This is a genomic window from Pseudomonas sp. SWRI68, assembly GCF_014269165.1.
Taxonomy (GTDB): Bacteria; Pseudomonadota; Gammaproteobacteria; order Pseudomonadales; family Pseudomonadaceae; genus Aquipseudomonas; species Aquipseudomonas capeferrum.
Map to the genome: position 1 here is coordinate 1 of NZ_JABWRU010000021.1, position 87446 is coordinate 87446.

The 87446-nt window shown below is 63.1% G+C and carries 68 protein-coding genes and 1 pseudogene; 30 read left to right on the plus strand and 39 right to left on the minus strand.

What is annotated here, in order from left to right:
* The 3 genes from HU770_RS22515 to HU770_RS22525 all read right to left on the minus strand — a co-directional run.
* Positions 1–1024 (minus strand): lipocalin-like domain-containing protein (locus tag HU770_RS22515; protein ID WP_186665569.1); only part of this gene is annotated, 1024 nt, incomplete at its 3' end.
* Entirely contained in the window at positions 1014–3476 is a 2463-nt protein-coding gene (locus tag HU770_RS22520; RefSeq protein WP_186665571.1) for an ABC transporter permease, read from the minus strand. The genes HU770_RS22515 and HU770_RS22520, both read right to left, overlap by 11 nt.
* Positions 3473–4141 carry an ABC transporter ATP-binding protein gene (locus HU770_RS22525; RefSeq protein ID WP_186665573.1) on the minus strand — a complete coding sequence of 223 codons (669 nt, stop codon included), beginning with the start codon at positions 4139–4141 and terminating at the stop codon, positions 3473–3475. The genes HU770_RS22520 and HU770_RS22525 overlap by 4 nt, the downstream gene beginning before the upstream one ends.
* Before the next feature lie 245 nt (positions 4142–4386).
* Here HU770_RS22525 and HU770_RS22530 point away from each other — a divergent pair, with 245 nt between their 5' ends.
* Positions 4387–5454, plus strand: coding sequence for an aromatic ring-hydroxylating dioxygenase subunit alpha (locus HU770_RS22530; RefSeq protein ID WP_186665575.1), 1068 nt, complete (start codon positions 4387–4389; stop codon positions 5452–5454).
* Between the two features lie 12 nt (positions 5455–5466).
* Positions 5467–6417, plus strand: a complete 951-nt coding sequence (locus HU770_RS22535; RefSeq protein WP_186665577.1) for a PDR/VanB family oxidoreductase — start codon at positions 5467–5469, stop codon at positions 6415–6417.
* A 6-nt stretch (positions 6418–6423) separates the two neighbouring features.
* Here HU770_RS22535 and HU770_RS22540 read toward each other — a convergent pair whose 3' ends face one another.
* A complete protein-coding gene (locus tag HU770_RS22540) occupies positions 6424–7137 on the minus strand; it encodes a GntR family transcriptional regulator (RefSeq protein ID WP_186661318.1) in 714 nt (237 codons plus the stop codon).
* A 187-nt stretch (positions 7138–7324) separates the two neighbouring features.
* On the opposite strand from HU770_RS22540, the gene HU770_RS22545 reads away from it, so the two are divergent.
* A complete protein-coding gene (locus HU770_RS22545; protein ID WP_186661321.1) occupies positions 7325–7621 on the plus strand; it encodes a chorismate mutase in 297 nt (98 codons plus the stop codon).
* Between the two features lie 148 nt (positions 7622–7769).
* Here HU770_RS22545 and HU770_RS22550 read toward each other — a convergent pair whose 3' ends face one another.
* Complete coding sequence (locus HU770_RS22550) at positions 7770–19415, minus strand: peroxidase family protein (RefSeq protein ID WP_186665579.1); 11646 nt, start codon at positions 19413–19415, stop codon at positions 7770–7772.
* Between the two features lie 477 nt (positions 19416–19892).
* Here HU770_RS22550 and HU770_RS22555 point away from each other — a divergent pair, with 477 nt between their 5' ends.
* From HU770_RS22555 to HU770_RS22570, 4 genes are all read left to right on the plus strand, one after another.
* Complete coding sequence (locus HU770_RS22555) at positions 19893–21629, plus strand: type I secretion system permease/ATPase (RefSeq protein ID WP_186665581.1); 1737 nt, start codon at positions 19893–19895, stop codon at positions 21627–21629.
* A 6-nt stretch (positions 21630–21635) separates the two neighbouring features.
* On the plus strand, positions 21636–22976 hold the full coding sequence (locus HU770_RS22560) for an HlyD family type I secretion periplasmic adaptor subunit (protein WP_186665583.1): 1341 nt from the start codon (positions 21636–21638) through the stop codon (positions 22974–22976).
* Between the two features lies 1 nt (position 22977).
* Complete coding sequence (locus HU770_RS22565) at positions 22978–24306, plus strand: TolC family outer membrane protein (RefSeq protein ID WP_186665586.1); 1329 nt, start codon at positions 22978–22980, stop codon at positions 24304–24306.
* 321 nt (positions 24307–24627) lie between these two features.
* Positions 24628–25296, plus strand: coding sequence for a methyltransferase domain-containing protein (locus HU770_RS22570; RefSeq protein ID WP_033697127.1), 669 nt, complete (start codon positions 24628–24630; stop codon positions 25294–25296).
* A 75-nt stretch (positions 25297–25371) separates the two neighbouring features.
* Here HU770_RS22570 and quiC read toward each other — a convergent pair whose 3' ends face one another.
* A complete protein-coding gene (gene quiC, locus HU770_RS22575) occupies positions 25372–27279 on the minus strand; it encodes a 3-dehydroshikimate dehydratase QuiC (protein WP_186665588.1) in 1908 nt (635 codons plus the stop codon).
* A 467-nt stretch (positions 27280–27746) separates the two neighbouring features.
* Between quiC and HU770_RS22580 the strand changes: the two genes are divergently transcribed.
* Entirely contained in the window at positions 27747–29120 is a 1374-nt protein-coding gene (locus HU770_RS22580; protein ID WP_033697123.1) for an MFS transporter, read from the plus strand.
* A 38-nt stretch (positions 29121–29158) separates the two neighbouring features.
* On the opposite strand, the gene HU770_RS22585 is transcribed toward HU770_RS22580, so the two are convergent.
* From HU770_RS22585 to HU770_RS22605, 5 genes are all read right to left on the minus strand, one after another.
* Positions 29159–30571, minus strand: a complete 1413-nt coding sequence (locus HU770_RS22585) for a DOPA decarboxylase (protein WP_186665589.1) — start codon at positions 30569–30571, stop codon at positions 29159–29161.
* Positions 30572–30653: 82 nt separating this feature from the next.
* Entirely contained in the window at positions 30654–31598 is a 945-nt protein-coding gene (locus HU770_RS22590; protein ID WP_033697119.1) for a LysR family transcriptional regulator, read from the minus strand.
* A 138-nt stretch (positions 31599–31736) separates the two neighbouring features.
* Positions 31737–32447, minus strand: coding sequence for a YebC/PmpR family DNA-binding transcriptional regulator (locus HU770_RS22595; protein WP_033697117.1), 711 nt, complete (start codon positions 32445–32447; stop codon positions 31737–31739).
* Between the two features lie 95 nt (positions 32448–32542).
* A complete protein-coding gene (locus HU770_RS22600) occupies positions 32543–33934 on the minus strand; it encodes an FAD-dependent oxidoreductase (RefSeq protein WP_186665591.1) in 1392 nt (463 codons plus the stop codon).
* Positions 33935–33948: 14 nt separating this feature from the next.
* Positions 33949–35265, minus strand: a complete 1317-nt coding sequence (locus HU770_RS22605) for an MFS transporter (protein WP_156310120.1) — start codon at positions 35263–35265, stop codon at positions 33949–33951.
* Between the two features lie 245 nt (positions 35266–35510).
* Between HU770_RS22605 and HU770_RS22610 the strand changes: the two genes are divergently transcribed.
* Together HU770_RS22610 and HU770_RS22615 are read left to right on the plus strand one after the other, a co-directional pair.
* The gene (locus HU770_RS22610; RefSeq protein ID WP_033697112.1) at positions 35511–36380 is read left to right on the plus strand and encodes a LysR substrate-binding domain-containing protein; all 870 of its coding nucleotides are present in this window, start codon (positions 35511–35513) and stop codon (positions 36378–36380) included.
* 63 nt (positions 36381–36443) lie between these two features.
* The gene (locus HU770_RS22615; protein ID WP_186665593.1) at positions 36444–36815 is read left to right on the plus strand and encodes a DUF2784 domain-containing protein; all 372 of its coding nucleotides are present in this window, start codon (positions 36444–36446) and stop codon (positions 36813–36815) included.
* Here HU770_RS22615 and tam read toward each other — a convergent pair.
* Positions 36805–37581, minus strand: a complete 777-nt coding sequence (gene tam / locus HU770_RS22620; RefSeq protein WP_033697108.1) for a trans-aconitate 2-methyltransferase — start codon at positions 37579–37581, stop codon at positions 36805–36807. The two genes, HU770_RS22615 and tam, sit on opposite strands and share 11 nt — an antisense overlap.
* Positions 37582–37688: 107 nt before the next feature.
* Between tam and HU770_RS22625 the strand changes: the two genes are divergently transcribed.
* Positions 37689–37880: a hypothetical protein gene (locus HU770_RS22625; protein WP_186665676.1), complete on the plus strand. Its 192-nt coding sequence runs from the start codon at positions 37689–37691 to the stop codon at positions 37878–37880.
* Between the two features lie 3 nt (positions 37881–37883).
* Here the strand turns inward: HU770_RS22625 and HU770_RS22630 are convergent, their stop codons facing one another.
* Entirely contained in the window at positions 37884–39293 is a 1410-nt protein-coding gene (locus HU770_RS22630; protein ID WP_186665595.1) for an amino acid permease, read from the minus strand.
* A 326-nt stretch (positions 39294–39619) separates the two neighbouring features.
* Between HU770_RS22630 and HU770_RS22635 the strand changes: the two genes are divergently transcribed.
* Positions 39620–41044 (plus strand): PLP-dependent aminotransferase family protein, encoded by a 1425-nt coding sequence (locus HU770_RS22635; RefSeq protein ID WP_186665598.1) that lies wholly within the window; start codon positions 39620–39622, stop codon positions 41042–41044.
* Between the two features lie 319 nt (positions 41045–41363).
* Here the strand turns inward: HU770_RS22635 and HU770_RS22640 are convergent, their stop codons facing one another.
* The 3 genes from HU770_RS22640 to HU770_RS22650 are packed head-to-tail and all read right to left on the minus strand — an operon-like array spanning position 41364 to position 44962.
* Positions 41364–42386: a histone deacetylase family protein gene (locus tag HU770_RS22640; protein WP_186665600.1), complete on the minus strand. Its 1023-nt coding sequence runs from the start codon at positions 42384–42386 to the stop codon at positions 41364–41366.
* A complete protein-coding gene (locus HU770_RS22645; RefSeq protein ID WP_186665602.1) occupies positions 42386–43627 on the minus strand; it encodes a Zn-dependent hydrolase in 1242 nt (413 codons plus the stop codon). Before HU770_RS22645 ends, HU770_RS22640 begins: the two co-directional genes overlap by 1 nt.
* A 30-nt stretch (positions 43628–43657) precedes the next feature.
* Positions 43658–44962 carry an MFS transporter gene (locus tag HU770_RS22650; protein WP_186665604.1) on the minus strand — a complete coding sequence of 435 codons (1305 nt, stop codon included), beginning with the start codon at positions 44960–44962 and terminating at the stop codon, positions 43658–43660.
* A 167-nt stretch (positions 44963–45129) separates the two neighbouring features.
* On the opposite strand from HU770_RS22650, the gene HU770_RS22655 reads away from it, so the two are divergent.
* The gene (locus HU770_RS22655; RefSeq protein WP_186665612.1) at positions 45130–46026 is read left to right on the plus strand and encodes a LysR family transcriptional regulator; all 897 of its coding nucleotides are present in this window, start codon (positions 45130–45132) and stop codon (positions 46024–46026) included.
* A 100-nt stretch (positions 46027–46126) separates the two neighbouring features.
* Here the strand turns inward: HU770_RS22655 and HU770_RS22660 are convergent, their stop codons facing one another.
* Entirely contained in the window at positions 46127–46372 is a 246-nt protein-coding gene (locus HU770_RS22660) for a type II toxin-antitoxin system Phd/YefM family antitoxin (protein ID WP_186665620.1), read from the minus strand.
* Between the two features lie 169 nt (positions 46373–46541).
* Here HU770_RS22660 and HU770_RS22665 point away from each other — a divergent pair, with 169 nt between their 5' ends.
* Complete coding sequence (locus HU770_RS22665) at positions 46542–47084, plus strand: WYL domain-containing protein (RefSeq protein WP_186659891.1); 543 nt, start codon at positions 46542–46544, stop codon at positions 47082–47084.
* Between the two features lie 13 nt (positions 47085–47097).
* Here the strand turns inward: HU770_RS22665 and HU770_RS22670 are convergent, their stop codons facing one another.
* Positions 47098–47832 (minus strand): hypothetical protein, encoded by a 735-nt coding sequence (locus tag HU770_RS22670; RefSeq protein WP_186659736.1) that lies wholly within the window; start codon positions 47830–47832, stop codon positions 47098–47100.
* A gap of 201 nt (positions 47833–48033) precedes the next feature.
* Here HU770_RS22670 and HU770_RS22675 point away from each other — a divergent pair, with 201 nt between their 5' ends.
* Positions 48034–48657 (plus strand): glutathione S-transferase, encoded by a 624-nt coding sequence (locus HU770_RS22675; RefSeq protein WP_186659737.1) that lies wholly within the window; start codon positions 48034–48036, stop codon positions 48655–48657.
* A gap of 54 nt (positions 48658–48711) precedes the next feature.
* Here the strand turns inward: HU770_RS22675 and HU770_RS22680 are convergent, their stop codons facing one another.
* Together HU770_RS22680 and HU770_RS22685 are read right to left on the minus strand one after the other, a co-directional pair.
* On the minus strand, positions 48712–49476 hold the full coding sequence (locus HU770_RS22680; protein ID WP_047582014.1) for a hypothetical protein: 765 nt from the start codon (positions 49474–49476) through the stop codon (positions 48712–48714).
* Between the two features lie 187 nt (positions 49477–49663).
* Complete coding sequence (locus tag HU770_RS22685) at positions 49664–50839, minus strand: MFS transporter (protein WP_186665622.1); 1176 nt, start codon at positions 50837–50839, stop codon at positions 49664–49666.
* A 94-nt stretch (positions 50840–50933) separates the two neighbouring features.
* On the opposite strand from HU770_RS22685, the gene HU770_RS22690 reads away from it, so the two are divergent.
* The 5 genes from HU770_RS22690 (at position 50934) to HU770_RS22710 (ending at position 56966) form a co-directional block, all read left to right on the plus strand.
* The gene (locus HU770_RS22690) at positions 50934–51863 is read left to right on the plus strand and encodes a LysR family transcriptional regulator (RefSeq protein ID WP_186665624.1); all 930 of its coding nucleotides are present in this window, start codon (positions 50934–50936) and stop codon (positions 51861–51863) included.
* A gap of 114 nt (positions 51864–51977) precedes the next feature.
* Positions 51978–52709, plus strand: a complete 732-nt coding sequence (locus HU770_RS22695) for a helix-turn-helix transcriptional regulator (RefSeq protein WP_033697094.1) — start codon at positions 51978–51980, stop codon at positions 52707–52709.
* A gap of 246 nt (positions 52710–52955) precedes the next feature.
* Positions 52956–54311 (plus strand): TolC family protein, encoded by a 1356-nt coding sequence (locus HU770_RS22700; RefSeq protein ID WP_238347541.1) that lies wholly within the window; start codon positions 52956–52958, stop codon positions 54309–54311.
* The gene (locus HU770_RS22705; protein ID WP_186665629.1) at positions 54308–55462 is read left to right on the plus strand and encodes an HlyD family secretion protein; all 1155 of its coding nucleotides are present in this window, start codon (positions 54308–54310) and stop codon (positions 55460–55462) included. Before HU770_RS22700 ends, HU770_RS22705 begins: the two co-directional genes overlap by 4 nt.
* Positions 55452–56966 (plus strand): DHA2 family efflux MFS transporter permease subunit, encoded by a 1515-nt coding sequence (locus HU770_RS22710; protein ID WP_186659745.1) that lies wholly within the window; start codon positions 55452–55454, stop codon positions 56964–56966. Before HU770_RS22705 ends, HU770_RS22710 begins: the two co-directional genes overlap by 11 nt.
* A gap of 61 nt (positions 56967–57027) precedes the next feature.
* On the opposite strand, the gene adhP is transcribed toward HU770_RS22710, so the two are convergent.
* The 9 genes and pseudogenes from adhP to HU770_RS22755 all read right to left on the minus strand — a co-directional run bounded on the left by adhP (position 57028) and on the right by HU770_RS22755 (position 66878).
* Complete coding sequence (adhP, locus tag HU770_RS22715) at positions 57028–58038, minus strand: alcohol dehydrogenase AdhP (RefSeq protein WP_033697090.1); 1011 nt, start codon at positions 58036–58038, stop codon at positions 57028–57030.
* A 123-nt stretch (positions 58039–58161) separates the two neighbouring features.
* A pseudogene (locus tag HU770_RS22720) lies at positions 58162–59174 on the minus strand (type II toxin-antitoxin system HipA family toxin).
* On the minus strand, positions 59174–59425 hold the full coding sequence (locus tag HU770_RS22725; RefSeq protein ID WP_047582004.1) for a helix-turn-helix domain-containing protein: 252 nt from the start codon (positions 59423–59425) through the stop codon (positions 59174–59176). Before HU770_RS22725 ends, HU770_RS22720 begins: the two are co-directional and overlap by 1 nt.
* A gap of 62 nt (positions 59426–59487) precedes the next feature.
* On the minus strand, positions 59488–59991 hold the full coding sequence (locus HU770_RS27375) for a hypothetical protein (RefSeq protein WP_309475612.1): 504 nt from the start codon (positions 59989–59991) through the stop codon (positions 59488–59490).
* A 495-nt stretch (positions 59992–60486) separates the two neighbouring features.
* A complete protein-coding gene (locus tag HU770_RS22735) occupies positions 60487–61968 on the minus strand; it encodes a GIY-YIG nuclease family protein (protein WP_186665631.1) in 1482 nt (493 codons plus the stop codon).
* A gap of 132 nt (positions 61969–62100) precedes the next feature.
* Positions 62101–62430, minus strand: coding sequence for a hypothetical protein (locus tag HU770_RS22740; RefSeq protein ID WP_033697085.1), 330 nt, complete (start codon positions 62428–62430; stop codon positions 62101–62103).
* An 85-nt stretch (positions 62431–62515) separates the two neighbouring features.
* Positions 62516–64186, minus strand: coding sequence for a hypothetical protein (locus HU770_RS22745; RefSeq protein WP_033697082.1), 1671 nt, complete (start codon positions 64184–64186; stop codon positions 62516–62518).
* A gap of 273 nt (positions 64187–64459) precedes the next feature.
* Positions 64460–65947: a hypothetical protein gene (locus tag HU770_RS22750; RefSeq protein ID WP_186659751.1), complete on the minus strand. Its 1488-nt coding sequence runs from the start codon at positions 65945–65947 to the stop codon at positions 64460–64462.
* A 52-nt stretch (positions 65948–65999) separates the two neighbouring features.
* Positions 66000–66878, minus strand: coding sequence for a WYL domain-containing protein (locus HU770_RS22755; protein WP_033697079.1), 879 nt, complete (start codon positions 66876–66878; stop codon positions 66000–66002).
* A 359-nt stretch (positions 66879–67237) separates the two neighbouring features.
* Between HU770_RS22755 and HU770_RS22760 the strand changes: the two genes are divergently transcribed.
* Positions 67238–67483 carry a hypothetical protein gene (locus tag HU770_RS22760; RefSeq protein WP_033697075.1) on the plus strand — a complete coding sequence of 82 codons (246 nt, stop codon included), beginning with the start codon at positions 67238–67240 and terminating at the stop codon, positions 67481–67483.
* Between the two features lie 59 nt (positions 67484–67542).
* Positions 67543–68550, plus strand: a complete 1008-nt coding sequence (locus HU770_RS22765) for a 5'-nucleotidase (protein ID WP_186665634.1) — start codon at positions 67543–67545, stop codon at positions 68548–68550.
* Here the strand turns inward: HU770_RS22765 and HU770_RS22770 are convergent.
* From HU770_RS22770 to HU770_RS22780, 3 genes are read right to left on the minus strand one after another with little or no spacing between them, the layout of a single operon-like run.
* Positions 68537–69583 (minus strand): hypothetical protein, encoded by a 1047-nt coding sequence (locus tag HU770_RS22770; protein ID WP_186665636.1) that lies wholly within the window; start codon positions 69581–69583, stop codon positions 68537–68539. The genes HU770_RS22765 and HU770_RS22770 overlap by 14 nt on opposite strands.
* Before the next feature lie 22 nt (positions 69584–69605).
* Positions 69606–70769 (minus strand): hypothetical protein, encoded by a 1164-nt coding sequence (locus HU770_RS22775; RefSeq protein WP_186665638.1) that lies wholly within the window; start codon positions 70767–70769, stop codon positions 69606–69608.
* Between the two features lie 18 nt (positions 70770–70787).
* Positions 70788–74303, minus strand: coding sequence for a hypothetical protein (locus HU770_RS22780; RefSeq protein ID WP_186665640.1), 3516 nt, complete (start codon positions 74301–74303; stop codon positions 70788–70790).
* A 241-nt stretch (positions 74304–74544) separates the two neighbouring features.
* Between HU770_RS22780 and HU770_RS22785 the strand changes: the two genes are divergently transcribed.
* Positions 74545–75003, plus strand: a complete 459-nt coding sequence (locus tag HU770_RS22785; protein ID WP_186665642.1) for a GNAT family N-acetyltransferase — start codon at positions 74545–74547, stop codon at positions 75001–75003.
* 114 nt (positions 75004–75117) lie between these two features.
* Here HU770_RS22785 and HU770_RS22790 read toward each other — a convergent pair whose 3' ends face one another.
* Positions 75118–75429, minus strand: coding sequence for a hypothetical protein (locus HU770_RS22790; protein WP_186665644.1), 312 nt, complete (start codon positions 75427–75429; stop codon positions 75118–75120).
* A gap of 115 nt (positions 75430–75544) precedes the next feature.
* A complete protein-coding gene (locus tag HU770_RS22795) occupies positions 75545–76018 on the minus strand; it encodes an anti-virulence regulator CigR family protein (RefSeq protein ID WP_186665654.1) in 474 nt (157 codons plus the stop codon).
* Between the two features lie 109 nt (positions 76019–76127).
* On the opposite strand from HU770_RS22795, the gene HU770_RS22800 reads away from it, so the two are divergent.
* Positions 76128–76691 carry a DUF1003 domain-containing protein gene (locus HU770_RS22800; protein ID WP_186665656.1) on the plus strand — a complete coding sequence of 188 codons (564 nt, stop codon included), beginning with the start codon at positions 76128–76130 and terminating at the stop codon, positions 76689–76691.
* 79 nt (positions 76692–76770) lie between these two features.
* Here HU770_RS22800 and HU770_RS22805 read toward each other — a convergent pair whose 3' ends face one another.
* From HU770_RS22805 to HU770_RS22820, 4 genes are all read right to left on the minus strand, one after another.
* Positions 76771–77844 (minus strand): aldo/keto reductase, encoded by a 1074-nt coding sequence (locus tag HU770_RS22805; protein WP_186659775.1) that lies wholly within the window; start codon positions 77842–77844, stop codon positions 76771–76773.
* A gap of 60 nt (positions 77845–77904) precedes the next feature.
* Positions 77905–78132 (minus strand): hypothetical protein, encoded by a 228-nt coding sequence (locus HU770_RS22810; protein WP_186659777.1) that lies wholly within the window; start codon positions 78130–78132, stop codon positions 77905–77907.
* 41 nt (positions 78133–78173) lie between these two features.
* Entirely contained in the window at positions 78174–78503 is a 330-nt protein-coding gene (locus HU770_RS22815) for a hypothetical protein (RefSeq protein WP_186659779.1), read from the minus strand.
* 366 nt (positions 78504–78869) lie between these two features.
* Entirely contained in the window at positions 78870–79586 is a 717-nt protein-coding gene (locus tag HU770_RS22820; RefSeq protein ID WP_186665658.1) for a hypothetical protein, read from the minus strand.
* Between the two features lie 363 nt (positions 79587–79949).
* Here HU770_RS22820 and HU770_RS22825 point away from each other — a divergent pair, with 363 nt between their 5' ends.
* Positions 79950–80192: a hypothetical protein gene (locus HU770_RS22825; RefSeq protein WP_186665660.1), complete on the plus strand. Its 243-nt coding sequence runs from the start codon at positions 79950–79952 to the stop codon at positions 80190–80192.
* Between the two features lie 410 nt (positions 80193–80602).
* Entirely contained in the window at positions 80603–82648 is a 2046-nt protein-coding gene (locus tag HU770_RS22830; RefSeq protein WP_186665668.1) for a TonB-dependent receptor, read from the plus strand.
* A gap of 72 nt (positions 82649–82720) precedes the next feature.
* On the opposite strand, the gene HU770_RS22835 is transcribed toward HU770_RS22830, so the two are convergent.
* Entirely contained in the window at positions 82721–84886 is a 2166-nt protein-coding gene (locus HU770_RS22835; RefSeq protein WP_186665670.1) for a methyl-accepting chemotaxis protein, read from the minus strand.
* Positions 84887–85346: 460 nt separating this feature from the next.
* On the opposite strand from HU770_RS22835, the gene HU770_RS22840 reads away from it, so the two are divergent.
* The 4 genes from HU770_RS22840 to HU770_RS22850 all read left to right on the plus strand — a co-directional run bounded on the left by HU770_RS22840 (position 85347) and on the right by HU770_RS22850 (position 87435).
* Complete coding sequence (locus HU770_RS22840; protein ID WP_186665672.1) at positions 85347–86171, plus strand: AraC family transcriptional regulator; 825 nt, start codon at positions 85347–85349, stop codon at positions 86169–86171.
* 72 nt (positions 86172–86243) lie between these two features.
* Positions 86244–86630 (plus strand): cupin domain-containing protein, encoded by a 387-nt coding sequence (locus HU770_RS22845; protein WP_047581975.1) that lies wholly within the window; start codon positions 86244–86246, stop codon positions 86628–86630.
* 138 nt (positions 86631–86768) lie between these two features.
* Complete coding sequence (locus HU770_RS27165) at positions 86769–87005, plus strand: hypothetical protein (RefSeq protein WP_238338635.1); 237 nt, start codon at positions 86769–86771, stop codon at positions 87003–87005.
* A gap of 178 nt (positions 87006–87183) precedes the next feature.
* Positions 87184–87435 (plus strand): hypothetical protein, encoded by a 252-nt coding sequence (locus HU770_RS22850; RefSeq protein ID WP_186665674.1) that lies wholly within the window; start codon positions 87184–87186, stop codon positions 87433–87435.
* Positions 87436–87446: the final 11 nt, after the last annotated feature.

Consider the following 87446-nt stretch of genomic DNA (forward strand, 5'->3'; position numbering starts at 1 on the left):
CCCCCACACGCCCCTGCAAGCGCACCGGCCCTTCCCAATATGCAAACCGTGTCCGCATCCAGGCACGCGGTTCCACGGCATCAGCCCGCACATCAACCCCATACTCCACCACCCGCACCCGCCAACGCGTCGGTACCGCCCTACCGTCTTCCTGCCGATTCCAGGCCAACGCCTCCAACTGAATCTGATCCCCCCGCAGCGCCACCACCTCCCCCTGCGGGCTGACCCACGTCCCCGCCCGGTACGGCAAACCCCCGGTGTCGCGCACCTGGAACAGCATCAGCTTCGCACCACTGTCCAGGTGCAGTGAAAACCAGTCCCACCCCGTCTGCCCGGCAGCCAGCGGCTGGCTGCTCCATTCCCGGTCAAGCCAGGCCTGGCCGGTCACCGCAATGCACTGGCCATCACGCTCTACCTCACCACTGACCCGATAAAACGGCTGACTGTAGTAATACGAAGCTTGCCCCTTGCCCGACTTTTCGCTGTAGCCCTGGCTGCCATGCAACACCAGCGGCCTGTCACTGCGCAGGCTCAGGTCGTAGCGAAAGCCTTCACCAGCTGCCTTCATCTGCAACCCCGCGATACCCTCGTGCCCCTGCAATGACCAGTCATTGATCCAAGCCCGGAACGGCTCTGCCACCACGCCCGCCTGGCCGACACCGCCGCGCGCCAAGGTCTCGCCAGAACGATGCCCACCTGGCCCGGTCAGGGCCGCGTGCCCCATCCACAGGTTTGGGCTGTTCCAGTCGCGGGTCTCGGCCCCTGGGCGCAGCGCCGAACGGAACAGCGTCCACTGCGCCCCCCAGTCACGGCCCTGGCTATCCTTGAGGTTCGCGGTGACGTACCACCACTCGATGCGAAAACCATCGTGGGCCCCGTGATCACGCGGGAACACCAAGGCGTGATCACGCGTCACCTGGCTGAACCCGCTAACCTGCTGCCCCAGCCCGGCAAAGCTCTCGGGCGCAGGCTCATCACACCCGCACAGCAGCAGGCACAACAGCACAGCCGCGCTACGTTTCATCGGCAAACTGCCTCAACAAATCGCTTGGCTGGCGCCGCGCCAGTTGCCACAACGGCCAGGCGCTGGCCAGCAGGCTGGTCAGGATGCCCAGCACGGCCAGTTGCATCAATTGCGCAGGGAAGACATACAACGGCAATCGCCAGCCGAACGCCTGCACGTTCACCACCGCCACCAGGCACCACGCCAGCAAAACCCCTACCGGGATCGCCAGCAGCACGGTGAGGCAGCTCAGCATCAGCGTCTGGCCCAAGCTCAGCCAGACCAATTGCCTGCGGCCCACCCCCAGTGCCCAAAGCGGCGCCAGCTGGCCCAAGCGGCTCTGGCCCAGGGTCAGCAGGTTGATGAACATGGCCACGCCAGCAACACCCAGCGTGAGGCTGTTGAGAGCAGCAGTGGCGGCGAAGGTGCGGTTGAACACGTCAGTCGACCAACCCTTCAAGCGCGACTGCTCGACCACGCGGCTGTCGTCCAGGGCAAAACGCTGCTGCAGCGCGGCCTTGAGGGCCGGCACGTTCGCGGGGGCGCTATCCAGACTCAGGCCGGTCAGCGTTGCCTGCGGCCAATGCTTGCGCAGCCAGTCGGCATTGACCAGCACATGCCCCTTGGGGTTGCCGTAATCGGCATACACCCCCACCACCGTCATGGGCGGCGCGCCATCGGTTGCCAGTGCCAGGGTATCGCCCACGCCCAGGCCGAGGCGGCGGGCCAACTGCTCACTGAGCATTACTCCCTTGCCCTGCGCCAATTGCTGCCAGGCCTGCGCGTGCTGCTCCAGCAAGGGCCAGCGGCTGCGGTAGGCGGGGTGGTCGACAACCCCCTGCACCTGCACCGGCCAACCCTGCAGGCGGGTTTCCACACGCCAGCCTGGCAGTACCACCTTGGCCGCAGGTTGCTGCTGGAGCCATTGGTACACCTGCTCACCTTGCGCAGTATCCCGGGGCGTCACGTAGAGGTCGGCGGCCAAGCGCAGGTCAAGCCAGCCAACAAAGGTCTTGCGAAAGCCCTCGGTCATGCTGCCCACGCCAACACTGGCGGCCAGCGCAAGCAGCAAGGCCATCAACGCCAGGCTCAACGCAGGCAACTGTTGGCGGCTATCGGCGATGAACCACTGCGACAGGGGCCGACAGCGTCCGCGCGCGGCCCAGGCCAATACACCGTCGAGCAAGGCTGGCAACACCAGTGCCGAAGCCAGCAGCAGTGCCGCCACCGTGACAAATGCACTGACCAGGCCCTGGCCCAGTTGCCAACCGCCCAGCATCACCAGCAGCAAAAATACCGCCAGCCAGCGCTGGCGCCTCAACCAACGGCCTTGTGCCAGCCGCCAGGCCTGGGGTTGCGCAATCGCCAGCAAAGGCAGGCGGGCGGCCTGCAGCACACTGCCGACCCCGGCCAGCAGCGCCCCCAGCACACTCACCAGCACCCCCGCCAACCACCACCACGCCGGCAGGTGCAACGCTGCGCCAACTTGAGCGCCATACAGGCCACGCAAGCTGGCTGCGAAGTCCGGCAGCAGCAGCGCCGCCAGCCCATAGCCGCTGGCCACCCCGGCCAGACCGCCCAACACGGCGAACAGCCCCAGCTCCAAGGCCAACCCAAACAACAGGCTGTGCAAGCTGACGCCACAGGCACGCAGGCTTCTGATCAGCTTGCGGCGTTGCTCCAGTGCCAGGCCAATGGCGGCATGCGCGATAAACAGCCCGACCACGAACGCCAACAGGCCGAGGGCCGTCAGGTTCAGGTGAAAGCTTTCGGTCAGCCGCTGCAAGCCACCGTCGTCACTGGGGGGTTGCATTTCGAGCTGCGCGGCAATATCTGCAGGCAGTGGCTCGACAGGCCCCGTCAGCAACAGCCGCGACAGCCGCCCAGGCGCCTGCAGCAAGGCTTGGGCATGGCCGATGTCGACCACGATCACGCCTGGCGCCAGCTCCGGTTTGAGCACAAAAGGCGGCAGCACCTGCCCCTCACTGTTCACGGCCTGGTCGGTAACGACCTTGCCCAACTGGCGCAACGTATCCTGCCCTACCCAGGCTTGCCCGGGCGTACCAATAAAGGCCTGCAGATCGAAGTCTGCCGCCCGCACACCGGCAACGGCGGTGGTCGATGGCAGGCTCAGCGGCTCGATGCCCAGCAGCCGAACACTCACCGGCTGCTCCCCGGCAAACCGCAACCGCCCTTCCAGCACCGGGGCAACCGGCCAGCCCAACTGGCGCAATTGCAGGTACAGCGCCTGATCGAACCGCTCCCCCTCACGCGGCACCAACTGCGCTTGCAGCGGCCCCGCCAACACCGCACTGGCGCGCGCATAGTCGCTGCGCGCCTGGGTGTTGAGCGCCTGGACACCGGTCCATAGCGCAGTGGCCAGCCACAAGCCGGTAAAAATGCTGAAGCACTGCACGCGATGACGCTGCCAATGGCTCAACAGCGCCCGCAAGGTGAGCATCAGCGGGTTCATGGGCCGTGCTCGTCGCGCACACGGCCAGCTTGCAAGTAGCAGCAATGCGCCAACCGCGCTGCCAGGCGCTGGCTGTGGGTCACCATCAAGACACTGCTGCCGGCCTCGGCCACCAGTTGCAGGAACAGGCCCAGCACCTCGTCGCTGCTGGCTTCGTCCAGGCTGCCGGTGGGCTCGTCGGCCAACACCCATGCGGGGCGAGCCGCCAGGGCGCGGCCGATGGCAACCCGCTGCTGCTGGCCGCCGGACAACTGCTCGGGGTAACGCGTCAACAGCTCGGCCAGGCCCAGACGCGCAGCCAGGTACGCCAGCCAAGGCCGATCATGCCGGCCGGCAAGCCGTGCTTGAAAAGCAAGGTTCGCCCCCACATCCAGGCTGCTGATCAGGTTGTACTGCTGAAACACCAGGCCGATACCTTCGCGTCGCCAGCGCGCCAGGGACGATTCCGAGCGACTATCGAGCGGTTCACCGTCAATCAGGATGCGCCCACTGTCGGCACGGTCCAGCCCGGCAATCAGGTGCAACAACGTACTCTTGCCACTGCCGGACTCGCCCATCAGCGCCAGGCTGCTGCCGCGCGCCAGGCACAGGTCGATGCCCTGCAGCACCGGCAGCGGGCCTTGGGGCGTGATGAACGACTTGTGCAGTTGCTCGACCACCAGCATCGGGAGTGTTCCTCATGGCGCCACCTCGCAAGCGGTGGCTGAGTGCCCCCTTAGGAATAGCACAGCCAGGCACTACAACCGCCAGGCAACGATTTAATGGATCCATAAAAAACAAGCCAAGACCATCAGGGTTCGATAATCGCCCATAAATCGGCGAATTACAGGCTTATTAATTTGACCAAACCACCAAGCGCCCTATTTAATGGATCCATTAAATAAAAATAATCGCTACTCCGGAGAGCCTCATGTACCCGAGAAACACTTGGTATGTCGCCTGCACCCCTGACGAAATCGCCGACAAGCCGTTGGGCCGGCAAATCTGCGGGGAAAAGATCGTGTTCTACAGAGGCCACGAGAACCGGGTGGCGGCGGTGGAAGATTTTTGCCCGCACCGCGGCGCGCCACTGTCGTTGGGCTATGTCGAAAACGGTAACCTGGTGTGTGGCTACCACGGCCTGGTAATGGGCTGCGACGGCAAGACTGTCGAGATGCCAGGCCAACGGGTCAGGGGCTTCCCCTGCAACAAGACTTTCGCCGTGGTCGAGCGCTATGGCTTCATCTGGGTCTGGCCGGGCGACCAGGCACAGGCGGACCCAAGCCTGATCCCCCATCTGGAATGGGCGGTAAACGATGACTGGGCCTATGGCGGCGGGCTGTTCCACATCGGCTGCGACTACCGCCTGATGATCGACAACCTCATGGACCTGACCCATGAAACCTACGTGCACGCCTCCAGCATCGGCCAGAAGGAAATCGATGAAGCACCGCCCGTGACCACCGTCACCGGCGATGAAGTGGTGACTGCACGGCACATGGAAAACATCATGGCACCGCCGTTCTGGCGCATGGCCCTGCGCGGCAACGGCCTGGCCGACGATGTACCGGTGGACCGCTGGCAGATCTGCCGCTTTACCCCGCCCAGCCATGTGCTGATCGAAGTCGGCGTGGCCCACGCGGGCAAAGGTGGCTATCACGCCGACGCGCAGCACAAGGCATCCAGCATCGTGGTCGACTTCATCACCCCCGAAACCGACACCTCGATCTGGTACTTCTGGGGCATGGCCCGCAACTTCGCTGCGCAGGACCAAGCGCTGACCGCAAACATCCGCGAGGGCCAGGGCAAGATCTTCAGTGAAGACCTGGAAATGCTCGAACGCCAGCAGCAGAACCTGCTCGCCTACCCCCAGCGCAACCTGCTCAAGCTCAACATCGATGCCGGTGGCGTGCAGTCGCGCAAGATCCTCGAGCGCCTGATCGCCAACGAGCGCAGGCCCCAAGCCGAACTGATCGCGACCAGCGCAAGCCCAGCCTGACGAGGAACGGACATGATCGATGCCGTAGTGGTTTCCCGAAACGACGAAGCACAAGACATCTGCAGCTTCGAACTGGCCGCCGTCGATGGCAGCCTGCTGCCGCCCTTCAGCGCCGGGGCACACATTGATGTGCACCTGCCCGAAGGGCAAGTTCGCCAGTACTCGCTGTGCAACCACCCCGAAGAACGCCACCGCTACCTGATCGGCGTGCTCAAAGACCCCGCCTCACGCGGCGGTTCGCGCAGCTTGCACGAGCAGATCCACAACGGCGCCCGCCTGCGTATCAGCGCACCGCGCAACCTGTTCCCACTGGCCCAGGGCGCCCGCCGCAGCCTGTTGTTCGCAGGCGGTATCGGCATCACCCCGATCCTGTGCATGGCTGAGCAGCTGGCCGCCAGCGGCGCGGATTTCGAACTGCATTACTGCGCCCGCTCCAGCGATCGCGCAGCCTTCGTCGAGCGTATGCGCGGCGCCGCCTTTGCCGATCGCCTGTTCGTGCATTTCGACGAACAACCCGAGACCGCGCTGGACATCGCCCAGGTGTTGGCCAACCCGCAAGCCGATGTGCACCTGTATGTGTGCGGCCCGGGCGGGTTCATGCAGCACGTGCTGGAAAGCGCCAAGGCGCAGGGCTGGCAGGAGGCGTGCCTGCACCGCGAGTACTTTGCCGCCGCGCCGGTCGATACCCAGGGCGATGGCAGCTTCTCGGTCCAGCTGCACAGCACCGGCCAGGTGTTCGAGGTGCCCGCCGACCAGAGCGTGGTGCACGTGCTTGAACAGCACGGCATCGCGATCGCCATGTCGTGCGAGCAAGGCATCTGTGGCACCTGCCTGACACGCGTCCTGTCCGGCACGCCCGAGCATCGCGACCTGTTCCTCACGGAGCAGGAGCAGGCCCTGAACGATCAGTTCACGCCCTGCTGCTCGCGGTCGAAAACCCCGCTGCTGGTGCTTGACCTCTGAGGGGCCTCACGTCGAGGGCAGGATGACCTTCATGCGCGCGTCTGCCGTTGCCGCGCCGAAGGTCTCGGCATAACGCAAAGTGGCATTGGCGTGCTCGCGCATGATGGCTTCGGCGCGGGCACCCTGCCTGCTGACCAGGGCATCGAACACCGAATGGTGCTGCATGTGCGCGTAGTTGAAGCGCCGGTATTCACGCGCCAGGTCATGGCGGTCCACTGCCAGGGCGGTGACCGAGGCGAACGGCAGGTGGTCATTGCGCGCCAGGGCATCGGCGATCGCCGGGTTGTGGCTGGCTTCGACAATCACCTGGTGGAAGCGCATGTTGAGGTCATGATAGGCCTGCAGGTCCTCTTCGGTGACGAAGCCTTTGCCGAACAGCTGGTCGCCTTCGACCAGGCAGCGCTGCAGCGCCTCTTGTGCTTCGGGCGACAGGCCACGCTCTGCCGCCTGGCGGGCGGCCAGGCCTTCGAGCACACCGCGAACCTCGACTGCGCCGGCGATGTCGTCTGCGCTGACCGAACGCACCTGAAACCCACGCCCGCCAAAGCGCACCAGCAAGCCTTCCTGCTCAAGGGTGCGGAATGCCATGCGCACCGGCATGCGCGAAACACCGAAGCGTTCGGCGGTGGGGATTTCCATCAGACGCTCGCCGGCGGCCAGCTCGCCGGAGGCGATCATCTTGCGTAGCGTAACCAGCACCAATTGACCGGGCTTGCTCATCCAGGCAGTTTCCAGAGACGTGGGCGGCCATCTTAGCGCACTGGGAAAGCTAGTGGATCGCCTGGCGTGTGGCTGAGGGCGCAGAGGTGCTCGCCTTGATGCAGTTGGGGAGTTGAAATCGAGCGCTGCCCGCGCGACGCAGAGTGCCTGTGGTACTGTGCTGCGACACCCTCAAGGAGCCCCCCACATGGACGTACGCTGCACCTCGATCGAGGACGTTCGCTCGCGCATCGATCACATCGACCAGAACCTGGTCGCACTGCTTGCACAACGTGGCCAACTGGTCGCCCAGGCGGCGACTTTCAAGAAGACCCGCGACGATGTGCGCGCACCGGCGCGGGTCGAGCAGGTAATCGCCAAAGTGCGTGCCATTGCCGGCGATACCGGGGCATCGCCCGAGGTGGTGGAACGGGTGTACCGGGCGATGATTGCGGCGTTCATCGATGAAGAGCTGAGACTGCATGCCGCGTTAGATCGGGAGTGAGCTGGGGCCGCTTTGCGGCCCATCGCGACGCAAGGCCGCTCCTACAGGAATATACGATCTCTTGTAGGAGCGGCCTTGCGTCGCGATGGGCTGCGAAGCAGCCCCAATGTCAAGCCTGGAGGGCATCCCTTGCCCTCACCTTTGCGACTCACCCCGCCAGCACGAAGTCCGCTGCCGTCACAGTCGTGGCATCGGCAACCCCTACCAGGCGAATCGAGTCGGCAGCGCCAATGCTGACCAGCGTATCGGCACCGACATCGGCGATGGTGACGTTGCCCGCAAAGGTCGCCGCAGTGATGTTGAACGCGGAGATATCCAGCAAGTCCTGACCTCCCACCAGGTTGGCATCGAAGTTAATGATCAGGTCGGCTCCAGACCCCGCACCGAACTGGAAGGTATCGTTGCCATCGCTGGCGATCATCGTGTCATCACCCGCGCCGCCGTTGACCGTATCATCGCCAATCGCGCCGTTGATGAAGTCACTGCCGCTACCACCTGACAAGATGTCGTTGCCATCATCACCGAACAGCGTGTCGTTGCCCGCCCCACCACTCAGGATGTCATTGCCCAGGCCACCATCGAGGCTGTCGTTGTCGTCCCCGCCGTTCAGGGTATCGTTGCCAACGCCACCGAGCAGTTGGTCGTTACCTGCGCCACCGTTGAGGGTGTCATTACCTGAACCGCCGGTGATGACGTTGTCCAGGCCGTTACCGGTACCCGTGAAGTTGGCGACGCCGAAGTAGGTCAGGTTTTCCAGGTTGCTGCCCAGCGTGTAGCTGGTGATCGTCGTGCGTACGAGGTCCGTGCCGCCGCCTGCCAGTTCTACCAGCACATCCGCGGCGGTATCGACCACATAGCTGTCGTTACCGGCGCCACCCACCAGTTGGTCGATACCTGCACCACCGTTGAGGAAGTCGTTGCCGGCCCCGCCGAGGATGGTGTTGGCAGCGGTATTACCCACGCCCACGAAGTTGCCGGTGCCGGTAAAGCTGAGGTTCTCGAGGTTGGCGCCGAGTGTGTAGCTTGCCAGGCTGGTCTGCACCAGGTCGGTACCCCCTCCAGCTGCCTCGGTAACGATATCACCGGTATTGTCGACCAAGAAGGTGTCGTTACCGAGACCGCCAATCAGGGTGTCTGCACCGAGCCCACCGTTGAGCACATCATTGCCCGAGCCGCTGGTGATGACGTTGTTCAGCGCGTTACCGACCCCCGTGAAGCTGGCTGCACCGAAGTAGGTCAGGTTCTCCAGGTTGCCGCCCAGCGTGTAGCTGGTGATCGTCGTGCGTATGACGTCCGTGCCGCCGCCTGCCAGTTCCACGACCACGTCCCCGGCATTGTCGATCACATAGCTGTCGTTACCGGTGCCGCCCACCAGTTGGTCGATACCCGCCCCCCCATTGAGGAAGTCATTGCCGACGCCGCCGACGATGGTATTGGCCACGCCATTACCCACCCCCACGAAGTTGCCTGTGCCGGTAAAGCCCAGGTTCTCGAGGGTGGCCGCAAGCGTGTAGCTCGCCAGGCTGGTTCGCACCAGGTCGGTACCCCCGCCCAACGCCTCAGTGACGATGTCTGCGGCATTGTCGACGACAAAGGTGTCGTCACCGGCACCGCCAAGCAGGGTATCTGCACCGAGCCCACCGTTAAGTGTGTCGTTGCCAGCGTTGCCGGTAAGGGTGTCATTACCTGAACCACCGGTGATGACGTTGTCCAGGCTATTGCCGGTGCCGACGAAGTTGGCGGCGCCGAAGTAGGTCAGATTCTCCAGGTTGCTGCCCAGCGTGTAGCTGGTGATCGTCGTGCGTACAAGGTCGGTGCCACCGTCTGCCAGTTCCACCAGCACGTCTGCAGCCGTATCGACCACGTAGCTGTCGTTACCGGCACCGCCCACCAACTGGTCGATACCCGCGCCACCGTTGAGGAAGTCGTTACCCGCCCCGCCAATGATGGTGTTGGCCAGGGTATTACCCACACCCACGAATTTGCCGATGCCGGTAAAGCTCAGGTTCTCCAGGTTGGCGCCGAGCGTGTAGCTTGCCAGGCTGGTCTGCACTAAGTCGGTGCCCCCGCCAACTGCCTCGGTGACGATGTCACCGGTGTTGTCGACGACAAAGGTGTCATTACCGGCGCCGCCATTCATGGCATCCGCACCGAGCCCACCGTCGAGAATGTCGTTGCCATCACCGCCGAACAACTGATCGTTGCCGGCCAGGCCGTTGAGCGTGTCGTTGCCCCCCAGCCCAGAGAGCACGTCATTGGCCGAGGTACCGGTCAAGGTGTCGGCACCCAGTGTGCCCAGTAGCTCCACCCCTATCAGTCGCGGCACCACCGCCGTCGCCGCAGAGCTCACCGATTCAAGGGTGCCGAAGCCATCGGTGTAGCGTACGACCACGCGCAGTTGAAGATCGGCCTGCGCCGCGCCCGGGGTGAAGGTAGCAGCCGTCGCACCGACGATGTCGGTAAACGTCGTACCCGTGCCTTGCTGCCACTGGAAGCTGAACGTTCCCAGCCCGTCCACGTCGGCAATACCTGCGGTAAGCGCGCTCAGTACCTGCCCCTGATCCGGCGTAGTGTCACTGATCAGGACCGCACCGGTCGGTGCATCATTGGCGTTGGCCACCGGGTCGAGGATGTCGGAGGCAATGCTTTCTTGCACGCCGAAGTCATCCACGTAGCTGACCACCACCCGCATGTTCTGCCCCACCTGCGCCTGGGTCAGGACGAAGGTGCTGCCGATGGCGCCCGCGATGTTGACCCAACCGACACCGCGGTTCGACTGCCACTGGAAGCTGAACTGCGGATTGCTCAGGCCGTCGGCGTCGACGATGGTCGCCGGGTCGGCCGTCAGTGTCTGGTTCTGCACCAGCAGCCCGGTCACGGCCGGCCCGGCGCTCGGCGCGCTGTTCGGCGCGGAGTCGACGATCTCCAGGGTGCCCTTGGCATCCTGATACACCGCCCGCACCCGAATGCTCAACCCCGCCACATCATCCGTCACCCGATAGGTACTGCCGATCGCCCGCGATGCTTCGCCTGCGGCGACGAAGGTGATGTCCTCATAGACACCCGAGCCCGGCAGTTGCTCGACCTGCCAGTAGTAGGCCACAGGCCCGTTGACCGCACCCGTCGGGTTGGCCGCACTGACGTTGTCGGCATCGTGCACCGCCAGGTCAGAGACACGCAGCAACTGGCCGGCAACCGGTGTGTCCTCACGCCCGCCCGTGGCATCGTCAAGGATCGCCAGGTGGCCCGATGGGTCGGCGTTGACGGCCGTGCCGACGCCAGAGGCAATGGCACGGTCAGAGAACTGCAGCCGCTCGATGCCGGTCAGCCGATCGACACCATCACGCCCCGCCACCAGGTCGGTGACGATGACCGCATTGCCATCGACCACGACGCTGTAGTCGGTCGCAACCCCCGAGAACAAGGCGGTGTCATAGTTGTCGGTACCGCTGACAATCTCCCGGGTGATCACCAGCTGGCCCGGGTTGTAAGTACCGTTGAGCATCAGCGGTACCATCGGCTCCATGCTGTCGAACGTGGCAATTTCCGGGCCGGTGCCATCGCTGTTGGCGCGCACGCTGATGCGCACGTTGAGCCACTTGTCACCGTCGAGGATGTCATCGCCGCCGCGGCCTTCGAGCAGGTCGCTGCCGCTGCCGCCAAGGATGATGTTGCCGCCGTCGTAGAACGTCGCACCGGCAGCCAACAGGTCGGCCAGGCCATTGATCAGGCTGATATTGGTCAGCACGCTGCCGTTGGCACCTGAGGTGGGCAGCGAGGCGGCATCCTCATTGTCACCACGCAGGAAGTCACCGTGCGCCGAACCCGACAGGCCTTCCATGATGTCGAAGCGTACCTGCGCCGAAGCGCCCGAGCCCGGCACCGGCGGCACATCGAAGAAGCGGTCGGTGAAATCGATGCTCACGCCTTGGGCGAGGCCCTTGAAGGTCGCCCAGTCGTAGCCCGAGCCGCCGATATAGCGGTCACCGAAGCCGAGGCTGCCGACCATGATGTCGTCGCCCCCTTCGCCGTTGAACTTGTCGTTCTCGTTGCCGCCGACGAACACATCATTGCCGATCACCGGGTCGTTGCCGAGCGGGTCGAAGTTGTCGCCAGGCGCACCGTCCGAGGTGCCCTTCTCGATCCAGTCGTCGCCTTCGTTGCCCATGTCCTGTTCGTTGGCCTTGCTGCCCAGGATGAAGTCGTTGCCCTGGCCGCCAATGGCTTCGGAGGCGTCTTCACCAGTGACGATGAAGTCGTTGCCAAAACCACCGATGATCAGGTTGACGCCATTACCGCCGTGCAGCACGTCGTTGCCGTCGCCGCCCTGGATATTGTCGTCGCCGCCCACGTCGCTGATGATGTCGTCGCCGGCACCGCCGCGCAGCTGGTCGTTGCCGTTGCCGCCTTCGATGCGATCATTGCCGGCATCGCCCCAGACCGTGTCGTCGCCACCGCCAGAGACGAGTATGTCATCGCCGTTGCTGCCGCCCAGCACGATGTGCTCTTCACCGGCGTAGCGGATGTAGTTGGTGTCGGGCCCGGCAGTCAGCGGGTTGTCGCGGAACACCACCTGCTGGCCGTTATCGCCCAGCGGGTCGGCATTGCCCAGGCCATCGTTGTACTGCTTGCTGCGGTCCACTTCGAGGTAGAACGCCGGGTCCGAGAACACCAGGCCTGGCAAGTGGGTGGCCGACGTGTTGGCCATGATCAGCTTGGCGAACGAGTTGCTTTCCAGCTCGGCATTCATCGACAGGCCAGAGGTGCGCTCCAGGTAGTAGAAGCGGTCGCCGTCCTGGAGTTTTTCCATCTGGTTCTCGAACACGAAGTTGAAGGTCGAGCCGAGCATGCCACCGAAGGGTGCTTTCGCTTCGGCCAGGCCACCGATCCACAGGTCGATGGCATCGACCCCGGTCACTGTCACTGCCCTCAGGTCATCGGCGGTGCCCAGCACACCATCCTTGCCGGGCTGTGTCACGTTGGCCCAGGCTCCGGTGCCATTGAGGAAGTCCAGGCGGTCCGCCGGCGAACCGTCGCCACCGAACACCAGCGCCATGGCCGCCGCGCGCTTGTCCACCAGAGTGGTAGCACCGGTGATGGTGCTGTGTGTGCCGTAGGCGGCAATGAAGTTGATCAACGACTCCGCATGCTTGAGGTGTTGCACCAAATCGACCCAACTGGTGTACGGCTTGAGTTGGGTATCGCCGGTTTGCTCGTAGATATCGCGGCGCACGGCGTTGAGCGAAGGAATACCCACATCGCGGCCACGGGCGATGTTGATCGCCGGCAGGTCGAGCGGCAGGCCCAGCAGGTTATTGCGCAGCGCCTCGGTGACGAACTCGTCGATTTCGTTACCCGCCTGGCGCGTCACCCCGCGCACGATGGCGCTGGTCGCGTCCTCTGGTGTGACCCCACTGGCGGCGTACGCCAGCGGGTTGAGGAACGCGGCGATCAGGCCGAGTTGCTGCTCGGGGTTGGCGCTGGCCGGGTCCTTGACCACGTTGAAGTCGATGTCGAAGCGGTCGACGGTCTCGGTCAGCATCGAGTGGCCGAAGCGGTACACGGTGTGCGCGAACTCGGCGACGATCGAGGCGTCGAGGTCGACGTCATACACCTGGGTCGGGGCGAAGAACAGGTCGACGCGCGGCTGGATGGTGCGTGCGAACTCCTCGAACACCAGGTGCTGATACTGCATCTCGGTGCCGAACTTGGCCGCCTGGAACAACCGCTCGCCATTCCACACCAGCGCATCGATCTCGGCCTGGCTGGCAGGCAGTGCGGTGACCGGGTTGAGCAGCCACTCGTTGAGGAAGGCCACGTCGCCGGCATCGAGCACGGTGTCCATGGTTTGCGCCACCAGCCGGTTGTGCTCGGCGTGGAAGATCGCGTGCACGGCGGTCAGGCCGATGTTTTCGTTGACCCGGCCATCGCCCGCGATGTAATGCGCATCCAGCAGCTCGTTGTCGTACGCCAGGTTGGCGCCTGTCTGCGGGTTGACCGGCACGGCGTTGCCCACCAGGGCATCGCCATCGGGCGCCAGCACGCCGGCATTGAACACCGGTACGGCATTGTGGGCGATGTCGGCGAGGAACTCGTGGCCCGTGCGCACGGCATTGGTCAAGTCGATCGGCGCCAGCGGGTTGCCTTCGACCAGCACGTCATCCGCCGTGCCGCCCAGCCCATCGGCGCCCTTCATCACCACCATCGGGTAGCCATTGGGCCCTTTGACGAAGTTGCCATAGGCATCAGTGGCCAACAGCGGAACATTCCCGACGTCGGCATCGGTGAGGTGAATGCCGAGCAGGTCGTTAGCCTGCGCCTTGACCACCTTCCAGGTCGCCATGCCGCCAATTTCGCTGTCGTCCGCACTGCCGAACTTGCCATCGGTACCGAGGTCACGGTTGGTGATCAGCCGGCCAGTGGCGACGGGGCCCTCGTCGGTCATCTGGTAGCCGCGCAGGAATACCTGATGCGAGGGATGCGAGCTGTAGGTCTGGTTCTGGTCAACGAACGGCGTGGTGGTGTTGGTGTGCTCGCGGATATCGTCGGCGGTGCCGAGAAGACCATCTGGCCCTGGCTGGTTGGTGGCGCGGGTCAGCACCATGAAATTGGTGTTGCCACCAGGCACGTAGAGCGGGTCATCCGGTTGCAATGGAATAAACACCGTGCCTGATCCCCCCTTGGTTAGCAGGTCCAGACCGTGGTCGAAGAACTGCCCGAAGAACGTCATCCAGGCATTGAACGGTGCAGACAGCCCAGCATCCGCCGTGGTGTTTTCGAACAGGTAGACATCGCGATCGTCAGTGGTACCGAACTGGCCATCCATGCCAGGGCTGGCGACCACCCGTACGCCATCCTTGAGCACGTCGTCGTTACCCGGCGTGCCGAAGTTGAGCACACCGTCCGCGCCTGGGTCGTAGGCCGTGGCATAAGCTGCCGGGTTGTTCGAGGTCTGGTCGACGATCAGGTTGCTGATGGTACGCGGCTGCGAGTCGAATACCGCTCCGCTGGTCTGCTGATAGGAAGACCCGGGAATGGCCGGCGAGCCGGGGCCGAAGAAGCCGGCCGGCGCACCTTCGGCCGGGTTGAACACCGGGTCTGTCAGCCGTGGGAAGACGTTGTCGGCAGCACCGAACTGGGTGTTGTTGATACCGTTGAGGTTCATCAGGTTGTTGTTCGAGCCGTCGACCGTCCGCAGACCCATGGCCGCCCGGATGTTAGGTATCAGCGAAAGGATATCCTGCCCGGCAGCATCGGCCTCGGCAATCTTGATCTGGGCCAGGATGAAGTTCAGGTCGGAGCGGACCATGTGCAGGCCCTCTCCCCCTTCGCTGGCATCGACCACCGGCGTTGGTGCAGTTGGTACCACGGGCGCGCCCGCTTCGACCACGGCAGTGGGCTGCGAGAACAGCACTTCGGTGGTGCCGTGGGCATCCTGGTAGATCGCCTTGACCCGCAGCGACAACCCGGCCAGGTCCGGCGAGACCTTGAACGCGGTGCCATCGGCGCTCTGGAACGCCAGGTCGCCGGCCGGCAACAGGATGATGTCTTCGAACACACCGCTGCCCGGCTCGGCCTCGAACTGCCAGTAGTAGGACACCGACGTATTGTCGAGCAGCCCTTGTGGGTTGGTCGGCGAAATGTTGTCGCCATCCAGCACCCCGGCCATACTCACGGTCAGCATGTCGCCGACGGTAATCGCGCCAGCGTTGCTGTCAGTGATGCTCGGGCTGCCGGTCGGCTGGGCGTTCACGCCCGCCACCAGCACGCGCTGGCCGTCGGAGAATTGCAGGCGCTCAATATGCAGCAGAGTGTCGGTGCCGTCATTGCCGACGGTATCGGTTACCGTCCACACATCGTCCGCCACATCGGCCGTGCCGCGGGTGTTCTGGGTGACCACGTAGTCGGCCTGAAGCCCGGAAAACACCGCGGTATCGAAGGCTGCACCACCGGTCGAACTGCCTGGCAGGATTTCCCGCACGGCCTTGAGCTGGCCGGGGTTGTAGGTGCGGTCGAGCATGAACGGGATCATGTCGACCATGCTGTCGAAGCTGGCGATTTCCGGCCCGGTATGGTTGACGTCGTCGGCGGCGTACACCGCAATCCGCACGTTGATCCACTTGTCACCGTCGATCAGGTCATCGCCTCCACGGCCCTCGATCAGGTCGCTGCCGTTGCCGCCCAGGATGATGTTGCCGGTGGCAAAGCCGGTGGTGGGTAAACCTGCATCGGCAAGGAACTGCTCCAGCCCGTGGATCAACGCCACGTTGGTCAGCGCACTGCCTGTGGTGCCGCCGTGATTGAGGATGGTGACCGCATCGACGTCGTCACCCCTGAGTACATCGCCGAACCTGGAACCGGACAACCCTTCGACTTCGGCAAAGCGGTCGAGAATCGAGGCCGGTGAAGCACCGACCGGGCTGAACACGCCATTGTTCTGGTTTGGCGCATTACCATGCGGCTGCGCCAATGCGGCCAGGCTCAGATCGACAGTCACACCGACCTTGTCATTCTTGTGGGTCACCCAGTCGAAGCCAGACATGCCTTCCATCTTGTCCTGGGCATCGCTGCCGACAAAGATGTCATCGCCACCTTCACCGATCATTTCGTCGAAGCCAGGGCCACCGACGAAGATGTCGTTGCCGATCACTTCGTCACCCAGCAGGGGCGCCAAGTTGTCGCCGGGCGCACCGTCCTGGGTACCCATCTCGATCCAATCATCACCCTCGTTGCCGGTCGGTGGCAGGTTGGTCTTGGCGCCTAGGATGAAGTCGTCGCCCTGGCCGCCGAAGGTGGTGCTGATGTCTTCAGTGGTGATGATGAAGTCCTGGCCATCGCCACCCAGTATCAGGTTGCCGGCTGCCCCCATGCTGCCGGCGACGATCACGTCGTTACCGGCGTTGCCTTCCAGGCGATTGTCGCCAAACGCATCGGTGATGATGTCATCGCCCGCGCCGCCCAGCACCGCATCGTTGCCCGCGCCGCCTTCGAGGCGGTCATTGCCGCCGTCGCCGTAGAGCGTGTCATCACCTTCGCTGGAAATGATGATGTCATTGCCAGCAGTCCCCCCCAGCACCACATGATCCAGGCCGGTGTAGTGCAGGTAGTTGCTGTCGGCACCCACGGTATCGGGGTTGTCGCGGATCACCAGGGGCACGATTTCCTCGCCGTAGATCATGATGCCGCCAGTCGGGTCGGCCTTGCCGTCGGCACCCAGCCCGGTGAACTGGTTGGCCTGGTTCACTTCGAGGGTGAAGGTGGGCGTCAGGAACACGGTGTTGGACAGGTGGGTGACATCGGAGTTGAGCATGATCAGCTTGGCGAAGGAGTTGTTTTCAAGCTCCGTGCCGAAGTTGGTGCCCGCCATGCGCGACAGGTAGTAGAACCGGTCGCCGTTCTGCAGCGCCTCCATCTGGGTTTCGAAGATGAAGTTGAAGCTCGACCCGAGCATGCCACCGAACGGCATCTTCTGCTCGGCCAGGCCACCGACCCAGAAGTCGATGGCGTCAACGCCGGTAACAGTCACCCCAGTCACGTCGTCTGCAGTGCCCAGCACCCCGTCCTTGCCGGCCAGGGTCACGTTGGCCCAGGCACCGGTGCCGTTGAGGAAGTCGAGGCGGTCGGCCGGCGCACCCTCGCCCCCGAACACCAGGGCCATGGCGGCGGCGCGTTTGTCTTCCATTGTGGTCGCCCCGGTGATCGAGGCATGGGTACCGTAGGCGGCGATGAAGTTGACCAGCGATGCGGGGTGCTTGAGGTGGTCGGCAAAGTCGACCCAGCTGATGTAGGCCTTGAGCTGGCTGTCGCCGGTCGCGGCCCAGAACTCACGGCGGGCCTCGTTCAGGGTGGGGATGCCGGTATCGCGCCCGCGTGCCAGGTTCAGCGCCGGCAGGTCGAGCGGCAGGCCCAGCAGGTTGTTGCGCAGCGCTTCGGTGACGAACTCGTCGATCTCGTTGCCGACTTGGCGCGTCACGCCACGAATGATCGCCCCTGCCGCTTCATCCGCAGTCGCCCCGCTGCCGGCGAACGCCAATGGGTTGAGGAAGGCGGCGATCAGGCCAAGCTGCTGATCGGGGTTGTTGGGGTCGGTGAGGATCGGGTTGAACTCAGGGTCCAGGCGGTCGACGGTTTCGGTCAGCATCGAGTGGCCGAAGCGGTACACCACGTGGGCGAACTCGGCGAGGATGGCCGGGTTGATCGAGGTGTCATAGCCGTTGGGCGCCAGAAATTCGTCGATCTGCGGCTGAATGGTGCGTGCGAACTCCTCGAACACCAGGTGTTGGTACTGCATCTCGGTACCGACCTTGGCAGCCTGGAACAGGCGTTCGCCATCCCACACCAAGGCCGCGATAGCGCCGGGTGTGGTCGGTATCGCGGCAACGTCATCCACCAGCCACTCGTTGAGGAAGGCCAGGTCGCCTGCGGCAAGGATGGTGTCCTTGGACTGCTGGACCAGGCGGTTGTGCTCGGCGTGGAACACGTGGTGCACGGCGGTCAGGCCAATGTTCTCGTTCACCCGGCCGTCGCCGGCGATGTAGTGGGCGTCGAGCAGTTCGTTGTCATAGGTCAGGTTGTTGCCACCTGCGCCCACCGGCTGCGCATTGCCCACGTCGCTGTCGGCGTCGGCCTGCAGCACGCCGCCGACCACCACCGGCGCAGCGTTGTGGGCGATGTCGTCGAGGAAGGCATGCCCGGTGCTCACGGCGTTGGCCAGGCTGATGGGCGCGGCGCGATTGCCTTCGACCAGCTGGGTCACGTCATCGGCAGTCCCGGCAATACCGTCGGCGCCGTTGCTGATGCGCATCACCACCTGCGGCATGCCGTTGGGCCCCCGCAGGAAGTTGCCATAGGCATCGGTCGCCAGCAGCGGCACGTTATGCACGTCGGCGTCGGTCAGGTTGATACCGAGCACGTCGCGGGCCTGGGCCTTGACTACGGCCCAGGTGGCCATGCCGCCACTCTCGCCATTGCCATCATCGGCCGTGCCGAATGTGCCGTCGGCACCCAGGTCACGGTTGGTGATCAGGCGCCCGGTGGCAATCGGGTCGCCGGCGGCGTTGAGCATGTACTCGCGCAGGAACACCTGGTGCGAGGGGTGCGAGCTGTAGGTCTGGCTCTGGTCGACGAAGGGCGAGGTGGTATTGGGCTGGCTGTCGTCGGCCGTGCCGACCACGCCATCGGCGCCGGCCGTGCGCACGGCACGTGACAGCACCATGAAGTTGGTCGGGCTGTTGGGCACGAACAACGGGTCATCGGGCTGCAGCGGGATGAACACGATGTCGGTGGCGCTTTTGGTCACCAGGTCCAGGCCATGATCGAAGAACTGGCCAAAGAAGGTCATCCAGGCGTTGAAGCCCGCGGTCAGGCCCGCATCTGCCGACTGGTTGGGGATGAAGAACACAGGCTTGTCGTCGGCGGTGCCGAACACGCCATCCAGGCCGGGGCTGATCACCGGCGCGGCGCCACCGTTGGCCTCGACCGCTGCGGGGTTGTTCGCGGTCTGGTCGACGATCAGGTTGCTGATGGTGCGGGGCTGGCTGTCGACCACCGTGCCGGTGCCGGCGTAGGCCGCACGGTAGGCGGGGTCGAGCAGGCGCAGGAAGGCATTGTCGGCGGCACCGAACTCGCTTTGCCCGGTCACCAGGTTGTTGAAGCTGCCGTCCACGGTGCGCAAGCCGAACGGCACCTGGCTGTTGGGCAGCAGATCGATGAGGTTGGCGCCCTTGGCGTGGGCTTCGGCGATGAAGATCTGCTTGAGGATGAACTCCAGGTCCGACTTGCTGAAATTGGCCATTTCAATTGCCCTCGATGTATCGAAGAAACAAGCGGGGCAACAGGGTCCTTCCCGCGCCCAGTCGTTTGACGTGCGCAGTGCGTGGTTCGGTTTTCCGGGGATGTACAGGCGATGACTTCTGGTCAAACGCGATCCCTGTAGGTACGGCCTTGCCGGTAACCATTCAGGGCCCGAATAACCAAGACTAAAGTCGTAGAGTCAAACCTTGTCAATAAGCCGCCGTAAAAATGACTCTCGATGATAATGCGTTGCAACTCGCTGTTTTTACGTGACTTATGAAAAGTTCAATGCATTTATAGAGCAAAATGATATTACAAGACATTTCTCTGCAACCTACGCTGCTGCTTGTGGGAGCAACGCAGCGTTTTCGGACAACACGCCTATAGAGCGACCCGCCTGCGAGCCGATCAGAAGCCACAGCTAGAGCTGTCCGGGACGCCGCAACGGCCTCCGGTTTTGTGAAGAGGGAGGCCCCAGATGCACAAGCAGCCGCGCACCCGTTCCGAATTGGCCGAGGCGCTTTTTCGCCTGCGCCGCAGCTTCTACGCCCTGGCAGGCTTCAGCGGCGTAATAAACGTCATGATGTTGACGCCAGCGGTGTACATGCTCCAGGTCTATGACCGCGCCCTGGTCAGCCGCAATATCACCACGTTAACGATGCTGACCCTGCTGGTGGTGGGGCTGTTCCTGCTGATGTCCGCCCTGGAAATGATCCGCACCCGGGTGTTGATCCGGGTCGGCAATTGCCTGGACATGGACCTCAACCAACGCATCTTCAGCGCCGCCTTCGAGCGCAACCTGAACCGCGCCGGGGGCAATCCGGCCCAGGCCCTGCAAGACCTCGCGCAGGTCCGCCAGTTTCTGACCGGCAATGGCCTGTTCGCCTTCTTCGATGCACCGTGGACACCGATCTACCTGCTGGTCTGCTACCTGATCCACCCGCTGCTCGGGCTGATCACAATGATCGGCTCGATGATCCTCGCGGGCCTGGCGTACCTCACCGAAAAGGCCACGCACAAACCGCTGGCCGAGGCTAACCACGCGGCACTGTCCTCCGCCAACTACGCTAACAACAACCTGCGCAACGCCGAAGTCATCGAGGCCATGGGCATGCTGCCGTCGATCAGCAAGCGCTGGTACCAGAGCCACCTGCGCATCCTGCAGATGCAGACCCTGGCCTCCGACCGTGCAGCCCTGATCAGCAGTACCGGGCGCTTTGTGCGCATTACCCTGCAATCGCTGATTCTTGGCACCGGCGCGCTGTTGGCAATCGAAGGCAAGATCACCCCGGGCATGATGATCGCCTGTTCGATCCTCACCGGCCGCGCGCTGGGGCCGGTTGAACAGGTGATCGCCTCCTGGAAGCAATTGCTCGGCTGCCGCACGGCCTGGAGCCGGCTCAACGAGTTGCTACAGGACTACCCACGCCGGCCACCGAGCATGTCGCTGCAACGGCCGGTGGGCATGCTCGCCGTAGAGAATGTGTTCGCCGGCGCCCCCGGCACCAACACCACCATTCTGCGTGGGGTCAGTTTCAGCCTGGCGCCGGGCGAAAGCCTGGGCGTCATCGGCCCCTCCGCTTCGGGCAAGTCCACCCTCGCCCGCCTGCTGGTTGGCGTCTGGCCGACCCAGGCCGGCAAGGTGCGCCTGGACGGCGCCGACATTTTCAACTGGAACAAAAGCGAACTCGGCCCCTGGCTCGGCTACCTGCCGCAGGACGTGGAGCTGTTCGAAGGCACCATCGCCGACAACATCGCGCGGTTTGCCGAGGTGGACAGCGAGGCGGCCATCCGCGCTGCCAAGAGCACCGGTGTGCACGAAATGATCCTGCGTTTCCCGCAGGGTTACGACACCCGCCTGAGTACCGATGGCAGCCCACTGTCCGGTGGCCAGAAGCAGCGTATTGCCCTGGCCCGTGCGTTGTACGGCGAACCCAACCTGGTGGTGCTGGATGAACCCAACGCCAACCTCGACGACGTCGGTGAAAAGGCCCTGGTCGATGCCCTGGCTGAACTCAAGGCGCGTGGCGCCACGGTGATACTGGTTTCCCATCGGCCCAACGTGCTGTGCGCCGTCGACAAAGTGCTGATGCTGCGTGACGGCGGCGTGCAGATGCTGGGCACGCGCGACGAAGTCTTCGCAGCGCTGCGTAAAGCCAGCGTGATACCGGCGGGCACAGCGGCGCCACTGGCGTCGGTAAAAGTACGGGAGTGACCGATCATGCACATGAGCCAACCTACCGAGTTGATCCCCGCCGAGGCGAAAAACCTGATCGACCTGGATGCCGGCAAACCGGCGCGCTGGGGCGTATGGCTGGTCGTTGCCGGCTTCGGCGGCTTCCTGCTGTGGTCGTGCCTGGCGCCGCTGGATGCCGGCGTGGTCGCCACCGGCACGGTCAAGGTCACCAGCAACCGCAAGGCGGTGCAGCACTTGAGTGGCGGCACCGTGGAGGCGATCCTGGTGCGCGAAGGCGACGTGGTGAAAAAGGGCCAGGAACTGGTGCGCCTCAATGCCCTGCGCGCCGTGGCCGAACAAGGCGCGGTCAGCGCCCAGTACATTGTCAGCAAGACCGTGGAAAACCGCCTGGAAGCCGAGCGCGACAGCCGCGACACGGTCAACTTCGACCCGGCCTTGCTCACGCGTTTCGGCACTGACCCGCGCCTGCTGGCCGCCATGGACTTGCAGCAACGCTTGCTCGATACCCGCCGCGCCGGCCTGGCTGGCGAGATCAGCATCCTCGAAGAGAACCTGGCGGCATCGGCCGTGCAGCTCAAGGGCCTGCAGCAGGTGTATGGCGCCCGCGCCTCGCAGATCAACTTCCTCGGCCAGGAACTGCAAGGCACCCGCGTGCTGGCGGCCGAAGGGTATGTGCCACGCAACCGCCTGCTGGAACTTGAACGCAGCAACGCCGACCTGTCCGCCGGCCAGGCCGAGAACCTCAACAATATCGCCCGGGTGCGCAGCCAGACCACCGAGATCAAGCTGCGCATTCTGCAGCGCCAGCACGATTACCTGAAAGAGGTCGAATCGCAACTGACCGACACCGCCAAGGAAAACACTACCCTGGCCGACCGCCTGCGGGCGCTGGACTACGAAGTGACCCACACGGTGATCCGCTCGCCCATCGACGGCATGGTCCAGGCGCTGGGCATCGCCACGGTCGGCGGGGTGATCCAGCCCGGCGCCAAGCTGATGGAAGTGGTCCCGCTGGACGAGCCGTTGCAGGTCGACGCGATGATCCCGGTACAGGCCATCGACAAGATGGTCCCAGGCCTTGCCGTGGACATCGCCTTCCCGGCCTTCAACCACGCCCAGACACCGAACATTCCTGGCCGGGTGAAGACCATCTCTGCCGACCGCCTGCTTGATGAAGAAAGCAAGCAACCCTTCTACCTGGCCCAGGTGGACGTCTCGCCCGCCGGCATGAGCCTGTTGGGCAGCAACCACATACGGCCCGGCATGCCCGCCACCGTCACCATCAAGACCGGTGAGCGCAATCTGCTCAGTTACCTGCTCAAGCCAATGCTCGAACGCGTGGACAGTGCTTTCAAGGAGCAATGAAATGAACCGACACTGCCTGTTGTTGTGCCTGTTGGGGTTGTCCTTGCCGGCCAGTGCCATGGACCTGAAACAAGCCTGGGACCTGTTGCAATACCAAGGCCCTGTCTACCGCGCCGCCGAGCATGAAAAACAAGCCGGCATGGAGAACCGGGCCATTGGCCAGGCCGGCCTGCTGCCGCAGATCAATGCCACGGCCTACTACAACAAGGTCAATGGCACCCAGCACCAGAACAGCCTCGAGAACGATCTGGACTACGACTCCAAGGGCGCCAGCGTGCGCCTGCGCCAGCCGCTGTTCAACAAGCAGAAAATGGCTGAGTACCGCCAGGGCGAGCAGCGTGCCGACTACAGCGTCGCGGTGTTCGACGCCAAGAGCCAGGATGCTGCGGTGCGCCTGGCCGACAGCTACTTCGATGTACTCCTGGCCAGCGAAACCATCACCCTGGCCAAGGCCAAGCTGAACGCCTTCGAAGAGCAACTTGCCTCGGCCAAGCGGCGGATGGAGCTGGGCGCCGGCACGGTGACCGACATCGACGAATCGGTCGCCCGTCGCGACCTGGCCGAGGCCGACCTGATCGAGGCGCAAGACAACCTGGTCAACGCCCGCCGCACGCTTGAGGAATACATTGGTGAAACCCCGGCATCGTTGACCACACTGCAGCCGGGCTTCAACACCCCGCCACTGCTACCGGGCAACCTGCAGGACTGGCTGGTCAAGGCCCAGGCCGACAGCCCGCTGATTCACGCACGCCGGCACAGCTATGAGCTTGCCGAAGAAGAGGTCAACCGGGCCAGGGCCGGGCATTGGCCGACGCTGGACTTTGTGGCGGGCTACACCGCAGGTAGCAGCCAGTCGATTTCAGAGCTGAATCAGCGCAACCAGTACAACTCGATCGGGCTGGAACTGAACATCCCGCTGTACAGCGGCGGCAGCACCAGCGCGCTGACCCGTCAGGCCAGCGCCAACAGTTCGAAAGCACTGGACGAACTCGACGCCACCCGTCAGGAAGTCATCTCGGGCACCACCCGTGAGTACCGCGGCGTGCAGAGTGGGGCCATGCGTATCCAGGCGCTGGAAAAGGCCGTGGCGTCCAACGAACGCTCGCTGATCTCGACGCGCAAAGGGTTCAAGGAGGGTGGTACCAGCACCAATTCGGATGTGCTCAACGCTGAAGAACTGCTGTTCGACGCGCGCCATGACCTGTTCGAGGCCAAGCTGAACTACCTGATGTCGCGCCTGCGCCTGGCGTCATCGGTGGGCAGCCTGGGGGATGATGATATCGAGCTGGTCAACGACTACCTGGGGCCGGAGCTGATGGTCAGTAAGTGATGGCGGCTAGGTGCCTGTCTTGGGTTTGGAGTTGGGGCGGCGCTCGATCTGATAGGCGCTGAAAATGCCAAGCCAGGCACCTGGTGGCCCCGCATACAGTCTCAAGGCATCCACAACCCCCCCCTTAAAAAAGCCACAGACATTCTGGCCTCAGTCGCCCGTGCGGCACGGGTCCTGGGTAAATAATTTTGATTGGTATTTCTGAAACACCACATTAGCGTCAGCGCGCAAATCAAGTTCAATGTCTCGGCCAGCGTGTAGCCCCCAAGGGGCCGCGATGGCGGCCTATGCTTGAACCAACCCACTGCCGCGGACACCCTCATGCCCAACCCCGAAGACACCGTGCTGCACAGCTGGCAGCACAACGCCCAAGCCTGGATCGACGCGGTGCGCAGCGGCGCCATCGAGAGCCGCCGCCAGGTTACCGACCAGGCCATCCTGCTGGCCATTCTGGGCCGCCAACCCGAGCGCGTGCTGGACCTTGGCTGTGGTGAAGGCTGGTTGCTGCGGGCACTTGCCGACCGCGGCATCGAGGCGGCCGGGGTGGATGGCGATCAGACCCTGGTGGCCGCGGCACGTGCGGCTGGGTCCGCGCAGGTTCACCTTGCCAGCTACGCCCAGCTAGCCGAGGGCGACGTCAACGTTGGCCGTGACTATGACCTGATCTGTGCCAATTTCGCGCTGCTGCACCAGGACATCATTGCGCTGCTGGCAGCACTGAAGGGCTTGCTGGCACCCGGTGGTGCACTGGTGATCCAGACATTGCACCCCTGGAGCGTGGCAGCGGGCGATTATCAGGATGGCTGGCGGGAAGAGTCGTTCGCAGGGTTTGCCGGGGCCTGGCGGCCGATGCCGTGGTATTTCCGCACGCTGGCCAGTTGGCTCAATGCATTGGACATGGCCGGGCTGCGCCTGGTCAGCCTGCAGGAGCCGCAGCACCCGCAAAGTGCGGTGCCGCAGGCGCTGCTGATGGTGGCCGAGGGGCGATGAGCCTACGCCGAAGGATCTTCGACGAGTGCAACCACACGCCCCTGCTGACTCAATGAAACATGAGTTCTGCGGCAGTTACAGGACCGGCTTGCGCGCCACCCCGCTGCGGGCCTTGGCCATCGCCGCCAGGCGCACCGCGACGTTGGCCGCGCCATACCCGGCATAGCCACCCTTGCGCTGGATGATCTCGAAGAAGAAACGCTCCTCGAACGGTTCGGTGTAGACGTGGAACAGCTCGCCACCCTGGGCATCACGGTCGTACAGCACGTTGTAGTACGCCAATTCGCTGAGGAACTCGTCGTCGAAGTCGAAACGCGCTGCCAGGTCGTCGTAGTAATTGAGCGGAATCTCCAACAGCGGTACACCGGCCAGCTTGGCGCGCGCTACTTCACGGAAGATGTCGTCACAATCGAAGGCGATGTGATGCACACCCGAGCCGCGATAGCTGGACAGTGCATGGGCAATGGCCGTGTTGCGGTTCTCGGAGATGTTCAGTGGCAGGCGCAGGGTGCCGCACTGGCTGCGCAGGGCACGGCTCTTGACCAGGCCGTAAGGGTCCGGCAGCACCACTTCGTCGTCGGCAGCGAAATCGAACAGGCTCTTGTAGAACAGCACCCAGCTGTCCAGCGACTCGGCCGGCAGCGCCAGCGCCATGTGGTCGATACGGCGCAGGCCACCGCTGGCATTGGCGGTTTTGTCCAGGCTGAAGTCGGTGTCGTACAACGTCTGGCCAGCGCTGCCCGGCTCTACCAGGTACAACAGGCTGCCATCGGGTGCCCGCACGGCAGGCACTTCACATTCATTGGGGCCGACCAGGCCGCGGAACGGCTGGCCGCGGAAGGCGGTGGCACGCTTCAGCGCAGCCTGCTGGTCCTTGACCCGCAACGCCGTGGCGCACAACGAAGGCCCGTGCGCCTCGAAGAAGTTGTGGCCGAACGAGTAGGGTTCGGCATTGAGGACGATGTTGATGTCGCCCTGGCGCAGCAGCTGCACGGCCTTGCTGCGGTGTTTGCCGGCATCGGCAAAGCCCAGGCGTTTCAGCCAGCTGCTCAGGCGTGCGCCCACCGCCTCGTCGACGGCGAACTCGAGGAATTCCACGCCGTCGTAGGCGCTGGCCGCAGGCGGGGTGAACAGCACGCCCGGCTCCACCGCCACGGCCTCCTGCTCCAGGCGCAGGCGGGTCTGCTCTTCGAGGTACAGCAGCGAGCGCAAGCCGTCGGCGGCGTTCTGCCGAGGCGGCGCGGCGCGGAAGCCGTCGTTGAAGATTTCCAGTGACAGCGGGCCGCGATAGCCGGTGGCAAGGATTGGGGCGAGGAAGCCCGCCAGGTCCATTTCGCCCTGCCCTGGGAAGCAGCGGAAATGCCGGCTCCACTCCAGCACATCCATGGCCAGGATCGGGGCGTCGGCCATCTGCACGAAGAAGATCTTGTCGCCAGGGATGTCGCGGATCGCGCTGGGGTCGCCCTTGAGCGACAAGGTATGGAAGCTGTCGAGAATCACCCCGAGGGCCGGGTGGTCGGCTTGGCGCACCAGGTTCCAGACCTGCTGGTAGGTCTTGACGTGGCGGCCCCAGGCCAAGGCTTCATAACCGATGCGCAGGCCTCGCTGGCCGGCATGCTCGGCCAACAGGCGCAGGTCGTCCACCAGCAACTGTTCGTCGCCCAGGGCGTCGGCCTGAACGTTGCTGCACACCAGCACCAGGTCGGTGCCCAGTTCCTGCATCAGGTCGAACTTGCGCTCGGCGCGGTCGACGTTCTTCTGCAGGCGGTCGCGGCGGCAGCCTTCAAAATCACGGAACGGCTGGAACAAGGTAATGGCGATGCCCAGGTCGGCGCACAGCTGGCGAACCTGACGCGGGCTGCCAGCGTAGTAAAGCAGGTCGTTCTCGAAGATCTCGACGCCGTCGAAGCCGGCGGCGGCGATGGCTTCGAGCTTTTCCGGCAGGGTGCCGCTCAAGGACACGGTGGCAATCGAACGCTGCATGGCGGGATTTCCTTGTTGTTAGGGGGCGACGGCGCAGGAAACCTACTGTGACAGTACCTGGCACGATCGATTATTCGCAGGTAAAGTCGCCTCATCAATCCCTTTGTACGGAATGGTTAGTTTTGTGTTCGATTACCGAACAGAACCCGATTTCGCGAATTGCTACACCGCCAACCCGTGGTCAACATGAAACCAGACGCAGGCACACCGACCGATGCCCTTTGCCAAGACGGTCGTTCGGCAGAACCTGCGCTGACAAGCCCAACGTCACAACATAATAAGTTCAATAAAACCGGGTACCGACCTATGAACACTGCTCTGGCCTTGCGTTCCGCACCTGTCTCCTGGCTGTCTGTCACGGCCTTGGCGCGGAATACCCCCGCACTTCACGTTTGACCCCACTCCCGAGATAACCCCCACGTTTGCCACGCGCCGTGCGGGAACCAACAAGAACAACGGAGACAACGATGGCTCACTCCAGCTCTCAAGCCAAGAAAGCGACCGCCAGTGGATGGATAGGCTCGGCACTCGAGTACTACGACTTCTTCATCTATGCCCAGGCTGCGGCCCTGATCTTCCCGCAGATCTTCTTCCCCAATACCGACCCCAAGATGGCGATCATCGCCTCGCTGGCTACCTACGGTGTCGGCTACCTGGCCCGCCCGGTCGGGGCCTTTGTGCTCGGCCACTGGGGTGATACCCGCGGGCGCAAGAACGTACTGCTGCTGTGCATGTTCCTGATGGGCCTGTCGACCATGGCCGTGGGCCTGCTGCCCACCTACCACGACATCGGCATCCTCGCCCCCGTCTTGCTGGTGGTGCTGCGCCTGATCCAGGGCTTTGCCGTGGCCGGCGAGATTTCCGGGGCCAGTTCGATGATCATGGAGCATGCGCCGTTCGGCCGACGTGGCTACTACGCCAGTTTCACCCTGCAAGGCGTGCAGGCCGGCCAGGTTCTGGCGGCGGCGGTATTCCTGCCACTGGCCTACTTCATGCCCAGCGAAGCCTTCAATGACTGGGGCTGGCGCATTCCGTTCCTGATGAGCGCCGTGGTGCTGATCGCCGGCTTCATCATCCGTAAGGAAGTGCACGAGACGCCTGCGTTCGTGAAGGAAGAGAAGCAGGACAAAGTCGCCAAGTCGCCGGTCAGCGAGGCCTTCCGCCATAGCTGGAAACACATGGTGCTGGTGATGTTCATGGCACTGATGAACGTGATTCCGGTGGTCGCCACCATCTTCGGCGCGGCCTACGCGGTGCAGCCGGCCTATGGCATCGGCTTCGACAAGAGCGTGTACCTGTGGATCCCGGTGGTCGGCAATATCGTTGCGGTGCTGGTGATTCCCTTTGTCGGCAACCTGTCCGACAAGATCGGCCGTCGCCCGACCATGATCGCCGGGTGCCTGGGCTCAGGCCTGCTGGCCTTCGTCTACCTGTATGCGATCAGCATCCAGAACGTGCCGCTGGCCTTCGCCGCCTCGATCGTGATGTGGGGCATGGTCTACCAGGGCTACAACGCGGTGTTCCCAAGCTTCTACCCAGAGCTGTTCCACACCCGTTACCGTGTTTCGGCCATGGCCATCGCGCAGAACATCGGCACCATGCTGACCGCCATGTTGCCCGCACTGTTCGCCATCGTGGCACCGCCAGGCTCGGACAACATTCCGCTGGTGGTCGGTAGCATGGCGTTCTTCATCACCTGCATCTGCGCCCTGGCGGCGTACATTGCACCGGAAACCCACCGCATGGCGATGGAAGACCTGGGCAATCCGCAGGCCAAGCCGATGGACAAAGAAGCGTATGAGGCCAGCCGTAAAGGTAGCCTCCAGACCGTAAGCCACTGATAGACCGTAGGGGGCCGCTTTTGCGGCCCCCTGCATTTTCAGCCCTTGACCACTGCCTGCAGCCCCCGCCACAGTTTCTCGACATGCTCACGCTCGGTAGGCAGCGCCCCCACCGACACCCGCACCATCCACCGGCCATTCAAGGTTGCCGGCGTCACATAGGCATCCCCAGACGTATTGAGCCGCTCGGCCCAGCCGCGGGTATGCGCATCCAACGCCTCCCCTTCCAGCCCCGCCGGCCGATGCTGGATGCACAACGTCTGCAATTGCACCGGCGCCAGCAGTTCCCAGCCCGGCGTCGCCTCGACCTGCTCGGCAAGCCACTGGGCATTCTCCAAATCACGCCGCAAGCGTGCCTGCAGCGCTTCGACACCCTCACTGCGCAACATGAACCACAGTTTCAGCGCACGGAAGCGGCGCCCCAGCGGGATGCCCCAGTCGCGCAGGTTCTTCACCTCGTCATCCACCGCCGACTGCAAATAGCTGGGGTTGGTGCTCATCACGCGGATCAGGTGCTGCGGGTCGCGCACGTAGTAGATCGAACAGTCGAAGGCCACGCCCAGCCACTTGTGCGCATTGACCACCACCGAGTCGGCCAGCTCGATGCCATCCCACATCCAGCGGCACTCCGGCAGGATCATCGCCGAGCCGGCCATGGCCGAGTCGACATGCAGCCACAGGCCATGGGCCTGGGTGATTTCACCGATCGGGCGAAGCGGGTCGAGTGCCGTGGTGGTAGTGGTGCCGGTGGTCGCAACCACCGCACACGGCTGGTTACCCGCCGCCAGGTCCTGCTCGATGGCTGCTTGCAGGGCAGCCGGCTGCAGGGCGAAGCGCTCGTCGGTGGGGATCAGGCGAATGTTGTCACGGCCAAAACCTGCCAGCAGTGCGGCCTTGTCCACCGAGCTGTGGGCGTGAGCGCTGACGTAGACGATCAGCGGCTTGGCCTGGGCCTGCAGGCCGCCACGCACCAACGCGTAACCGCTGGCACGTTCGCGGGCGCAGATCAGCGCCACCAGGGTACTGGTCGAGGCGGTGTCCTGGATCACCCCGCTCCATTGCCCTGACAGGCCCAGCAGCTGGCGCAGCCAGTCAAGGGTGGTTTCTTCCAGTTCGCTCAAGGCCGGGCTGGACTGCCAGGACAGGCCCAGTACGCCCAGGCCGGTGCTGAGAAAATCACCCAGCACCGACGACAACGTGCCGTTGGAGGGGAAGTAGCCGTAGAAATCCGGGTGCTGCCAATGGGACAGGCCTGGCATGACCAGTTTGTTGACGTCGTCGAGAATCGCCTCGAACGGTTCGCCCTGCTGCGGGGCACATGCTGGCAGGGCTGCCTTCAGGTAGCCGGGCTCGACCTGGGCCATCACCGGGTGGTCGCCCACGGTTTGGCGGTAGTCGGCGATCAGGTCGATCAGTTGGTGGCCGTACAGGCGGAATTGTTCGGGGGTCACGGGCGGTCTCCTTTGGGCAGTTTGCTGCCTTTCAGTCTAAGTGCCGCCTGCCCCCCAATGAACCCCGCTTCGCGCATACCTCCTATGGCGTTGGCGCATGCCCACCGTGCACGCCGAACTGCGACTGGCGCCACAATTCGAACACCCGGTTGCGCAACCAGCGGTGCTCGGCCGAGGCCTGCAGGCGTTGGTGCCAGACCACCCAGTAGCGCTGGCTGTGGTCGATAAAGCCCAAGGGCCGCCAGGCCAGGTCATGCAGGCGGCACAGTTGCCGGGCAATGTGCTCGGGCACCGTCGCCACCGCCTGGCTGTTGCCGATCACCTGCACCGTGGCGGAGAAAAACGGCACTTCCAGGCTGACCCGCCGCTGCAGGCCCTGGGCGCGCAAGTGGCGGTCGATGAAGCTGTCCTTGTCGCCACCACCGGAGATGCGCACATGCTTGTGTGCCAGGTAGTCCGCCTGGCTGAGCGTGTGATGGGCTGTCAGCGGGTGATCGCGGCGCATCAGGCAGACGGCGCGATCCTCACCGAGCAAGCGCCCATGCAGGTTGGCGGGCGACTCGTCGAACAAGGTGGTGGCCAGGTCGATTTCGCCGCTGGCCAGCAAGGCATACTGGCCGGCTTGCCAGGTGCGATATTCGAGGCTGACGCCGGGAGCTTCGTGCTCCAGCGCCGCCACCAGCAACGGCAGCATGTGCTCGGCGACGTAGTCGGAGGCCGCCAGGCAGAAGCGCCGTTCGCAACGGGCCGGGTCGAACACGGCCGGTTGGCGCAGGGCCTGAAGCTCTTCGAGTACCTGGCGCAGGGGTTCGACCAACGCTTCGGCATATTCGCTGAGCACGTAGCCACGGCCTTGGCGCACCAGCAGCGGGTCGTCGAAGGCTTCGCGCAGGTGGGCCAGTTGGCGGCTCAGGGCCGATTGGCTGACGCCCAGGCGCTCGGCGGCGTGGCTGAGGTTTTTCAGCTGCAGCAGGTGGTCGAGGGTACGCAGGTGGGCGAGGCTGAGGGAGGCGAAAGTTGGGTTCATGGGTGTTCGTCTCCGGGCCGCAGGCGAGGGCTGCGCCCTCGTTTCGCGACACAAGGCCGCTCCTACAGGTACAGCGCTGTACCTGTAGGAGCGGCCTTGCGTCGCGAAAGGGCCGCCAAGCGGCCCCAGAGGCACAAATCAGTCAGTCAGGCCGACATAGACGTTCTGCACGTCATCGTTCTCGTCGATCGCCTCGAGAAACGCCTCGACCTCGGCCAACGCCTCAGCGCTCAGGCTGGCAGCACTCACCGGGTTCTTCGGCGTGTAGCCGATCTTTGCCGAGACCACGGTAAAGCCATGCTCCGGCAGGGCCTTCTGCACAGCGTCCAGGTCGGTGGTGTCGGTGATGAACAGGGTCGAACCCTCTTCTTCGCCTTCCTCGAAGTCCTGGGCACCGGCTTCGATGGCGGCCATTTCCGGGTCGGCATCGCCGTTCGGGGTGGCTTCGATCAGGCCAACGTGGTTGAAGTCCCAGGCCACCGAGCCGCTTGCACCCAGCTGGCCCTTGCGGAACAGCACACGCACCTGCGCGACGGTACGGTTGATGTTGTCGGTCAGGCACTCGACGATCAGCGGCACCTGGTGCGGTGCGAAGCCTTCGTAGCTCACCGCATGGTACTGCACGGCATCACCGTCCAGGCCAGCACCTTTGCGGATTGCCCGATCCAGAGTCTCGCGGGTCATCGAGGCCTTCTTGGCCTGCACGATGGCCAGGCGCAGGCGCGGGTTCATGTCGGGATCGGCGCCCGATTTGGCAGCGATCTGAATCTCTTTTGACAGCTTGCCCATGACCTTGCCTTTGGCATTGGCCGCTGTTTCTCTATGTTTGGCTTTCCACTGTGCGCCCATGTCGACTCTCTTGTTTCAACGGCCAGTTCAGGAAGCGACCGGCCAAAAAGTGGGTGCAGTTTATACGCCCTCGGGCCTGTGATCGACAAGAAATCTCATGCTTTGTCGGCCTTGCCGGCCGCCGCCGCGAAACGCGCCAGGCGCACATCCAGGTGCCGTGGCCGTAGCCCGCGGTCCTCGGCGCGCTCTTTGCGACGGATGGCATTGCGCACCATCAGCGAGCCCAGGTAGCGAATCGGCTCGGGCGGGAACAACCCCAGCGGGCCGTTGACCAGCGGCGAGCGGGACCACGGGTTGTCCAGCCCCAACGCCAGCGACGAGAGGATCTGCCCGCCCATGTGGCACGGCCCGACGCCGCTGCCGGAATAACCAAAGCCGTAGAACACATTGCCCTGCCCGTCCAGCCGGCCGAAGAACGGCAGCCCGGTCACCGAGCGGTCCGACGGGCCGTTCCAGCTGGCCGCCAGCGGCACCTCGGCCAGGGCCGGGAAGAACGCGCCCAGGCTTTCGCGCAGCAGCGGCCGGTACGGCGAAGGCTGGTCGAACACCGGCAGCATGCGCCCGCCATAGGCGAAAGTATTGCCGCCCTTGCCGAGCATCAGCCGGCCATCCGAGGTGTTGTGGTAGTAATGCACGAAGATCCGCGAGTCGAGCACGCTGACGCCGTTGTTCAAGCCAATTTCGCGCAGCAGGTCGGGGCACGGCTCGGTGATCACCATGTCGCTGGAGACGATGGCCACGCTGCGCTCGAACTGCGGGAAGGCCCGCGCCATCCAGGCATTGAGGCCCAGCACCACGCGGTCGGCGCGCACCGTCCCGTGGGCGGTACGCACCTGCACTGGCGCGCCGTGTTCCAGGCTGGCCATGGCCGTGCCTTCATGGATGCGCACCCCGCGCTGCAAGGCCACACGGCGCAGGCCACGCACCAGCCGCCCAGGCTGCACGGTGGCGGCCGCCGGGGAGAACCAGCCTTCCAGGTGCCGCGCCGAGCCGGCCAGGCGCTGCACAGCCTCCAGCGGCAGGCGTTCGAATGAGTTGATGCCCTGCAGCGCCAGCGCCGCGATCACCGCATCGGTCGCGCCCACCTGGGCCTGGTTGGTGGCGGTGTACAAGGTGCCGTCGAGGCGGTAGTCGCAGTCGATGCCGTTGGCCGCGCAGAACGCACCAATGGCCGCAATGCTGCGCTCCGACTCGCGCACCAGGCGCACCGCCTCGGCCGTGCCGAACAAGCGTTCGAGGGTGAAGTACTTGGCCGACCAGGAAAGCGCGCAACCGCCATTGCGCCCACTGGCACCTGCGCCGCAGATGTCTGCTTCGATCAGCATCACGTCCAGCGCCGGCGCCGCCTCCTTGAGCATCAGTGCAGTCCAGAGGCCGGTGTAGCCCCCGCCAACGATGCATACGTCGCAACGCGCGTCGCCTTGCAGCGGCGGGCATAGCGCATCCTGCTCCGAATCCAGGGCCTGTTGCAGCCAGAAGGGTCTCATTCGCTCGCTTTCCTTTAGGTACGCAGTGGCTTGATCGCCATGCTGGTGTTGGGTGCCACGTCATTGGCTTCGGCCAGGGTGGCCGGGCGGCTGTTCCAGTGCGGCAACAGCACCAGGGCCGAGAACAGTGCGCAACCGGCGAACACGATGAACACCGTGACGCTGTCGAAGTAACCGGGCAGCAGGCCGCCAAGCACCGCCCCCACCGAGCCGCAGCCATTGACGAAGCCCGCGGCAGTGGCGCCGGCCTTGGCCGTGCCGAAGTCGATGGCAGCCGCACCGCTGATCATCGAGTCCGGCCCGTACAGGGTCAGGCCCATGACAAACAGCAGGCCCACCACCATGACGACGCTGCCGCTGTGCATGGCTGCCATGAACGCCGCCAGGGTCACCGTCAACAGCAGCAAGCTGATCACGCAGGCCGGCATGCGCCGCGCGCCGAACAGTTTGTCGGAGGCCAGGCCAATCATGATCGGCCCCAACAGCCCAGCCAGCTCGAAGGCGGTCGGGATGATCGCCGCGCCGACCTTGCCCACCGATGGCATCTGCTCGAAGACGATTACCGGCCCCCACAGCAAGATGGCGTAGCGCGCCGGTTTGAGCAGAAAGTAGGCCAGGCCCAGGGTCAGTACCGTGCGGTTGCGCATGATCTCGCGCAGGGGCGCCCAGACGCTGCACAGGTTGGCGCCCGGCGCCATGCTTTGCGGCTCGGGCTCGACGGCGGGCAAGCCGACGTCTTCAGGTTTGTTGCGCTGCAGGAAGAAGAACAGCACGGCCACCAGCGCGACCACGGCGGCACTGGAGTAAAACGCTGCGTGCCAGGTACCGACCAGGGTGTAGGCCCACCAGCCAGCAAACGGCGAGGCCACCAGGCCGCCGAAGGCATAGCACGAGCTCCACAGGCCCAGCACCCGGCCGCGCTGCGCGGCGGGGAAGAAACTGCCGATGTTCTTGCACAAGCCGGCCCAGCCGGTGGACTGCGCCAAGCCCTGGATCAGCATGCAGGTGGCGAAGATCGGGAAGGTCGCGTAGCTGCCCATCACCACGGCCGCCGCCGCCGAAATCAGTAAACCGCCGAGCACCACCACGCGAGGGCCGAAGCGGTCGGCAAGCATGCCCCAGGTGAACTGGCCCACCGCATAGGCAGCCAGGTAGATGGCATCGAGGTTGGCCATGGCGGCCTTGTCGAGCATGAAGCTTGGGTCTTCGGCGATACCCAGCTTGGCCACCGAGAAGGCCTTGCGGGTGAAGTAGAAGGCGGCATAAGCCAGCCAGGTAATTGCGAAAATCTGCATACGCCAGCGTTTGAACGTGGCTAGGGAATGGTTCATGTGAGTCTGACCTCTTGCTCAAGTGTGCCGGCAGAATGTGAAGAAACGCCTGTCTTGTTCTTGTGTTGCGCACAGCGATGACGGTGGCCCGTCATCGGGTCAGATGGCGCTGCAAGAGCACCATGGCCCGGCTGGCGCTTGTGGCACCAGCGTTGGGCTGAGAGCTATGGAAACAGCTGGTGACTGATAAATAAAATCGATTTATCGTATTTCACACATAAGCTCAGCTTGTTACTGGAATCGTCATGTCGGTCTCACACGCTCAACTCAAGGCCTTCCACGCCGTGGCGGTGCACGGCAGCTTCACCCGGGCGGCGCAAAAGCTGTTTCTTACCCAGCCGGCAGTCTCCGACCAGGTGCGCAAGCTCGAAGAGCGCTTCGGCGTGCTGCTGTTCCACCGCAACAAGCGCTCGGTGCAACTGACCGACCTGGGCGAGCGCCTGCTGGGCATCAGCCAACGCCTGTTCGCCTGCGAAGCCGAAGCCCTTGAGCTGCTGCAGGACTCGCGCGCCCTGCACACCGGCAGCCTGGTGCTGGCGGTGGATGCACCGGTGCATGTGCTGCCGCAGATCGCCCGGTTCTGCCAGCGCTACCCGGGTATCCAGGTGAAGATCGAGACCGGCAACACCGATGAGTCGCTGGCCCGGCTGTTCAGCTACCAGGCCGACCTGGCACTGCTGGGGCGGGATGTCGACGATGAGCGCCTGCATTGCCTGCCACTGCGCCGCGACCCGATGGTGGCGTTCGTTTCCCATCATCACCCGTGGGCCAGCCGCGGTTCGATCAGCCTGGCGGACCTGGATGACACACCGCTGGTGCTGCGCGAGCCTGGGTCGGTAACGCGACAGACGCTGGAGGAAGAGATGCAGCGGGCCGGCTTGCGGATTCGGCCGGCGATCCAGGTAGAGGGCCGCGAAGCGGCACGTGAAGCGGTGGTGGTGGGGATTGGCGTGGGGGTGGTGTCGGCGGCGGAGTTTGGCGCCGATGCGCGGGTGTGTGCGTTGCCGATCGTCGATTGCCAGCGGCACTTGACCGAGACGCTGGTGTGCCTGAGCGAGCAGCGTACACGGCGGGTGGTGGCGACGTTCTTGCAAATGGTGCAGGAAGGGTTGTAAATCCGCCCCATAGCTTCCCGCTAACGCAAAGCTCGCGTCACCCTACCGCCTGGATAACTGCCAATGCTCTTTCGCCTGACCGCCGACACGCTGGTGCTGCTGCACCTGGCCTTCATCCTGCTGGTGCTGTTCGGCGGCCTGCTGGTGCTGCGTTGGCGCCCTGCCCTGCTGGTGCACCTTCCAGCCCTGGCCTGGGGCCTGGCGGTGGAATACCTGCACCTGGGTTGCCCGCTGACCAGCTGGGAAAACCGCATGCGCAGCGCCGCTGGCGATGCGGGCTACCAGGGCGGCTTCGTCGAGCATTACATCTGGCCGCTCATCTACCCCGCCGGCCTGACACCACAGACCCAGTTGCTGCTGGGCAGCGTGGTGTTGCTGCTCAATGTCGGCATTTACGGTTACGTGCTTTGGCGCTGGCGCCGCCCTACCGGGTAGCGATCACGAACAACCGCGGGAACGGCAGCAAAACCTTGCCGTCGGTGGACGGCGGGTAGTCGCGCTGCATCGCCTGCAGGTACATCTGCAGAAAGCCTGCCTGCTCGTGCTCGTCCAGCCTGGCCAGGTAAGGCCGCAACGCCGAGCCCTTGAACCACTCCACCACGGCTTCGGCGCCACCCTCCAAGGGGTGATGGTAAGTGGTACGCCACACATCCACCCGCGTGCACAGTGGGCTGAGCAAGTCGTAATAGAACGCCGCATTGTGCCTGGGCGGCAGTTGGTAGTCGGCAAACTTGGCGGCCCACGGGCCTTGGCTGGCGATCTCGCGCAATTGCCGGTGCGCCGGCTCGTCGAGGTTGTCCGGGGTCTGCACCGCCAGGCTGCCGCCCTCGCTCAACTGGCTGACCAGGTGCGGGTACAGCGAAGCATGGTTGGGCACCCATTGCAGCGAGGCATTGGCCAGGATCAGGTCCTGTGCTTGCGGCGCGGTCCATTTGCCAATGTCGGCAATGGCGCAGCGTACCCGGGGCACACACAACCGTTTGCGCTCACGGGCCTTGTCGATCATGTCGGGGTCGCTGTCCAGCGCCATTACCTGGGCATCGGGGTAACGCTGCAGCAGCACTTCGGTGGAGTTGCCCGGGCCGCAGCCCAGGTCCGTGGCATGACGCACCGGGTGTGGCGGCACGGCGGTCAGCAGGTCGCGTACGGCGCGGGTGCGCTCATTCTCGAAGAGGGAATACTGGGTGGCGGACCAGGCCATGTGCGGCTCCTTTGGGCGGGCAATGCGCTGAGCATAAGCCATGTGCTGCCTGTTAGGGGTTCCTCGCAGGCCGGAACTGACTGCCTATGCTTGAAGTCACTCCTTACATGCGCATGCCTATGAAAACATACCTGGCCCTGGCCATCCTGACCCTGATCGCTGCCGCCGCCCTGCTCGGTTCACCCTGGATGAACCAGCGCTTCCACATGCCTGACCGGCATGCGAGTGAAGAAAGCCAGGCCCAGAATGCAAAAACGGCCGGGTCCCCAAGGGAGCCGGCCGTTTCGAACAGCGACTAAGGCTTATTGGCGCTTGGCGCTGCGGATCTGATGCACGACGCCCATGGCCACCACGACCGCCGCAGCGATGCCGGTGGAAATCACCAGGATCTGGTAGTCAGGCATGAACGCCATGGTCACCAGGGCGGCCACGATGAACGCGATCACCAGGTAGGTCAGCCACGGGAACAGCCACATCTTCAGGCGGACTTCCTTGCCTTCGGCGATCAGCTTGCGGCGCATGCGCAGTTGCGAGAAGGCGATCACCAGGTACACCAGCAACGCGATCATGCCGGTGGTGTTCATCAGGGTGTCCAGCACGTCTTTCGGGCGCAGGGTCTCGCTGAAGTTGATCAGCGCACAGACTACCGCCACGGCGCACGAACCCATGATCGCGTACACCGGTACGCCGGTGCCGGCGCGGGTGATCTTGAAGAACGACGGCGCATCGCCACGCTGGGACAGCGAGAACAGCATGCGCGACGCGGTGTAGTGACCGGAGATCAGGCAGCTGCTGACCGAGGTCAGGACCACGAAGTTCATCAGCAACTCGGCATACGGCACGCCCAGCAGCTCCAGGGTACGGCGGTAGGCGCCATAGCCCGAGACGCCAAGGTGCGGGTCGTTCCACGGTACCAGGCAGACGATCAGGAAGATCGAGCCGACGTAGAACAGGCACACACGCCATACCACCGAGTTGGTGGCCTTGACGATCTGGGCTGCCGGGTCCTTGGCTTCGGATGCCGCAATGGTCACGATCTCGGCGCCGAGGAAGGCGAACATCACCCCAAGCAAGGCACCAATCACCGTGGTGATGCCGTTGGGCATGAAGCCTTCTGCGGTCAGATGGCTGATGCCGCGCACTTCGCCGAACTGCCAGACGTTCATCACGGCGGCGGTGCACACCACCAGGAAGCAGACGATGGCAATCACCTTGATCAAGGCGAACCAGAACTCGAACTCACCGTAGTGCTTGACGTTGAAGAAGTTGACGGTGATCAGCAGCAGGGTCGTGGCCAGCACGAACACGTTGACACTGACGTCAGGGAAGAAGCCGTGCAGGATCTTGCCCGCCACGTAGGCTTCCCACGCCATGAGGATTACCCAGTACCACCAGTACAGCCAACCGATGGTGAAACCGGCCCAGCGGCCAATGGCGCGGTCGGCGTAGGTGGAGAACGAGCCGGTGTCAGGCGAGGACGTCGCCATTTCGCCGAGCATGCGCATGATCAGCACCACTAGGATGCCGCCTGCCAGGTAGGCCAGGACAGCGGCCGGGCCGGCGCTGTGGATCACGCTGCCGGAACCGACGAACAAGGCGCCGCCGATAACCCCGGCGATCGACATCATCGTCAGGTGGCGCGACTTGAGGGAGGCACTGAGCTTGCTCTCGTGCCCGCCTTTCGCGGTGGTGGTTGTGGATGTTGCGTCCATCAGTTGTGTACCCCGTGCTTCTTTTTATCCAAGGAAAACTGTGAGGCCCCGATGGCTAGCGGCCTCACCTGTACATCAGTGCTAATGCGGGCAGGATGGTGTGAACAAACACACGCAGGCCATCCATGGCGGCCTGCTGACGCGCCCGAAGGTTTGCCCTTCGAGCGAACTGAACATGCTTTATGTGGCGATATCCGACACCTAATGTAAAAATGTCCGACGCAGAGAGCCATGCACAGTGGCATGAATCTCGCACTGCACTGTACAGGCCGCCCATGCAATACACCTTGCAGGCGCCTGGCGCCAAGCACCCTGAAGGCCCCCGAATGTTCGAATTACACCCAGACTCCCCAACCCCGCTGGTCAATCAGATCATCGATGGACTGCGCGAGCTGATCGACAACCAGACGCTCAAGCCTGGGGCCAAGGTCCCGTCTATCCGCGCCTTTGCCGCGACTTACTCGGTGAGTACCTTTACCGTGGTCGAGGCTTATGATCGTCTGGTCGCCCAGGGCCTGCTGGTAAGCCGGGGTAACGCGGGGTTTTTCATCAATCGCGCGGCCGGCGAGTTGCTGGAAAAACACAATGCCGAGGCCGACACCAGTCGACCAACGTTCAACTCTGAATGGTACCTGCAGCAGATCTTCGAGATCCGCCAACTGCCGTTCAAGCCCGGCTGCGGCTGGTTGCCCAATGACTGGATGTACGAAGACGGCCTGCGCCGCGGTTTGCGCCAGGTCGCCGGGAGCCCGCTGGAGCTGTCTGGCTATGGCGACCCCATGGGCCTGGCGGAACTGCGTGCGCTGACCGCGCAGAACCTGCAGCAGGAGCTGTCGATTGTCGCCAACCCGGCGCAACTGATGCTCACCCACGGCGCCAGCCAAGCCCTGGACCTGGCCGCGCGCACCCTGGTACGCCCAGGTGACGTGGTGCTGGTGGACGACCCCGGCTACCCCAACCTGATGAGCATCCTGCGCACCCAGGGCGCGACGCTGGTCGGCGTACCGCGCACACCCAACGGCTACGACCTCAACCAGCTGGAGCAACTGCTGGCGCACCACCGCCCGACGGCCTTCTTCACCCAGCCGCACCTGCACAGCCCGACCTGCTCACGCACCCCGCTGCCGCAGCTGCACCGTTTGCTGCAACTGGCCAGCCAGCATGGCTTCCGCCTGGTGGAGAACAACCTGTACGCCGACATGGTCGCCGAGCCGCAGCCATGCCTGGCCAGCCTCGACCACCTGCAGCAGGTGGTGTACGTGGGCAGTTACTCGAAGAGCATTTCGCCCAACGTGCGGGTTGGCTACATGATGGCCAACCCGGAGCTGATGCAGAAACTGGTACACCTGAAAATGCGCTCGGGCCTCACCACCTCGCAGGTGATGGAGCGCGTGGTGTATGCCGCGATCATCGACGGGCGCTGGCGCAAGCACCTCAAACGCCTGCGCCAGCGTTTGGCCGAGGCGCACCAGGAAGTGGGCCGGCACTTGCATCGGCTGGGTTTCGAGTTGTTTACCGAGTCGGACGAAGGGATGTACATCTGGACCCGGCATCCGGCGATTCCGGATAGCGCGGCGTTGCTGGACGATGCGCTGGAGCAAGGGATCATGCTTGGGCCTGGGCAGTTGTTCATGGTGGATGCCAAGGCGACGGGGTGGATGCGGTTCAATGTGGCGTTCAGTACCGACCCTGCGATGTGGGAGCTGTTGGAGAAGGTGCTGGTGAAGCATGTGCGGCGGGGTGGGGTTTAGTGGGTTTAGGGCTTGCCATGGCATTTGCAGCGCCTGGAAGATCGAGCCCCCCCGCGCGGCGCATCGCGAGCTGCGCTCGCTCCTACGTTGGTTTCGTGCCAGTCATGCCTGTAACAGGCGCGCGCGACCGCCTTGTTTGTACAAGGCGATATCGAGCCATGCGTCAAGGCGTTCGCGCGCAAATCTCACAGGAAAAACTGGCCCGCAACAAACGTAGGAGCGAGCGCAGCTCGCGATGCGCCGCGCGGGCGGCGCTCGATCTCCCAGGCGCTGAATTTGCCGTGGCGAACACCTGGCAGCCCTGACACCCACCCAACCCCTAACGCCAATCCACCCTATCCCCAAAAAACGCCTGCGCATTCGCCTCCAAACTCTCCAGGTGATACCCCCCCTCCTGCACTATCACACACGGCAAACGCAGCGCCCGAACCCGCTCACCCAACGCCGCAAACCCGTCGGTGGTCACCGCCACCTTGCTCTGCGGGTCCAATTCGTAGATATCGAACCCCAGCGACAACACCAGCACCTCGGCACCAAAGTCCTTCACCGCACTCAGCGCAATCTCAAGCTGATTCATGAAATCCGTCTCACTGGCCCCGTGCGCCATCGGCAGGTTGAGGTTGTAGCCCTCCCCCACACCCTCGCCGCGCTCGTCCGTGAACCCGGCCACCCCCGGGTAGAAGTTGGTCGGGTCACCGTGCACCGACACATACAGCACATCACTACGGTCGTAGAAAATCTCTTGAATCCCCTGCCCATGGTGCATGTCGGTATCGAGGATCGCCACGCGGCGATAACGGCCGCGCAAGGCCTGGGCCGCGACGGCGGCGTTGTTCAGGTAGCAGAAGCCGCCAGCCGCATCGAAACGCGCATGGTGCCCCGGTGGGCGGCATAGCGCATAGGCCGCAGGCTCACCCCCGAGAATGGCCTTGGCGGCGGCCACTGCGCTTTGCGCCGACCAGTAGGCCGAGCGCCAGGTGTTCTCACCCACGGGGCAACTGCCGTCGGCCAGGTAGCGGCCAGCCTGGGCAAGAATGCCGCGCAGGGCATTGGGCTCGCGCACGAAAATGTTCGACATGACCTCGTCGCCCCACTCCTCGGGCACTTCCTTCCAGCGTGCATGGGCCTCTTCGAGGAACGTCAGATAGGCCTCACCGTGTACCGCCTTGAGCGGGCCCAGGCCGGCATCTTCGGGCTGACGAATGTCGAAGCCAAGGTCCTTGGCCGCCTGCAACAGGCGCTGGGCACGCTCAGGGACTTCCTGCGGGGTACGCATGGCGCCGCGCGAGTAGTAGCTGCGCGGGTGGTGCAGCAACTGTTCGGGGTGAAAGTAGCAACGCATCAGGCTTCTCCTTGTTCGACCCGGCCGGCACGGGCCAGCACGGCGTTGAGCAGTACATCGGCGCCCTGGCGGGCATCGTCGGGCAGCACGTCTTCAGCCTCGTTGTGGCTCAGGCCACCGACGCAGGGGATGAACACCATGGCTGTCGGGCAGTAACGGGCGAGCAGAATAGCGTCGTGGCCAGCGCCACTGACAATCGCCTGCTGGGCATAGCCCAGGCCGTCCACGGCCTGTTGCACGGCGGCCACACAAGCGGCGTCGAAGGGCGTCGCCGGGCTCATCCAATGGCGCTCGATGCGTACCTGCAGGCCACGCTGCGCGGCGATGGCCTGCAGTTTCAGACCAAGCTCTTGCTCCATCGCCTCAATGGCCTGGTCACGGTGGTGGCGCAAGTCGACGGTGAAGCGCAGTACACCTGGGATGGTGTTGCGCGAAGACTTGGCAATCGACAGCTCGCCCACCGTGGTCAGGCCTTCGGGGGCGAAATCGGCGGCCAGTTGCTCCACCGCCTGGATCATTCGTGCCGCGCCGTACAGGGCGTCCTTGCGCAGCGGCATCGGCGTGGTGCCGGCGTGGGCGGCCATGCCTTCGACCGTCACGTCGAGCCAGCGAATCGCCTGGCCACCACTGACCACACCAATGCATTTGGCGTTGTCTTCAAGGATCGGGCCTTGCTCGATATGCGCTTCAAAATAAGCATCGACCTTGCCGCCCAAGGGGCGCTGGCCGGCATACCCCGTGCGTTGCAGCTCATCGGCGACGCTGATGCCCGCAGCATCGCGAATCGCCAGCGCCTGCTGCAGGTCAAGGGTACCGGTGAACACTGCCGAGCCGAACATGGCCGGCGTGAAGCGTGCGCCTTCCTCGTTGGTCCACACGGCAATCTCCAGCGGCTTGCGAGTGCGGATGCCGAGGTCGTTGAGCCGGCGTACCACCTCAAGGCCCGCCAGCACACCGTACACACCATCGAAACGGCCGCCTTCGGGCTGGGTGTCGAGGTGGCTGCCCATCATCACCGGTGCAGCCTGCGCATCGGTGCCTGCGCGGCGGGCGAACAGGTTGCCGATGGCATCCACCGACAGGGTCAGGCCGGCCTCGCGGCACCAGTGGCTGAACAGTTCTCGGCCGGCCTTGTCTTCATCGCTCAGGGCCAGACGGCAGCTGCCGCCACGGGCCGTGGCACCGACTTCGGCCATGGCCATCAGGCTCGCCCACAGGCGTTCGCCATTGCTTTTCAACATGTACAGGTACTCCAGATCGAATCGGGTGGATCAGGCCATTTCCAGCTGCTGACTACGGGTGTATTGGCGCGCCAAGGCCAGCACGCAGAGCAGCGAAATGGAGGCGATCAAGGTGTAGAACACCGCCATCGGCCACCACTGGCCGCTGAAGGTGTGGGCCAGCCAGGTGCCGATCAGCGGCGTCAGGCCCCCGGCAATTGCACCGCAGATCTGGTAGGCCAGGGAGATCGCGGTGTAGCGCACGCGGGTTGCGAACATGCCGCTGACGTAACCGGCGATCACCGCATAGAACGACGCCATGCAGGCCGCCGCCAGGGCGATGCCAAGCACGATCAACGGGCCCTGGCCCGAGCTGACCAGCACGAACATCGGATACGGCGAGGCCATCGCCAGCAGTGCGACCAGGGCCAGGAAGCGGGTAGCGCCGACTTTCTCGGACAACCAGGCGGCCAGCGGTTGCAGGCAAAACTGGATGACCGCCACGAAGAACAGGCATTCAAGGATCAGCGAGCGATCCAGGTGCAACTGTTGGGTGGTGTAGCTGATCATGAAGGTGTTGGTGAAGTAGACCCCGGCAATGCCCAGGGTATTGGCACCGATGCACAGCAGCAGCGGGCGCCAGGCGGTGCGCAGCACTTCGAACACCGGCGCCTGCTCCTTGCGGTGGGCCTTTTCGGCCTGCTCGCGGCTGGCGATGAATTCCGGCGATTCGTTGACCCCGAGGCGGATGGCCAGGCCCACCAGCAGCAACAGTGCGCTGGCCAGGAACGGCACACGCCAGCCCCAGCTCATCAGCTGGTCTTCCGGCAGCCGGGTTACGGCGCCGAAGGCTAGCAGCGAGAGGATCAGGCCCGCCGGGCTACCCAACTGGGCAAACGAGGCAAAGAAGTTGCGTCGGCCCTTGGGCGCGTGCTCACCCGCCATCAGCACCGCCCCGCCCCACTCCCCGCCCACGGCGATGCCCTGGACGATACGCAGCACAATCAGCAGCACCGGCGCGGTGGCGCCGATCTGCGCGTAGGTCGGCAGCAGGCCGATGCACACGGTGACGATGCCCATCATCAGCAAGGTGATGACCAGCGACTTCTTGCGCCCGATGCGGTCGCCCACATGGCCGAAGATGACGCCGCCCAGCGGGCGGGCAAAGAAACCGACGGCAAAGGTGCCAAAGGCGGCCATGGTGCTGAACAGGCTGTCGTCGGAGGGGAAGAACAACGCACCGAACACCAGTGCAGCGGCGGTGGCGTAGATGTAGAAGTCGTACCACTCGATCATGGTGCCGATGAACGCGGCGGCGGCGGCACGGCGCGGCTGGGGCGAAGCGGTGGGCTTCATGCTGGGCTCCTTTGCTTGTTTTTCTGGCAGGAGTTATCGGAGATCACGGGGCGCTCTGGTGGCGCCTGGTCGATGCATGGCTGCGATTTATCGTCCCAGGGCTATGATTAGTCAATTTTCTATTTATTATTCGCACTATTAGCCACGCTTATCATTCGAGCCCGACCATGTCTGACCGCCTGCTCAACGACCGCCTCGACTGGAACCTGCTGCGCACCTTCCGGGTCATCGGCCAGGAGCTGTCCATCAGCCGCGCCGCCGCCCGCCTGCACCTTACCCAGCCGGCGGTGAGTCAGGCGCTCAAACGCCTGGAGGAGCAGCTTGGCCGGCAACTCATCGCCCGCCGCGGGCCGCGCTTCGTGCTGACCGAAATGGGCGAGCAGTTGTTCTTGCTGGCTGGCGAGGTGTACGGGCAGATGTCGCAGATCGGCGGGCTGCTGGAGCAACCGGCTGACGAACTGGTGGGCAAAGTGCGCCTGCTGATCATCAGCCGCATCGTCAGCGAACGCTTTGACGACTTTCTCGCCGACTTCCACCGCCAGCACCCCCGGGTAGAGCTGGAAATCGACGTGATGCGCAGCTCCGACATCGTCGCCGCCCTGCAGGAAAAGACCGCCACGGCAGGCCTGAGCCTCAACCGAAGGCCTCAACCGCGGCTGGAGCAGCGGCTGTTTCTGCGCCAGCGCTATGCGTTTTTCTGCGGCAAGCACCATGCCTTGTTCGGCCAGCTTGAGGGCGACCTGCAGCGTGAGAACTTCGTCAGTTTTACCAGCGACCAGATTGGCGGGATGCTCTCGCCGCTGACCATCTTCCGTGACCAGCAAGGGTTTTCCGGACGCATCGTGGCGTCCTCGCCCAGCCTTGAAGAGGTGCGCCGCCTGGTGATTGCTGGGTTCGGCATCGGCTGCCTGCCAGAACATGTGGTGGCGCCGGATGTGGCCGCCGGGCTGTTATGGAAGCTGCCGCCGCAGGAGGGGATCGCGGATGTGGATATACACCTGTTGTGGAACAGGGAGCAGCGGCTGAGTCGGGCGGAAGAGGTGTTTATCCAGGCGTTGCAATAGTGTTTGGAGATAGGGCATCTGTAGATTTGGGTTGGTTGATCATCCGCGCACTATGAAGCTGTGCTTGCGACGAACCTTCCTCTACCGCTTTTTGGATGACTTATAGCTCATCCAAAGACACCGATACGCCTTTTTCACCTCGTCGAGACTTTGCCAGTTCGCTTAGCTCGATATCTTCGAGCCGCTCCATCATGGCTTCATAAAGCTCAGCCGGCACCATGTACCCCATCACCCGATTGTGATTGAGCACGGCGATGGGCATCCCTGCGGCACCGGACATGGCCGCAGTTGGATTCTTTTTCAGTTCCGACACGCTTACCGCTACATCGGCGAAGATATTCTGCATATTTATCGACCTCAATTAAGACCTATATTTTGGTCAATGCCTCGGGCAATGACATGCCATGGCCTGCTAAAAGTTTGGATCCCATCCTCTGGCGAGGTATGCTCTGCGAGATAGCCAAATGCCACCACCCAGGAGCGCCAAGCGCCTGGCATTCATGGACGAGCCTCCTTTGCCCAGCCACCCTACCCGCCACACCATCGCCCGCCAGTGGCAGTTGCTCAAGCTACTGCCAGGCCGCCACCCCGGCATGAGCTCCACGCAGTTGCAGGCTGCTCTGTCATCCGTGGGCCACAGCACCAGCAAGCGCACCGTCGAGCGCGACCTGGTCGAGCTGTCGGCGCTGTTCCCACTGCATTGCAACAGCAAAGGCATGCCCTACGGCTGGTACTGGCAACCTGGCTTGAGCCTGGGCGAGGCGCGGCACCTGCAACCGGATGCCCTCAGCCCGGTACGCCAGGTCGTGCTACGTGCCTGGGTCGACGATGCACTTGCCCGTCGTCTTGAACACCAGCCGCTGTCCACAGACATGCAACTCACCCCGCAGCAGGACGGCGGCGCCTCGCTGCAAGCGACCGTCGACGACGGCCGGGCGTTGATGGGCTGGTTGCTTTCACAGGCGGGGTCGATACGCGTGCAGGCCCCGCAAGCGCTGCGCGAGGCCTTGCTGGAACAAATGCGCCAGAGCCTGGCGCTGCACGATGACTGTCAGTGATTGGGCACGTACGTCAGGACGGCAACACCGGCATGCGGCGGCGTGACAGGCAAGCGTAGGCCAAGGCCAGCACGCCGAACCCCAGCACCCCCAACAGCACCATCAGCTCACGGCTGTAGCGCGCCACCAGCGCGGGAAAACCGCTGAACTCGCGGTACACCTGCACATCGGCCACGCCGTCGGCGTGACGGATGCTGACGCCGCCCTGGCGGATCTGCGAGTAGTCCGCATCGAAGTACACCCACACCTTGCAGGCGCCACCCGGCTCAATGGCCGGTATTTCGACCACGGGCGTGGCGGCCTCGATGATGGTGTCGTTACCTGCGGCATCGCGCACTTGCACCAGGCCCTTGGCCGGCAGGCGGATGGTTACCTGGCGCACCGGCGCATCACCCGTGTTGCGCAGGTCGATGAGCAGACCGGTGCGGTGGTCCACCAACCCCGCCTCGAACGGCTTGGCGAACAGTTGGGCATAAGGCGCCTGGGCCAGTTCGATCAACCGGTCGACCTGCTCATGGCTCAACTCGCCCTGGCCGATACGGTTGATGCGCCCTTGCAACTGCTCGTACTTCAGCAGCTCGCTGGCCTTGCTGATCCGCTCGCTGAACTGGCTCGGGTAGGTGAGATAGGCATAGGTCAGGGAGGCTTCCAGGCGAGGGCGGCCTTTGATCACCACATAGGCCACCAGTATGACCATCAGGCCCATCAGCAGCGCTACGAGGCATTTCCCGACTTTGTCCCAGCTCAACACAAACTTCCTTCTGTCGTGGTACTGACGATTCAAACGGCCCAAGGGTGCCAATTTCGTGGCGCCCAGGCAAGTATTCAACGCCCCAGTAGTACGGGCAGTGACGCTACCAGCATAGGCCTGATCACAGTATTCGCTTTGTCCTTGACCGTGGTCATGCCGTGAACGAGGATCAGGCTTCCACAGACAAGGACGCAAACCATGTTACGGATACTGGGCAGAGCTTCTTCCATCAATGTGCGAAAAGTCCTTTGGGCCTGTGCCGAGTTCGATATCCCCTTCGAGCGGGAAGACTGGGGTTCGGGCTTCCAACCCACCAACACGCCCGCATTTCTGGCACTGAACCCCAACGCCATGATCCCGGTGATCCAGGACGGCGATTTCACCCTGTGGGAATCCAACACCATCATCCGCTACCTGGCAACGCGCCATGACCAGGGCGCCACCTACCCGGCCGAGGCACAAGCGCGGGCGCGCATCGATCAATGGATCGACTGGCAAGCATCGGACCTCAACCGGTCGTGGAGCTACGCGTTCATGTCGCTGGTCAGGCACTCCCCTGCACACCAGGACCCTCAAGCACTGGCCGCCGGTTGCGCAGAATGGGGCCGCCACATGCAGATTCTGGAGCGCCAGCTCGCCGCCACCGGCGCTTATGTGGCCGGTAGCCGGTTCACGCTGGCCGACATCCCTATTGGCCTGTCGGTCAACCGCTGGTTCGAGACCCCGTTCGAGCACCCTCACCTGCCGGCAGTCAGGGCCTACTACGAGCGGCTGAGCCAGCGCCGCGCGTTTTGCCTGCATGGCAGAAACGGCACGCCCTAAGCACAGGCCTTCAACGCTGGGGCGGCCGGAGGCACTGACTGAAGCCGCCCCTGCTCAGCGTGCCTCCAGCACCTTCGCCAACACGAAGGTCACCACCACTGCCAGCAACACGCCAATGGCGATCGACATGACCGCGCCCCACTGCAACAGCGTGTGTTGCAAGGTCAGGTAAAAGCCGACCACGCCCACGGCGCCAATGCCGTTGCCGCGTATGATCGCAGCCAGCTCCTGGCGCCCGCCCTGGACGTGGGCGAACACCGCCAGCGGCCAGGCGATGACTGGGACCGGCGCCAGCATCCCGCTGACCACAGGGCCGAGCAAGGTCGCGCTGGCCGTGATCACCAGCAGCAGCAAGGTGGCGGTCATCATGCGCATCGGGATGACCCAGCGAGGCGTCGGCACGTAGCGTGCGGCACTGGCGTCTGCCGGCTTGGCGGTGGCCACGACGATGGCGATGACCAGTAGCAGCGTGGCAATGACCGACAACGCCACCCCGCCCAGGTGGCTGGTTGCCAACGCCGCCAACACAAAGAACGCCAGCGCTGCGATGCAGCCGACCAAGGCGCCTACACGTCGGGTCACCCCGTAATAGAACAAGCAGGTTGCCTGCACGGCAGCCACCCCGGCCAATGCCCCTGGTACGGCCAATGAGGCGAACGCCTCGCCTTGTTCAAGGCTGAGAAACAGCATGACCAGCGCCGAGGTAACGGGTAGCCCTGAAAGCAGCCCGCCAATTTGCGTGCCCCAGCGTTTGCCAGCCAGCGAAATGGCCAGCATCAGGGTGGGGGTCATGAAGAGTTTGAGGTAGAAGACAGTCATGCAGAGGTTCAGGTCTGAGGCGGGGGATAGCGCATGCTAGCTGAAGCGCGCTCCGGGGCACAGTGACGATGGCCGTTGCGGGCAAGCGCCATCCGCCTATCCAGGTTCAGACCAGGGTTTGGAACGCCTGAGCTGCGCCCCAAATGATGGGCGGGTGTCCAACATTTGGGGCGCAATTCAGGCTGTGTTATACCAAGGCGGCCTTCGACGCTGCCACGCCCCGCGCGCGCCAGGCAAACGCCAGCACCATCAGCAACCCCAAACCCGCCATCAACGCACCTGCCAGGGAAATCGCCGGGTAACCCAGCCCCGCATTGATCACCGCCCCACCCAGCGCAGCGCCTATTGCGTTGCCAAGGTTGAACGCGCCGATATTCACCGCAGACGCCAGGTTAGGCGCGTCCTTGGCCGCTTCCATCACGCGCATCTGCAGCGGCGGCACCAAGGCAAAACTGGCCGCCCCCCACACCAGCACCGCCAGTGCCGTGGGCAGCGACCAGGGCATCAGCAGCGGAAACACCAGCAGCACAGCGATCAACACCGCCAGCGAGACGATCAGCGTACGATCGACCGAGCGGTCCGCCGCCTTGCCACCCCACACGTTGCCCAAGGTCAGGCCGATACCGAACAACACCAGCATGACGGTGATGAACGTGGTGGAGGCCTGGGCCTCGCTGTGCAGAATGGGCGCAATGTAGGTGAACACGGTAAACATCGCGCTGGAGCCGACCACGGTCAGCGCCAATGCCGCCAGAACCGGCCCACGGCCGAGCACGCGGATTTCGGCCATTACCCCATCACTTTTGGGCAGCGGCACATTGGGCAGCGCGTACCACAGCGCCGACATGGCCACCAAACCCAGGCCCGCGATGCCCCAGAACGACGTGCGCCACCCCAACAACTCACCGAACCAGGTCGCCAACGGCACACCGCCGATGGTCGCCAGCGTCAACCCCATGAACATCGCGGCCACGGCGCCTGCGCGTTTTTCCGGCGGCACCACACTGGCTGCCACGATCGAGCCGATACCAAAGAACGCGCCATGGTTGAGCGAGGTCACCACGCGGGCCACGAGCAGGCTGGCGTAATCGCTCGCCAGCGCCGACATCAGGTTACCGAGGGTGAAAATGGCCATCAGCCCAATCAACAGGTAACGCCGCGGCACCTTGCCGGTGGCCAGGGTCATCAACGGGGCACCGATCAGCACCCCCACCGCGTAGGCGCTGACCAGCAGCCCGGCAGCAGGTATCGAGACCCCGAGGTCTGTGGCAATACTGGGCAACATGCCCATGGGGGCGAACTCGGTGACGCCGATGCCAAAGGCACCGATGGCGAGTGCGACGAGGGGTGGATTGATGCGCATGACGGGCTCCTTATCTGTGCCGCAAATGCTACGATCCACTCCGTTAATGCACTAGACCGCATTTTTGCCAATCACCTTTGCGCGCGAGGCACAAATGGACTTCAACGGCAGGTCCGGCGAGATGGAGATTTTTGCCAACGTCGCGCACGCGGGCAGCTTGTCTGCGGCGGCGCGGGCGCTGGGGCTGACGCCATCGGCGGTCAGCCGGATCATCGCGCGCACCGAACAGCGCCTGGGCACCCGCCTGCTGTTGCGCACCACACGGGCCATTTCGCTTACCCCGGAGGGCGAAGCCTACTTGCGTGGCGCCCGGCGCATCCTCGCCGACATGGATGAAGTCGAGGATGCCATCACCGACCAGGGCGTACCGCGCGGGCGCCTGCGGGTGAGCGCCGCGCTGGGGCATGCCCGGCTCACGGTGGTGCCCTTGCTGGCGCAGTTCAGCGCCCTGTACCCGCAGATACTGGTCGACCTGACGCTAGGCGACGAACTGGTCGACATTGCCGGCGGCCAGGCCGATGTCGCGCTGCGTTTCGGCCACCTGCCGGACAGTTCCCTGAGTGCCCGTTACATTGGCGACACCGGCCAGGTGATCGTCGCCTCGCCCGATTATCTGCAACGCTGCGGCACCCCGAACGAACCTGAAGACCTGGCCCGCCATAACTGTTTGCGCTTCAACTTCCGACGTGCCGAGCCCGACTGGCCGTTTCGCCGTGACGGGCAGGCGTTTGCCCTTAAAGTCAGCGGCAACCTGGAGTGCAGCAGCGGCGAGGCGCTGGCGCAATTGGCCAGGCTGGGGGCCGGCATCGCGCGCATCGGTACGTTCACGGTGGGCGATGACCTTGCCAGCGGGCAACTGGTGCCGCTGCTGGAGGCCTACAACCCCGGCGACCGGGAGCCGATTCATGCGGTGTTCGTCGGCGGCCCGGCGATGCCGGCACGGGTTCGGGTGTTCGTGGACTTTCTGGTCGAGCATCATCAGGGTTGGCCGCTGCGCCACGCACCGCCAACATCGCAACCCTGAGCGCAATTAAAACGCATAACTCGCACTCGCCCCTGCGCACTTAGCAACCACAGCCGATTGCCTTGCGATATTATTGGATCCAATCGCGCGCCACACAGGGCTGGGGAGATCGGCATGCAAGCTTTGGGGATGGACTATCGGCACGGTGAGGTGGTTGCCAGCCACTGCCACGCTGAGGATCAGCTGATCTATGCGGCCAACGGTGTGATGCGGGTGTGCAGCGATGGCGGTAACTGGGTGATCCCCCGTGGGCAGGCACTGTGGATACCTGCTGGGGTCGGCCACGAAATCCGCATGCAAGGTGAAGTGTCGATGCGTACCTTGCTGCTGGGGTCGCACGTCACGCGCTGCCATGTCATCGCGGTGTCCGGTTTGCTGCGCGAGCTGATCCTGGCGGGGTCACGGATGTTGCAGCGCGACGAGCCGCTGGGCGAGCACGCCCGGGCGCTGATCCAGCGTGAGCTGGAAACGGCCGAGCGCATCGATGCCTACGTGCCGGTGCCGCAGCATGCACGGCTGCGCGCCTGGTGCGAGGGCTTTCTCGAAGACCCGGCCCAGGACCTGACGCTGGAGCAGTGCGGCGCGCAACTGAACATGAGCGCGCGCACCCTGGCGCGGCTGTTCCAGCGTGAGGTGGGCATGTCATATGGCGAGTGGCGAGCACGCACGCGCATGGTCCTCAGCCAGCAGTGCCTGGCGGATGGCAAGCCGATCCTGAACGTGGCACTGGACCACGGTTACCAGAGCGCCAGCGCCTTTGCCGCGATGTTCAAGCGCATCCTTGGCTACAACCCCAGCGACTGGCAGGTCAACGTGCTGGGCACGGGCGCCGCGCCAACGCCCTGAGCGCCGAGGCTGAGGTTGTCCCAGTTGCGCGCAGGGTTGTCCCGCTTGCGGCAGCGGGGCTACCCCAGCCCTCGTTAATCTGGCCTCACGACCCCTCATACGGCTTGCGTGATGCCAATTCGATCCCTTTCCAGCCCCGCCAGGCGGGCTGCCGCCATCGGCGTGTTCAGCGTGCTGTCGGCGTGCACTGGGCACCCCACAGGCGCCCTCCCCCCCAACCCCTTCCAGGCATTGCCCGGGCTGCGCCTGCCTGCCGACGTCAGCGACCAGGCGCTGCCCGCGCGCTGGTGGGCGTTGTATCACGACCCGCAGCTCAACGCCTGGGTGCAGCAGGCCCTGGAACACAACCAGGACCTGGCGCAGGCCGATGCCAATGTGCAGGCCATGCTGGCCGGCATTGGCGAGTTCGACGCCAAGCGCTGGCCCAGCACTTCCCTCGGGTTTGCCGCCAGCTATGGCAAGAGCGCCGATGACCAGACCCTGGCCGAGGCCACCGACAGCCATGCGCCATCGCAATGGGCGTTCAACCCGGCCATCGAGCTGGCCTACCAGGTAGACGTCTGGGGCCAGGTGCGCGCGGCCATCGAACGGGCACGGGTACAGGCCGAGGCCAGCCGCGAGGCCTTGGAGCTGGTGCACCTGCAGGTGGTCAGCCAGACCACTCGCGCCTACATCGACCAATGCGTCTACGGCGCCCGCATCGCGGCAGCCAGCCAGTCCCTGGACACGTTGCAGCGCAGTGTGCAGCTCAGCGAGCGCCAGCGTCAGGCTGGCGTCGCCACCGAACTCGATGCTGTGCGCCTGCTGGGTTTACGCGAACAGGTACAGGCGCAACTGCCGATGCTGGAGGCACGCCGGCGCATGGCCCTGTACGAACTGAGCATGCTCAGTGGCCAGGAGCCGGCGGCGCTGATCGACAACGGCGCCCCCTGCCAGACCATCCCGACCCTCGCCGCGCCGTTGCCTGCTGGCGACGCCTGGCGCCTGCTCGAACGCCGGCCAGACGTGCGCAAGGCCGAACGCGAGCTGCAGGCTGCCGCTTTGGAAGTCGACATCGTCAAGGCTGACCTGTATCCGAAGGTCAGCTTCGGCGCCTCGTTGACCTCGTCGGATCACCACCTGGCCAACCTGGGCGACAGCCGTGCGCTGATGTTTGCCATCGGCCCGTTGATCCGCTGGGAGTTCCCCAATATCAAGGCCAACCGCGCACGGGTGAGCAAGGCCCAGGCCTTGCAACAGGCGCAAATCGCTCATTACCGCGGGGTGGCGTTGGCGGCACTCAAGGATGTGCGCCAGGCCCTGGCCCGTTTTGACGGTGAACGGCAACGTACCCAGGCCCTGGCAGCAGCCCTGGTGCAGGGCCAACGCGGCTTTGCCCTGGCGCAAAGCAGCTACCGCGCCGGCACCCTCGACGCACTGGCGCTGCTGGACAGCGAGCGCGACCTGATCGCAGTCAGGGCCAGCCATGTCGAGGCCCAAGGCCGCCTGGCACGTGCCCAGATCAACCTGTTCCGCGCCCTGGGCGGGCGCTGGCAATCATCACCGGCACCGGCCCCAAGCCGGGTGCGTCGCTCCACTCCCGCTACTGGAAGCCAATCATGAATGTTGCCGTTACAAAGAACGCGCTGGCGGATGACCAGCCCCAGGCGGCTGTCACTGCCCGCAGGCCCCGTCGCCGCCTGGCACTGTACGCCGGTGGTGGCCTGACGCTGCTGGCAGCGCTGGCCTTCGGCGGGTACTGGTTCACTACCGGGCGCTACCTGGAGACCACCGATGATGCCTATGTACGCGCCGACTGGGTGGCCCTGAGCGCGCGCGTGGCCGGCTATGTGGCCAAGGTTGAAGTGGAGGACGACCAGCCCGTCAAGGCAGGCGATGTGCTGGTGCGCCTGCACAACCGCGACTACCGTGCACGCCTCGACCAGGCCACTGCCGGGGTGGCCGAAGCACAGGCCGCGCTGGCGGCGGCGCAGGCCAGCCAGCAAGTGGCTGGCGAGCGTATCAACCAGCAACAGCAGGCCATCTTCCAGGCCGAATCGGCCGTGCACAGTGCCAGCGCCGAGCGCCAGCGCAGCGAGCTGGACATGCAGCGCTACCGTGGCCTGGTGCGTGACAACGCAGCCACCGTGCAGCGCCTGGAAGCGGCCAATGCCAGTGCTGTACAAGCGGGTGCCGCGCTGCAGGGCGCGCAGGCACGCTTACGAGAACAGCGTTCGCAACTGACGATGGCCAAGGCCCTGGCGCTGGCGGCCGATGCCGACATCAAGCAACGCACGGCGGCCTTGAGCCGTGCCCAGGCCCGCCAGGCGCTGGCCGAACAGGATGAACAGGACACCGTCATCCGCGCGCCCATCGATGGCGTGGTCGGTCAGCGCCGCGTTCGCGCCGGGCAGTATGTGGTGCCAGGCCAGCCGTTGCTGGCGGTGGTGCCGTTGCAGCAGACCTACGTGGTCGCCAACTACAAGGAAACCCAGCTGGCCCACATGCGTCCGGGGCAACCGGTGCAGGTGCGTATCGACAGCTTCGCCAGCCAGCCTGTGCAAGGCCGCGTGGCGAGCTTCTCGCCGGCGTCCGGCAATGTTTTTGCGCTGCTGCCTTCGGACAACGCCACCGGCAACTTCACCAAGATCGTCCAGCGTTTTCCGGTGCGCATCGTGCTCGACCAACCCGTAGACGGCGTGCAGATACTGCCCGGCATGTCGGTGGTGACCACGGTCGACACGCGCCCCGTGGAGCCGGCCGATGAGCACTGAGCAAAGGGTACCGTTGCGGGCCTGGGTGGCGGTGTTCGGCGGCTTGCTTGGGTGCTTCATGGCCGGCATGAACGTGCACGTCACCAGCGCGGCGCTGCCTGAAATCCGCGGTTCGCTGGGTGCCAGCTTCGAAGAGGGCTCGTGGATCTCCACCGCGTACCTGGTGGCAGAGATTGTCATGATTCCGCTGACGGCCTGGCTGGTCGAGGTGTTTTCCATGCGCCGGGTGATGTGGACGGGGTCGTTCATCTTCCTGCTGGCATCGATCGCCTGCTCGTGGGCGCCCAATCTGGAGGCAATGATCACCCTCAGGGTGATCCAGGGCGCAGCCGGCGCAGTGCTCATCCCCCTCTCCTTTCAGTTGATCATCACCGAACTGCCCGCCAGCAAGATGGCCATGGGCATGGCGCTGTTCAGCCTGGCCAACAGCGTGGCCCAGGCGGCGGGGCCTTCCATTGGCGGCTGGTTGACCGATGTCTATTCGTGGCGCTGGATTTTCTACCTGCAGCTGTTTCCCGGCGTCGCACTGCTGCTCGCCATCGCCTGGTCGATCGAAGCCAAACCCATGCAACTGGCCCTGTTGCGTCGGGGCGACTGGGTGGGCATAGCGGCCATGGTCCTGGGCTTGGGCGGCTTGCAGATCGTGCTGGAGGAAGGCGGCCGGCTGGACTGGTTCGGCTCGACGTTCATCGTCGGCATGTCGATCATCGCAGGCTTGGCGTTGGCGGTATTCGTGTTCACCCAGTTGTACGGCCAGCGCGCATTCATCAACTTGCGCTTGCTGGGGCGCTACAACTTCGGGGTCGCCAGCATCGCCATGTTCATCTTTGGCGCCGCCACCTTTGGCCTGGTGTTCCTGGTGCCCAACTACCTCTCCCAGCTGCAGGGCTACAGCGCCCGGGATGTGGGGGTCGCGTTGATCGCCTATGGCGTGGTGCAACTGCTGCTGGCGCCGTTGATGCCAAAATTGATGGCCTGGACCAGCGCCAAGTTCATGGTGGCCAGTGGTTTTCTGATCATGGCTGCAGGCTGCTGGCTGGGCGCGAGCCTGAACATCGACAGCGCCGATAACGTCATCATCCCGTCCACGGTGGTGCGCGGCATTGGCCAGCCGTTCATCATGGTCGCGCTGTCGGTACTGGCGGTGGCAGGGTTGGAAAAACGTGAAGCGGGCTCGGCCTCGGCGGTGTTTTCGATGCTGCGCAACTTGGGTGGCGCCATCGGCACCGCCACGCTGACGCAGATCGTGGCAACGCGCGAGCGCTATCACAGTGAGCGCATTCACGAACATGTCACGGTGTTCGCACCCAGTGTGCAGGAGCGCATCAGCCAGACCGTGCAGAGCTGGCTGCCGGCCCAGCAACAGGCGCTGGAAGGGTTGGCCGCGACCATCAGGCGCGAGGCTTACCTGATGGCCTACAGTGATGCCTTTTACCTGGCGTGCCTGGCATTGATCGGCTGCGCAGTAGCGGCACTGTTACTGCGCACCCGGCAACCGGCATGAGCATGTGTGTAACCCGCTGCGCCGGTATAAAAACGGCCCGCGAACGCGGGCCGGCTTTGGGCTAATCGGCGAAGTGGATCACCATGCGGCCTTTGATCTTGCCTTCCTGCATCTCTTCGAAAATGTCATTGATGTCTTCGATCGGGCGCAGCGTTACCTTCGGCACCACCTTGCCTTGCGCGGCAAATTCGAAGGCTTCTTGCAGGTCCTGACGGGTACCGACCAGCGAACCCACCACCTCGATACCGTCGAGCACAAGGCGTGGAATGTCCAGGCTCATGGCTTCAGGTGGCAGCCCAACCGCGACCAGCCGACCGCCAGCACGCAGCGCATCGACCGCCGAGTTGAAGGCGCTTTTGGCCACGGCCGTGACCACCGCCGCATGGGCGCCGCCGGTCTTGGCCTGGATGACTTTGGCTGCGTCCTCATCGCGCGGGTTGACCACCAGGTCGGCGCCCATTTCGCGGGCGAAGGCCAGTTGTTCATCATTGACGTCGATGGCGATGACCCGGGCATTGAAGACGTTCTTGGCGTACTGCAGGGCGAGGTTGCCCAGGCCACCGAGGCCGTAGATGGCAAGCCATTGCCCAGGGCGGATATTCGACGACTTCACCGCCTTGTAGGTGGTCACACCGGCGCAGGTGATGCTGCTGGCGGCCGCCGAGTCCAGCCCGTCCGGCACTTTTACCGCATAGTCCGCCACCACGATGCACGCCTCGGCCATGCCGCCATCGACCGTGTAACCGGAGTTCTTCACCGCGCGGCACAGTGTCTCGTTGCCGCTGTTGCAGTATTCGCAATGCCCGCAGCCCTGGAAGAACCAAGCAACGCTGGCCCGGTCACCTGGCTTGAGCGAGGTCACGCCCGGCCCCACTTCCACGACCACGCCAATCCCTTCGTGGCCCAGGATCACACCGGTCTTGTCGCCGAAATCGCCATTCTTAACATGCAGGTCGGTATGGCAAACGCCACAACACTGCATCTTCAGCAACGCTTCCCCGTGCGCCAGCGGCCGCAGTGTTTTTTCCACCACGTCCACGCGACGCCCTTTGGCAACAACAGCAGCTTTCATAAATACCTCCGTGTCTGGCTGAGTGAGCTTGAGAGAGTGCCCGGGTCAGCATAGTGGCGGATTGATGAAGAGGCGTTGCTGCAGGTCAGGTTTTGAACAGTGGGCAGTAATAAGGGTTGGACGTTAGCCAAAGGTACTGATGAACGGCCCGGCAGACTGCCGAATTGCCCTCACCACATCGGGGGCTTGCTCGCACAGTTCAGCAGAGCGAGCCAGTACTTGCTCCAACGCCTGCAACTGTTCGCAAATGATTTCCTTTGGCCGAGCCACATCACAGGTGACAGCAAAGTCCATCAAGCCCTGCCTTGAAGCAAACAACGACTTGTTACCGCCCAGGTCCAGGGCCAACACATCCTCAGGGATGTAGGCTGTGGTATTGACGATGTCGTACGCCGGTGCCAGCCGCGCATCACGCTGGGAAGGATCGGAGTACAGCAAGCCGAAATTTTTCAGGTGGGCATCGCCATTTCCAACGATACAGGTCAGGCTCACCATGGCAAACAGTTGCGCTAATGAACCTTGCACGTGGTCCTGCGGGCAGAACAGACGAATGGCCTTGGCGATAGCCGCATAGCTCTTGCTGTACTTCTGCTGCGCCGAAAGCCCCATCAATGCGGCCATGTCCTCAAAGCCGATCGGATTGAGCTGCCCGTCCCGATCAAAGCGCCGCATGACGAAAAGCTTGGCGTTATCGGACAGGTAGAATTCCGGCACTGGGATCCCTACTTCCTTGGCCACGGACATGCAGAGAAACTCGTTGATTGCCAGCCCCGGGAACTCGTCCCGCCCGCTTTTTATGATCAGGTCAGACGTTTTCGAGGTGAAACGTTGCGGCGCACCACCCGCCCAATCGGCGAGCTGCTACCAGAGAGCGCCAATAGCAGCATCGGATCGACATTCACCACCTTGGCCAGACGGTTACGCAATTGCTCCAGCACATAGCCTTCAGGCAAATTCATCTGGAATATCGGGTGCAGTTCCCGGTGTCGGTATTCATCCAGGCGTAATGGCATCAGTAGACTGATCGCTGCATGAGCCGAAGCATCCTCACGGTAGCGAAACAGATAGTCGTCAGCGGAGCTGAAAACTGTCCCGCTTTCCCCTCCCGGTGTCGCTACCCGTAGCATGGCCGTCATCAGTCGAATACTCCCTGAATTTCATCCAACGTGGGCATGGCTGCGGGCACTAGCGCGAACTCGCAGTCCAAAGCGCCCACCACTCGAGCATAGGCGGCCATACCTACAGATAGATCGCCTCGCTCTATCGCGATAACTTTCTGACGGGTAACACCGGCCAATGCCGCCAGCTTGGCTTGAGTGAACCCACGACTCAACCGGCGCTGCCGAACTTGTTGACCCAGGCGTGCAATGATAAAAGAGGGATCCATGTTCTGTATACGTAACAAATTTAAGTTAATGTAACGTATACCTAACCTAGGTAAATATCAAATCACCCCCGCAGGTTCAGCCCCAAGGCAAACACCGCCGCAGCCAGTGCAACCAGCGACACGGCATTGCGGCCTAGGTAGGCAACCCAACCCGGTGCGGCCAGTTGCGCCAGCTGGGCCTGGCATTGGCGCTGGTTGTCCAGCAGCGTGGCCAGCTGCGCCTCCATGCGGTCCACGCGTTGAGCCTGGGTGCTGGTGGCCAGGGCGAGCTTCTTCAATGCCGTGGTCACGGTGGTCGACAGGCTTTCCCGGGCCAGGTTGCTGGCGGTCAGGTTTTTCTTCAGCTCCTCAAGTTGCCCTTCCTGGGCGGCGAGCTTGTGCTGATGGTGCTCCAGGTTCTTTCTGATCACGGCCTCTTTCTGCACCCGGGCCAGGGTGCTGGTCACCAGCTTCTGGTGTTGCGCATCGATCTTGGCATCCAGGGCCGTCAGGTCGGTCTCCTGCTTGCCTTGGGCCCAGGCCAGCCGCTCCACCTCCTGGGTGCAATAGGCGTAGCCATCGGCCATCGCCAGCAGGTCGTCGATCTGCTGCTTGAATTCGCACAGCACCACCAGGGCCCCTTCCTGGTTGCCCTCCAGCGTCACCGCGTCGGCCTGCAGGCGTTCGATCTCACGCACCAGGGCGTCATTGAAGCCGCGCAGTACCTTGTTGTTGGCCGTGTGCAACTGGGTCAACAACTGCACCACGCTCTGGGTCACGGCCAGGCTCTCACCCACCTGCCTGACCATGTCGGCCAGGTCTTTGTCGTTTTTGCCCGTCAGGCCGCCCCAGAACGAATCCCAGGTGCCTTGCTGCTTGAACGCCTCGAGCTGCTCGCGCGCCCCCTTGTTGTTGACGATGGCCTCGTGCAGCTTGCGCAGCCCGTGCTCGAAGTCTTTGAGCTGGTCGTGCTCCTCGCGGGGCGCCGGCAGCGACGCAGGGGCGGGTACGGGCAGCGACTCGGCCAGCCTGACTTGGCCAAAGAGCTTGGCGGCGAGGTTGGTTGTAGTGTTGAACACCTGTCAGGACTCCTGGGTAATACGGTTTTTGTTCGATTGCAGCAGTGCCGAGTAGTCGATCGCCCGCACTGCCCGATGCTGCGCCAGGCGCTCGCGGTGGGCGCCGGCCTCACGGGCCAGGGCGTCGACCGACTGGGCGTATTCCATCAGGCCCTCGGCCATCAGCCATTCGTTCTCTTGTACCTGGATCAGTTGCAACGCCGCCGCGCGCTTGGCCTCCAGCGCTTCGTGCCAGCAGCTCTTGAAGTCCACCAGGAAGGCCACGATGGGTGGCACGACCTTTTGCAGGTGGTAACTGCACAGCCCGAAACCGATGGCCGCGATCACGCAGGAAATGTACGGCGCAGCCACGCCGACCAGGGGCAGCAACTGCGCCTCGATGACCGGCTCGATGCCGTCCCAGAAAATCAGCGTGCCACTGACCACCACGGTTTCGACGATCTTTTGGATGAGCTCTTCCCTTGGCATGGACTGGGCACCCTTGTAGAGCTGCCAGGCGCCATGGGCGAGGTCGAACAGGTTGCGGCTCAGGTTGTAGACCTGGCGGACCGCCTTGGACAGGGCGTTGACGATGAACTCGACCACGCCGTTGAGCAGCTTCAGGGGCGCGGCGACGATACGCTCGACCACGGCCCAGATCTTTTGCAGAAAGCGCTCGACTCGGGCCTTGAGGCGCGCAGTGCCGCCCATGAACAGGTCGACCAGTTCATCCTTGATGGCGATGATCGCGGCAGCGGTCAGTTGCTCGAATACCTGCCACCCCGAGTTCTTCAGCGCCTCCTTGCCAGCGCCCATGGCCACCTCGCCGGCACTGCCCATCGCGTCCTTCATTTTCTTGGCTTCGATGTTGCTGCGGATACCCTGCTCTTCCTTCAGCTCTTGCTTGCGGTTGACCGGCGGCTTTTCGTTCTTGATCAGGAAGGCTTCCAGGGCGGCGGCGGTTTCGGCCGAATCCATGACCACGAACTTGACGGTGCACCCGGCCTCAAGCTGGTCCGCCAGCTTGTAGGGCTTGCGGGTTTCGCTGTTGGCCCGGCCGCGGTATTCGTTCATGTGCCCGTCCTGCCAGCGCTGACGCATGTTGGTGCTGTCACCGATGTAGGCCAGCTGGCCGCTGGCGTCGTACACCACGTACACGCCGGGCTTGTCGGGCAAGTCGTTGAGGCTGGAGGCGTCGTTGGCGCTTACCGAGAGCGCGCCGTCGAATTGCAGCGTGGCCAGCGAACCGATACCGGCCGACAGGCTTTTGAAGAGGATTTCTTTCCAGGCGACACCCCGGTTGGCAACCTGCATGGCGCTTTGCGCCGAGGTGGCAGCGAGGGTGTCCTTGCCGGCCTGCAGCGGGTCCGGTGACTTGGCGTTGGGCTGGGAATTCTTTTTGTTGCGAAAACCGGCCACGAGCTTGCGGTTGGTGTTCTCGATCGCCCGGTCGACAATCAGGTTGGCGAGCGGCGACAGCGTCCTGTGTTGGTATGGCTGGTTCATCATCCCTATCCGGATAGCTCGATCATGGGCGGCAAGCTATCAAAATGACATCATCGGATCCACTGCCGGGATGCTTGAAATGTCGAAAAACTGGCGTTTTGGAGCTGCATGGCAGCCCCAAGACGCGGGCGATCAATCCACCCGCACGAACACCTGCTTGGCCATGTTGTTGCCGCCAATCGACTCCAGACGCTTGCCGCCATCCAGCACGCGCACGTTGATCAGCGCAACGCCGTTGGCATCACGGGCCACGACCACATCGTCCTTGCGCTCCCACTCGTCGACCTTGATTTTGTTGCCCGCAGAGACGATGTAGTCACTGGAGAACTCGACCGTCTGCTTGCCTGCGCTGAAGCCCATCACAGTGGTCTCGGCCTCGTAGGTGCCATCCAGCGCATCGTTGCCGCAGCCAGCCAGTACACAGAATGGCAATGCTGCCAGCACGTATTTGAAGCGACGCATAGGTATTCCTTGTCAGTCATTCATCTAAAGAGGCGGCGGCACGCCTCGCGCCCTGGGCCAAAGCCGGGTGCCGCCAGAACGGCAATCAACCCTTGGCGGTACCCACCAGGGAGTCGATCAACATCGCCGAGGCGGTATCGCCGTTCTCCAGCACCAGCTGGCGAATGGACTTGCCGAACCCTGCCAGCGGCGTGTCGAAGGTGAAGTCGGACTTGCCCTGGTAGCTGGCAGCGAAGCGAATCACGTTGTCCGACCAGCTTACGCGGTGCCCGCCTGCAGCCAGGTTGTAACCGTCGAAGAAGGCTGCGGCCACGGGCGTGGTGCCATCGACATCCGCCGCATTCAAGTTCGCGCCAGCCGCGATCAACGCCTCGGCGTAGCTATGGTCGCGCTGGGCCATGCAGGCGTGCAGGGCCGTCTCGCCACCGTAGGCCTTGGCGTTCACGTCACTGCCCTTGAGCAGTGCCTGGAACAGCGCTTCAGGTTGCTGACCCGCGCCACGGCGACGTTGCAGCTCGCCGGCTTTTTTGCAGAAGGTCGACAGCGCGGTATCGCCATAGACGTTGTGGGCCTTGAGGTCTTCCTTGCCGGCCAGGGTGATCATGTGGGCGAAGCTGCAGCTGTTGTAGTCGCTACCTGCCAGGCAGTCGATCAGGCGGGTGTTGCCGTTGACATCCCGGCCCATCGGGTCGGCGCCAATCGATACCAGGTAGTCATAGGCATTATCGGCGGCGCCGACGATCAGCGGCTTGTTCTCATGATGGATACGTTGGTTGACGTTGATGCCGGAGCTTTTGAGCAGGTAGGCAAAGGCGTCCAGGTCCTTGATCTCTTTCGCCCAGTCCGAATTGCGCGCCTGGCCTTGTGCGGCATCCCATACGCGCATGGCCATGGGCGAGGTGTCTGGCGGGCTGTCGATATCACGCACCTGGGCATACCCAGGCTGATAACTGACCCACACGCCCACTTGCTTGTCGTCCTTGTAGCTGCCCTTCTCCGCCACCGTGCCGGCCGGCCAGCCGCGGACAAAGTACATCTCGGACAGGCCGTTTCTGTTGCCTGCGCTGTAGGTGACCTTGCTGGCCGGTACCGACGTGCCATCGGTGAACGCCGTCCAAGTCTCACGCACGCCTTCGAGCTCGCCGGCCTTGTAGGTGGCGCGGTCTTTCAGGTTGCCCTTGTAGTCATAGTGCTCCACCGGGCCATCGAGTTTGCCGGTACCGTCACTGGCAAAGGTTTCCAGCAGGGTGAGCTTCTGCTCGCCGTCGATGACCCGCCACTCGCGCTGGGTGCCGACACGGATGGAGGGCTTGCGGAAATCAACGGTCGGCAGCACCGTGCTGTCAGCGACCTGCAGGCCGGTGGCGCAGTCGTAGCTTTGCTCGCTGCGGCGACCGCCTTCGAGGGTCAGAACGTTTTCCAGATGGTCGGCGAATTCACCCTTGCACCAGGTTTTCTTGGGGCCGACGAAGGCACCGTCCTGCAACTGGCCTTCGACCAGCAGCTTGCCATCCTGGTCGAACTCCTTCCATTCCCCGACCGCCTTGCCGTCTTCCACCTTGAACGACTGCAGTACCCGGTCACCTACCTTGTGCACCACGGTGCCATTGAGCCGCTCGCCGGACTTGCGCTCCAGGTACAGCGCATGTGGCGAACCGACAGTGCCGGTGTAGCTGGTGACTTCGTCGAAGTTGTATTCGGAGTTGCAGCCGGCCAAGGCGGACGCCAGGGCACAGAGAACGAAACGCTTTTTCATGAATATCCTTGTAGAAATGCGTGCGGGCTGGTGCTGGGCATGGCTTCGCCAACGCTCAGTACTGGCCGGGGTGTAACGGGGTTATGCAGTGGCGGGCAGTGCGGCTGGAGGGTCTCTATTAGAAGCGCATCAAGAAGCTGACCATCCCTGTAAAAACGCTCTGGGATGCGGGTTTTGGCGGGATTATACATAGCGGCCTAATAATGGCAAAGCTAATGGTCTGTTTGCTGCTGGCTTTGAAACCTGTGGGGCCACTTCGCGGCCCCAGCTGGCTCAGACAGCCATCAACTGATCGTCCAGATCCGTCAAGGCTTCGCCAAAAAAGGCCTTGAACAAGTCCGTCGGCCGCTGGTTTTCCAGTAACCCAAAATGCTCTCCCAGTGCACGGCCCGTGCGCAGAATCAGCTTCGCGGTTTCAGGTTTCGCAGTATCAGGGTTGCCTGCTAACCCTGAGCGCACCAGCAACTCGGCAGGCGATACCGAATGCTCAAGCGCCAGCTCGGCAACCTTGCCACTCAGGTACACGTTGGTCAGATAGACCTGCTCGTACTCGTCACCTGCAATGAACTGCGCAACGCCGCCACTGAGCACTTCCAACCCTGGCGCGCCCCCCTGCGCGATGCACGCGAGTTGCTCGAGGTTGAAACTGACCAGGTCGAACTCGCGTGGCTGCAAAGGTGCACAGTACGCTTGTGCAGTGTTGGCCGTGCGGCCCTTGACCTCGACCTGCCACTGCCGGAAGTCCTTCAGGCTTACGCTGTGCCCGGCAGCCTGGCTGCAGTGCAGATAGTCGATGAACACCTGCGGGAAGGTCACGCTGGTCGGCACCCAGGTCGAGCGGGTGCTGCCGCCCCCGGCGCCTTCACTGGACGCGGGCGCATAGGCAGCCTCTGGAAGCAGGCAGCGCAGGTCATAACCCAGCATGAACAACGCCGCTTCGAAGCTGTGGCTACGCGCCTGCAGCGAACCTTCGAACAGCTGCCCAGCGCCCGCCAGTGTGGCCTGGATGATCCACCCCAGCTCGACCTGGCTGCGCGCCCACGCATACCCCGGCACCGCCTTGGTGAAGAACTGCGGTGCTTTTGCAAAGCCCAGCGCCCCCGGGTCACGCACTTGGTCACCGCGTGCCCCGCCAGACGGGAAACGCAATTGCGCTGGGGTGGTTTTGCCTTGGCGGTACAGCGCATAGAGCATGGCAATGGCGGCGCCGACCCGGCTGTCGTAGATGGGCGAGCCGGTGGTGTCGATCAGCGAGTGGATCTTGGTCAGCCCCGCATCGAAGCGCTGGATGCTGCCGGCATTCAGCGCAGAGAGCGTTTGGCCTGCGCCCAGGTCGAACAACGGTCTGCACGCCTTGAGGTAACTCACCAGTTGCTGTTGCTGGCGTAGCGCCCCCAGGAACGGGATGGCCCCGCGTACACCGCCCCACTTCAGTACGGCGCAGCAGGCGTTGTAGGCCGCATCATCGCAGCCTGACGCCAACGCTGCCGCCAACCGGCTGCGCAAAAGCTGCAACGAAGCGGTGGTGCTGGCCCAGTCCATGGACGTGACCCACTGCCCGGTTTGTGCATCCTGCCAGGCACTGCCCCAGCGATACAGCGCCAGCACCTGTTCGATACCCACCACCCGCTGATTCAGGCCGCCCTTGACCTGATGGCTGGGCTTGAAGCGCAGGTGCACATCCAGTGTCGGCAAGTTGACCTGAAGCCATTCGATGAAGCCACGCACATCCGGCTGCGCAAGAAACGTGTTTCGATCCATCTGTTCACTACACCCTACAAGAAGATTTTCTGCTGTCTGCGGCACTGTGCATTCAGTCCAGGTTCAACCACGGCTTGAGCTCCGCCCTGTTCGCCAGCACCAACTGCTGCGCCTCGGGCCTTGCATCATGCACGTTGGGGTTCACCTGGAAGCGCTTGACCACATACTTCACCAGGGCCTGCGAGCTGCGCACCAGCAACTGGCCGTCGGCCATGCCAAAGTCCACCTCGATGATGGCCCGCTGCGCCTGTGTCAGGCGCTCGTCCGGCTTGAAGATCACATCGACCGGGGTGTTCCACTCAAGGTCATGCTCGATGCCGTTTTCAGTTTCAGCGTCGTGCAGCTCTGGTACACCGCGCAAACGGCTGAGGACGAAGTCGCGGTACATGCGGTTTTTTTCGCAATAGGCCCGCACATGCCAGCGCATCCCGGTGTACACCAGGGTATGCGGCGCGATGGTACGGCCTTCGGGCTCCGGGCTTTTGAACGACACGTACTCGATATCCAGGCGCCGCTTCTCGCGGCAGGCCTTGAGCAGCGGCCGCAGCACCTCGGGCTTGACCGAGCGGTCCGGAACCTTGAGCACCTCGGTGTGGGCGTAGGCCAACGCCAGGCCTTCGATGTGTGGTGCGCGCTCGTTGTTCTGGTTGAGCAGGTCGAGGTAGGCGCTGGCACTGTCGTCGATGAACAAAGGTTTGAACTGCCGCGTCGGCACGTAGCCTTTGATCTGCTTGTCGTACACCAGGTTCTTCGACGCGTAGTCGTTGATGTAGGTGTTGATGTCCTTCGAGGCCTGCTGACGACTGATGCCGAAGCTCTGCATCAGATGATTGGTGGTCAGGCGGCCTTCCCACCAGACCACCGTTTCAATCAGGCGGTAGCGCAGGGCCAGGTCCCAACGGGTTTGCTCCATGCGTTGCGTGCGTTTCATACGGTTTCCTGCGTGAGGAGCAGTAGTGCATGCTCAGCCAATTGACGTGTCGCTTAATACTACGTGTCCACCCAGTTTTAATTCAAGGCTGGCTTGATATGTAAACTAACCAGGCATATGCAGCCCAGGCCACCTTGGCGACGCGCACCCCCCTGGTACTGCGCCCACGCCCCGCAAGCTGCGCCCATGCGGGCAAAACACACTGCCATCTCGCCTGTCATCCCCCCTTCAACTGCCCTGAATAAACCAGTGAAACCTGCACCATTCCTTTACCTGTACAAGTCTCCAATATAGACATGTAGCCAAACTAGACATATCTTCCCGCTACAGGCAAACCGCCACTACTCAAGGAAGCAACCATGGACGCCCTCGAAATCACCCTGCTTGGCACAACCGGCATCACCCTGCTGATTGCCTGCCTGACACATGCCCGCCAGGGTGAAATGTGGAACCTGCTGCAGGGCGATCGCGAACTGGAGCGAACCGCGCGCATTCACAAGCAGGAGAACAACGAGTTGCGGTCTGCCCTGCGCGCCGAGCGCGAGCATGTGAGCCAGTTGCGCCGCCAGGTGCAACTGCTGCTGGGGCTGGTGCCGGAAGGTTGAGGCCTGCCCCGCCTGCATGCCCGTATACTCGTTACCAGCACCCTTCACGGAGCACGTTCATGCCCTACCCCATCGAACACAAACTGGTCATCGGCGTGGCCTCCAGCGCACTCTTCGACCTCACCGTGTCTGACGACATCTACAAGACCGAAGGCGTCGAGGCTTACCGCCAGCACCAGGAGCAGAACCTGGATGAACCGTTCCCGAAAGGGGTCGCCTTCCCTTTCATCCGCCGCTTCCTCAGCATCAACCAGGCATTCCCCGATCAACTGCCGGTGGAAGTGGTGCTGCTCTCGCGCAATTCGCCAGAGACCGGCTTGCGGGTGTTTCGCTCCATCAGCCACTACGCACTGGACATCACCCGCGCCGCGTTCATGTCCGGCCGCTCGCCCCACGAGTACATCCCGGCGTTCAACGCCTCATTGTTTCTCAGCGCCAACGAGGACGATGTGCAGCGCGCCATCGACGCCAGCTACCCGGCCGGCCTGGTGCTGCCGACGCGCATCTATGACGACGAGATCGATACCGAACTGCGCGTGGCGTTCGACTTTGACGGGGTAATTGCCGATGACGAGGCAGAGAGCGTGTACAAGCAGAATGACAACCTGGACGACTTCCAGGCCCATGAGCGAGCACGCAAAGCCATCCCCCACCAGCCCGGGCCGTTGGCCGACCTTTACCGCAAGCTTTCACACATTCGCACGCTCGAAGACCAGAAGCTGGCACAAGACCCTGACTACACACGCATCCTGCGCATTGCCATCGTCACCGCGCGCAACGCACCGTCGCACGAGCGGGTGGTAACCACGCTGAAGGATTGGGGGGTGTCGCCGGACGAATGCTTCTTCCTTGGCGGGATGGAAAAACCCCGGGTGCTGTCGATTCTCAAACCCCATGTGTTTTTTGATGACCAGCGCAGCCACCTGCAATCGCCGGCGGGGGATTTGCCGATGGTGCACGTGCCGTTTGGGGTGGCGAACAGGGCGCCTGGCAAGACCAGTGGTGTCCGCTTGGTGGAAACACGGGCACCACTGGCTGAACGCTTAACGACACCTAGACAAAGGTGAACGTCAGTTGGCTCACAATCGCCATGGCCTTGGGCTGGATCGACGCACTGACCTTGTCATCCAGCGCACCGTGAAGGTGAAGGTTGACCAGGTTGTCGGCTATCGCCCGCTCCAGTTCCGCACCTGGGTTGATCGGGTAGCCAAAGGTCACCGACAAGCTCGCGCCCGGCTCGACCTTCTGCTTGTCCGGGTTCCAGAACTGCACGGCCAGGTTGGCCGAATAGCCGGCTGGCAGAATGAACACCGCACCGGTTTGCGTGCCATCGCTGCCAAGCGTCAGTGGCCCCAGCAGCACTGGGGTCTGTAGCGGGGTCACGGTGTCACACAATACGCTCACCCGGGTACCGGCCAGCCCCCTTGCGGACAGGGTGATGGTGATTGGCGCGGTGGTGAAGTTCGCCGGCACGCTCAGTTGCTGACGGCGTACCCACGGGTCGTCACTGACCAGCGCCTGGGAGCGAATGCCGAAGGTCGGGGTCTGGCCAATGAACTTGGCCAGGTCGAGCCAGTCCCGCACCTGCGGGAGCGGGTCAGGATGGGCACCCGCGCTCACCTGGGCAATCAGGTTGAAGTAGCTGTCAGCCGGCAAGGCCGGCGGCTTCCAGAGGAAGGCCTGCTCACCTACACCGATATGCCCTGCTGGTGCACTGGCCTGCGTGCAGTCCAGGCCATCGACCGTGGTCAGCGCGTTGCCCCTGAACGTTGCCGGCAGCAACAACACCTGGGCCGGCGCGAAGTACAGGGAAAGCGCATTGCTCTCGGTCTCGCTGCCGCCGTTCATGCCACGCAGGTAGTAGTAGTTGCGCGCGGCGGCGACCGGCTGCACGTTGTAGGCCTGCTCCCAACTGCTGACCGTGCTGAACACGCTTTGCGCGTTGTCCACCGGCTGGTCGCTCTGGATGATGTCCGGGCACAGGCCCAGCGGCCCCTTGAACGGCACACTGCCGGTGGAAGCCAGGTTGTTGCGCAGGTAGAGCGTCTGGCTGGCGGGCTGGCTGCTGCTGCTGAACAAATTGACGACTGTTTCGCTCATGACGTTTAACTCCCTGTAATCATCAAATGACGTGCAAGCCGTCAGCACCCAGCGGCACCACCGGGCGTGGACGAATATCGGCGGCCTCGGTGCCGGCATAGGCCCGGTGCAGGGCATGCGACATGGCGAAGTCCACCAGGCCCCGGTCCAGTGCCTCTTGCAGCTCCTGCGGCGAGCCGTCGGAGAAGTACGTCGGGGTGATGTCGATCGAGGCGCCCGGCTGCGAGTCGGGCCCGTTGTTCTTGTACAGGTTGAGGGTGAGCAGCGCGCTGAAGCCCGGCGACAGTGTGCAGCGCACGCCAACGAACTGCCCCAAGGCAGGCATGGCGACGTTGTCGATGGCGATCTTGTTGCCCTTCGAGTCCAGCTGGCTGCAACTCATCGACAGGGTCCAGCCCGTGGTCGGGAAGCCCATGTTGGTGACCTGCAACGAGTACTCGCGGCTGCCTGCGGTCACGTCGCTGGGGATGATCAGCTGCGAGGCCATTTGCCGGGTGGGCGAACGCCCGGACTGCATCGACACGTTGCGCCAGCCGAACTGCAGGTTGTTGGTGATCAGCGCAGCCATGTCCAGTTGCGAGAACACATCCGGGAACGGGTTACCGGCGTTGTTCATCCAGGTGATGAAGCAATAGTGGTCACTGCCCCCGGTTGGCGGTTGCGGGTTGCTCCAGACAAAGGTGTCGGCCGTCACCCCGATACTCGACGATGCCAGGTTGACGATCGATGAGTCGTAATGCGGGTTCGTGCCGTCCGGGTGGTCGCGGTCCGTGGGGATGCCGTATTTGGCCCACTCGCTGGGCCACTGAATGGAGGCGCAGGGTACGCCGTACAGCAGCACCTTGGTCGAGCTGCTGACGGCAGCGCCATTGCGCCCGCGTACATAGATGTAATTGGGTGTGCCTTGGGTAATGGTGCCAGGCGACTGTTGCGCATAGCTGTTCGGCGTGGCCAACGCGGTCTGGAAGTTGGCCACTGGCTGGGTGCCCGCGATCCAGATATCGGGCGATGCCGACAAGGGCGAACTGGCCGGCACCGTGCCTTCGCTGCTCAGGTTGGGGCGCAGGTAGATGCCTTTGTCGTAGGCACCTTGCAAGGCGGCTATCCGGCTAGGTGCCTGCACGGACGGCCCGCGCAGCACCTGGCCATGGCCGACCACGGGTGGGTTCTTGGTTACGATCAACATTGCCAAACTCCTTTTTGACTACATCGAACGAGTACCGGTGCGCAGCGCACTGGCATCGACGAGGGTGGGTTGGGTTGCAGCAGACACCGACACCACATTGAGCACCGTGGTCGAGGTGTAACAGATCACATCGAGGGCCGCCTGGCCCACCAGCGAAAGGCCTTCGGTAGCCAGTACCACCCGTTTCAGACGCAAGGGTTTGCACACTTCCGGCAGGCAAGGGACGATGTTCAGCGCCACGACCGAGGCGCTTTGCCCAAGCGATGCGGGGATGGCTGCACCGAGGTGGCCCAGGCCATACAGGAAGGTCGCAACCACGCCCATGTCGTCGCGGTTTTCGGGCATCTTGTTGGCGCCCAGCACAAATATCCCGTCCAGCAGCACGCCTACGCAGGTGTAGATCCACAGCGTGCGGCTGGCGCCGTCGGCGGTGGCGCAGCCAGGCACGCCGCTGGAGAAGATCCACGGGCAACTGCACAATTGCGCAGCGGTCTCCAGGGTGAGCGCGACGTAGGCGACGATCGCTGGCGGCCCTGCCTCCGGTGGCATGATGTCGCCCAGGGCAGTAAGGCTGCCGTAGAAGAAGTAGGCCACCGAGCCCAATACCCCGGTCAGCAGCGCGAGGTCGCGCGGCAGGCAACCGCTCCAGCCATCCTCGGCCTGCGCCAGCACCTGTCGGCCAGCCGGCTTGAACCCGGTGGCGGTGAGCAGCGTGTCAGCATTGAACGCGGCCTTGAAGCGCAGCACGCTCGCCTGGTCCGGGAACGGCGCCTTGTTTTGCAGGATCTTGAACAGCACCGTGCCCGGCACCGCCAGCACCAGCGACATCAAGTCCAGGGTGGTGAGGTCCGAGCCGTTGGTGATCAGCCGGTACAGGTCACTGACAAACGGAATGTTCCACTTGGCGTTCATCAGCGTTTTGAGGCCCGCGATCAGCGTCGCGACCGTTTTCAGCATCGCATCGATCACCGCCTGCACGCCCGACAGCACCGCCTGCAGCACCCCTTCGACCACGCTCATCAGCGCTGCCAGCAGCTTGCGGAAGATCTCGTCCGGCGCCGTGCCCAGGTCTTGCAGGTACACCAGCGCCTGGGCGAACGCCTGGGACGACTCGGTAAAGTCGACCAAGTTCGCCAGCGCCTCCATGAACTGGGTGAACGGGCCGTCGGTCTCTTGGATCAGCGCCGCGGCAGCCATGCTCGACTGCGCGGCCGGTGCGTTGTTGATCAGCCCGTTGTAGACGATGTTGTTGGCCACCGCCTTGGACGTGGCCGGGTCATCCGGCGTATTGGCCTGCTCGTACCCACCCAGGCTGTAGCTGCCGGCCAAGGTGTTGCGGGCCTCGGCGAACCACTGCTGCAACTGGCTTTGCAAGGTGTTGATGCTGCCATCGACGATACGCTGGATACCCCCGGTGGCGCCGACCAGGAAGTCGAAGCCGGTGTTGACGATGTGAGCAATGGCGTCATGGGTGCGCAGAATGTCGCCCCAGTTGAACAGAAATGCCAGCCATTCGTAGAGCTGCTGGAAGAACACCTTCACCGCCGAGAACACCGCCTCGGCCAGGTCGAACGCTTTCTCGACCGTGTCCACCAGGGTTTCGAACAGGTAGGTGACGCCGTCGACCACAAAGTGAAACGCCGCCTGTATCCCAGCACTGACCGTGGTCACCACAAAATCGACCACCTTGATGATGCCCTGGGCGACCCCGGCAATAAAATCACCGATGTCGGTCAACCAACTGAACCACCCACCCGACAGCGAACTGCTGCGCAAGGCCATCAGCAGCCCCGACGCCGCATCGGCGGACAAATCGGTAAAGCGCACCTCGCCATCCTGCACACTCAAATGCCAGTGCTGCTCCGGCACCAGCGCCAGGTCGAGCAAGCGCGCGCCTGCAAGCGCATCGCTACGCAACGAAACCCCAGCGCGAGGCCGGCGCGGGTCTACATACGGCGTTGCCGCCGAAGCCTTGCGGTACAGCGGGCTTGCCAACTGCATGCTGCGGCTGACCGCCTCGGCCACCGCGTTGGCGGTTTCCTGCTTGTGGTACTGATCGCGCAGCAACGGCGCACCACCGGCCAGCTTGGCGTTCATCAACTCCTCGCCCGTGGTGACGCTGAGCCTGTCCTGCACCTCGGCATCCTGACGGATCTCGATGCGCTCGCCGGGCGACATCAACGACGGCACCGCCACCAAAATCGCCGGAGCCGCCAACGCACTGACCTGCTGCGCAATCGACAGCACCCCGGCGCTGTTGGTCAGCAACCGCACCGGCCGGCGCGGCGTGGCGTAGTAGACCCCACCATTGATGGCCAGCCGCGACGGCTCCTCGGTCCATACTTCGACCGGCGTATCGGCCAGTGGCGTGCCCACTTCACTGAACAACGTGACATCTGTGCTGTACGAAGCGAAGTCCTCGATCTTGCCGCTCGCCTGCACCTGCAGCGCCGCAATATTCCAGTTACCGCTGAGGGTTTCGCGGGTGAGTTGAGTGACGGTGTTTTGCTGCGCCTGAATCGCGAACACCGCCAGCCCGCCGTCTTCCACCGTCGCCTGAAACGACTGCACGCCGTTGTATATCGGCGTCGGCTGCGACCAGCCGGTGGCTGAAGGGGCGCTTTGGCTGGCGTGGTACAGCGTATTGTCCACGCCCAGCAAAAGCGCATTCAGCGCCGGGCGCGAAGGCAGTACGGCCACCTGCTTGAACGACGACGCCACCGTCAACTGCGCCCAGCTGTACGGCTGCTTGCCACCCCCGACCAGGCAATAGGCATTGCCATCGGAAAGAACGGCCAGCACCTGGGTATTGCCCACCTCATCGGTCGCCGCCGCCACATCCAGGCTGCGGAAGTTGGCGGCAATCGCCGGCCGGTCGAGTTGCCCGGTGCTGAGGGTGTATTCGAGGATGACCGTGTCGAACACCGAGAACGCCACATTGGCGTCGCTGTTGCCCGTCCACACCGCGTTGAGGGTCTGCAACTGCAAGGTGGTGCCATTGAGCGAGGCCGGTGCACGCCCAGCCCACACGCCCCAGCTGAAGTTGTACAGCGTGCCGACCAGGCCCTTGGCTTCGATCAGCACCCCGATGTACAGCTTGTTGTTGATGCGCGTGGTGGTGATACGCGCAATGCGGATGGCATTGGAAGGCAACGGCACGTCGATCATTTTCACCGCCGACCAGCGCGACGCCGATGTGGGCTGCTCGACGCAGTACAGCAGGTTGGTGCCTTGGGCGGCGAACAGCACGATGTCGCCGCTCGGGGTCAGGCCGGTGGCGATCACCTCACCGGTCAGCCCGGTGGCTGTCGCGCTGTTGGCCGTGGTGCTTTGCGGGTCGGGGTAGATGTTCCAGACCTCGGTATTGCTGCCACTGGTGAACAGCTCCACATCGCCACGGCCATTGACGATGGCCGATGCCGAGCTGCCACCGTGCACCGCACTGGCCACGCGGTAGTTCTGCATGAAACGCGATTCTGGGACGACGGTGACGGGGGTACGGGCGTGCGGGGGCGACGACGCTAATCTTTCCATGATTTGCTCCGGGGGGCAGGTTGGTCCATCGACGGAGAGAGTAGGAGCGTTTTGACAGGGGGCTTCGTTTATTTTGGAATACAGAGGGTAGCGATTTGCTATCAACTTCCTCTATGACGCTTCCACACTGCCTGTAGGAGCGGGTTCACCCCGCGAACACCGGCAACGCCGGTGCCATACCCCGCCAGTGCAAAAAATATGTTCTGATCTGCACAGCAGGCACTACACAAGGAACCGAGTGATGAACTGCCATATCCGCTTGGCGAAACCAGAAGATGCCGAGGACATAAGCCGCGTCGTGATAGCTGCATTACGCCGGTCGAACGCAGCTGACTACGATGCCGGCACGATATTGCGCGTGGAAGCATCGTTTAGCGCAAACGCCATTCTTGAACTGCTCACTCGACGCCTGGTATTCGTGGCATTGAATGAGGGCCAAGTGATTGCCACCGCCAGCCTTGACGCAGATGTGGTCAGGAGTGTGTTCGTTGACCCTGAATTTCAGGGGCATGGGGTCGGCAAGCAGATGATGGAGGTGATCGAAAATGAAGCGATTGCCCGAGGGCTGGAAGGGTTGCGAGTGCCCTCTTCCGTTACTGCTGAAGGGTTCTATGCAGGCTTGGGGTTCTGCAAGGTGCGGGATGCGTTTTATGGCGAGGAACGTACGATTGTGATGCAGAAGCGGGTGATAGGGCAGTGATTTAAATGCATGTTCTCAATCTGAAAAATCACGATATTAACATAAGTAGTCGTGGCTCTTCCGAGCCACGCCAGAGCACTTAGCCACTTGAGCCAAGTCCTGTTACTTTGCATCCTAAGCTCGATGCCGAGCTACGGCCTTGCCCAAATGCTCGAGATTAATAAGCGGTGTATGCATGCGTTGCTCTTTCATACGTTCTTCCGCACAGCCAACCCTTACATAATTAACCAATGAATTGACTGCCAAGGTACCAAAAATGGGCACGATCACTGTCAAAAGCATCAGATATTCAAGATCATAGCGAAAGACGCCAACCACAAGGAACGGAGCAAGCGCAATCGCGGCGAGCACAGCATACTTCAGGCACTCCCAAAATTTACGCCACCGTCTGGAGAACGCGGCCCTGTATCCCTGCTTGAACTCCATCTAATTGAACCTTCAAATCCATGTGCAATAATTCTCCCTTCTCATTTAAATTCAGCAACGCTATGGGGGCGCCAATCAAGCCAGATGCGTCGCTGGCCGCTTTAACTGCGGCAACTCAATCAAACGCCCCGTTCACAACCTCATAAATGATCCCGGTCGCGACCGCCACGAGCAGCAAGTCCACCCCCGCCTGCACCCACTCGTAGCCCTCATAATGAGGCAGTTGCCCCAGCAACCGGCCATCCAGCTTCTTGGCGATACCCGGCGGCAACGGCTTGCCGCGCGCCAGGTTCTTTTGAATGCCAGGCGGCAATGCAGGGCCTGGGCTCCAATAGCTGCGATGGCCACTCAAGATGCCCAGCACATCGCCTCGGTCGATTGCTGGCCCGCCGTGCCAGTCACCGCCACCCGAGCTCGACTTTTTACCGCCAGCATTGCCCTGCCCTTGGGAATGCTGGCCCTGCCCCTTACCTTGTCCGTGCCCTTTGTTATTGCTGTTACCGTTTCCCGGGTCGGCATACGAAGCGCCAGGGGCCACTAACAGCGCCACTGAGGTTACTGCGGCAATCAACACGTGCAACTTGGCCATTACGACACCTTTTTCAGTGAAGCGGTTTACTGAACTTTAGGCCATGCGGCCATTGCGTAGCTGCGGGCTAAGCTAGTTTGGACATGCCCCAGCCATCCGGAGCCCGCCGATGGACCCTTCCAAACCTGCACAGCCCTCTGTCTGCGAGCCTTCCGAACACGTCGACCATCTCAGGTTTCACCGCGCCCATGCGCACATGCAACCGGTGTTTGGCAACGACGCGTTCGCCCGCAAGGCAGAAGCCTTCGCCCGCTTCTTTGGCACGCCCTTGTTTCTAGGGTCACAGTCACTCGTGGTACTGATCTGGGTGGGCATCAGCCTGTCAGGGCTGTCCGATTTCGACCCCTACCCCTTCATTCTGCTCAACCTGGCGTTCAGCTTACAGGCAGCCTATGCGGCGCCCCTGATTCTGCTCGCTCAAACCCGCCAGGCCGATCGTGACAAGGCCTCTTCCGAGGCAGATGCCCGCCACCGCGAGGCCATTGCCATGGCCAACCAACGCCGCCAGCGCGATGCTGAGACGCACAGTAAACAATTGCAGCAGCTATTGGAGGTGAATACCCATTTGACCGAAGCCACCAAGCAGATGAGCGAGAGGATTGAAATGCTGACCTCGCAATTGCACGCGCACTTATTGAGCGCAGGGGGGCGAGTAGCCGAGCACAACGACTAACCGTCAGGGAGCCCCACGGGCGTCGTGACCTGAAAGAGGTGGCACCTCTACGCCAGGCACGGCCTCATGGCGCAAGCAATTACTGTTTCTGCTGCTTCATGGTCTGCCGATGCAACTCAATGAACGGCGCCTCGGCCGGGTCGATTCGGTCCATGCCCGCCGCAATCCGGTGCCAGTACGGATACTGCGGCGCAATCCGCGTCACCCGCTCGAGCAATTGCTGGTCTTCGGCGGTCAGCAGCAGCTCCACCGCCTGCAAGTTATCGTGCAACTGTTCGGCCGTGCGCGCCGCCGTGATCACGCTGGTGATACCGGGCCGGTCCTTGAGCCAGGCCAGGCACACCCGCGCCGGCGAGCAGCCATGGCGCTGCCCCACCTCGATGAGTGCCTCGATGATGTCGTACGCGCGCTCTTGGTCGTGCACGTAGGGCTCTGGCCAGTCATTGCCCTGGCGCGTGCCGCTCGGGGTCTTGTGCCCGCGCCGTACCTTGCCGGTCAACAACCCCTCCCCCAGCGGCCCCCACACCAGTGTGGCGATGCCCTGGTCGAGCGCCATCGGCAGCAGCTCATACTCGGCCTCGCGCGCCTCGGGGGTGTAGTAGATCTGCTGGGTAACCGGCTGCTGCCAGCCCTTGAGCTGGGCGGTGCCGAGGGTTTTCATCATCTGCCACGCGGTGTAGTTGGAGGTGCCGAAATATCGCACCTTGCCGCTTTGCACCAATTGCTCCAGCGCCGACAGCGTCTCTTCAACTGGCGTGATGCCATCCCAATTGTGAATCTGGTAGAGGTCGATATGGTCGGTGCCCAGGCGCTTGAGGCTCGCCTCGCAGGCGCGGATCAGGTGATAGCGCGAAGCCCCGCTGTCGTTGGGGTTGTCGCCCATCGGGCTGCGCGCTTTGGTGGCCAGTATGATCGACTGGCGCCGCTGCCCCAGCGCCTGGCCGACGATTTCTTCGGCCAGGCCGTGGGAGTAAAGGTCCGCTGTGTCTACCAGGTTGACCCCAACGTCGAAGGCCATGTCGAGCATACGCCTCGCCAGCGTTACATCCACGCTGCCGGTTTTTTCGAATGCGCCCCGGCCGCCGAACGGGACTGTGCCGATGACCAGTTCCGAAACCAGCAGGCCGGTATTGCCAAGTGCGCGGTATTTCATGGTGAGTACCTCCAAATGCAAACGACTTGGAAGTACCGACGGTACAGCGTGCTGAAACGTTCAATCCGATCGTTTACGAGGGGCTTGATACTCATAGGGCTGTTCAACGCTCTGCCGTTCCTCGTCCGTGGCGTCATCACGCGCTGGCCAATCTGCGCCCTCTTGCTCATTCATCAGCGGGTCGTCATCAGGGTTCGGGACTGTAGGGCTGTCCGGGTTCACGGCAGGGTCGGGCGAAGTGGGCAGGTCACGGTTGCTGCCGCCTTGCGCGGTGTGATCACTGTTCATCGCTGTACGCCTCGGAAGAAACGCTGGGTCACCCAGCGAGCTTACGGATGCTCGCTGGACACTGAATTGTTGGCGTCGACATCCCTCATCTCTTCCTCAATCGGCGACTCATCGTCCGCCGGCAATGGTACTTCGCCTTCATCAGGGCCAGCCTTTTGCGCCGCGTCATCCTGGGCGTCCTGACCCGAGCCTGGGTCGCCGGGTGGAGGGTTCCAGTCTTCCGGTCGTTTCTCGGACCATTTTTCGCCCGCGCCCTGTTTGGGTTCAGACTCAGTCTGCTCCAGCCCTGACCCATGGGCCGCGCCGACGTCAGGTGCTTTTTCTTCTGGGCCTGCATAGGGCGCATCGGGGCCGTTGTGATCAATTGCCATGATAGTTCTCCAGTTTGCGTGCCAACGCCTCAATAGAGAGAGCGTGCCCCCGCAGCGCCTATTGGCGCTTCAAACCGGGGTGCACGACTACACCGAACGCCCCGGCCTCATTCAGCGCCCGGGGGGATACCGTCCTTGTTCTTGTCCTTGAGCTTGGCCTTTTCCTCTTCCGTGGAATGCGCCGGTACCTGGCTTTGTTGCGTATCGTCTTTGCGCTCAGTCATCGTGCTGCCCTCAGGTTGATGAACGTTAGGCACCCCTGCAGTTGGACAGTTCAAGCGAATGTACGACGCTGGCCGCTCACGCCTGCGCGGTGAAGACCGGCTCGCCGTACACAGGCTTTGCATTGTCGGTCAATGCATTACTTCATGGCCGCATCAAAGGCTCGATACCGATCCACTTCTTCACGGGGTGGTAGCAGAGCTCGATGGGTGGGATCGGCAGTTTGCGGCCTTGGGCCTCTAATGCGCCCAGGTGAATGGTCCACTTGGCATCGGCGTTGAACTTGTCCGTCTGGAAAATCACATAGGCGGAGCCGTAGCGTTTGTTGTTGGTGATTTTAGGGATGTTGCGGTGCACTTCGTCGCTGTTGATGTCGTAGGGCGACGGGCGTGCTGAGGACGGGTACACGAGCGGAAAGTCGTAGGTCTTGTCGATGCCCAGGTAGACCTCTGGCCGCGCATTCAGACGCGAGCCGTCTTCGACCGTGATATAGGCCTGGCGGCTGTCGTACAGGATCGGGATCGGCGGCTCGCCACGGTTGGAGGTGGATGAGGGGCGCTGGCGGTTTTTGTTGTAGGCGATGAGCTGTACGTAGAACTCCGGCCGCGAGTATTTCTCGCCGGGGTAGTTGACGTGCAGGCCTTGCGAAAATGGCCGGTCGCTCCACTGGGCGGCGTGGTCGTAGAGGTACGTTTCCAGGTAGAGGGTGGTCTCGCCTTGCGGGCCAGGTACTTTGAACTGGAACTCGGATTGGCAGAGGTCCGCGTAGGCGGCGCGTTCGCGCTTCCAGGGGACGCACGCGGCCAGGGTGGTCATGGCCAGCAACAACAAGAGCGAGCTTGCGGATTTTAAGTTAGTCATGACCTTCCTTGGTTTGAATGCCTGTCACGGGTTAGTTTCGAAGCCCGAGCGTTGCGAGTTGTTGCGGCGAACGGCCTAAGAATCAGATTTAAACCCTATCTTGTAGTCCATTTCCCAAAGATACTCGCTGCGCCTGTTTTTCGTTGCGGTCGTTTTATCAGCATTTTAGTCTCGCCCGGTCGTTGCACATCAACGACTAGCTTTGACAGGCTGATGACGACCAAACACCCAGCTGTGCCTATGGCGGCTGTGTGTGGGGCACCTCGTGTGCGCCGGTTTGGTCTTCACCGGTCTGTCAACCCATACACAGCTGCCTCCACTTGTTTGACAGCAAGCGCTGGTCGCTCCATTGAGGACCAAATGATGCTGAAGATAGTCCCCGATCCACCCTACAATTTTCACTCCCTGGAAGACACCCTCATGATGGCCGCGGACTACGCACTCTGTGCCGAAGCCGTTGACCAGCAGGCGATGTTGATGCAACCCAAGTCGCCCTCCTCCTTGTTGATCATGACCTCGATGCACGAGCTTGAAACCTTGCGCAGACTGCTTGAGGTGGCATTGGCGCAGGTGCAAATGCCGACTGAGCCGGGAACGCGGCACTAAGGGCATCTACGCCCGCGACCTGTCCATCGACGGCCTGATGGAAGACAACCCCCAGTTGCTTTGGGCCTCGCACTACCTCTGCGCCCTGGCCAAGGCCCTGCTCGACGATGCCGAGCTGGGCATGCTGAAAACTCAAAAGTAACCACTTGTGGGAGCGGGCTTGCCCCGCGAAGGGCCGCAAAAGCGGCCCTGCAACTCAATTACCACCACGGACTCATACAGCGCCCAGGAATGCAGGTACCCGCCTGGCGATCCCCTGCCTGCAAGCCCCCTCCCCACAGTCAATTTTTGTAAATTCTAGGTAAATTATTATTCACATTTTCTTTTAAATGATTCTCGTTTGCGTTAATGTCCCGCCCCGATTGCATTCTGCCCCTGGAATCCAACCGCTCGACAAGGACAGTTACACGATGCCATACCCACCTTTTTCCCGTGCCCTGCTCACCGTCGCACTGCTCGCCGCGACTGCGGTGCAGGCCGAGGAAATTCACGAGCTTGAACCGCTCCCCGCCACAGAACTGCAAGCCTCGTTCGTCACCGCCACGGGCGGCGGCACTGATGTGCGAGACGCACCGGCTAGCGTCAGCGTTATCACCCGGGAAGAGATCGAGCGCCAGCCGGTCTACGACCTGAACACCCTGCTACGCCGCATCCCCGGCGTCACAGGGGGTTACGGCCCCGTGGGCGAGCAGTCGAAGATCAAACTGCGCGGCCTTGACGACAAATACACCTTGATCCTGGTGGACGGTAAACGCATCGGCAGCTCCGCCGACACTAACTACCGCCGTGATCTGGGTCGCCAGGACATCAACTGGATCTCGCCGAACATGATTGAGCGGATCGAGATCGTGCGCGGGCCGATGTCGTCGTTGTATGGCTCTGACGCCATGGGCGGCGTGATCAATATCATTACCCGCAAGGTATCCCGTGAGTGGAGCGGCTCGCTCAACGTCAATACCACGATCCCAGAAGACTCCGACCGCGGTCAGACCAACCAGACCAGCGTTAACCTCTCTGGCCCTGTCACCGACTCCCTGGGGCTGCGCCTGGGCGCCAACCTTACTCGGCGCGCTGCCGACGAAGCCGAGCCGCGCCTCGACGCACTAGGTGACTTCGTTTACAACGACGGCGCCGGCGGTTCCAAAGACCACAGCGTCAACGCCTTGCTTAATTGGCAGATCAACGACAACCATGAGTTGTCCTTCGAGGCTATCCAAGGCGTGGAGCGTTCGTGGTCGTCGAAGAAAACCTTCGGCGACTGGGGTGATACGGTCGGTGAGGGCTTTGGTGCCGGGCGCCTGACCCGTGATAGCTTCGTGGTCTCTCACCACGGCGACTGGGGCTTTGGTACCTCGCGTATCGACGCTTACCTGAACAAGTTCGACAACGAACTCAGCGAGGGCAAGGCCAACTCCGAAGAAAAAATCGTCGAGGGTAGCCTTAACATCCCGTTTGAACTGCTGGTAAACCAGCGCCTCACCGTTGGCGGCCAATGGAAACGCGAGCAACTGACCAACACCGACACGCTGGGCACCGTACCGGTTGATTACCAAGGGGCAGCGGTGGGCGGCGCGGACCTTGAAGGCGACTATTCCGCGCTGTTTATCGAGGACGAACTGTTTCTGCTCGACAACCTATCGCTGACGTTGGGCAACCGCTTCGACCACAGCGACGAGTACGGCAACCACAACAGCCCACGTGCTTACGTGGTGTATCACCCTCACCCTGACTGGACCGTACGTGGTGGCGTGTCACGCGGCTTCCGTGCCCCCAGCCTGAAAGAAGGCAGTGCTGGCGCGGCGACCAACTCTGGCGGTCGCGGTTGTACATCATTGCGCCCGCTGGGTTATGTGACCGGCAGTTGCTGGATGGCAGGCAACCCGAACCTGCGTCCGGAAATCAGCACCAACAAAGAGATTGGCGTCTCCTTCGACCGCGACGGTTGGGAGGCCAGCCTCACTTACTTCCACACCGACTTCAAAGACAAAATCGAGTATGCGCCGCTGGGGTATTTCCAGGGCCGCTGGTGGACCATGCTGGAAAATGCTGACAAAGCCCGCACCCGCGGCTGGGAAGGCAGCACCAAAGTGCCGTTGTGGGAAAACGCCAGCTGGCGCACCAATGCCACCTACATGCTCGAAAGCCGCAACCTGTCGACCGGTGAAGACCTGATCAGCTCGCCGAAGCTGTCGTTGTACAGCGCCATCGACTGGCAGATCACCGAACGGTTCGGTACCGAATTGTCAGCTCAGCACGTGGGCAAGCAACGCGGCCTGGGTACCGACTTCGTCAAGCCGTACACCACGTACGATCTGACCGCCAACTGGGCAGCCACCCACTGGCTCACCCTGAATGTCGGCGTGCAGAACCTGCTGGATGAAGACCCGCGTGATGACTCGACCAGCTATTACGTGCCTGGCCGGGCGTACTTTGCAGGGATAACTACTTACTTCTAATTGGCAGCGCACAACCCGGAATTCGCGCTTTTACGCGAATTCTGGGTTACTTGTGTGAGGCGCCGTCGGCGCTCAAGCAGCAGCGACCCGTTCGCCATCACCGCTGACCTCGAATTGCCCCACCAGCTTCTGCAGCTTGCCGGCATCCACCTTTACCTTCTGCGCGCTGTTTTGCAGCACCACTGCGGTCTGGCGCATCTCGCTGGAGGAGTGGTTAACCTGTTCGATGGTCTTGCCGTACTCGATGCTGCGGCGGTTGAGCTGCTGGATGATGGCGAACATGCCCTCCACCGCCTGGTGAAGTTGCACGTTCTCCGACGACGCATCCTCGGCCAGGCGCAAACTATCATCGACATTCTGCACGCCCTCCTCCATAAAACTCACCGCTTGCTGCGTTTCGTTCTGCAGGCCTTCGACCATGTGCCGGATATCGTCGGCCGCCCGTGCGGTGCGGGCCGCCAGACTGCGCACTTCATCGGCCACCACCGCGAACCCACGGCCATGCTCGCCCGCCCGTGCCGCCTCAATGGCGGCATTTAACGCCAGTAGGTTGGTCTGGTTGGTAATGTCGCTGATCAGCCCGGTGATATTGCCAATCTGCGCCATGCGGCTGTCGAGCAGTTGCACACTAGAGGCCGAGCGGGCCACCACATCGCGAATCGATTGGGTGCCCGCCTGCACAGCCAGGTACTGCTCGCGGGCGCGGCTGACCACCTCGTCCATGGCCTGCTTCATGTGTTCGGCGCTGACCGAAGCCTGCTGCAGCTCACCGAGCTGTTCCTCCATGATGATCATCATCTGGTGCACCGCATCGGCCACCTCGACAGAGCTCACGCTCGCTTCCTGGCTGCGCCCGAGCATCATCTGGTTGGTGCTGCCAACCGTGCGGCTGGCCTTGACCACCTGCCCCACCACGGCGTCCAGGCGGTCGATGAAACTGTTGATCCAGCGCGCCATGTCGCCACTCTCGTCATTGGCCAGGGCGCCAGTGTCCAGGCGCTGGCGCAGGTTGCCCTCACCCTCGGCGATGGTACGCAGCACACCGCTCATGCCGTTCAACCTGGCCGCCAGGCGCCTGGGCCCGAGCACGCCGAACAGCAGCGTAGCACCGACCATGCTGAGGGCCTGGATGGCGTCGTTCACCCCCTGTGGCAATCCGGCGTAATGCTGCACCAGGTAATTACAGCCGAACAACCCAACCATGGTCGCCACGTAGGGTTTCATCAACCGGTAGCTCAGCGAACGGCGGCGATAGACCTCCTCCAAGTCGGCCTCGCACATCATGCCCCAACGGTCGAGCGACCCTGGTAACTGGAAGGTCACGCCCTTGCCGACCACCGGCACATGGCGGTAGTCCGAATAACCCGGGTAAGTCACGAACAGGTTGGTACCACGCCGGATGGTTTCCCGCACGCCGGGGTGCAGTTCACGCGTCGCGGGGTCGGTGAAGCGCAGCTCCAGCTCGGTATGGCGCTGCACCTGCACCGTGCTCCAGGGCGTACGCACGCCGCTCTTGAGGTTTTCGCCATGGGTAAACGTCCCGTCCTCAAAGCGCGAACGGGACAAGGCGGTGCCTGGTTGCACGGTCGGGTCGAAACGCGATTGCACCATAAACAGATAGTTGTCGCCCGACTCGGCATAAATATGCCCGGCCTCGCGCTGAATCAGGTCGCCCAGCACATCATTGGGGACCCGGCCACACAGGCAGCCCAGGACGTTGCCCGCGTGCCTGATCGGCTGGTAGAACATCAGCGTCACCTCATCGTGAAAACGCGACGAGGATGGGCCGATCTGCAAGGTCATCGGGTCGCTGTAGGGCCCGTGAAGAAATGGCGCTTTCAGGCCTTGGGCCAACGCCGCGAGCTGCTCGCACTGCGTACTGCCACGCTTTGGCCAGGTGGATACCCTGACGTTGCCCGTGCAGTCAATCACACTCAGTTCCGAAAAATCTTCGGCCTGTGCCAGCTTGTCGAGTAATGCCGAGGGCTGAATATGAGCGAAGTCTGCTGCCAGGCATTCCGCCAACTCTGCCAGGTGATCCCATTGTTCGCGCGCCCAGTTGTGCAGCAACTGCACCCGCGTCTGGGCAATGGCTTCGAACGTCTGCTCGATTTCTACATAGTTCGAACGATTGAGGCGGCACGCCCACCTCATGCTGAACTTGCCGGCTTTGCCGAACCAGGGCAGCCAACCTCGCTCGCTCGATGACAACTGCATGGAACTACTTGAAAGCGACATTAAGTTCACCATAAGCGACACAGATATCAAAATGCCAGCAACTTCCACGCCAACTGTAATCCAAGCGGAATGCCGGGTAGTGGCTACCACTAGACGCTCACTGCTGGTGCATGAAGGCTGTTATTCCAGGCCACTTCGCACCCTGAAGGGGCGCGGAGAGAATGAAGCGATCTTACGCGGGCGGCCAGGCTGGATCGGTGGGATGTTGACCCAAGCGGATGTTCGGGTGGCTGAAAGAAAGCAACCGAAATGTCACACACTTCGACAAGCTTGCATAAAGCTACACCGCCATGGTCTCGTTGGCGTGTTCCATGCGCTGTCTGCGACACCTTGTTTCAGACAGCGCATGGGACTGCCGATCTGCTTTAGAGGTTCAGGGCCTCTGGCTGAGAGCGGCCTTACAGAAAGCGACCGTTTTCATGTGACCATCACGCGAGGTAACTCGCAGGAAAGCCCCTTCATGGTACGAAAAGCAAGCCCCGCTGCCACCTCGGACTGGGTCATACGTAGCGCTCAACCCGGCAGCGTGGAGCGGATCGAAGCATGGTTCGGCAGCCATGGCTACGACCCGCATCGTCACGACACCTACTCGATCGGCCGCACCCTCGCCGGCGTGCAGAGCTTTCACTACAAGGGGGCGCTGTGCCACGGCGTACCGGGTAATACGCTCGTCCTCCACCCTGACGAAGTCCATGATGGTATGGCCGGTACGGATGCAGGCTTTCGCTACCGGATGGCCTACATCGACCCGGCGCTGATTCAAAACGTGCTCAGCGGTGAGCCACTGCCCTTCATTGCCGGCGGGCTGACCCGCGACCCGCGCCTGTACCGCGCCAGTGAAGCCTTCGTGCAGGCACTGGATCACCCACTGGAAACGCTGGAGGAGCAGGACGCCGTCTATGACCTGGCCATGGCGCTGCGTGCGGTCGGCGGCAAGCCCCGCGGCCGCAAACGCCTGGACTACCGCTCGGCCGAGCGCGCCCGGGCGTTCATCATGGAACACCTTCAACAGGGCATCACCCTGGAGATGCTCGAACAGGCCAGCGGCCGCGAGCAATGGAGCTTGTCACGCGACTTCCGCGCCCTTTACGGCACCAGCCCCTACCGCTTTGTCACGCTGCGGCGCCTGGACACTGCTCGGCGGCTGATGCTGGATGGCTTCACGCTGGTCGATGCAGCACTGGCTGCGGGCTTTCACGATCAGAGCCACATGACACGGCACTTCACCCGCAGCTATGGCGTGTCGCCATTGCGCTGGCTGGAACGCTTGCGGCCTTCCCGCTGACTTGCAGGATCGTACAAGAGCGGCGTGCGTTGGGTTGGGTAGGCTGATCACCTCAACTACAGAGGATCCGTCATGTCCGACGCCAACACGCAACGCGCATCATGCCCTGTGAACCTGACCCAGAAGGCTTCACTGATTGAACAGCAGTGGAGCCCCAGGGTGGTCGCGGAAATGAACGACTACCAGTTCAAGGTTGTGCGAATCGAAGGTGAATTCATCTGGCATTCGCACCCGGAGACCGATGAAGCGTTTCTTGTGCTTGAAGGCACCTTGCGCATCGATCTGCCAGAGGGCTGCGTGTATGTGAACCCCGGCGAATTGTATGTCGTGCCACGTGGGGTGGAGCACAGGACAGCGGCGCAGGGGGAAGCGAAACTGATGATGATCGAGCCACGCGGCGTGGTGAATACCGGCCATGAAGGGGGTGAGCGGACGGCTTTGAACGACGTCTGGATCTGAGTTGATCGTCTCAATAGACGATACCGGGATGCGCGTAGACCCGCGAGCACACTATGCATATATGGAACTAAGATCCTCAATGCTGTAGAACTTCGTGAATCCGGCGCTTTAATAGCTATCGCTTCAGAGGACCGCTATATGGGCATCCGCAGCTTAGCGAAAAATCTGCCTCCAGACCCCGCCAAAGAGGGCTGGGTGCTTGGGTGGGGGGTCCTGCGGGATAGACATCCATGGCATTTTGTCGACGTCTATGCAGACCAGAAGACAGCCAAGGCGGAGGCGGAGCGCCTTGGAGATGAGTACGTCGTTGAGTACGGGTCACACCGCCTTGGCTCGAAGGAATTCATATGCGGTACCACCCTGCCTGAAGGCTAACGGCAGCGCATCTGTCCGCCTGGCCAAGCATCCAGCGTGGATGGAGCGCCCGCAAAGGTGCCGCTGTAGAAATGGCCTGGGTCAAAGAAGCCAAGTTCATCAAGGTCACAGGCGTGCAGAAGCGTGTCATCAAGACCTACACGTTCGAGGAAATCCCCGAGGCTGCTGAGGTGGCGCCATGACCCGCCTTCCCCTCTGCCTCCTGCTGCTGGCCACCGGCGCCAGCGCAACCGAGAACGTCATCGACGTGCAGCACGACAGCAAGCGCGGCGTCACCTGCTACACCCTCAACGGCGTCGGGATCAGTTGCATCCCCGACAGCCAGCTCCGGGCCGGCAACGAGCGCCAGCTCTCCCCGCACGAAACCCAACCCGAACCTACACCCGCTCTGGCGCCTGGGCGCTGGATTGATGAGAGGTATCAGCTGTGAGCGCAGTAACT

Bases quoted from the DNA above. Each gene is read 5' to 3' on its own strand.
- HU770_RS22520 (WP_186665571.1), bottom strand. From the start codon at position 3,476: ATGAACCCGCTGATGCTCACCTTGCGGGCGCTGTTGAGCCATTGGCAG.
- HU770_RS22525 (WP_186665573.1), bottom strand. From the start codon at position 4,141: ATGCTGGTGGTCGAGCAACTGCACAAGTCGTTCATCACGCCCCAAGGC.
- HU770_RS22530 (WP_186665575.1), top strand. From the start codon at position 4,387: ATGTACCCGAGAAACACTTGGTATGTCGCCTGCACCCCTGACGAAATC.
- HU770_RS22535 (WP_186665577.1), top strand. From the start codon at position 5,467: ATGATCGATGCCGTAGTGGTTTCCCGAAACGACGAAGCACAAGACATC.
- HU770_RS22540 (WP_186661318.1), bottom strand. From the start codon at position 7,137: ATGAGCAAGCCCGGTCAATTGGTGCTGGTTACGCTACGCAAGATGATC.
- HU770_RS22545 (WP_186661321.1), top strand. From the start codon at position 7,325: ATGGACGTACGCTGCACCTCGATCGAGGACGTTCGCTCGCGCATCGAT.
- HU770_RS22550 (WP_186665579.1), bottom strand. From the start codon at position 19,415: ATGGCCAATTTCAGCAAGTCGGACCTGGAGTTCATCCTCAAGCAGATC.
- HU770_RS22555 (WP_186665581.1), top strand. From the start codon at position 19,893: ATGCACAAGCAGCCGCGCACCCGTTCCGAATTGGCCGAGGCGCTTTTT.
- HU770_RS22560 (WP_186665583.1), top strand. From the start codon at position 21,636: ATGCACATGAGCCAACCTACCGAGTTGATCCCCGCCGAGGCGAAAAAC.
- HU770_RS22565 (WP_186665586.1), top strand. From the start codon at position 22,978: ATGAACCGACACTGCCTGTTGTTGTGCCTGTTGGGGTTGTCCTTGCCG.
- HU770_RS22570 (WP_033697127.1), top strand. From the start codon at position 24,628: ATGCCCAACCCCGAAGACACCGTGCTGCACAGCTGGCAGCACAACGCC.
- quiC (WP_186665588.1), bottom strand. From the start codon at position 27,279: ATGCAGCGTTCGATTGCCACCGTGTCCTTGAGCGGCACCCTGCCGGAA.
- HU770_RS22580 (WP_033697123.1), top strand. From the start codon at position 27,747: ATGGCTCACTCCAGCTCTCAAGCCAAGAAAGCGACCGCCAGTGGATGG.
- HU770_RS22590 (WP_033697119.1), bottom strand. From the start codon at position 31,598: ATGAACCCAACTTTCGCCTCCCTCAGCCTCGCCCACCTGCGTACCCTC.
- HU770_RS22595 (WP_033697117.1), bottom strand. From the start codon at position 32,447: ATGGGCGCACAGTGGAAAGCCAAACATAGAGAAACAGCGGCCAATGCC.
- HU770_RS22600 (WP_186665591.1), bottom strand. From the start codon at position 33,934: ATGAGACCCTTCTGGCTGCAACAGGCCCTGGATTCGGAGCAGGATGCG.
- HU770_RS22605 (WP_156310120.1), bottom strand. From the start codon at position 35,265: ATGAACCATTCCCTAGCCACGTTCAAACGCTGGCGTATGCAGATTTTC.
- HU770_RS22610 (WP_033697112.1), top strand. From the start codon at position 35,511: ATGTCGGTCTCACACGCTCAACTCAAGGCCTTCCACGCCGTGGCGGTG.
- HU770_RS22615 (WP_186665593.1), top strand. From the start codon at position 36,444: ATGCTCTTTCGCCTGACCGCCGACACGCTGGTGCTGCTGCACCTGGCC.
- tam (WP_033697108.1), bottom strand. From the start codon at position 37,581: ATGGCCTGGTCCGCCACCCAGTATTCCCTCTTCGAGAATGAGCGCACC.
- HU770_RS22625 (WP_186665676.1), top strand. From the start codon at position 37,689: ATGCGCATGCCTATGAAAACATACCTGGCCCTGGCCATCCTGACCCTG.
- HU770_RS22630 (WP_186665595.1), bottom strand. From the start codon at position 39,293: ATGGACGCAACATCCACAACCACCACCGCGAAAGGCGGGCACGAGAGC.
- HU770_RS22635 (WP_186665598.1), top strand. From the start codon at position 39,620: ATGTTCGAATTACACCCAGACTCCCCAACCCCGCTGGTCAATCAGATC.
- HU770_RS22640 (WP_186665600.1), bottom strand. From the start codon at position 42,386: ATGCGTTGCTACTTTCACCCCGAACAGTTGCTGCACCACCCGCGCAGC.
- HU770_RS22645 (WP_186665602.1), bottom strand. From the start codon at position 43,627: ATGTTGAAAAGCAATGGCGAACGCCTGTGGGCGAGCCTGATGGCCATG.
- HU770_RS22650 (WP_186665604.1), bottom strand. From the start codon at position 44,962: ATGAAGCCCACCGCTTCGCCCCAGCCGCGCCGTGCCGCCGCCGCCGCG.
- HU770_RS22655 (WP_186665612.1), top strand. From the start codon at position 45,130: ATGTCTGACCGCCTGCTCAACGACCGCCTCGACTGGAACCTGCTGCGC.
- HU770_RS22660 (WP_186665620.1), bottom strand. From the start codon at position 46,372: ATGCAGAATATCTTCGCCGATGTAGCGGTAAGCGTGTCGGAACTGAAA.
- HU770_RS22675 (WP_186659737.1), top strand. From the start codon at position 48,034: ATGTTACGGATACTGGGCAGAGCTTCTTCCATCAATGTGCGAAAAGTC.
- HU770_RS22680 (WP_047582014.1), bottom strand. From the start codon at position 49,476: ATGACTGTCTTCTACCTCAAACTCTTCATGACCCCCACCCTGATGCTG.
- HU770_RS22685 (WP_186665622.1), bottom strand. From the start codon at position 50,839: ATGCGCATCAATCCACCCCTCGTCGCACTCGCCATCGGTGCCTTTGGC.
- HU770_RS22690 (WP_186665624.1), top strand. From the start codon at position 50,934: ATGGACTTCAACGGCAGGTCCGGCGAGATGGAGATTTTTGCCAACGTC.
- HU770_RS22695 (WP_033697094.1), top strand. From the start codon at position 51,978: ATGCAAGCTTTGGGGATGGACTATCGGCACGGTGAGGTGGTTGCCAGC.
- HU770_RS22705 (WP_186665629.1), top strand. From the start codon at position 54,308: ATGAATGTTGCCGTTACAAAGAACGCGCTGGCGGATGACCAGCCCCAG.
- HU770_RS22710 (WP_186659745.1), top strand. From the start codon at position 55,452: ATGAGCACTGAGCAAAGGGTACCGTTGCGGGCCTGGGTGGCGGTGTTC.
- adhP (WP_033697090.1), bottom strand. From the start codon at position 58,038: ATGAAAGCTGCTGTTGTTGCCAAAGGGCGTCGCGTGGACGTGGTGGAA.
- HU770_RS22725 (WP_047582004.1), bottom strand. From the start codon at position 59,425: ATGGATCCCTCTTTTATCATTGCACGCCTGGGTCAACAAGTTCGGCAG.
- HU770_RS27375 (WP_309475612.1), bottom strand. From the start codon at position 59,991: ATGGCCGATGGCTACGCCTATTGCACCCAGGAGGTGGAGCGGCTGGCC.
- HU770_RS22735 (WP_186665631.1), bottom strand. From the start codon at position 61,968: ATGAACCAGCCATACCAACACAGGACGCTGTCGCCGCTCGCCAACCTG.
- HU770_RS22740 (WP_033697085.1), bottom strand. From the start codon at position 62,430: ATGCGTCGCTTCAAATACGTGCTGGCAGCATTGCCATTCTGTGTACTG.
- HU770_RS22745 (WP_033697082.1), bottom strand. From the start codon at position 64,186: ATGAAAAAGCGTTTCGTTCTCTGTGCCCTGGCGTCCGCCTTGGCCGGC.
- HU770_RS22750 (WP_186659751.1), bottom strand. From the start codon at position 65,947: ATGGATCGAAACACGTTTCTTGCGCAGCCGGATGTGCGTGGCTTCATC.
- HU770_RS22755 (WP_033697079.1), bottom strand. From the start codon at position 66,878: ATGAAACGCACGCAACGCATGGAGCAAACCCGTTGGGACCTGGCCCTG.
- HU770_RS22760 (WP_033697075.1), top strand. From the start codon at position 67,238: ATGGACGCCCTCGAAATCACCCTGCTTGGCACAACCGGCATCACCCTG.
- HU770_RS22765 (WP_186665634.1), top strand. From the start codon at position 67,543: ATGCCCTACCCCATCGAACACAAACTGGTCATCGGCGTGGCCTCCAGC.
- HU770_RS22770 (WP_186665636.1), bottom strand. From the start codon at position 69,583: ATGAGCGAAACAGTCGTCAATTTGTTCAGCAGCAGCAGCCAGCCCGCC.
- HU770_RS22775 (WP_186665638.1), bottom strand. From the start codon at position 70,769: ATGTTGATCGTAACCAAGAACCCACCCGTGGTCGGCCATGGCCAGGTG.
- HU770_RS22780 (WP_186665640.1), bottom strand. From the start codon at position 74,303: ATGGAAAGATTAGCGTCGTCGCCCCCGCACGCCCGTACCCCCGTCACC.
- HU770_RS22785 (WP_186665642.1), top strand. From the start codon at position 74,545: ATGAACTGCCATATCCGCTTGGCGAAACCAGAAGATGCCGAGGACATA.
- HU770_RS22790 (WP_186665644.1), bottom strand. From the start codon at position 75,429: ATGGAGTTCAAGCAGGGATACAGGGCCGCGTTCTCCAGACGGTGGCGT.
- HU770_RS22795 (WP_186665654.1), bottom strand. From the start codon at position 76,018: ATGGCCAAGTTGCACGTGTTGATTGCCGCAGTAACCTCAGTGGCGCTG.
- HU770_RS22800 (WP_186665656.1), top strand. From the start codon at position 76,128: ATGGACCCTTCCAAACCTGCACAGCCCTCTGTCTGCGAGCCTTCCGAA.
- HU770_RS22805 (WP_186659775.1), bottom strand. From the start codon at position 77,844: ATGAAATACCGCGCACTTGGCAATACCGGCCTGCTGGTTTCGGAACTG.
- HU770_RS22810 (WP_186659777.1), bottom strand. From the start codon at position 78,132: ATGAACAGTGATCACACCGCGCAAGGCGGCAGCAACCGTGACCTGCCC.
- HU770_RS22815 (WP_186659779.1), bottom strand. From the start codon at position 78,503: ATGGCAATTGATCACAACGGCCCCGATGCGCCCTATGCAGGCCCAGAA.
- HU770_RS22820 (WP_186665658.1), bottom strand. From the start codon at position 79,586: ATGACTAACTTAAAATCCGCAAGCTCGCTCTTGTTGTTGCTGGCCATG.
- HU770_RS22825 (WP_186665660.1), top strand. From the start codon at position 79,950: ATGCTGAAGATAGTCCCCGATCCACCCTACAATTTTCACTCCCTGGAA.
- HU770_RS22830 (WP_186665668.1), top strand. From the start codon at position 80,603: ATGCCATACCCACCTTTTTCCCGTGCCCTGCTCACCGTCGCACTGCTC.
- HU770_RS22835 (WP_186665670.1), bottom strand. From the start codon at position 84,886: ATGTCGCTTTCAAGTAGTTCCATGCAGTTGTCATCGAGCGAGCGAGGT.
- HU770_RS22840 (WP_186665672.1), top strand. From the start codon at position 85,347: ATGGTACGAAAAGCAAGCCCCGCTGCCACCTCGGACTGGGTCATACGT.
- HU770_RS22845 (WP_047581975.1), top strand. From the start codon at position 86,244: ATGTCCGACGCCAACACGCAACGCGCATCATGCCCTGTGAACCTGACC.
- HU770_RS27165 (WP_238338635.1), top strand. From the start codon at position 86,769: ATGGGCATCCGCAGCTTAGCGAAAAATCTGCCTCCAGACCCCGCCAAA.
- HU770_RS22850 (WP_186665674.1), top strand. From the start codon at position 87,184: ATGACCCGCCTTCCCCTCTGCCTCCTGCTGCTGGCCACCGGCGCCAGC.